The sequence below is a fragment of the Actinoplanes sp. TBRC 11911 genome (assembly GCF_012933445.1).
In the GTDB taxonomy this organism is placed as follows: domain Bacteria; phylum Actinomycetota; class Actinomycetes; order Mycobacteriales; family Micromonosporaceae; genus Actinoplanes.
This window is the reverse complement of sequence record NZ_JABBNC010000043.1, coordinates 1-88,581: the sequence shown is the minus strand read 5'-3', so window position 1 is coordinate 88,581 and position 88,581 is coordinate 1. Positions and strand designations below refer to the sequence as shown.

60 protein-coding genes are annotated in these 88,581 nt (G+C 70.1%); 25 read left to right on the top strand and 35 right to left on the bottom strand.

What is annotated here, in order from left to right:
- Window positions 1-39: 39 nt before the first annotated feature.
- The 4 genes from HH310_RS38095 to HH310_RS38080 all read right to left on the bottom strand — a co-directional run bounded on the left by HH310_RS38095 (window position 40) and on the right by HH310_RS38080 (window position 5,358).
- A complete protein-coding gene (locus tag HH310_RS38095) occupies window positions 40-2,067 on the bottom strand; it encodes an NAD(+) synthase (protein ID WP_169180614.1) in 2,028 nt (675 codons plus the stop codon).
- A gap of 90 nt (window positions 2,068-2,157) precedes the next feature.
- Entirely contained in the window at window positions 2,158-3,165 is a 1,008-nt protein-coding gene (locus tag HH310_RS38090) for an NAD-dependent epimerase/dehydratase family protein (RefSeq protein WP_169180613.1), read from the bottom strand.
- A gap of 52 nt (window positions 3,166-3,217) precedes the next feature.
- Complete coding sequence (locus tag HH310_RS38085; protein WP_169180612.1) at window positions 3,218-4,096, bottom strand: AraC family transcriptional regulator; 879 nt, start codon at window positions 4,094-4,096, stop codon at window positions 3,218-3,220.
- A 62-nt stretch (window positions 4,097-4,158) separates the two neighbouring features.
- Complete coding sequence (locus HH310_RS38080) at window positions 4,159-5,358, bottom strand: cysteine desulfurase-like protein (protein WP_169180611.1); 1,200 nt, start codon at window positions 5,356-5,358, stop codon at window positions 4,159-4,161.
- A 56-nt stretch (window positions 5,359-5,414) separates the two neighbouring features.
- Here HH310_RS38080 and HH310_RS38075 point away from each other — a divergent pair, with 56 nt between their 5' ends.
- Complete coding sequence (locus HH310_RS38075) at window positions 5,415-6,281, top strand: alpha/beta fold hydrolase (RefSeq protein WP_248294831.1); 867 nt, start codon at window positions 5,415-5,417, stop codon at window positions 6,279-6,281.
- Between the two features lie 486 nt (window positions 6,282-6,767).
- Here the strand turns inward: HH310_RS38075 and HH310_RS38070 are convergent, their stop codons facing one another.
- On the bottom strand, window positions 6,768-7,796 hold the full coding sequence (locus HH310_RS38070; RefSeq protein ID WP_169180609.1) for an LLM class flavin-dependent oxidoreductase: 1,029 nt from the start codon (window positions 7,794-7,796) through the stop codon (window positions 6,768-6,770).
- A gap of 97 nt (window positions 7,797-7,893) precedes the next feature.
- Here HH310_RS38070 and HH310_RS38065 point away from each other — a divergent pair, with 97 nt between their 5' ends.
- Entirely contained in the window at window positions 7,894-8,226 is a 333-nt protein-coding gene (locus HH310_RS38065; RefSeq protein ID WP_211193139.1) for a TraR/DksA C4-type zinc finger protein, read from the top strand.
- Between the two features lie 126 nt (window positions 8,227-8,352).
- Window positions 8,353-8,973 carry a hypothetical protein gene (locus HH310_RS38060; RefSeq protein ID WP_169180608.1) on the top strand — a complete coding sequence of 207 codons (621 nt, stop codon included), beginning with the start codon at window positions 8,353-8,355 and terminating at the stop codon, window positions 8,971-8,973.
- Window positions 8,974-8,977: 4 nt separating this feature from the next.
- Here the strand turns inward: HH310_RS38060 and HH310_RS38055 are convergent, their stop codons facing one another.
- Together HH310_RS38055 and HH310_RS38050 are read right to left on the bottom strand one after the other, a co-directional pair.
- The gene (locus tag HH310_RS38055) at window positions 8,978-9,841 is read right to left on the bottom strand and encodes a tetratricopeptide repeat protein (RefSeq protein WP_169180607.1); all 864 of its coding nucleotides are present in this window, start codon (window positions 9,839-9,841) and stop codon (window positions 8,978-8,980) included.
- Between the two features lie 26 nt (window positions 9,842-9,867).
- The gene (locus HH310_RS38050) at window positions 9,868-10,398 is read right to left on the bottom strand and encodes a hypothetical protein (protein ID WP_312034593.1); all 531 of its coding nucleotides are present in this window, start codon (window positions 10,396-10,398) and stop codon (window positions 9,868-9,870) included.
- A gap of 151 nt (window positions 10,399-10,549) precedes the next feature.
- Here HH310_RS38050 and HH310_RS38045 point away from each other — a divergent pair, with 151 nt between their 5' ends.
- Both HH310_RS38045 and HH310_RS38040 read left to right on the top strand, forming a co-directional pair.
- A complete protein-coding gene (locus HH310_RS38045) occupies window positions 10,550-11,053 on the top strand; it encodes a hemerythrin domain-containing protein (protein ID WP_169180606.1) in 504 nt (167 codons plus the stop codon).
- Between the two features lie 121 nt (window positions 11,054-11,174).
- A complete protein-coding gene (locus tag HH310_RS38040) occupies window positions 11,175-11,804 on the top strand; it encodes a hypothetical protein (protein WP_169180605.1) in 630 nt (209 codons plus the stop codon).
- A 502-nt stretch (window positions 11,805-12,306) separates the two neighbouring features.
- Here the strand turns inward: HH310_RS38040 and HH310_RS38035 are convergent.
- The 3 genes from HH310_RS38035 to HH310_RS45090 form a co-directional block, all read right to left on the bottom strand.
- Entirely contained in the window at window positions 12,307-13,071 is a 765-nt protein-coding gene (locus HH310_RS38035; protein WP_169180604.1) for a DUF899 family protein, read from the bottom strand.
- A gap of 55 nt (window positions 13,072-13,126) precedes the next feature.
- A complete protein-coding gene (locus tag HH310_RS38030) occupies window positions 13,127-13,765 on the bottom strand; it encodes a GNAT family N-acetyltransferase (RefSeq protein WP_211193138.1) in 639 nt (212 codons plus the stop codon).
- Between the two features lie 82 nt (window positions 13,766-13,847).
- Entirely contained in the window at window positions 13,848-15,161 is a 1,314-nt protein-coding gene (locus tag HH310_RS45090) for an MFS transporter (protein WP_169180603.1), read from the bottom strand.
- A 111-nt stretch (window positions 15,162-15,272) separates the two neighbouring features.
- On the opposite strand from HH310_RS45090, the gene HH310_RS38020 reads away from it, so the two are divergent.
- Window positions 15,273-15,674, top strand: a complete 402-nt coding sequence (locus HH310_RS38020) for a PPOX class F420-dependent oxidoreductase (RefSeq protein WP_312034592.1) — start codon at window positions 15,273-15,275, stop codon at window positions 15,672-15,674.
- Between the two features lie 1,182 nt (window positions 15,675-16,856).
- Here HH310_RS38020 and HH310_RS38015 read toward each other — a convergent pair.
- Entirely contained in the window at window positions 16,857-17,084 is a 228-nt protein-coding gene (locus HH310_RS38015) for a hypothetical protein (RefSeq protein WP_169180601.1), read from the bottom strand.
- 287 nt (window positions 17,085-17,371) lie between these two features.
- Here HH310_RS38015 and ctaD point away from each other — a divergent pair, with 287 nt between their 5' ends.
- Both ctaD and HH310_RS38005 read left to right on the top strand, forming a co-directional pair.
- Complete coding sequence (gene ctaD, locus HH310_RS38010) at window positions 17,372-19,102, top strand: cytochrome c oxidase subunit I (protein WP_169180600.1); 1,731 nt, start codon at window positions 17,372-17,374, stop codon at window positions 19,100-19,102.
- 42 nt (window positions 19,103-19,144) lie between these two features.
- Entirely contained in the window at window positions 19,145-19,939 is a 795-nt protein-coding gene (locus HH310_RS38005; protein ID WP_169180599.1) for an SAM-dependent methyltransferase, read from the top strand.
- Here HH310_RS38005 and HH310_RS38000 read toward each other — a convergent pair.
- The 6 genes from HH310_RS38000 to HH310_RS37975 all read right to left on the bottom strand — a co-directional run bounded on the left by HH310_RS38000 (window position 19,936) and on the right by HH310_RS37975 (window position 24,062).
- Entirely contained in the window at window positions 19,936-20,541 is a 606-nt protein-coding gene (locus tag HH310_RS38000; RefSeq protein WP_169180598.1) for a dihydrofolate reductase family protein, read from the bottom strand. The genes HH310_RS38005 and HH310_RS38000 overlap by 4 nt on opposite strands.
- Complete coding sequence (locus tag HH310_RS37995; protein ID WP_169180597.1) at window positions 20,541-21,029, bottom strand: SRPBCC domain-containing protein; 489 nt, start codon at window positions 21,027-21,029, stop codon at window positions 20,541-20,543. The genes HH310_RS38000 and HH310_RS37995 overlap by 1 nt, the downstream gene beginning before the upstream one ends.
- Window positions 21,026-21,370, bottom strand: coding sequence for a metalloregulator ArsR/SmtB family transcription factor (locus HH310_RS37990; protein ID WP_169180596.1), 345 nt, complete (start codon window positions 21,368-21,370; stop codon window positions 21,026-21,028). The genes HH310_RS37995 and HH310_RS37990 overlap by 4 nt, the downstream gene beginning before the upstream one ends.
- 11 nt (window positions 21,371-21,381) lie before the next feature.
- Window positions 21,382-21,807 carry an SRPBCC domain-containing protein gene (locus HH310_RS37985; protein WP_169180595.1) on the bottom strand — a complete coding sequence of 142 codons (426 nt, stop codon included), beginning with the start codon at window positions 21,805-21,807 and terminating at the stop codon, window positions 21,382-21,384.
- Window positions 21,808-22,662: 855 nt separating this feature from the next.
- On the bottom strand, window positions 22,663-23,157 hold the full coding sequence (locus HH310_RS37980; protein ID WP_169180594.1) for a DUF1877 family protein: 495 nt from the start codon (window positions 23,155-23,157) through the stop codon (window positions 22,663-22,665).
- Between the two features lie 227 nt (window positions 23,158-23,384).
- Window positions 23,385-24,062: a DUF998 domain-containing protein gene (locus HH310_RS37975; RefSeq protein WP_169180593.1), complete on the bottom strand. Its 678-nt coding sequence runs from the start codon at window positions 24,060-24,062 to the stop codon at window positions 23,385-23,387.
- Window positions 24,063-24,228: 166 nt separating this feature from the next.
- On the opposite strand from HH310_RS37975, the gene HH310_RS37970 reads away from it, so the two are divergent.
- Together HH310_RS37970 and HH310_RS37965 are read left to right on the top strand one after the other, a co-directional pair.
- Window positions 24,229-24,717 carry a peptidase inhibitor family I36 protein gene (locus HH310_RS37970; protein ID WP_169180592.1) on the top strand — a complete coding sequence of 163 codons (489 nt, stop codon included), beginning with the start codon at window positions 24,229-24,231 and terminating at the stop codon, window positions 24,715-24,717.
- A 381-nt stretch (window positions 24,718-25,098) separates the two neighbouring features.
- Entirely contained in the window at window positions 25,099-27,987 is a 2,889-nt protein-coding gene (locus HH310_RS37965) for an AAA family ATPase (RefSeq protein ID WP_169180591.1), read from the top strand.
- Here HH310_RS37965 and HH310_RS37960 read toward each other — a convergent pair.
- Window positions 27,929-30,301, bottom strand: a complete 2,373-nt coding sequence (locus HH310_RS37960) for a glycoside hydrolase family 65 protein (RefSeq protein WP_169180590.1) — start codon at window positions 30,299-30,301, stop codon at window positions 27,929-27,931. The two genes, HH310_RS37965 and HH310_RS37960, sit on opposite strands and share 59 nt — an antisense overlap.
- A 120-nt stretch (window positions 30,302-30,421) precedes the next feature.
- On the opposite strand from HH310_RS37960, the gene HH310_RS37955 reads away from it, so the two are divergent.
- From HH310_RS37955 to ilvC, 3 genes are read left to right on the top strand one after another with little or no spacing between them, the layout of a single operon-like run.
- Window positions 30,422-31,768 (top strand): NAD(P)/FAD-dependent oxidoreductase, encoded by a 1,347-nt coding sequence (locus HH310_RS37955; protein ID WP_169180589.1) that lies wholly within the window; start codon window positions 30,422-30,424, stop codon window positions 31,766-31,768.
- Window positions 31,768-32,346, top strand: coding sequence for a redoxin domain-containing protein (locus tag HH310_RS37950; RefSeq protein ID WP_169180588.1), 579 nt, complete (start codon window positions 31,768-31,770; stop codon window positions 32,344-32,346). Before HH310_RS37955 ends, HH310_RS37950 begins: the two co-directional genes overlap by 1 nt.
- Before the next feature lie 50 nt (window positions 32,347-32,396).
- Window positions 32,397-33,410, top strand: a complete 1,014-nt coding sequence (gene ilvC, locus HH310_RS37945) for a ketol-acid reductoisomerase (RefSeq protein WP_169180587.1) — start codon at window positions 32,397-32,399, stop codon at window positions 33,408-33,410.
- Window position 33,411: 1 nt separating this feature from the next.
- Here the strand turns inward: ilvC and HH310_RS37940 are convergent, their stop codons facing one another.
- The 12 genes from HH310_RS37940 to HH310_RS37885 all read right to left on the bottom strand — a co-directional run bounded on the left by HH310_RS37940 (window position 33,412) and on the right by HH310_RS37885 (window position 52,827).
- Complete coding sequence (locus HH310_RS37940) at window positions 33,412-35,628, bottom strand: hypothetical protein (protein WP_169180586.1); 2,217 nt, start codon at window positions 35,626-35,628, stop codon at window positions 33,412-33,414.
- Between the two features lies 1 nt (window position 35,629).
- The gene (locus tag HH310_RS37935) at window positions 35,630-35,929 is read right to left on the bottom strand and encodes a YbaB/EbfC family nucleoid-associated protein (RefSeq protein ID WP_169180585.1); all 300 of its coding nucleotides are present in this window, start codon (window positions 35,927-35,929) and stop codon (window positions 35,630-35,632) included.
- 18 nt (window positions 35,930-35,947) lie between these two features.
- On the bottom strand, window positions 35,948-39,043 hold the full coding sequence (locus tag HH310_RS37930) for a right-handed parallel beta-helix repeat-containing protein (RefSeq protein ID WP_169180584.1): 3,096 nt from the start codon (window positions 39,041-39,043) through the stop codon (window positions 35,948-35,950).
- Window positions 39,040-41,874 carry a hypothetical protein gene (locus tag HH310_RS37925; RefSeq protein ID WP_169180583.1) on the bottom strand — a complete coding sequence of 945 codons (2,835 nt, stop codon included), beginning with the start codon at window positions 41,872-41,874 and terminating at the stop codon, window positions 39,040-39,042. Before HH310_RS37925 ends, HH310_RS37930 begins: the two co-directional genes overlap by 4 nt.
- Window positions 41,875-41,877: 3 nt before the next feature.
- A complete protein-coding gene (gene eccB, locus HH310_RS37920; protein ID WP_169180582.1) occupies window positions 41,878-43,221 on the bottom strand; it encodes a type VII secretion protein EccB in 1,344 nt (447 codons plus the stop codon).
- A 6-nt stretch (window positions 43,222-43,227) separates the two neighbouring features.
- Window positions 43,228-44,607 (bottom strand): type VII secretion integral membrane protein EccD, encoded by a 1,380-nt coding sequence (eccD, locus tag HH310_RS37915; RefSeq protein ID WP_169180581.1) that lies wholly within the window; start codon window positions 44,605-44,607, stop codon window positions 43,228-43,230.
- A gap of 13 nt (window positions 44,608-44,620) precedes the next feature.
- Window positions 44,621-48,610 carry a type VII secretion protein EccCa gene (gene eccCa / locus HH310_RS37910; RefSeq protein ID WP_211193143.1) on the bottom strand — a complete coding sequence of 1,330 codons (3,990 nt, stop codon included), beginning with the start codon at window positions 48,608-48,610 and terminating at the stop codon, window positions 44,621-44,623.
- The gene (locus tag HH310_RS37905) at window positions 48,571-48,894 is read right to left on the bottom strand and encodes a hypothetical protein (RefSeq protein WP_169180579.1); all 324 of its coding nucleotides are present in this window, start codon (window positions 48,892-48,894) and stop codon (window positions 48,571-48,573) included. The genes eccCa and HH310_RS37905 overlap by 40 nt, the downstream gene beginning before the upstream one ends.
- Complete coding sequence (locus tag HH310_RS37900) at window positions 48,887-51,238, bottom strand: hypothetical protein (protein WP_169180578.1); 2,352 nt, start codon at window positions 51,236-51,238, stop codon at window positions 48,887-48,889. Before HH310_RS37900 ends, HH310_RS37905 begins: the two co-directional genes overlap by 8 nt.
- A complete protein-coding gene (locus HH310_RS37895; RefSeq protein ID WP_169180577.1) occupies window positions 51,235-52,086 on the bottom strand; it encodes a hypothetical protein in 852 nt (283 codons plus the stop codon). Before HH310_RS37895 ends, HH310_RS37900 begins: the two co-directional genes overlap by 4 nt.
- A 95-nt stretch (window positions 52,087-52,181) precedes the next feature.
- Window positions 52,182-52,484, bottom strand: a complete 303-nt coding sequence (locus HH310_RS37890; RefSeq protein WP_169180576.1) for a WXG100 family type VII secretion target — start codon at window positions 52,482-52,484, stop codon at window positions 52,182-52,184.
- 22 nt (window positions 52,485-52,506) lie between these two features.
- Entirely contained in the window at window positions 52,507-52,827 is a 321-nt protein-coding gene (locus HH310_RS37885) for a WXG100 family type VII secretion target (protein WP_169180575.1), read from the bottom strand.
- Window positions 52,828-53,002: 175 nt separating this feature from the next.
- On the opposite strand from HH310_RS37885, the gene HH310_RS37880 reads away from it, so the two are divergent.
- From HH310_RS37880 to HH310_RS37850, 7 genes are read left to right on the top strand one after another with little or no spacing between them, the layout of a single operon-like run.
- Window positions 53,003-53,410: a YbaB/EbfC family nucleoid-associated protein gene (locus HH310_RS37880; RefSeq protein ID WP_169180574.1), complete on the top strand. Its 408-nt coding sequence runs from the start codon at window positions 53,003-53,005 to the stop codon at window positions 53,408-53,410.
- Entirely contained in the window at window positions 53,407-54,315 is a 909-nt protein-coding gene (locus HH310_RS37875) for a hypothetical protein (RefSeq protein WP_169180573.1), read from the top strand. The genes HH310_RS37880 and HH310_RS37875 overlap by 4 nt, the downstream gene beginning before the upstream one ends.
- Window positions 54,316-54,318: 3 nt before the next feature.
- Window positions 54,319-68,070 (top strand): hypothetical protein, encoded by a 13,752-nt coding sequence (locus HH310_RS37870; RefSeq protein WP_169180572.1) that lies wholly within the window; start codon window positions 54,319-54,321, stop codon window positions 68,068-68,070.
- The gene (locus HH310_RS37865; RefSeq protein WP_169180571.1) at window positions 68,063-68,755 is read left to right on the top strand and encodes a hypothetical protein; all 693 of its coding nucleotides are present in this window, start codon (window positions 68,063-68,065) and stop codon (window positions 68,753-68,755) included. The genes HH310_RS37870 and HH310_RS37865 overlap by 8 nt, the downstream gene beginning before the upstream one ends.
- A complete protein-coding gene (locus HH310_RS37860) occupies window positions 68,755-69,216 on the top strand; it encodes a type VII secretion system-associated protein (protein WP_169180570.1) in 462 nt (153 codons plus the stop codon). The genes HH310_RS37865 and HH310_RS37860 overlap by 1 nt, the downstream gene beginning before the upstream one ends.
- Entirely contained in the window at window positions 69,213-70,082 is an 870-nt protein-coding gene (locus tag HH310_RS37855; protein WP_169180569.1) for a GlcNAc-transferase family protein, read from the top strand. Before HH310_RS37860 ends, HH310_RS37855 begins: the two co-directional genes overlap by 4 nt.
- Window positions 70,079-70,426, top strand: coding sequence for a hypothetical protein (locus tag HH310_RS37850; RefSeq protein WP_169180568.1), 348 nt, complete (start codon window positions 70,079-70,081; stop codon window positions 70,424-70,426). The genes HH310_RS37855 and HH310_RS37850 overlap by 4 nt, the downstream gene beginning before the upstream one ends.
- On the opposite strand, the gene HH310_RS37845 is transcribed toward HH310_RS37850, so the two are convergent.
- The 3 genes from HH310_RS37845 to HH310_RS37835 all read right to left on the bottom strand — a co-directional run bounded on the left by HH310_RS37845 (window position 70,376) and on the right by HH310_RS37835 (window position 77,424).
- Complete coding sequence (locus HH310_RS37845) at window positions 70,376-72,619, bottom strand: AAA family ATPase (RefSeq protein WP_169180567.1); 2,244 nt, start codon at window positions 72,617-72,619, stop codon at window positions 70,376-70,378. The genes HH310_RS37850 and HH310_RS37845 overlap by 51 nt on opposite strands.
- A 51-nt stretch (window positions 72,620-72,670) precedes the next feature.
- Entirely contained in the window at window positions 72,671-75,826 is a 3,156-nt protein-coding gene (locus tag HH310_RS37840; protein WP_169180566.1) for a S8 family serine peptidase, read from the bottom strand.
- Window positions 75,827-76,014: 188 nt separating this feature from the next.
- Complete coding sequence (locus tag HH310_RS37835) at window positions 76,015-77,424, bottom strand: aldehyde dehydrogenase family protein (protein ID WP_169180565.1); 1,410 nt, start codon at window positions 77,422-77,424, stop codon at window positions 76,015-76,017.
- A 183-nt stretch (window positions 77,425-77,607) separates the two neighbouring features.
- Between HH310_RS37835 and HH310_RS37830 the strand changes: the two genes are divergently transcribed.
- The 5 genes from HH310_RS37830 (at window position 77,608) to yjfF (ending at window position 84,491) form a co-directional block, all read left to right on the top strand.
- Complete coding sequence (locus tag HH310_RS37830) at window positions 77,608-79,206, top strand: flavin monoamine oxidase family protein (protein ID WP_169180564.1); 1,599 nt, start codon at window positions 77,608-77,610, stop codon at window positions 79,204-79,206.
- A gap of 599 nt (window positions 79,207-79,805) precedes the next feature.
- Window positions 79,806-80,807 (top strand): ABC transporter substrate-binding protein, encoded by a 1,002-nt coding sequence (locus tag HH310_RS37825; RefSeq protein WP_169180563.1) that lies wholly within the window; start codon window positions 79,806-79,808, stop codon window positions 80,805-80,807.
- A 107-nt stretch (window positions 80,808-80,914) separates the two neighbouring features.
- Window positions 80,915-82,438, top strand: a complete 1,524-nt coding sequence (locus HH310_RS37820; protein ID WP_169180562.1) for a sugar ABC transporter ATP-binding protein — start codon at window positions 80,915-80,917, stop codon at window positions 82,436-82,438.
- Complete coding sequence (locus tag HH310_RS37815) at window positions 82,435-83,481, top strand: ABC transporter permease (protein WP_169180561.1); 1,047 nt, start codon at window positions 82,435-82,437, stop codon at window positions 83,479-83,481. The genes HH310_RS37820 and HH310_RS37815 overlap by 4 nt, the downstream gene beginning before the upstream one ends.
- Window positions 83,482-83,519: 38 nt before the next feature.
- Entirely contained in the window at window positions 83,520-84,491 is a 972-nt protein-coding gene (gene yjfF / locus HH310_RS37810; RefSeq protein WP_169180615.1) for a galactofuranose ABC transporter, permease protein YjfF, read from the top strand.
- On the opposite strand, the gene HH310_RS37805 is transcribed toward yjfF, so the two are convergent.
- Both HH310_RS37805 and HH310_RS37800 read right to left on the bottom strand, forming a co-directional pair.
- Window positions 84,488-85,312, bottom strand: coding sequence for a hypothetical protein (locus tag HH310_RS37805; protein WP_169180560.1), 825 nt, complete (start codon window positions 85,310-85,312; stop codon window positions 84,488-84,490). The two genes, yjfF and HH310_RS37805, sit on opposite strands and share 4 nt — an antisense overlap.
- Before the next feature lie 222 nt (window positions 85,313-85,534).
- Window positions 85,535-88,012 (bottom strand): CehA/McbA family metallohydrolase, encoded by a 2,478-nt coding sequence (locus tag HH310_RS37800; RefSeq protein WP_211193136.1) that lies wholly within the window; start codon window positions 88,010-88,012, stop codon window positions 85,535-85,537.
- Between the last annotated feature and the right edge of the window lie 569 nt (window positions 88,013-88,581).

The following is an 88,581-nucleotide window of genomic DNA, read 5'->3' as shown; positions in this document are numbered from 1 at the left end:
GGAGTGTCCGGTGGTCTCGTCTACCTGTGCGGGCACGTCTCAGTCGAAACGCGCCAGGTCGCGCAGCCAGACGTTCGCGTTGCCGTCCGAGGGCGCCCGCCAGTCGCCGCGCGGCGACAGCGAACCGCCCGCCGCCACCTTCGGGCCGTTCGGCATGGCCGACCGCTTGAACTGGGCGAACGCGAAGAACCGCTGGCTGAAGACGGTCAGCCACCGGCGGATCTCCGGCAGGTCGTAGGCATGGCGCCGGTCGGGCGGGAAGTTCGGCGGCCACACGCCCTCGGCCGCGTCGCGCCACGCGTGCCAGGCCAGGAACGCGATCTTCGACGGGCGCATCCCGTACCGGAGAATGTGGAACAACGTGAAGTCGTGCAGCGCGTACGGGCCGATCAGCGACTCGGTCGACTGCAGTTCGGCGCCCGGGACGAGTTCCGGGCTGATCTCGGTGCCGAGGATCGCGGTCAGCGTCTCGCCCACCTCGTCGTCGAACTGGCCGGTGCTCACCACCCAGCGGATCAGGTGCTGCATCAACGTTTTCGGCACGCCCGCGTTGACGTTGTAGTGGCTCATCTGGTCGCCCACGCCGTACGTGCTCCAGCCCAGCGCCAGCTCGGACAGGTCGCCGGTGCCGAGCACGATGCCGCCGCGCTGGTTCGCGATCCGGAACAGGTAGTCCGTACGGAGTCCGGCCTGGACGTTCTCGAAGGTCGTGTCGTACACCTCCTCGCCCCTGGAGAACGGGTGCCCGATCTCGCTGAGCATCAGCTTCGCGGTGGGCGTGATGTCCAGCTCCTCCTTGGTGACGCCGAGCGCGTCCATCAGCCGGTGCGCGTTGGCCTTGGTCTGCGAACTCGTGGCGAAGCCCGGCAGCGTGAACGCCAGGATGTCACTGCGGGGGCGGCCGGCCCGGTCCATCGCGCGGGCGGCCACGATCAGCGCCTGCGTCGAGTCCAGGCCGCCGGAGACGCCGATGACCACCTTCGGTTTGCCGATCGCGTCGAGCCGCTGCTGCAACCCGGAGACCTGGATGTTGTACGCCTCGTACAGGTCGAGGTCGAGCTTTTGCTTGTCGGCCGGCACGAACGGGAAGCGCTCGACCCGCCGCCGCAACCCGAGGTCGGTCCGCGGTGGGTTCAGGCGGAAGGGCACCTCGCGGAAGTTCCCGGTACGCCCCGAGTGCGTGCGCCGGTTGTCGTCGAACGAGCCCATCCGGAGCCGTTCCTGGCGCAGCAGATCCAGGTCGACGTCGGCGATCGCCTCGCGGTCGCCGTCCGGGAAGCGCTCCGACTCGGCGAGCAGCACCCCGTTCTCGTAGATCATCGTCTGCCCGTCCCAGGACAGATCCGTCGTCGACTCGCCCAGCCCCGCCGCCGCGTACACATAGGCCGCCAGGCAGCGCGCCGAGGCCGAGCGGGCCAGCATGCTGCGGTCCTCGGCCCGGCCGATAGTGATCGGGCTGCCTGACATGTTGGTCAGCACCGTCGCGCCGGCCAGCGCGGCCTCGGCGCTCGGCGGGATCGGCACCCACATGTCCTCGCACACCTCGGCGAACAGCACCAGGCCGGGCACGTCGGTCGCGGGGAACAGCAGATCGGGGCCGAACGGGACGCTCCGGCCGCCCAGCTCGATGCTGCCGCCGCGCTCCTGGTCGCCGGCTGCGAACCAGCGCTTCTCGTAGAACTCGCGGTAGTTCGGCAGGTACGACTTGGGGGCGACACCGAGGATCGCGCCGCCGTGGATGACCACCGCGCAGTTGTAGACGCGGTTGCGGTGCCGCAGCGGAGCGCCGACCACCAGAACGGTCATCAGCGCTTCGGTGGCTTTCGTCAGGTTGTCGAGGGCGGCCGCCACGTCGTCCAGCACGACGTCCTGCAGGTGCAGGTCCTCGATCGAGTAGCCGGCCAGGCCCAGTTCCGGGAAGACGGCGACCGCGACGCCCTCCTCGTGCAGGCGGCGGGCCGTGTTCTCGATGGCGGCGGCGTTGGCGTGCGGATCGGCGAGGACGGTGTGTCCGGTGCACGCGGCGACGCGCGCGAACCCGTGCTGGTAGATCGAGCGGAAGTTCACTCCCCCATCATGCTTCCTTCGCCGCGCTCACGTGGCGATGGGTGATCACCAGGACCGGTCGCGACGCCGGCCGCCGGTGGGGTAGCAGCCTCAGGTTCGGTGCCGGACACCGCCGGACCGGTCGGGATCTTCGGAGCGCGGCTCGCCCACCGCGGCGACCATCTCGCGCAGCGCCGCCACCGCGTCCCGCCGCGGATTCCAGCCCAGTTCCGTGGCGGCCCGGTCGGTCGCCACCAGCGGCGCCTCCAGGGCCAGGTGCACCCACCCGGCGTCGATCGGCTGCAACCGGGACCACCAGCTCAGTGCGGCCGCTCCGACAAGTGCCGGCGCGGGCAGCGGTACCCGTACGCCGTGGAAGAACTCCCCGAAAACTCGCGAATCCAGCACCGGGTCGGCCGCCAGATTGAAGGCGCCTCGCACATCGGTGCGCAGGATTCGCGCGTACGCCTCGGAGACGTCGTCCGCGTGCACCGCCTGAAGCCGCAGCCGTCGATGCGCCGGGACCAGCGGGATGCGCCGGTGACGCAACAGCCGCCCGGCGAAAGTCCGGCCGATGCGAGCGCCCGCGGTCCGGTCGAAGATCAGCGCCGGCCGCACCCGCACCACTCGCAACCCCGGGTAGTCGGACCCGACCTGATCGAGCATCCGCTCGACGAGCGCCCGGTGCCGGCTGTACGACGACCTCAGCACACCCCGGCGCGGATAACGCTCGGTGACGAACCCGTCCTTGGGCCCGGGCGAGTAGACACCCACCGACGACGCCTGCACCAGCGAGCCCACCCCGGCGGCGACGGCGGCGCGGGCGATCTCTCTACTTCCCAGGACGTTCGTCCGGAACAACCGCCGGGCATCGTGGCTGGGCTGCACCCGCCAGGCCATGTTGACCACCGCGTCGGCACCCCGGAAGACATCGGCCAGCCGATCCGCGGCCGCCTCCGCCACGAGGTCGATCGCATGCCATTCGACGTCCCGCCGGATGCCGACCGGCTCCGGGATCCGCCGCGCCACCCCCACGAGGTCGAGATCCGCCTCGGCCCACAGGCGGCGCAGCAGGGCGGCCCCGGCGTCCCCGGTGGCTCCCACTATCACTACGCGCATGGAGCGGGCATTACCCGGCAGCTCCCGATCAAACCGGTTCCACCCTTACCGGTCAGGGCAGCGCCGCCCCGGCCGACACATCCCGCAGGCGCAGCGCGTCCGCGCGCGGTGGCGCCCCGAACTGGCGGCGGTACTCGCGGCTGAACTGTGACGGGCTGTCATATCCGACCCGGTGCCCGACGCCGGCGACGTCGCCGGGTGACGCCGCCAGCAGCAACCGGGCGTGCTGCAGCCGGATCTGCTTCTGGAACTGGATCGGGCTCATCGCCGTCACCGCCTGGAAATTGCGGTAGAACGCCGACTCGCTCATGCCCGCGACCCGGGCCACGTCGGCGACCTGGAACGGCCGCGTGTAGTGCTCCCGGATCCAGCGCACGGCGCGCGCCACATGGGCCAGGCTGCTGTCGGCGAGCCCCAGCTGGCGTACGACATCGCCCTGCTCCCCCGTGATCAGCCGCCACAGGATCTCCCGGATCACCATCGGGGCGAGGACGGGCCGGTCGCGCGGCTGATCGAGCAGGCGCAGCAGCCGGACCAGCGCGTCGAGGAGCTCCGGCGTCGCGTCGCTGACCGCTATCCCGGACGGCGCCACCCCGCCGGACCGCGGGAACGGCCCGGCGTGCAGCAACAGGTCGGCGATCACCGACGGGTCCAGGGTGAGGCCGAGCCCGAGGGCCGGTCCGAGGAACTCCCCGGTGACCGGCATGTCGACCGAGGCGACAAGATACTGACCCGGCCCGTACGAATACACCCGGTCACCAAGCGCAAGCCGCTTCTCACCGCGTGCGATCACCGCCAGCACGGTCCCGGACATCGACGCCGACGGCGGGGCCGGCCGGTCGACCCGGCTGATCAGCAACCCGTCGACCGGGGTGCGCCAGTCGGGGCGGGCATGCTTGTCCAGCAGCGCGGTCAACTCGTCCAGCGACATGCCCCCCAGTGCAGCACGGGACCGCAGGAAAATCCCGTACGCGGGAGGATTGTGCAAGGATTCTAGAGTTTGCCGATGGCCTCCAGCAGCCGGTCGACCTCGTCCTCGGTGTTGTAGTGGTAGATCGCCGCCCGGACCGCACCGCCGGTGTCGCGCAGACCGGCCGCCGCGAAATACTCGACCGCGTAATAGTCGCCGTTGGACACGCAGATCCCCTGCTCACCGAGGATGCGGGCGGTGTCGGCCGGGGTCTGGCCGGCCACCCGGAACGAGATCGTCGGGCAGCGGTCGGCCGGCGCGGCACACACGGTCACGGTCTCGATCGACGCGAGACCGGCGGCGAGGCGTTCCAGCAGCCCCATCTCGTACGCCGTGACGGCCGCCATGCTCGCCACCAGCCGATCGCGGCGCGAGCCACCCGGCAGCCCGGCGAGACCCGCGAGATGGTCCACGGCCGCGGTCAGCCCGGCGAGCAGTTCGAAGCTGAGCGTCCCGTACTCGAAGCGGTCCGGCACCCGCTCCGGCGACGGAACCAGCTTGACCGGCCGCATCGTCTCCCACAGCGCGGGCGCGGCGACGACGGCGGCGTAATGCGGGCCGGACCATTTGTACGCGCTCGTCACGTAGAAGTCGGCACCCAGGTCGGTCACGTCGACGGGCCGGTGCGCGGTGGCGTGCACACCGTCCACATAGGTCAGCGCGCCGGCCGCGTGCGCGATCGCGGCGATCTCGCGGACCGCGGGCACGGTGCCGATGGCGTTGCTCGCGGCGGTGACGGCGACAAGCCGCGTACGGTCGGTGACCAGCCCGTGGTATTGCCCGACCGGCAGTTCGCCGGTGGCCGGATCGACGTCGGCCCAGCGCACGGTCGCGCCCGCCGAGGCCGCCGCCTGGACCCACGGCCGCACGTTGGCGTCGTGGTCGAGCCGGGAGACGACCACCTCGTCGCCGGGACCCCAGCTCTGCGCCAAAGTGCGGGCGACCAGGTACGTCAGGGCGGTCGCGCTGGGCCCGAAGACGACCCCGCCGGCATCACCGTCGACGAGGTCGGCGACCGCGCGGCGAGCGGCGTCGACGATCTCACCGGAGCGGCGCGCGGACGGGAAGGCCGTACCCCGGTTGGACACGGCGGTGCGCATGGCGTGCGCGATGGCGGTGATCGCCGCTTCCACGGGCTGGGTCCCGCCGGCGCCGTCGAAGTGCGCGAAGCCCTCGGCGAGGGCGGGATAGGACGACCGGATCGAGGGGATGTCGAGGGGCATGCCGACGACCTTATTGCAGGATCCCGTGCCCGTTAAGGGACACTGGTGGCGTGCGGATGGTCGGGGTCGACGACGGGGTACGCCTTCGTACGTGGACGACGGGAACGCCGGCGCGGCTCCCACCGGTGCTCGTGCTCCACGGCGGCCCAGGCTTGTGGGACTACCTCGCACCGCTCGCACGCCTGCTCGACCCGGTGACCGTCGTGCATCGTTTCGACCAGCGCGGCTGCGGCGGCTCAGACCCGTCGCCGGCACACACGATCGCGCGATACGTGGCGGACATCGAGGCACTGCGCCGGCATTGGGGCCACGACGCGTGGGTGGTCGCCGGTCACTCCTTCGGGGCGACGCTGGCCTTCGCGTACGCCCTGGCCCACCCGCGGCGCACGCTGGCCATGGCGTACGTGAGCGGGGTGGGTGTCGGCGACTGGCGCACCGGTTACGCGAGGGAACAGTCCCGTCGGATGACCGCATCGCAGCGGCAACGCCTGGCCGCCCTCGACGCTCAGGCCGCGCGTTCGCCGGCCGAGGAAGTCGAGTTCCGGGCGCTGTCCTGGTTCACCGACTACGCCGACCCCCACGACGGGTGGCGGTGGGCGCTGGCCGACGCGCGCGGCGGCGAGACCATCAACTGGACCGCGAACCGCGCGCTCACGGCCGAGACCCGGCGCTGGCCCGACGCCGACATGCTGGCCGGGGCACGGGGGCTGACCATGCCCTGCTGGTTCATCCACGGCGACGAGGACCCGCGCCCCGGCCGGACCGTCGCCGAGCTGGCCGCCGCGGTCCCGAGTTCCGGCGTCCACCCCATCCACGGCGCCGGCCACCAGCCGTGGCGCGAGCGTCCCGCCGAGACGCAGAGCGTGCTGCGCGAGATGCTGAGTCGTTGTTCGCAGCCCTTATTAGTCGAGGGCGGTGAGTGACCTGGTCATGGTGTGGCAGTTGCGCGGTGTTGCCGGCGCTGTGGTGATCCGTTCGGGGCTGGGAGGTCCCGTTATGTGGACACCGCGGTAACATCATGGATTTTTGTGAACCTTGGAGAGTTGCGCCCACATACGAGCCATAACTCTCCAAGGTTCACATTCGGCCGATAAAACCTGCCGGGCGAAAGCCTCGTTACGTGACAAAAGCATTCTCTACAATGGACGTCGGTCCCGCATCGTGGACGGTGGGTCCATGATGCGGACGCGGGTCTCAGCAGGCGGTCGCCCGTCTCACGGAATGGAAGCGCCGCGCGCCGAGCCCGCCCGTCCAGCGGCCCAGCTGACCCGATAAATCTCGGGAAATGTCGGATATGCGAGGGGGCGCTGAGGGCTGGCGGACGGACGGTGATCAGGTCGCTGACTCGCCTACTGCCACCGACTCGGCTTAGGACTTACTCGTCTTGTTCTGGTGCCCTCGCGGCGCGGTCAGGCCAGCATGTCCTTGACCATCGGGACCACCTTCGAGCCGTACAGCTCCACGGTGTGCAGCCGGTGGCTCGCCGGGATCGCGCCCGAGCTGTAGATCATGTCGTACCGCCCGACGCCCAGGGTCTTGATCGCGTCCGCCATCTTGCGGGCGACCGTCTCCGGCGACCCGACGTACATGGAGCCGTACTCGATCTCCGACTCGAACTCGGAGCGCTTGACCGGCGGCCAGCCGCGCAGCTTGCCGATCCGGTCGCGGATCACCTTGTAGTACGGGAAGTAGATTTCCTTGGCCTGCTCGTCGGTGTCGGCCACGAACCCCGGCGAGTGCATCCCGACCGGGTGCGCGGTGGTACCGAGCTGGTCGGCCGCCCGCTTGTACAGGTCGATATACGGCTCGAACCGCTCGGCCGGGCCGCCGATGATGGCCAGCATCAGGGGCAGGTCGTACTGCGCGGTCCGCACGACCGATTGCGGTGAGCCGCCCACGCCGACCCACGTGTCCAGCTTGCCGGACTCCGTCTTGGGGAACACGTCGGCGTCGGCCAGCGCCGCGCGCGTCGAGCCGCTCCACGTGACCGGCTTCTCCTTGAGCAGCTCCGCGAAGAGGTTGATCTTCTCCTCGAACAGCACGTCGTAGTTGCGCAGGTCGTAGCCGAACAGCGGGAACGACTCGGTGAACGAGCCGCGTCCGAGGATGACCTGGGCCCGCCCGTGCGACAGGGCGTCCACGGTCGCGAAGCGCTGGAACACCCGGACCGGATCGTCCGAGCTCAGCACGGTGACGCCGGACCCGAGCTTGATCCGCTCGGTCTTGGTGGCGATCCCGGCGAGCACCGTCTCGGGCGTCGACACGGAGTACTCCGGGCGGTGGTGCTCGCCCAGCGCGATCACGTCGATGCCGAGGTCGTCGGCCAGCACCGCCTCGTCGACGACCTGCCGGATCGCCTGGGCGTACGAGAGCGGCCGGCCGGCATCGTCCTGCGGCACGTCGCCGAACGTGTCGAGGCCGAACTCAACTGTGCTCATGACTTCCTCCCTGATTGACGTGTCAACTATGCGTCGCCGCGATTGACATGTCAACCAGATGAGACGCCCGCCTCTTCCCGGGTAGCGTCGAGGGCCCATGGAGCCCACCCGAGACCTGCTCACGCGCATGATCGACGAGGCGCGCGCCGAGGCCGCCACGCTGGAGGCCGACCTGCTGAGCCTGTTCGAGGCCGCGCGCAGCTCGAACGCCGACGACGAGCACGACCCCGAGGGCCAGACCATCGCGTACGAACGTGCCCAGCTCACCGCCGTCCTGGAGGCCACCCGCCGGCACGTCAGCGAGCTGCAGGACGCGGTTGAGCGCCTGGATGCCGGCGACTACGGGGTGTGCGAGGTCTGCGGAAACCCGATCCCGCCCGAGCGCCTCGCCGCCCGTCCGACGGCCCGCCGCTGCGTGACCTGCGCGTAGAGGTTTGGTCATCGTCGTTCTAGTCTGTGCATCGTCCGGGACGAGACGAGATAAGGCACGGTCATGATGCAGCGAACCGATCTCGTCGTCCCGTCAGCTCTGGTGGACTCGGTGCGGATTCCCGCGTTGGCGATCACCGACGGCACTGCCGACCCGGATTGGGTCGAGGTGCCGATGAGCCGGTGGCGGTTCAGACGGCAGCCCTCGTTGCGGCTTCCCCTGGACCAGCGGAGCGCCAGGCGGATCCGCCGATACAACCGGCTCGCACCGTGGTCTCCGCTGCCACCCGTCGTCGGGCTACTCGCATGGCTGACCTGGCTCAACGGGGACCTGCCGCAACCGTGGCGTTCGGTAGCACTCGGGGTGGCCGTGGGCTATTTCGTCGTCTGGTCCGCGCTGCGCGGCCGTGGGTTGTCTAGGCAGGTGCCGTTCCTGACGCGGTTCGGTGACCTGCGCGTACCCGAGGTTCCTCTCGAGGTCGCCTTCGAGTGGATCGCCCAGAATCCGGGCGTGACCGCCACCGACGAGCCCGCGCCGCGGCCACACTCACCGCGGTTCTATGGTTCCTCGGCCGTCGGCCTTCTCGTGGCGGCAGCCGGCCTCTTCGCCGTCCTGGAAACCGACGGGCGGGAAGACTTCATCCTCCTGTGGCTGCTCGTGCCCGTCCTCTTGGTCACCGGCGTATCCATGGCCTTGCGGACACAGCCGCCGGCGAAACCCGGCACCGGCCTGACATGGCCGAATTGAGGTGTCAGGCGCGGCGCAGGTCCGTCCAGGAACGTTCGTGCGGGCGGTCCCGGGTCCAGCCGTCAAGGATTGCCCGGGCGGTGTCCTCCGGTGCGGCGACGTACAGCGGTTGCTCGCCGGCGAAGCGGCCCCGCTCGCTCTCGTGCCTGCCCTGACTGCAGCAGGAGCAGCGGTCCACGCGGCTTTCCAGGATCTCCATGCCGTACCCGTCGTGCGCGAACCGCGCCGCGAGATCCTCGATGTCGTCGGCCTTCTCGGCGGCGACCACGACAGCCAGCGTCGCCAGCTCCGACGCCTCGAACAGACCGAGTTCGTCGAAGACCGGGTAGGCGACACCGCCGAGCACCCGTTCACCGCTCGGGGCACCACTGTGCAGGACGATCTCGCCGTAGCGGCGCGACGGGTCGAACGGCACGTTGAGGACGCGAGCCCGGACCGGATCGATCCGCCTGGCCCAGACGACCTCGTCGATGTCGAGCCGGATGCACGTGGGTCCGCCGTCGGTGTCGATCGGGCCGGTGCCGGGTATCGGGTCCATGCCGAAACCGACCCAGCAGTCGCGGGCCAGGTCCCAATCTCGGAGGGCGGTCGCGGCGGTACCAAGGTTCCAGTACGCGGGAGCGTTCGTTCCCCGCTCCACGAACCGGACCGCCTCCAGCCCGCGATCACGGCAGGCAGCCCAGTCCCGTATCCGGAGGGCACACAACGCGGCGTCGAACCAGAGCGCCTTGGCCAGCTCGGGCTCCACCGCGGCGGCCACGCCCGCCAGCAGGTCACCGGCGCGGCCGTACTGCTCGGCGTCGAACGCCTGGTACGCCTCGTCCAATGTGCGCTCGATGACAGCGCCCTGCGGCTCCTCGATCGTCATGGCGCGCACCATACGCGAGCACAGGATCAAGACGTGCTTCGCGCTCCTTGCCAGGCTTGTTCGAACTCGTCCTGACCGATTTCCCACTGTGCCAGCTCGGGATCGTGGAGATCGTTCGGCGGATTGAGTGGCCAATCGTCAGGTCCGGTCTGGATCGCGGTGCCGTCGCGGTACAGCTCAACCTGGCGCGTACGTCGGCCGTCCCGTCCAAGTTCCTCGAAGGAGACGAACGGTTCCGTGTCGTCCGCCTCGTCCCACGGACGCCGCAGGTACACGACGTCTCGTCCGGCGAGGGCACCGAACCCGGGCTGGTCTCGTTGGGCGTCCCGCTGTTCGCGCAAGCCGTCCAGGCCGGCCGGCATCACGGACGCATCGATGTCCACCTCGGTCAGGTCGAAGCCGGCGTACCGCGCCAGAGTCTGCGGATCATCGACAATTTCCACCTCGGCGAACGTCTCCACGATCTGACGTGCCGACCGCGCGTGGATCCACCACCACAAGCCGCCCATGCCGTAGTCGTGCAGTACCAGAAACCGTTTCTTCGTCTCTTCACTCACCGCCAAGATCATGCCGGAGGCCGCCGAGCCGCCCGCTGCTTGCCGTTCGGGTTTGCCGCTGCGCCGTGCACATGATCGGATGAGGGCAGCATCGCGTGCCGGTGGCGGGCAGCGTCAGGCATGGAGGTGCGGAACCGAAGGGCCGCCATCAATGGCTTCCCATGACCGCGACCGGGCGGTCGCGCTCAGCGTGCAGCTGGCGCAGGCACATCGCGAACTACGGCGCCAGATCAGCCAACTCAGAGCCGACCCGGCGACGTACCGACCGGACGACGACGTCCTGGCGACTCACTGCCTGGCTTTCTGCGCCGCCCTGACATCGCACCACCGGGGCGAGGACACCGGAATGTTCGCCGAGCTGCTGCGCGAGCGCTCCGACCTGGCCGCAACCGTCGCCAACCTCGTCCAGGACCACGAGATGATCGCACCGATGCTGTCGCGAGTAGCCGACCTCGCCCGCCGCGGCACCGGGTCCCGTGGTCCAGCGTTCGAGGCCATCCGCCGTGAGCTCGACGGCCTGGCCGCGATCATGGAGTCGCACTTCAACTACGAGGAACGAGCAATCAGCGAGGCGCTCGACGACGGGATTCGTGACACGGGCTGGCCGGAAATGGTGTTCATGTTCCAAGGCGCGGCGCACCGCGAGGCGCCGTAGCAAAGTCGTTCGGCGCGCGCGGTCTCACGATTGGCGAGCAGGTAGGCGCCGAGGCCGCGTCGGAGTGCGGGCGGTCCAAATATGGTCGCAGGCGTCGCGTTTGGCTCGCTAGCCTCGGGCGATGATCACGATGACGCCGGTGCTGGAGCGCTGGTTTGCCGGCTGCCCGTTCTGGCCGGCGGAGCAGACCGACTTCTATTTGGCGGTTCCGCGAATGCCGACGTCGCAGCAGGTGGGAACGGTGGTCTGGACGTTGATCGCACATAGCGTGACCGCCGAGGACCGGTCGATCACCGCGAGGGACGCCGCCGAGGCGATCGAAAAGTATTTGACCTGCGACGACGAGGACTTCGCGGCCGGTGGGTTGCGGTTAGGTGACGACGGCTTCGTCATCGATCCTGGCTGCTGCGTGGGACTTGACGAATGGCGCGATTGGCGGCTTGTGATCGGCGGTGAGGTGATCTATCTCGGCCACGATCCCGACCCGCTGGTCGAGCATCGAGGGCCGGTGGTCCGTGTATGGATGACCGGCGGGCAACATTCTTCCGGGACGGCCCTTAATCCAGACGAACCACACATCGACATCCCGCGCCATGTCCTGCCGGCGCTTCTGGGTGCGGTTCAGCAGGATCTGGCCGGTTTCTTGACTGCGCTGCATCCATGGGTGCAGGGCATCCGCGCCGATCTGGCGGACCCGCTTGTCGCCGCCGTGGACCGGCGCCTGCGGATCAGCGCACCCCTCGGCATCTGAGGCGAGGACGCGCTTTTATCCCTTGCCTTCAAGGTGCCGGCGCCGGGCGGGCCGCGTCAGCCGGTGCCCGCCGCCGCCCCGCGAGGCCACAATGTGGGATCCGTGTTCGTTCTGCGGGACTGGCGCCCACATCGTGGCAGCAGGTCCACAATCTGGGATCAGCGTTCATAGTAGAGGGTATTTCGTTGGCTTTCGCGCGCTTTTTGTGGTCGTTTTCGCCGAGGTTTTGTAGACCTTGGATACTTCGGGCTCGCATGTGGGCGTAACTCTCCAAGGTCTCGAGAATGTCCAGAATGTGGCCGGGATCGCCGCATAATGGGATGGATGGACCAGGTGCGCGTCGACCTGGCGACGTGTGCGGCTCGTTGGGCACCTTCCTGCGGCGAAAAGCGTGACGGGCCGGGGTCGCGGACCACTGCGGATGGCCGGTCGCCGGCCGCCCGACCCGCACGGCGTCGGGATCCACCCCGGCCCGGCCCAGAATCGACGCTGATCTCTGTCCCTAGTGATGGGCACCGGTTCGGCCGAGAGTTGTCTCCGGGGTTGCTCCTGGACGGGTCCACTGGGGCACCGGGCGGCTCGTCGCACCCCACGTCGCCTTGCCGTCCGCGTCCGCGCGCCAATACCAGCAAGGCTCTCCACCCTCGGGCCATCCATCCGGGCTGACCTGCCAAGCCTCGCCTCGCCCGTACGGCGTCATGTCGAGCAGGGCGAACGACCCGCTGGCCGGCTCGGTGCCCCGGCCCGTTGTGCGATACGTGAGGAACACGCGGTCGCCGTCGCGCAGGAAGCAACTGAAACAGCCCATGTCGCCGCCGACCGGCTCCGGCACGTCGCGCACCGAATACCACGGCTGGGTGTAGCCCATGAACTCGACGAACGGGGCCACCTCATCCCACCGGCCAGGGGTGAGTACGGCGAACGAAACCCCGCGCGCGCTGAGGTAACTGGTGTCTCGCAGATGCCAGGCCGACACCGTGCAGCCCTCGCACTGCCCTTGGTGCGGCGCGCCGTCGTACCACATGTGCTGGTAGACAAGGAGCTCAGCGCGGCCTTGAAACAGCTCCCGGAACGGCACCGGGCCGCCCGCGCCGACAACCTCGACGCCACCGTCGATCTCGACCATCGGCAGCCGGCGACGTGCCGCGGCGATCGCATCGCCCTCGCGGGTGTGCGCCTTCTCCCGGAGCAGCAACTCGTCCCGGGCGGCCTGCCAGGTGTCCGGGTCGACGATCGGCGGCCGCCCGGAAAGTTCGTTCGTGGTCATGGCTGACTCCCCTCTGTGCTGGAGACGTCGAAGCTGCCGGCCCGGCTTCGACACATCAGGTGCCACTCATGCCCAACCGGCCGGTCAACTGCTCCTTGACCCGCGGCCAGTCGTCGTCGGTGATCGCGTAGACGGCGGTGTCGCGCCATGTCCCGTCCGCACGACGTCGATGCTTGCGCATCGTCCCCTCCCGGGTGGCGCCGAGCCGCTCGATCGCGGCGCGCGCCCGCTCGTTGCGGACATCGGTGACCAGCGTTACCCGTACGGTGGCCAAGGATTCGAAGGCGAAGCTGAGCATGAGAAGCTTCGCCTCGGCGTTCGCGCCGGTACCCCACCACTGCCGTCCGAGCCACGTGTAACCGATGGTCAAAGTGCGCAGCCGGGGATCGGGGTCGGCGAACGACGTCGTCCCGGCGAATGTGCCGGTCGCCACGTCGATCTGGGCGTAGGGAAGCCGCACCCCGCGAGCGCGGGCGGCCAGTGCGGCGACGATGTGCGCTCGCGCATCGTCCACCGTGACCGGTCGGGCCAGCGCTCCTCCCGGCGGGCTCTGCCACCGGAAGATCTCAGCGGCGTCCTCCTCGCTGCCGGCTGCGGCCAGATAGCCTGCCGCATGTTCGTACCGCAGCGGTTCGAGCCGGATCCGGCCGCCCGCCAGTTCCGGCATCGCGTAAATGAGGCTGTCACCGATCATCGAGGGATCATCGCAGCCGCTCTCCAGCAGTACTTCACGGCGGGAGCCACGGCCAACGCCACATCGACGCCGTCCGGCAGGCTCAGGAACGGACGCTTGCCGCCTTGGCCGGGGCCGGCTCGTGGGAGCGCCTCGGCAGGAGCAGCAGCGCGCCGAACCCGAGCGCGCAGCAGCCGATCACGTACCAGCTGATCCCGGTGCTCGAGCCGGTCGACTGCAGGATCTTCGTGGCGATCAGCGGGGCCGGGCCGCCGGCGATGACCGACGCGAGCTGATAGCCCAGGCCGGCGCCGGAATAGCGCAGATTGGTGCCGAACGATTCGGCGATGAGCGCCGCCTGCGGCCCGTACTGCATGTCGTGAAACACCAGCGACAGCACGATCGCGACGAGAATGAGCGCCGACTCTTTCGTGTTGAGCAGGCCGAAATAAGGGAACGCGAATATCGCCGTCAACACGATCCCGGTGCCGTACACCCGTCGGCGCCCGAACCGGTCGGACAGATGCCCGAAGACCGGCACGGTGATCAACCCGATCGTCGCCGCGATCAGGATGTCGTCCAGCAAACCGTCACGGTCCAAACCCAACTGCTTGGTCCCGTACGTCAAGACGAAGCTCGTGAAAAGGTAAAAGGGAGCTTGTTCGCCCAGTCGCACAAAGGCGGACGTGATGATCGTTCGCCATTCGGTGCGCACGACTTCGAGCAGCGGACGGCGTACGACGGAATCGGTTTGAACGACGTGGGTGAACTCGGGGCTCTCCAGCACACGCAGGCGCACGTAGAGGCCGACGGCGACCAGCACGATGCTGAGCAGGAACGGGATCCGCCAGCCCCAGCTCTCGAAATGGGGGCCGGTCCAGTCGGTCATCAGCCGGAAAATGCCGGTGGACAGCACCAGCCCGAGCGGAACACCCAATTGCGGCCACGAGGCCATCAGACCCCGGCGGGTACGCTTCCCCCACTCCATCGACAGCAGGACCGAGCCGCCCCATTCGCCGCCGACGCCGACGCCCTGTCCGATGCGGAGCAGAGTGAGAAGGATCGGCGCGGCGTACCCGATGGCGGCATAGGTGGGCAGCACACCGATCAACGTGGTGCTGATACCCATCAGCAGAAGCGTGGCGATGAGCGTGGCCTTACGCCCGATCCGGTCACCATAGTGGCCGAAGATAGCGGCGCCGACGGGCCGGGCCGCGAAGCCGACGAACTGCGTGCCGAACGACAGCAGAATGCCGGTGAAGGCGGCCTGCTTCGGGAAGAAAAGCGCTGGGAAAATGAGCGAGGCGGCGGTGTTGTAGAGGAAGAAGTCATACCATTCGATGGTGGTGCCGACGGTGCTGGCGAGGACGGCGCGCCGGCGGTGCGAGGACTGCGAGACGGTGTCCGGAACGGCCACGATGGCCTCCCTATGCCGAGTTCGTCACGATCCCCCGAATATCGCCCTCCATCGATCGGTGCGCAACTCGGGAAGCGGGTTGCCGGTGGCGGTGCCTGTATGGTGCAGCTCGTGTCTGATCTCCCCACCCGGCTCACCGACCTTCTCGAGGCGCCGAGCACGTGCTTACTCTCGACCCTCAACCCGGACGGCGCGCCGCAGCTGACCGAGGTCTGGGTCGACACCGACGGCAAGAACATCCTGGTAAACACGGTCGAGGGCCACCGAAAGCTGAAGAACGTGCGCCGCGACCCGCGGGTGGCCGTGAGCATCCTGGACCGAGCCGATCCGTCCACGTACTACTCGGTCGCCGGCACCGTGATCAGCATCGACACCGAGGGCGCGGCGGCCCACATCGACCGCTTGTCCCAGAAGTACACCGGCGCCCCGTACCGCAACTACCGAGGCGTCCCCCAGACCCGAGTCCTGCTGACCATCCGCCCGGACCGGATCGTCCACGCCCCCTGGAGCTAGGCCCGTTCCCGGCCGCCTCTTCGAGCTCCCGTTTCGCGGCGCATTTCTTGCGCCTTGTCGGTTGGACTCTCTCACCCTTTGACGGTGGGGGGCCGAGGGTGCCCCATCACGGCTTGGTGGAGCGCTTTTATGCCGTGATGGGGCACCCTCGGCCCCCCACCTCGCGTGGTGTCACGCGCCAGCCGGGCGTTGGCCTACTCGCTGCTCACTGCATGGCCGGGCTGGCCGGCTCCCCTTGCGCTGAGTGATCCGGCTGCCGCGCTGTGGCCGACCTTTTGCCCTTTTACTTTCAGCCGGCGGATCTGGGTGGTGGGTCAAGCGAGCGAACCGTGCCGCCTTACGCTCAGCACGTCGCGCTTGGGCGATGGCCTACTCACCGCTGAGCGGCGGGCCGACCTGAGCGTTCACCTTCCGCTCGGCGTCGGCTCACGGCCAACCAACGAGCGTACGTCAGGCGATTAGCTTGCGCTCAGCGGGGCTTAATCCCCCGATGGGCCTGAGCTGGGTGATCAGCTTGCGCCGAGCGGGGCTGAAAGCCACCGACGCGCGTGAGCTAGGCGATCAGCTTGCGCCCAGCGGGCGGAAAGCCAACGACCTGCGAGAGCTGGCCGGCCGGCTTGCGCCGAGCGGGGCTGAAAGCCACCGACGTGCGTGAGCTGGGCGATCAGCTTGCGCCCAGCGGGGCTCGAGGCCGGGCCGCCGCAGGCGAGAGGCCGGGGTGAGGAGCCGCCGGGCCGGTGGTGGACGCCCAGGCTGGCGGTGCAGCTAGCGGTGGGTGAGCCGACGCCCAGGCGTGACGTGCTGAGCGTGAGGCGGCACGGTTCGCTCGCTTGACCCGGCACCCAGATCTGCCCGCTGAACGCGAAAGGCAAAGACCGACCACAGCGCGGCAGCCGGATCACTCAGCGCAAGGGGAGCCGGGAAGCCCGACCGTGCAGCCAGAGGTGAGTAAGCCAACGCCCAGCTGGCGCGTGACACCACGCGAGGTGGGGGGACGAGGGTGCCCCATCACGGCATAAAAAGGGTCCACCAAGCCGTGATGGGGCACCCTCGTCCCCCCACCGTCAGAGCGCAAGAAAGCCCAACCCGCCAAAGCGCAAGAAAGCCCAACCCGCCAAAGCGCAAGAAAGCCCAACCCGCCAGAGCGTAGGAGAGCCCAACCCGCGGAGCGCAAGAACGGCGCTACGGCTTGCCGGGCTCGGCGCCCTTGGCGGCCCGCCGGTCCTGCCAGTGCAGGAACAGCCAGAACGGAACGGCCACCACCCAGATCAAGGCAGACCAGCGCATCCACGCGACGTCCGACGTCACGTCGATCGTGAACGTGATGATGCCGAGCGGGACCAGGATGAGAAAGAGCCGCCTCGGCGTGTTGTCGATCATCCGCTTGAGGCCGTTGGCGATGAAGGGCACCTATCCATCATGCCCCGCACCGCAAGCTGATCAAATGCTGTGGCCACGATCACGATGAATCTTAGTGACCCCCGATGTACGGAGCGTGCCCGCTTTGCCGGTCCGTACCGGGGAAGGCTCTTGACCTGGGGTTTCTCATGATCCCACGACCCAGCCCCTCACCGATTCCGACAAACCACGCAACCAGGCGGAATCGCACCCTCGGCGTCGCCTGCGCTTTACCTGCATCGGCCACGCGCGTAGCGTCTGACCTCGGCAGGAGCGTCCGCAGCCATCGGAGGTCGCCCATGACCAGCGTCGTCCCGAAGCCGGTTGTCGCTCGCCCGTGGCCGGTCCGCCGTCAGGTGAAGGGGTCGGCCATCGGTCGGCTGCTGCGTACCACTGACGCGAAGCAGATCGGCATCATGTACGGGGCGACGGCGTTCGCGTTCTTCATGATCGGCGGCCTCATGGCCCTGCTCATGCGCGCCGAGCTCGCCCGCCCGGGCATGCAGATTCTGTCGCCCGAGCAGTACAACCAGCTTTTCACGATGCACGGCACGATCATGCTGCTGCTGTTCGCGACGCCGATCGTGTTCGCCTTCGGGAACTTCGTGGTGCCCCTGCAGATCGGTGCCCCGGACGTTGCCTTCCCCCGGTTGAACGCCTTCGCGTACTGGCTGTTCCTGTTCGGCGGGTCGCTGGTCCTCATCGGGTTCCTGACCCCGGAGGGCGCCGCCGACTTCGGCTGGACCGCCTACGCCCCGCTCAGCGACTCGGCGAACTCCCCCGGCGTCAGCGGCAACATGTGGGCGATCGGCCTGGCCGTCTCGGGTCTCGGCACCATTCTCGGCGCCGTCAACATGATCACCACGATCCTGACGTTGCGGGCGCCCGGCATGACGATGTTCCGGATGCCGATTCTGACCTGGAACATCCTGGTCACCAGCCTGCTGGTCATCCTGGTCTTCCCGTTCCTGGCGGCCGCGCTGCTCGCTCTCGCCGCCGACCGGATCCTCGGCGCGCACGTCTATGACGCGGCGACCGGCGGGCCCATGCTGTGGCAACACTTGTTCTGGTTCTTCGGCCATCCCGAGGTGTACGTCGTCGCGCTTCCGTTCTTCGGCATCATCACCGAGGTCATCCCGGTGTTCAGCCGCAAGCCGGTCTTCGGTTACAAGGGGCTGGTCGCGGCCACGCTGTTGATCGCCATGCTGTCGATGTCGGTGTGGGCGCACCACATGTTCGCCACCGGGCAGGTATTGCTGCCGTTCTTCAGCTTCCTCAGTTATCTGATCGCGGTGCCGACCGGCATGAAGTTCTTCGTGTGGGTCGGCACGATGTGGCGCGGCCAGATAAGTTTCGAGACCCCGATGATGTTCTGCATCGGGTTCCTCATAACATTCCTGCTCGGTGGTCTCACCGGCGTGCTGCTGGCCAGCCCGCCGCTGGACTTCCATGTCACCGACTCGTACTTCGTGGTGGCGCATTTCCACTACGTGCTGTTCGGCACCATTGTGTTCGCGGTCTTCGCCGGCTTCTATTTCTGGTTCCCGAAAGTGTTCGGCAGAATGCTCGACGACCGCATCGGCAAGATCCACTTCTGGCTGACATTCATCGGCTTCCACACCACCTTCCTGGTGCAGCACTGGCTGGGCGCCGAGGGCATGGCGCGCCGGTACGCGGACTACCTGTCCACGGACGGATTCACCACGCTGAACACCATTTCCACGCTCGGCGCGTTCGTGCTCGGTATCTCGACCCTGTTCTTCATCTACAACATCTGGAAGTCGTACAAGGTCGGTCAGGTGGTGACCGTCGACGACCCGTGGGGCCACGGCAATTCGCTGGAATGGGCCACCTCGTCGCCGCCGCCGCTGCGCAACTTCGACAAGATGCCCCGGATCCGGTCCGAGCGGCCCGCGTTCGACGCGAAGTTCCCGGAACTGGCGGCGGAGTCGGTCGCCGGCCCGCCGGAGGGTGGCGCGCGTCCGCTGACCCGCGAATCAGATGGCGGTTCCACGTCGCAAGAGGGTTAGGATCATCGATGTACGCGTCCCCCCGCGCGCAGGAGATGATCTGTGGACCGGCTCGGCGGCATCGACCAGCACGTCCCGCACACCGCACGCATCTGGAACTACTGGCTGGGCGGTAAGGACAACTTCGCCGCGGACCGTGCCGTCGGCGATCAGGTGCAGCGGTTCCTGCCCGACATCGTCACGTCCGCCCGGGCCGACCGCAAATTCCTCCACCGAGCCGTACGCCACCTGGTGTCCGACGCCGGCATCAGGCAGTTCCTCGACGTCGGCACCGGGCTGCCCACCGCCGACAACACGCACGAGGTGGCGCAGCGGATCGCCCCGGAGACGCGGATCGTCTACGCCGACAACGACCCGCTGGTGCTGACCCACGCGCGGGCGCTGCTGACCAGCACCCCGGCGGGCGCGACCGACTACATCGACGCCGACGCGCGCGACACGTCGGCGATCCTGGCCGCGGCGGCCAAGACGCTCGACTTCGAGAAGCCGGTGGCGGTCATGCTGCTGGGCGTACTCAACTTCATCGGCGACGACGAGGAAGCGGTGGGGATCGTCCGGCGGTTGATGGCGGCCGTGCCGTCCGGCAGCTATCTGGCGATCGCCCACCCGACCACCGAGGTCCGGCCGGAGGAGTCCGCCGCCGCCGCGAAGCAGTGGAACGAGACGGCGACGCCCCCGATCACGTTACGCAGCAAGGCGCAGCTGCTGGACTACTTCGACGGGCTGTCGGTGCTCGACCCGGGCGTGGTGACCTGCACGAAGTGGCGGCCGGAGCCGGGCGATCCGACCGCCGGCACCGACGTCTACCAGTTCTGCGGGCTGGCCCGGAAACCCTAGAACGTCCCCGTCTTCAGGTCGCCGGATGGACGGTACCGGTTGATGACCACCCCGGTCGTGGACGTCGTGGTGTCGACGAGCTCGAGTCCGCCGGCCGGCACGCCCTCGGTGAAAAGCCGCTTCCCGGTGCCGACCAGCACCGGGAACGTCCACAACAGATACTCGTCGACGAGGCCGGCGCGCATCAGCGTCTGCAGCAGGTTGACGCTGCCGTGCACCTGAAGGTCGCGGCCGTCGTCCTTCTTCAGCGCCGCGACGCTCCGGGCCGCGTCGCCCTTGAGCAGGACCGACTTGTCCCAGCTCAGGTCGGGCTTGCCGCGGGAGGCGACATATTTGGTCGCGCGCGCGAACGGCATTCCGACGCCCTGCTCGTCGGCGTGCTGCGGCCAATAGCCGGCGAAGATGTCGTACGTGCGGCGCCCCAGCACGAGATCGACGGGCTCGCGCAGGAATTCGTCCATCACCGTGCCCATGCGGTCGTCGAAATACGTGACGGCCCATCCCCCGTACGGGAAATCGCCGTCGCCGTCCTCACCGGGGCCGCCGGGCGCTTGAATGACGCCGTCCAGGCTCATGAACATGGTGGCGCTGAGCTTGCGCATTATTTACCCCCGTTGTCGCTGATGAGAATGTCGTCGATCTGTGCGAGTGCCGAGATCCAGCCCTCTTCGAAGCCCATCTTCACGATCTCCTCAAGATGGGCGAGGTCGACGAACCGGGTCACCGCTGTCATCCGGGCGCCGGCGTCGATCGGTTCCAGGGTGACGACCGAATGCGCCTTCCGCCCGGTCGGCTCGCCCCTGTCGTCGGCGAACGCGTCGTCATACTCGAGCCGGTGCGGTGGCTCGATCGCGGTGAGCTGCAGCCAGCCGTGCATTTTCTCGCCGTCCGGGCCGGTCATGTAATAGCGCCCCTCGCCACCCACTTCGAACTCGAACTTCTCGAACGTGGCGGGCCACTCCGGCGGGCCGTACCAGCGTTCCAGCTGGCGCGGATCGGCCCAGACCTGCCACAGGCGCTCGACCGTCGCGGCAAACTCGGCGACGAATGTCAGGGTCAGTTTCTCGACGTCTTTGTGCGAGTTGATCACGGGTTCTCCTTTTCGCCTCGCAGGAGGCGGTCGATGCCGTGGGCGCGGTGCAACCACAATTGCTCGTACGCGTCGAGCAGGCGCGCCGCCCGGCGCACGGCCGTGAGCTCGGCGTGCACCACCTGCTCGCGGCCGCGGCGTTGTTTGGTCACCAGGTCGGCCCGTTCCAGCACCGCCACGTGTTTCTGCACCGCGGCGAAACTCATCGGATAGTGCTTGGCCAGGGCGGAGACGGACTCCTCGGCGCGGATGACCCGGGTCAGAATGTCGCGCCGGGTCGCGTCCGCGAGCGCGTGGAAGACCCGGTCGATGACCGCGTCCTCCACCTCACTTACAACCATGTGGTTGTACGTTAGTGGTGACTCGCCCGGCTGGCAAGGGCTTCCGCCCAGGAGTCGATGAACGCCGGGTAGTTCTCCGCGAACGTGGCGAGATAGTCGCCGCCAGCCTCGGTCAAGGCCGTGAGCTGGTAGGTTACCGTCACCTCGCTGCCATCGCCGTCGGGCTTGAGCTCGACCGCGACCGTGCCGGCGTCACGGCCTGTCACCACTCGCGCGTAGCGGATCCGGCGGTTCTCCTCGCTGTCGACGACGATCCAGGTGGCGTGGTGGCCGTGCGCATCGGTCTCGAAGACGGTGCCGATGGTGGCGTCGTCGGCGACCTCGTCCGGGAACGCCGGGGCCCAGCCGTCCACCCAATCGCGCTCGCCGCGCGCGGTGAACAAGCGGAACGCCTCTTGCGGAGGCAGCGACACATGCAATTTTCCGACTAGGGTCATGCGGCTATCTTGCCGAGCGGGGGCGCCCTGCCGGTGGTAATTACCGTGCGAGCGGCGGTCTCGAGACTTTCCGGGGCCGGGGTCCGAATCCGCGGCGACCTGCTCGCCGTGTCCGGCGTGGCCGGCCCCGACCGGCTCATTGCCGCCCCCGAGCCAGGCAGCGGTGGATATCGATGCCGCGCGTGTCGAGCCTCCGCAACCGGCAATGGGCAAGGGGCAACCGGCCCGCAACCGGCAACCCGCAACCGGCAACCCGCGACCCGCGACCTGCGACCCGCGACCGGCAACCCGCGACCGGCAACCCGCGACCGGCAACCGGCAACCCGCGACCTGCGACCGGCAACCCGCAACCCGCAACCGGCAACCCGCGACCGGCAACCCGCGACCCGCGACCCACAGCAGTGCGTGGCGCACAACCGGCAGCTACCGCCGAGATGATCACCGAGCCTCACAGGTCTCCAGGTTGACGCGCGCCTCGTCCATCCATCCCACTATGCGGCGATCCCGGCCACATTCTGGGATTTCTCGAGACCTTGGAGAGTTACGCCCACATGCGAGCCCGAAGTCTCCAAGGTCTACAAAACCTCGGGGAAAACGGCTGAACAAAGCCCGCGAAAGCGGCAAAAGGAGGCTCCACTGTGGACGCAGATCTCACATTGCGGACCCACTGCCACGATGTGGGCGCCGGTCCCGTACAGCGGACACGGATCCCACATTTCGGCCTCGTGGGGATGGCGGAGGGCGCGGGCCGACGCGGCCAGGTCGGCGACGCGCGGCAATGCCCGTCCCGAGCCAACCGCCTGCTGTTGCGCTACCCGTACGTGATCCGGGTGCATCGAACAACCCGGTGCGGCCCTACTGGTCGACGGTGAAGACTACCGAGCGGCCGCCGGCCGCGGCGTGCTTGTAGAAATCGCGGACATCCTGCAGATACTGCCAGGTGTACTCGAAGTCCTCGTCGTCGAGCAGCGCTTGGTAGTCGTCGGGGTCGATCTGGTCGTATCGCTCGCCGAGCCACTGCTTGTCGACCTCGGAGAGCGCGGCCGCCACCGCCGCGACCTGGTCCGCGTCGACGTGCGCCACGATGTAGTCGTCGGCCTCGTGATGCTGGCGGCCGCCCAGAATTGCCAGCTCGAGCACGCCGCCACCGTGCTCGCCGAGCCGGAGCGTGCCGTCGCTGAGGCAGCGGTGCAGCGCGTCCCAGGCCTTGTCGACTTCGCACAGCCAATCGGGGTCCCAGTCGTTCTCGACCTGCTCGACAAAGGCGCGAACCTCGGCGTCGTCCCGCGTCGCGGCAAGCAGGGCAGCCTGCGACTCGGTCAACGCGAAGAGCACCCCACTGCAAGCCATGCGGTGGATCATAAACAGCCCGGTGGGAAGGCTCGCTGTGCGGCTGCCGTCCCGGAGCCACAGGTTGCGGTGCTCATCCGCCGGCGCTCCGGCCGACATCAGACGGGCCGCCCGCGCGGCCACCCAACCTTTGGCTCGGCGGACACGGCTACGACGGTCAGCCGTAATCGCGCCGCAAACAGACGGCCGCGGCGGCGGCCTGGCGAGGTGTCGACAGCGCCGGCTCGCTATACGTGGCCGCCTGCGGCGCGGCGCGTTCGGGTGCTGGTTGTGCGAGCGCCGCGGGCCAGCAGGACGACAGCAACTGTGCCGGTCCAGCCCAGGCCCGCGTACAACGCCACCCTCTCCAGAAGGCCGCTGGGTGCGCCGGGCAGCACGCCGCCGGCGTCGAGCAGCACGAGCACACTCCCCGTGACGAACGCCGCGGCCATGACCGTGGCCACCGCCAAGCCGGCCGCGCGTGCCCATGACCCGAGGTATCGGCCAAGCAGCACGGCCGCCGCGATGCCCGCGCCGCCGAGGGCGACCGAGATGATTTTGTGGAGCAAACCCACCAGCGTGTCGGCGGCCGGGACGTCGGGTGGGTAACCGATGCCCGGGTCGGTCGGCACCACCGCGATGCCCACCAGGCAGCTGCCGGAGCAGACCACGAGGCGCACCGCCCAGGTGGCCGCTCGGCCAGGTGTACGGGCCGCGCCGAGGCCGAGGCCACAAAGGACGACCAGGATGCCGCAGACGGCGAAGTTCACCGAGGCGAGCCACCCGCCAGGCCCGAGCGACAGCTGACTGACCCAGTTACGGTCGGCGTCGTACCCGGGGCGTAAATCGCCCACAACGGTAACAAATACGACCATCTGCACGGCGGCGATCGCACCTCCGGCAAGCAGCCATCGTCGCTCCCCCACGACGCCAGCCTAAAACCAGCGCTCAACCCCCCTTCGCCGACGAGGTTCGGGGGCGCCCGCGGAAAGGGCCTTCGACTGGAAATGGAGAATCTACATATGGATTACCGACAATAAGTGACGCACTAGTCATAACCCCTGTCACAGTATTTTTCGCGCGCAGTTCGACGTGGTAGAAGATAAGAAGGAAGCGTGCCACCACGTTGAGCTGTCGGCTGCCCCGGCCGTCGTAGTGATCATGAAACGAACCAGGGCGATCCTCGCCGCAATAGGAGCACCCGCCATCGTCGCAGTCGGTTTGGCCGTCGCGCCCACCGCTGCTAACGCCGCCTACACCTGCGGCTCGGGCCAGGTATGTCTATACAAGGACATCAATTACACGAATACCGTGCGAGTGTTTAGTGGGAGTATTTCGGACTTCCAGTTCGCCAATTATTCCAATGGCACGAACATGAATGATTCGGTCAGTTCGATCATCAACAACAGCGGCACGACATTCCAGGGCTGGTACGACAACAACGACGGTGGGATCCGTGCGGTCGTGGGCGCCGGCGCGAGGATACCGGATATGACCAAAAATGTTCCGGTATTCTTCGGCGGCGAGTTCCTGGGTGGCCAGAACTTCAACGATGTCATGTCATCCGCACGACTCGGGTAGCCCCGTGACTACCGCGGGCGGCTGATGGTGCTTTTGTCGGTCATGCCCGGCTCTGCCCCCGCGAGCTTTCTCCTACTCGCGCCCGGAAGCCCCGACCACCTCATTACGCGGCGGTCGGGGCTTCGTCGTCACTGCGCGTTTCCCGAAAGCGTTCGCGGGTCCGTCCGGCCGGACGGTCCTGCTCTGATTCAGACCGTCAAATCGATGTCGATACGAGCCGGTGTGGCGACCGAAACGTGCCCGGCCGCATTGCTGCGGGGCGCGCCTGCAAAACCTTGCGGGATGAACCATTTGCGCAGCGTAGGGACCCGCGCTCAACGCTGGGGGTTTCTGCCCCGGCTGCCCTGTGGAAGTATTCAGAACGACATAGGGGGGCATGTCATGGCGTCGAGCGTGCCTGGCGAAGGGCTGCGTGGCAGACGCGGCGAGTGCCAGGTGCTCGATCGGCTCGTCGATCAAATCCTGGCGGGACAGAGCCGGGTGCTGGTGCTGCGGGGTGAGGCCGGCATCGGGAAGTCGGCGCTGCTCGAATATACCGGGCGGCGCGCCGAGGGCTGCCGGGTGGTGCGGGCGGCCGGGGTCGAGTCGGAGATGGAGCTGGCGTTCGCGGGGCTGCATCAGCTGTGCGTGCCGATGCTGGACAACCTGGAGAAGCTGCCGGAGCCGCAGCGGGACGCGCTCAAGACGATTTTCGGGCTGAGTGTGGGGGCGGCGCCGGATCGGTTCCTGGTCGGGCTGGCGGTGCTGAGCCTGTTCGCGGAGGCGGCCGAGCAGCAGCCGCTGATCTGCCTGATCGACGACGCGCAGTGGCTGGACCGGGCGTCCGCGCAGACCCTGGCGTTCGTGGCGCGGCGCATGCTGGCCGAGCCGGTCGGGCTGATCTTCGCGGCGCGAACGGCGGCCGGGACGCCACCGCGCACGGCGCGGACGACGGCCGGAACGCCACCGCGCACGGCACGAACGGCGGCCGGGACGCCACCGCGCACGGCGCGGACGGCTGGGACGCCGCCGACAGCGGCGTCAACCGGCGCCGAATTCGCCCTCCCGCCCGACAAATCGGAAAAATCCGAAAAGGACCCCCTGGGCGACATTCCGGAAATTCTCATCCGCGGGCTCGGCGACGCCGACGCCCGGACAGTCCTCGCGAGCGCCCTGCACGGCGCCATCGACTCCGCCGTACGCGACCGCATCGTCGCCGAAAGCCGCGGCAACCCCCTGGCCCTGCTGGAACTCCCCCGCACCTGGACGAGCGCCGAACTGGCCGGCGGCTTCGGCCTGCCGGAGACGACCGAGCTGGCCAACCGCATCGAGCAGAGCTACCTGCACCGCCTGGGCGAACTCCCCCCGGAGTCCCAGCTCGTCCTGCTGACCGCCGCCGCCGAGCCGGTGGGCGACGTGACCCTGCTGTGGCGCGCCCTGGAACGCCTGGGCATCGGCCCGGAGAACGCCTCCGCCGCCGAGGCCGCCGGCCTGATCGAGCTCGGCGCCCAGGTCCGCTTCCGGCATCCTCTGGTGCGGTCCGCGGTGTACGGCGCGGCCTCCCCGGACACCCGCCGCCAGGTGCACCGCGCCCTGGCCGAGGTCACCGACCCGCAGCTCGACCCGGACCGCCGCGCCTGGCATCTCGCCCACGCGACCACCGGCCTGGACGAGGACGTCGCCACCGAGCTGGAGCTGTCCGCCGGACGCGCCCGCGCCCGGGGTGGCCTGGCCGCGGCCGCCGCGTTCCTGGACCGGTCCGCCAGCCTCACCGCCGACCCGGCCAAACGCGCCGCCCGGATGATGGCCGCGGCCCAGCACAACGTGCAGGCCGGCACGTTCGACGCCGCGATGGGCCTGCTCACCGCCGCCGAGTCCGGGGATCTCGACGAGTTCGGCCTGGCCCGGGTGGATCTGCTGCGCGGGCAGGTGGCGTCCGCCTCCACCGACGGCCGGGACGCCCCGGCGCTGCTGCTGAAGGCCGCCCGCCGGCTGGAACCGCACGACCCCGCGCTGGCGAGGGAGACGTATTTCGATGCCTGGGGCGCCGCCCTGTTCGCCGGCGACCTGGCCACCTCCAGCGATCTGATGGAGGTCTCCTGGGCGGTGCGGTCCACCACCAACGACACGGATCCGCTTCTCGGCGGCCTGGCGGTGCTGATCACCGAGGGACGCGTGCCGGCCGCGCCGCTGTTGCGAAAAGCGGTGCGCGACTTCCGCGGCGAGACGGACAAGGGCCTGCAGTGGGCCGTGATGGCCTCCGCGGCCGCGGTCACGCTGTGGGACTTCGACAGCTGGGACTCGATCGTCGTGCGCCAGGTCGACCTGGCCCGCGCGGCGGGTGCCCTGGCCCAGTTGTCGATCGCGCTGAACGGCCTGGGCCTGGTCGTCGCCTGGACCGGGGATCAGGACGCGGCGGCGGCCGTGGTCGCCGAGGCCGCGACCGTCACCGAGGCCACCGGCACCCGGATCGCGCCGTACGGGGCGATGCTGCTCGCGGCCCTGCGCGGGCGCGACGACCGGATCGAGTCGGCGATCTCCGAGGCCGCGGCCGGTGGCGAGGGGCTGGGCGTTCAGTTCGGGCATTTCGCCGCCGCGATGCTGCTCAACGGCCTGGGCCGCTACGACGACGCGCTGCTCGAGGCCGAGCGGGCCGCCGCCGAGGCGCCGCAGCTGTTCGTGTCCACCTGGGCGCTGCCCGAGCTGATCGAGGCGGCGGTACGGGCCGGCAACGGTGACGTGGCGCGCGCGGCGCTGGCGAAGCTGGTCGTCAACGGGCAGGACACCGACTGGTCGCGCGGGATCGTCGCGCGCTGCCGGGCGTTGCTGGCCGACGGCGGCGAGGCCGACGAGCAGTACCGGGAGGCGATCGACCGGCTCGGCCGCACCCGGCTGCGTCCGGAGCTGGCTCGCGCGCACCTTCTCTACGGCGAGTGGCTGCGCCGCAAGAACAGGCGGGGTCAAGCCCGGCAATCCTTGCGTACGGCGTACGAGATGTTCACCGCGATGGGCGCCGAGGGGTTCGCCGACCGGGCCGGCCACGAGTTGTCGGCCACCGGGGAGACGGTCCGTAAGCGGCGCGGCAGCACGCGCGCCTCGCTCACCCCGCAGGAGGAGCTGATCGCGCGGCTGGCCCGCGACGGTCAGACGAACCCGGAGATCGGCGCCGAGCTGTTCATCAGTGCCCGGACCGTGGAGTGGCACCTCCGGAAGATCTTCAGCAAGCTCGGTGTCAGCTCCCGGCGACAGCTTCGGACTGCTCTTGCCGCGCAGACCGCCGCGCCGCTGTGACCGGTTCACGCCCGGCCGGCTGCTCGGGTCGCGGATACGCGGCGGTGCGCTCGGTGAGGCGTACGGTAACGGGCTCGGAGATCTCCAGGGCCCGGCCCGCGTGCTTGAGTTTCACGGTGCCGCCGTCGACCTCGTAGGTGACCTCCTGGTGGGTGACGGTGACCTGGAGGCGGGCGCCCTGCCAGCGGATCCGGAAGCGGAGCCGGTCGATGCCGGGCGGCAGCGCCGGGTCGAGGGCGAGCTCGCCGCCGTGGTCGCGGAGCCCGCCGAAGCCGCAGACCAGCGCGATCCAGGCGCCGGCCAGCGACGCCATGTGCAGCCCGTCGCCGGTGTTGTGGTTGAGGTCGCGCAGGTCGACCATGGCCGCCTCGGACGCGTACTCAAGGGCCAGCTCAAGCTGGCCCACCTCGGCCGCCAGCACCGCCTGGGTGCAGGCCGACAACGATGAGTCCCGGACCGTACGGCGTTCGTAGTAATCGACGTTGCGGGCCTTCTGCTCGTCGGTGAAATGGTCGCCGGCCCAGTGCATGGCCAGCACCAGATCCGCCTGCTTGATCACCTGCCGCCGGTAGAGGTCGAAGTACGGGGTGGTCAGCAGCAGCGGATAGCTGTTGCGGGACGCCTCGAAGTCCCACTCCGGGAACCGGGTGAAGCCGTCGGACTGCTCGTGCACCCCCATTTCCTTGTCGTACGGGACGTGCACCTCGTCGGCCGCGATCCGCCACCCGGCGATCTCCTCGTCGGTGACCTCGAACTCGCCGCGCAGCTCAGGATTGCGTTCCACCGCGTCGGCCGCCTCGCGCAGGTTGCGGGCCGCCATCAGGTTGGTGAACACGTTGTCGTTGGCCAGCGCGCTGTACTCGTCCGGGCCGGTGACGCCGTAGATGTGCCACCGTCCGTGCCGGTCGTGGTGGCCGATCGACATCCACAGCCGGGCCGTCTCCACCAGGATCTCGGTGCCGCAGTGCTCCTCCAGCGAGTCGTCGCCGGTGACCGTGCGGTAGCGGATCACGGCGTCGGCGATGTCCGCGTTGATGTGGAAGGCCGCGGTGCCGGCCGGCCAGTAGCCCGAGCATTCCTGCCCGCGGATGGTCCGCCAGGGGAACGCGGCGCCGCGCAGGCCGAGCGCGGTCGCGCGTTCCTTGGCCAGCCCGAGCGTGGAGTGCCGCCAGCGTAGCGCGTCGGCGGCGGCCGGCGGATGCGTGTAGGTGAGCACCGGCAGCACGAAGCCCTCGGTGTCCCAGAACGTGTGCCCGTCGTAGCCGGGACCGGTCAGCCCCTTCGCGGAGATGCACCGGCGCTCGGCCCGGGCGCTCGACTGCAGCACGTGGAACAGCGCGAAGCGGACCGCCTGCTGCAGCTCCGGGTCGCCGTCGACCTCGACGTCCGCCGAGTGCCAGAAGTCGTCGAGGAACTTGCGCTGCTCGTCGACGAGCCCGTCGAAGCCGGTGTAGCGGGCGCCGGCGAGTGCCGCCACCACCTGGTCACGCAGCGACGGCAGGGTGCGGTTGCTGGACCACCCGTACGCCACGAGTTTGATCAGCCGCAGCTTCTCGCCCGGGTGCAGCACGCTGGTGATGGTGGCCCGGCCCCAGTCCGGCTGGCAGCCCACCTCGTACTGCACGCGGCCGGGCGCCTCGGTGTCGTGGTGCATGCCGGCCACCATCGTCAGGCCGCTGGCCCGGGTGCGGTGCGCGATCAGCGCGGTGTGGTCCTCGGTGATGTGCTCGAGCGGCTCCAGCGGCTTGTCCAGCGCCGCGGCCACCCGCGGGTCGGCGGCCACCATCGGCTGAGCCTCGTTGGCGAGCAGCTCGGACTGCACGATCACGCGCAGGTCGGTGTCGACCGCCTCGACCTCATACTCGAAGGCGGCGATCGCGCGGTGCGTGAACGACACCAGCCGCCGGGACCGGACCTTCACCCGGCGGCCGACCGGGGACGTCCAGTCGACCTCGCGGGTGAGCACGCCGGCTCGCAGGTCCAGCACCCGCTCGTGGTGGTGCAGGGTGCCGTAGCGCACGTCGAAGGGCTCGTCGTCGACCAGCAGCCGGATCAGCTTGCCGTTGGTCACGTTGATCAGCGTCTGGCCGGATTCCGGGAATCCGTAACCCGACTCGGCGTACGGCAGCGGGCGGCTCTCGTAGAACGAGTTGAGATAGGTGCCCGGGATGCCGTGCGGCTCACCCTCGTCGAGGTTGCCGCGTAGCCCGATGTGCCCGTTGGACAGCGAGAGCACGCTCTCCCACTGCGCCAGCCGGAGCGGGTCCAGGCTCGTCTCGCGGATGGCCCACGGCTCAACAGTCGGCTCCGTCATAGGACAAGAATGCTCTTGGCGGCGCCGTTTCGCGCCAGTGATCTCCCCGGCCACACCCCAGGGTGTTTGCCAGGGTGATCCCAGGCGCGACAGGTGTCCGGAATCGAGCACGGTGGTCCGATGAGTGATGGGTACGACGTGATCGTGGTCGGGGCCGGATCGCCCGGGGAGCACACCGCCGGGGTGCTGGCCGCCGGGGGTCTGCGGGTCGCGATCGTCGAGCGGGGGCTGGTCGGCGGCGAGTGCTCGTACTACGCGTGCATCCCGTCCAAGACGCTGCTGCGGCCGGGCGAGGTGGTGCACGACGCGCGGGAGGCGGCGGCCACCGCCGAGATCGACGTCGAGGCGGCGCTGGCGTGGCGCGACTTCATGGTGTCCGGCTACTCGGACGCGGGGCAGGAGCGGTGGCTGGCGAGCAAGGGCATCGATCTGATCCGCGGTACCGGCAAGCTCGCCGGTCCGGGCGCGGTGTCCGTCGACGGTCAGACGTACACGGCGTCACACGTCGTGCTCGCGACGGGCGCCGACCCGATAATTCCACCCATTCCGGGTTTGTCAGAAATATCGGGTTTGTGGACGAACCGTGAGGTCACCGGCATGAAAGAGGTGCCGCGCCGGATGATCGTGCTCGGCTGCGGGCCGGTCGGCGTCGAGATGGCCCAGGCCGTACGCCGGTTCGGCGGCGAGGTCGCGATGGTGGGCAGCGGCGGTTACGTGCTGCCACGGGAGCCGGCACCGCTGGGCACGGCGCTCGGCGAGGTGCTGCGGGCCGACGGCATCGAGATCAATCTCAACGTACGGGCCGAGGCCGCGCGCCAGGAGGGTGACGACGTGGTTCTCACCCTCAGTGACGGCGTCGAGCTGCGTGGTGACCGGTTGTTGGTGGCGACCGGCCGCCGGCCCCGCACCGAGGGCCTCGGCCTGGAAACCATGGGGATCACCGCCGACCGGCACGGCGTCCCCACCGACGACCACCTGCGGGCCGGCGAGCGGCTGTGGATCGTCGGCGACGCCACCGGAAAATATCTGCTCACCCACGTCGGCAAGTATCAGGGCGACGTGGTGGCGGCGAACATCATGGGCGAGCCGCGGCCGGTCGACTACACGGCGGTGCCACGCGTGGTCTACACCGATCCGCAGGCGGCGTCGGTCGGCGCGAACGAGGGCTTGTTCCAGGCCACCGCGAAGCTCAACGAACTCCCGAAGATGGAGACGTACAGCCGCGAGTACGCCTCGTCGAACGGCTTCCTCACGTTGCTGAGCGACGGCGTGCACCTCACCGGGGCGTACGCGCTGGGGCCGGAGGCCGGGGAATGGCTGCAGCAGGCCACCCTGGCGATCCGGGCCGCCATCCCGCTGGACATTCTGCGCGACACCATTCAGCCGTTCCCGACCTTCTCGGAGATCTACGTGGACGCTCTGAGCACGTTGCACCGCGACGTCCGAGCCGGACGGGCGGCGGCCTGATGCGCGCCGACATCGTCCCGGGCGCCGTCTTCCCGGACTACACACTGCCCGACCACGAGGAGGTGGACCGCAGCCTCAGCGAGATCCAGGGCGACGACCCGATGATCCTGACGCTGGCCCGCGGCCACTACTGCCCGAAGGAACACCAGCAGCACCTGGATTTGGCCGGGTTCCAGTCGAAGATCGGGGTGGCGTACACGAAAATCGCCACGATCTCGACCGACGACCACTATCACAGCCTCGAGTTCCGGGCGTCGGTCGGCGCCTTCTGGCCGTTCCTGTCCGACCCGGGCCGGACCGTGCAGCAGGATCTGGACATCCAGGAGTACACCGACCCGGACAACAACCCGATGATCCCGTACACGCTGGTGCTCAAGCCGGGCCTGGTCGTGCACAGCATCTACAACGGGTATTGGTTCTGGGGCCGCCCGTCGGTCTACGACCTGTGGCGTGACCTGCGCGAGGCGTTCGCCGAGGTGCGGCCGGACTGGGACCTGGCCAAGCCGGGCCTGCGCGAAGCGTGGGAGCGCGGTGACTACTCGCAGTTCCACGGCTGGGATCGCCAGGCGGAAATGTAAGGGCCGCCACAGTCAATGAACTACCCACGAATGGGGACGTCACCTGAAGCATGTCTGTGGACGTCTATTACGACGATGATGCCGACCTGTCCATCATTCAAGGACGCCGGGTCGCGGTGATCGGGTACGGAAGCCAGGGTCACGCGCACGCGCTGTCGTTGCGTGACTCGGGCGTCGAAGTGGTGATCGGTCTGAAAGAGGGCTCCAAGAGCCGGGCCAAAGCCGAGGAACAGGGGCTGGAGGTGAGGACGCCGGCCGCCGCCGCCGAATGGGCCGACGTCATCATGCTGCTGGCCCCGGACACCGCGCAGCGCCAGATCTACACCGACTCGCTGGCGCCCTTCCTCACCGCCGGCAAGGCGTTGTTCTTCGCGCACGGCTTCAACATCCGCTTCGAGCTCATCAAGCCGCCCGCGGACGTGGACGTGGCGATGGTGGCGCCCAAGGGGCCGGGTCACCTGGTCCGCCGCCAGTACGTCGACGGCAAGGGCGTGCCGGTGCTGGTCGCGGTCGAGCAGGACGCCACCGGCGGCGCGCTCGCGCTGGCGCTGTCCTACGCCAAGGCGATCGGCGGCACCCGGGCCGGCGCGCTGCGCACGACGTTCAAGGACGAGACCGAGACCGACCTCTTCGGCGAGCAGGCGGTGCTGGCCGGCGGTGTGACCTCGTTGGTGCAGACCGGTTTCGAGGTGCTGATCGAGGCCGGCTACGCGCCCGAGATCGCGTACTTCGAATGCCTGCACGAGCTGAAACTGATCGTCGACCTGATGTACGAGGGCGGCATCTCCCGGATGCGCTACAGCATCTCGGACACGGCCGAGTTCGGTGACTACACGCGCGGTCCGCGGGTGATCGACGCCCGGGTCAAGGAGGAGATGAAGAACATCCTCCTGGAGATCCAGAGCGGCGAGTTCGCGGCCGAGCTGATCGCCGAGGAGGAGGCCGGCCGCCCGAACTTCACCCGCTACCGCGAGCAGAGCGCGGCGCACCCGATCGAGGTCACCGGCGCCACGCTGCGCCAGATGATGAGCTGGATCGACCGCCCCATCACCGAGACCGCCTGATTCACCGGATTCCCGGTACGGCCGTGAGTCGCTGCCGGGCCGCGTTGCCCACCTTGGCGCGTGGCTTGGCGGCGATCCACTGCCCGGCGATGCGCTCCAGCTCCGCAACCATCACGTCCTGCGACAGCGGATCCGGTGCCGCGTCGGGCGCCAACTGCCGGAGCAACAGCCTTCCCCGTACGCCCGTGCCCGGCGCCGCCGTGCGCAACACCTGGAAACGGGAGCCGGGCAGGAACACCACCCGGCCGTCGGCATGGTGCTCGCCGTCCGGCTCGAGGGGCTGCGTCCGCCGCCCGGTCAGCGACCAGATGAAGACGTCGACCGTGCCGGTGAGCCCGGCCGGCTGGGCCAGCGCCTCGGTGAAACCCCAGTCGGTGAGCACTTCGCGGCGGCCGATCCAGCCGAGCTGTTCGGCGCTCAGATCGGCGGGCACGTAGGCCGTGCCCTCGTGTTCCGGCATCCGTTCCAGGCCGCTGGCCACGCACCGTCCGAAGGGGACCTGCGGGCCGAACATGCCGTCCCGCAACGCCTCGCTGAGACCAAGGCCGACCGGCGACAGGAACATGTCCAGCGCGGTGGCGTCGGCGACCAGGTCCGGTTCCGCCTCGAAGCTCGGGTAGCCGGCCAGGACCCGCCGCACCGCGGTCTCGGCGACGGTGTACTGGTCGCCGAAGGTCTCGCGCATCCATTCCCGGTCGTGCTCGATCATCTCGGGGTCCGGGATGGCACGGCAGCTCGGCTCGGGGGTGTGCTGGAAGAAGTGGGCCGGCGGCTCCTTCGGCGGCTCGGGCGTGGTCTCCGGTCCGGCTTGCGGGCGCACCTGTATTCGCAGCGGCGGCGCTTCGGCTTTCGACTGCGCTTCGGCTTTCGGCGGCTCGGGGCGTAGCGGCGGCAGATTCTCGGCGGGGTTCTCGACCGCCACGATCTCGGCGACGTCGGCCGCCGGCGCCTCCGGGCCCTCCTCGGCGGCGAAGGCGCCCAGCGGCATCATCGTGGAGGCCAGGAAGAAGACCGCGCGCTGCTGGGTCGGCAGGTCGAGGCGGCCCACCAGATCCTCGGCGAGCTCGCGCAGCCGGGGCAACCGGGCGGGGTCGCCGTCGTCGACCACCACGGCGAGATGTTCCGGGTCCATGGCGCGCCCGCGCGGCCGGTACGCGTTCGTGGTGATCTGGTCGCCGCGGACCCACAGCCCGGACTCGACGATCTCCACGACGCTGTCCACGGCGTAGCGGAACTGCCGGGCCGCGATCGGCTCGCCCAGTTCCTCGGGCGCCCGGTAGCTGAGGATCTGCGGCGCCTCGCCCGGCCACACCGGCGCGGGCCGGGGTTTGTAGCGCAGCTCCCGGGCGAACACCTGCCAGCCCGGCGTGCCGTCGGTGGCCACCGTGTACATCGCCGGGCGCTCCGGGCGGCCGCTCGGGATCCCGGCCAGGCACACCACCGGGATCGCCAGCAGATCGGCCAGGGCCTGCCCGAAGCTGACGTCCGCGGGCAGGTGCACCGCGCCGTACCGGACGAAGCGGGCCTGCTCGCGCACCTCCGGATCCAGCGAGCGCCAGAGGCGGGCCACGTCGTCGAGGGCGAGCGCGGGCGTGCCCGGGCAGCCGACCACCACGGTCACCGAGTCGGGCAGGGCCGGCATGGTCTCGGCCAGCCACCGCCCGTGCGTGGCGGTGGCCTCGGCGTGACCGGCCGGGTGCACCCAGACGCCGCCGGGCACCGGATCGGCCACCCCGCTCGCGCTGGTGGGGAACGACTCGGCGACCAGCGCGTCCCACGGCGGCGCCGGATAGCGCTTGGCCACCCAGGACGGCGGCCGGCCGGGTTCGAAGCTGATCCAGCCGGAGCCCTCGCCCGCGCCGTGCACGAAAATCGTGCCGCCGCCGGCGCGGGTCACCCGCCCGTCGGGGGCGACGACCGGCCGGTCGATCCGGTCGGCCAGCCATTGCCCGGCCAGCGCCGCGGTCTCGCGGGCGGCGCCGCTGACCATCACCCGCAGCGGGCGGCGCTGCTTGCCGAGCATCTCGGCCATCGCCGCCCAGGCGCCGGGCGGCAGGACGTCGGGCACGTCCAGGACGACGATGTCGCGGTCCGGGTCGGGCGCCACCTCGAGGGCGAGCGCCTGCGCCTCGGCGCTGATCTCGTCGCCCGGGTAGAGGACGACGGCGTTGCCGACGACGTGCTGGGCGATGGTGGCGGGGTTCCAGGCGATACGCATCTCAATACAGGTTTATCTCGACAGGCCCCATCCGTTGCTCGGCGAGGCCGCGGGCGTTGGCGGCGGCCGCCCGGACGGCCTCGGCGATCGCGGCGGCCAGCCGGTCCGGGTCGCGGTGCTCGAAGACACCGGGCTCGACGCGGACGGTTTTGAGTTCCCCGAGGCCGCTGGCCAGCACCGCGACGGTGCCGTCGGCGGACCGGCCGGTCACCACGGCCTGCCGCAGCGACGCCTCGCCGTCGCGCATGCGCTGCTCGAACGCCCGCGCGTTGTCCAGGAACTCCTGCATCTCCGGTTGCATGGCCCGCTTTCCTTGAGCTCAGCCGACCGCGGTCAAGCCGCTTGATTGCATCGGGACTCCTAGATCGGCGAGCGCGAGCGTACGCGACGCGGCCGTCCGGCTCAGTGACGCAGCGAACCCGTGCGCCGCCCGTACCGTGGGTTGCGGCAGTTTCACGGAGAGTTCCACGATGGCGGCACGCACGTCCGGGGGCACTTCGTGGCCACGGCGCACCAGGTGACGTACGACGATCTCGCCGAGCTCCTCGGTGGCGTACGGGGGCATGGTCCATTGCTGGCCGAAGACATCGACCACGCCCGGGACCGCGCGGCGCAGCGCCGACAGCGCCTCGCTCTCGCCGATCAGCGCCACCACCGGATCGCCGGCCGCACCACGCATCAGCGCGACGAGGGCCTCGACCGCCTCGTCCGAGCTCTCCCCCGGCTCGTAGTCGACCAGCAGCACGCCACCCGCGGCATCGGCCATCGCGGCGCGCACCAGGCTTTGGGCCTGGCCGTCCCACTGCGCGGCCAGATCCATGCCGGTGCGCACCCGCACGAGCTGCCCGACCGGCACCAGACCAAGCTCGGACAGGCCCGCGGCATACAGTCGCGCGACCTCGCTGCGCCCACTGCCGGCGAGACCGCCGAGCAGAAGATTGGCGTTTTTCCCGTACGCGCGCCGCCTGTTCCGCAGATCACAGAGGCTGAGCAGCCCGGCGCCCAGAGCCTCGCGCACCGGGGCCGCGCCGACCAGCTCGCACACGCGTTTCCAGCTGCGGGTCGCCTTGATGGCACCGGCCGGATCGGTGGCGCTGTCCGGGTGGCTGCTCTGCTCGACCGGCAGATCGTCGAGCAACTCCAGCTCGGGTGCGAGGTCGGCCGCGGTGAGCCGGTTGAGCTCGGTGTCCTTCGCGGGCGGCGTGGTGGCCAGCCGGGACGCCTGGTTGTTGATCATCGCTTCGAAGAGCTTGCGGGCCACCCGGCCGTTGCCGAACGTCGCGTTCTTCGGGATCAGCTCGAAGTAGCGGGTGAGCGCGTCGGTCGCGTCGTCGGTCAGCTCGTAGTAGTGCTTGGTGGCCAGGTTCGAGGTGATGGTGACCAGCTCGGCGACCGAGTAGTTGGGGAACTCGACGGTCCGGGTGAAGCGGGAGGCCAGACCCGGGTTGGACTCGAGGAACTTCTCCATCAGCTCGGAATAGCCGGCGACGATGACCACCAGTTCGTCGCGCTGGTCCTCCATCATCTTCATCAGCGCGTCGATGGCCTCCTGACCGAAGTCCGGGCCGCTGCCGCCGGATCCGGCCGACAGCGTGTACGCCTCGTCGATGAACAGGACACCGCCGAGCGCTTTGGTGACGAGTTCGGTGGTCTTGATGGCGGTCGAGCCGATGTACTGACCCACCAGGTCGGCCCGCGCCGCCTCGACCATGTGCCCCTTGGACAGGATGCCGAGCTCGGCCAGCACCGAGCCGTAGAGCCGGGCCACCGTGGTCTTACCGGTACCGGGCGGGCCCGCGAAGACCAGGTGCCGGCTCATCGGCGGCATCGGCAGGCCCATCTGCTGCCGGACCTGGGCCATCTTGATCAGGTTGATCAGCGCGGTGACTTCCTGCTTCACGCCGCGCAGGCCGATCAGCGCGTTCAGCTCGCCGAGCGGACCGCTGAGCTCGCCGGCCGGTTCCTCGTCGGGGGTCTCCCCGGTCTCGTCGGGTACCGGCTGCCGCGGGGCCGCCGTCGTGACGGATTCGACGGTCAGCTCGGTGCCGTCGCCGCGCCGGATGTCCTCGCCGCCGCTACCGAGGATCTCGCAGGCGGTCAGCGTGCCGTGCGCGCCGCTCTCCAGCGCGATACCGCTGCCCTGGGCGTCGCGCACCCGCACCTGGGTGGCGACGAGCTGACCGCCGCCGGTGACCAGCACGCCGTCGCCGGGGACCGAGGCGATCTCGCTGTCCCGCAGGGTCAGCCGCCCGGAGTCGACGGTGATGCCGCCGCCGGTGAACCGCGCGTCCCGGACCGTACCGGTGGCCTTGCCGGAGAGCGCCAGCCCGCCGCCGTCGAGGGCCAGGTCCTCGCCGTCCACGGTGGTCTCGTCGCGGACCACGACGCCGTCGCCGCGCTCGACGGTGGCCCGCAGCCGGGTCAGCGTCACCGTGCCGCCACCGCCGAACAGGGCCACCTGATCGCGAGTGCCGCGCACGGTCAGGCCGGTCAGGGTGGGCGACGCCTGGGCCTCGGTGACGACCGCGATCGGGCTGTCGCCGATCGTGCAGTCGGCGAGGGTGGGCCGCGCTCCCCCGGTGATGTGCACGGCGGTGTGCCCGGCCCGCTCGAAGGTGCATCGGGTGAACACCGGGGTGGCCGCGTCGGTGATGTGCACCGACTGCAGTGCCGCGCCGGTGAAGGTGGAGTCGGTGAACGCCGCGTCGATCCCGCCGCGCAGGAAGACGTCGACGTTCGCGCTGTCCCGGATCGTCAGGCCGCTGATCCGGGCGTGCGCCTGGCCCTCCACCACCAGGGCCGGCTTCTGCGCCCCGGCGATCTCGCACTGTTCCATCACGAGGTGGCTGTCGCCGTTGGCGCAGACGCTGTTCGCCGGGGTGTCGCGCACGACGCAGCGGCGCAGCGTGAGCCGGGCGGTCTCGCCGACCACGATGCCGGACGTGCCGACCTGGGTGACCGTGGTGTCCTCGACGGTGCCGGTGCCGGTCGACATCATCACGATGCCGGCGCCGGCGCTGCTGGTCACCTCGCAGTTGCGCATGGCCAGCGAACCCTGCAGCCGGGCCAGCAGCGTGGTCCAGGAGGCGCCGCCGATCCGGCAGTCGTCGAGCGCGACCTCCCCGGCGTACACGTCGACCGCGGCGAGTTTCGGGTCCGCGCTGGACAGGCTCAGGCCGCGCAGCTGGGCGCCCTCGCCGTGCACGACGAGGACACTGCCCTCCTCGACGTGCACCTCGACCGGGCCGCCCGGCTCGGCGCTGATCGTCACCCGGTTGCCGACGACCAGCTTCTCCGCGTACCGGCCCGGATGCACCGAGATCGTGGCCCCGGCCTCGGCGCGGGCGAGCGCGGCGCCGATGGTCGGGTACGCGCCCGGCTGCCCGGAGCCCACCACCAGAACTTGCCGGCTCATCGCCGTCCACCTTCCGCCAGGCCGGGGAGCACGTCGAAGCGTGCCCGTGCGGCCGAACCGATGCGTCGTTTGGTCTGCCCGCCGGCCCAGCGCTCCAGGCTGCGGTCGAGTGCGGTCACGGCGAGCTCGTCGAGCGAAACCCGGTCCGGGTCGACCCGGCCGTGGTCGTCGATCTCGTTGCCGCCGATCTCGCGGATCAGGATCGCGCCGCGCTCGCCGCCCGTGGGCTCGCGCAAGTCGAGAACCTTGAAGCTGGTGCCGGGCAGGTAGACCACCCGGTCGTCGATGTGCTCGTCACCCTCGGGTTCGAGCAGGCCGGTGCGGCGGCCGGTCATCGACCACACCAGGATGTCGGTGTCGCCGTCCTGGGACTCGCACGGCTGGGTCAGGGTGCTGACGAAACCCCAGTCGGTGACGACCCGGCGGCCGCGGTAGAGGTCCCATTCCTCGGGTCGCGGCGACATGCGGAAGACCGTGGTGCCGCGGAACGAGGGCAGCCGGGACAGGCCGGACACGGCGCAGCGGGCCAGGGGGACGTGCGGGCCGTTGCGACCGGTGCGCAGGCCGGCGTCGACGCTGGCGCCGCGCGCGGACAGGAAGAGCCGGACGGCGACCGAGTCGGCCAGGACGTCGTCGGTGCTGAGGCCGGGGCTCTGCATGCCGGGATGCTCGGACATGATGCGGGCGACCGAGCTGGCCAGGGTGTCGAACTCGCGGCTGAGGGTGCGGCGCAGCCAGGCCCGCTCCTCGTCCAGGGGGCGGTTGGGCAGCAGGGCCAAGGCCGAGGCGTCCGGGACGGGTTGCGGGAGCACCGATGCGGCGGGCGGCACCGGAGCCGATTTCTCGTGCGGTCGTTCCGGCTGTTCCGGGGTTTCGGCGGGTGGATCCGGTGGGCCCGCGGTGGCGGGGACGGGGACAGAGACCGGCTCCGGGAGGGTCACCTCGGCCACGGTGGAAAGGACGGCCTCGACCGGGGGTGCGATCGCGTCGGGGGCGAGCGGCGGCGGTGGTGGTATCGGGGCCGGCGGTTGGGTCGGGGCCGGCGGTTCGACCGAGGCCGGCGGTTCGACCGAGGCGATGGGGGCCGGGGGTTCGACGGGCTTCGGCGGCAGGACGATGACCATCGACGGGGCCGCGTCCAGCTTGTCCTCGGGCTCCTTGGTGCGCTGCTCAACGACCGGCAGTGAGGTGGTCGGCTCGTGCAAGGCCGCCGGCGGGGCGTAGGGCTTGGGCGGCTCGACCGGCACGGACGCCGGGACCACGGGCGGCGGGGGCTCGACCGGAGCCGCGACCGGCACCTGGGCGGTGCCCTGGGCGTACGCGCGCAGTTGTGCCGGAGAGGGACGCCCGACGGCCTGGGTCTTCTGGTCGGAGAGGTAGCGCTGCAGGGCCTGCGCCTCGGGTGCGGCCACCTCCGGCACGACCAGGCCGGTCATCGCCGTCGGCTGGGCCCGCGGCACCGCGGCGGTGGCCTTGGGGGCCGGCGTCGAGGCCCGCACACTTTCGGCGACCGCGACGGCGGACGCGTCCACGTCCGCGGCGGCACCCGCCCGGCCGGCCGGCTTCATGCCGGGCACCAGCACCGATGCGGGCACCAGCACGCTGCCGGCCGCGGTCAGGTCGTCCATCCGGGCGGCCAGGTCGGCGGCCAGCTCCCGCATCCGGGCGGCCCGCTCGGCCACCGTGTCGTCGAAGATGAGCGTCCCGCCCTCGGGGTCGAGCACCGCACCGCGGACCCGTTCGGCGTTCGCGGGCTCCTCGACGCCGCGCACCCACAGTCCGGATGGGACGATCTCGACGACGGCGTCCGGCGCGTACCAGTAGACGCGCGGGGTGATCTCCTCGGTCCAGCGCAGCGGTGCCCGATGGCTGAGCACGCTGGGCCGGCGCGCCCGCGAGTTCGGGTGCGCGCGCGGCGAGTAGCTGAGCTCCAGCGCGAACGGCGGCCAGCCCAGCGACCCGTCGGCGCGCACGGTCCGCAGGTCGAAGCGGGCAGGGCTGCCCATCGGCACGCCGGTGTAGCAGACGATGTTGGTGCCGAGCAGGTCGGCCAGCGTCTGCCCGAACGTCTCGCCCTCGGGCAGCCGCACGTCGCCGTACTGCACGAACCGCGCCTGCTCGCGGGCGTCCGGGTCCAGCGAGCGCCAGAACCGCACGATGTCGTCGAGCGACAGCGCCGGGGTGCCCGGGCAGCCGAGCAGCACGGTCATCCGGTCCGGCTGGCACGGCACCCCGCCGACGAGCCGTTCCCGGTGCAGCGCCACGGTTTCGGTGTCGCGGGTGTCGTGGATCCACACGCCGCCGGGCAGCGGCTCGATCTCACCGACCGAGCTGGACGCGCGGTTGTCGACGACCGCGCGGTCCCACAGCGGCGCGGGGTAGCGTTTCGCGTCCCAGTCCGGTTGTTTGCCGGGCCGGAACCGCACCCAACCGCTGCCCGGCGCCGAGTGCACGAAAAGCGTTCCGGCCGAGCCGCGGACCAGGTCGCCGTCGGGGGCGATGACGGTGCGGCCGAGCCGTTCGGAGAGCCACTGGCCGGCCATCGCGGCGGCGTTGTGGTGCTTGCCGCAGGCGACCAGCCGGATCCCGCGGCGGCGGCGTGGCAGCACACCGGCCATCGACTCCCACGAGTTGATCGGCATGCCCTCCCCGAGGTCGAGCACGACGATGTCGTTCTCGGCGTCCGCGACCACGGACAACGCCAGCGATTGTGCCTCCGCGCTGATCTTCTCCTCGCTGTGCAGGACCAGCGCGTTGCCGACGGTGTGCTGCGCGACGCCGCCGGGGTCGTCGCCCTTGCCGCGCAGCAGTCCGCGAATCCCGTTCGCCATGGCTCAGCCTCCTGTGGGTCCGGTGACGGCTGCCTGGCTCAGCGTCGGGCCGGTGTCCAGGGTGGACAGCAGGCTCTTGGGGAACGGCGGCGCGGGTGCCCGGTCGAGCCCGAGCGCGCTCTGCGTCTTCTGGTCGGCCACCGGGTAGGCCATGCCGGACTCGGAGATGAACGTGATCGCCGGGTGGGCCGTCTTGGCATGCGGGACGGCTACCACGGCCATGCCGGTGCCGGGCGCGGCGACGACGTGCGCGCCGCCCTTGCCGTCCACACCGGACTGTTCGGCCGTGGTGTAGACCACCATCGTCTGGAACGTGTTCTCGTCCTTGGGGGCCTGCCGCTGGCACAGCACCGCGTCACCCGGGTCCTGCCAGTGCATCTCGGTGAAGTCGGGCAGCCGCTTGGCGAGCGTCTTATCGTCGGACTTCGGCGCGGCGGCCACGTCCGCGGCGTCGAGGCTTACCGGAGGGGTGTCGTGTTTTGAAGCGGCCAGCAGGAAGTCGGTCGCGCCGATCGGGGCCAGGCCGTCGCGCAGCAGCACGAAAAGCTGGTCCTTCTGCTCGAACAGGGTGCCCACCGGGTAGTTCTCGCCGCCGATCGACGGGCCGTCGGCGCCCGCGTGCGCGATCACCGCGGGTTTCAGCTCGGTGCCGCTGGGCAGCCAGTCGAGCCACAACTGTGGCGCCAGCACGGCGGGTGCGTTGCCGGCGCCCAGGGCCACCAGCACGGAGTCATCGCGTACGGCGTACTTGTGCCCTTGATTGATGAGATAGTCGGTGCCGCCCGGCGAACGCACCACGGTGAACCGGTCGGTGGCCAGCGGCGCGCTCGGGGCGCTCGGGCTCAGGTTGACGCCCAGCGCGGTGGGCGACGGCTCCTTGACGCGGGAGCCGGGCAGGCAGACCATCCACGGACCGGCCACCGGCGTGCTCGCGGCCACCGACTGCGGCCAGCGGATGTCGCCGAGCTCGTTGCCGTGCGGCACGTCCTTGAGCGAGTTCCGCGAGATGAGCTTGACCGTCATCGCCCCGCCGAGCAGCAGCGACGCGGTGGTCACGTTGGCGACCGGGTGCACCGCGCCGCCGACGTACACGTACCGGTTGCCGGTCTCCTTCTCGACCAGCATGGTGCCGGGTTTGGTATACGCGTTGCTGCCGCCCGGGACGATCCAGCCGTAGACGGCGACGCCGCCGATGCCGAGCACCGCCACCAGGATGCCGAACAGCAGGCCGGTCAGCGCCCGGTGCCCGGGGATCTCGGCGCTGGTCGGGTCGCCCTGAACCAGGGCGGAGCTGAGCCGGCCCATCATGAACTGGTGGGCGTGGACGTGGTCGCGCTGGGTCTGCACGGCGGCCTACCCGAACAGTCCGCGCGCCCAGGCGTACACGCCGAGCACCTGAGCGAGAACGGGGAGCACGGCCACGCCGCTGGCCACGTCCAGGAACGTCGCCGCGTACTCCCAGAACGGCAGCATGCGTTGCGGCCACGGGCGTAGCGCCGCCATCACCAGCGGGATCAGCAGCGCCAGCAGGGCACCCACCATGGCGTACCGGGCGCCCTCGGGGAAGGTGTGCGCGAAGCGCAGCACCACCATGACGTAGCCGATGACGCCGGCGCCGACCAGGACGAGCCGCTGCCACAGGCCGAAGAACGTGCGGGAGCGCAGCAGGATCGCGCTGGCGATGACAAGCACCAGTGTCCAGCCCGACCAGCCGCCGACGGTGTTGACGAAGTGGAACAGCACCGGCAGCAGTACCGCGGCCATCGCGATCGCGACGGTCAGGTACGTCTCGGCGTAGTCGGCGCGGCTCTTCACCAGCGCCGAGTCGTCCGGGTCGATGTCGTACGCCATGTCCTCGCCGGTCTTCGGCAGCTGCGGCCCGCGCAGGCGGGACAGCTTGACCGCGACCCGGGGCGCGAGGACCACGATGAAGAACAGAACCGCCGCGGCCGCACCGCTGGTCTGCTTCGTGTCGGTGCCGGCCGCCTTGCCCAGCAGCAGGATCAGGACCACGGTGAGCGCGGTGACGCCGACGAAAAGCATCGGGCCGAACGGCAGGTACGGGGTGACGGTCCGCTGGGTGACGAGCAACAGCCCGGTGAGCACGACCGCCGCGAGCGCCCCGCCGAGCACCGGCTGACCCGGGAACGCCCGGGCGGCGGCCAGCGCTCCGAAGAACACCGACCCGCAGCCGAACAGCAGCGCGAAGTGGCCGTCGGTCACCTTGCGGGCGCTCACCAGCGCGGCGGTCAGCAACGCCAGGGCCAGGGCCGCGCCGGTGACCACCTGCGGCAGCATCGGCCCGCGCGCGACCACCGCACGGGCCACCACGAGCATCACGATCGCGGACAGCACCAGGAACAGCGGCCGCCGGTACTCGGCCTGCCAGCGGTCGGCGCGCCGGTTCACCATCGTGGCGACGCCCTCGGCCAGGTCGTCGAAGTCGAGCTCGGGCAGCGGATCCTCGGCCCGCTGCAGGTAGAGCTGTTCGCCCTCCAGCCAGTCCAGGCTCTCCGGGGTGCCGGACAGCTCGAACGGCGCCTCCCCCAGCCGCTGCAGGACCCACGGGCCCTCCGGCAGTTCCCGCTCGAACCCGCGTCCGGCCGACGTGTGCTGCAGCAGCATCGGCAGCAGGTCGGCGACCGGGGTGGTGACCGGCACGGCCAGGTCCACCTTGCGGTCCGGTCCGAACACGGTGATCCGGCAGAGCTCTCCGCTCATCGCCGCGGTCATGCGCTTACCTCTCTCATCGGCTCGTCCCGCTGACGTGGCCGGTCTGCATCAACCGCACGCCGCGCCGGGTGACGAGCTGGGCGCGCCCGGCGGGGAGGCGGCGCGGCGCGGCCTCACCCAGGAACTTGCCCTCTTCCTTCGGATAGGAGAACAGCGTGGCGGGGGTGCCGAGCTCCCACATCCGGCGCACGACCGGGTCCATCATCGCCCGCACCGCGCCGGAGGTGCTGCGGGCCAGGATCACGTGCAGTCCGATGTACGTGCCCTGGGCCAGCAACGGGAGCAGCGGCTCCAATGTGGAGCCCACTCCGATTCCCTTGGTCATCAGGTCGTAGTCGTCGACGACCACGAACAGTTCCGGCCCCTCCCACCAGTCGCGGCGGCGCATCCGTTCCGACGAGATGTCCGCGCCGGGCAGCCGGCGGTTCATCGAGACGGAGGTCTGACCGGCCAGCTCGTGCATCCGGTCCCCGGTGAATGCCGAACCCACCTGGTACGCGGGGTGGATCGCGGTGTCCAGGTCGCGCCGGGAGTCGCCGAGCACCACCTTCGCCTGTTCCGGGGTGTAGCGGCGCTGGATGGCCCGCAGCACCAGCCGCAGCATGTTCGTCTTGCCGGTCTCCGAGTCGCCGAAGACCAGCAGGTGCGGGGTGGTCATGAAGTCGTGCCAGACCGGGGCGATGCGCTGTTCGTCCTGACCCAGGCAGACCCGGAAGTCCGGCTGCGGGTCGGGCAGCGCCTCGGCGGGCAGCACGGCCGGCAGCATCCGCACCGGCGGCGCGACCGGGCCGCGCCAGAAGGTGCCGATCTCCTCGGTGACGGCCTTGGTCGCCTCGGCCAGGTCGCCAGTGAACGAGCTGCCGTCCATCCGGGGCAGCGCGCCGAGGAAGTGCAGCCCGGACGAGGTGAGGCCGCGGCCCGGCTGGTTCGGCACGGTGGCCGCCTTGCGGGTGCCGACGTCCGACTCCATCGAGTCGGCGAGCCGGAGCTCCAGGCGGGTGCCCATCAGGTCGCGCAGCCAGGTGCGCATCTCCGACCATCTTGTTGCGGTCACCACCACGTGGACGCCGTAGGACAGGCCACGCGAGGCGATCTCCTGGAACTTCGAGTCCAGGTCGGTGAAGTCCTGCTTCATCGTGAACCAGCCGTCGACCACCAGGAACACGTGGCCGAACGGGTCGTTGATCTCGCCGCGCGCCCGCAGTGCCAGGTACGACGCCATCGAGTCCAGGCCGCGCTGCGCGAACTCGTTCTCGCGCCGTTCCATGACCTGCAGGACTTCCTCGATGGTCCGGACCACCCGGTCGCGTTCCAGCCGGGTGGCGATGGACCCGACGTGCGGCAGCCCGGCGATCGAGGCGAGGCCACCGCCGCCGAAGTCGAGGCCGTAGAACTGCACCTCGAGCGGGGTGTTGGTGAGCGCCAGGCCGAGCATGAGGCTGCGCAGCAGGGTGGACTTGCCGCTCTGCGGTGCGCCCGCGATGCCCACGTGCCCGTCCGCGCCGCCGAGGTCCACCGAGAGCAGCTCGCGGATCTGGTCCTGCGGGCGGTCCACGATGCCGATCGGGATCCGCAGGCGGCCCTGCAGCGCCGGCTCGTCCACGGTCATACCACGGTTCGGGTCCGGTACCACGCTGGGCAGCAGCGAGTCCATGCTGGGCGCGGCGGCCAGCGGCGGCAGCCACACCTGCCGGGCGGGCGGTCCGGAGCCGGCGAGGCGCTCGATGAGAACCTCGACCACGCTGGGACCAGCCGGCGCCTCCTCGGTGGTCTCGCTCACCTCGTCCGGGCGGTCGGCCAGGTCGTGGCGGGCGGCGACCTGCCGGGTGGTGAACTCGACGAGCTCGCGTTGCGGGCCGAACGCGTCGACGGCCACCTTTCCCGGGCCGGAGCCCACGTACGGTCCGGAGACGTACGCGGACTTGAACCGCACCAGATTGGTGGTGTCGACCTTGAGGTAGCCGTTGCCCGGTTCCGAGGGCAGCTCGTACGCCTTGCCGACGCCGATCACCGCGCGGGATTCCATCGACGAGAACGTCCGCAGCGCGAGCCGGTACGACAGGTGTCCCTCGACGCGGCTGATCCGGCCCTCGTCCAGGCGCTGCGAGGCCAGCAGCAGGTGCACGCCGAGGCTGCGGCCCAGCCGGCCGATCGAGACGAACAGGTCCATGAACTCGTTCTTGCTGGAGAGCAGCTCGCTGAACTCGTCCACGATGATGAGCAGCACCGGGAACGGGACGAGCTGGGCGCCGGCCGCGCGGGCCTTCTCGTACTCGAACAGCGACGCGTATCCGCTGGCGCGCAGCAGCTCCTGCCGGCGGGTCATCTCGCCGTTCAGCGCGTCCTGCATCCGGTCGACCAGCGGCAGCTCGTCGGCCAGGTTCGTGATGACCGCCGAGGTGTGCGGCAGCCGGTCCATGCCGATGAAGGTGGCGCCGCCCTTGAAGTCCACCAGCACGAGGTTGAGGATCTCCGAGCTGTGCGTGGCGGCGAGCGCGCTCACCAGCGTACGGAGCAATTCGCTCTTGCCGGAGCCGGTGGCGCCGATCAGCAGGCCGTGCGGGCCCATGCCGCCCTGCGCCGACTCCTTGAGGTCGAGCTCGATGACCTCGCCGTCCTCGGTGACCCCGATCGGCACCTGCAGCCGGTTGCGTTGCGGCAGCCGGGTGCGGAACAACGCCTGCACGTCGTACCCGTAGAGGTCGCGGATGCCGAGCAGCGACGCCAGGTCGAAGTCGTTGGTGAGCGGTTCGTCGACCACATCCAGAGTTCCGCTCGTACGCTTCGGCGCCATCCCGCGGGCGAGCGCCAGCGCCTGCACGTCGTCCATCGCGTCGCGCACCGCGGATCCGGTCGAGTCCCCGGCCGGGAACGTCACCCGGTCGCCGTCCACGCTCAGCCGCAGCACCTTCGGGCCGCCCGGCATCGCGCCGGTGAGGTCCAGCAGCACCACGTTGCGGATGCCGGCGCCGAGCAGCCGGGAGCTGTCCGGGATGTCGGCCAGGTGCGCGAGGACGACGACGAACGGCTCCGTTGTGGACGGTCGCGCACCGCGGTCGTGGTCGCCACGGTCGCTGACCTCGGGGCCGAGCAGGTCCATCAGGTCGTCGTGGCTGCTCGCGAACAGCCGCACCGGTCCCGCGGCGTCGACCGCCGACGGATGCGCGTTGTGCGGCAACCATTTGATCCAGTCCCACGGGCCGCGGTGGGCCTCGGTGGCGAGCACGGCGACGCGTACGTCGTCCGGCGCGTGGAAGGTGACCAGCTGGGCCAGCATGGCCCGGACCAGGTCGATGGCCGGCCCGGCGTCACCCTCCAGCTCGATCGAGGTGAAGCTGCGCAGGCCCACGCTGACCGGGATTCCGCCGACCGTCCGGTACGCCTCGGAGAAGCGCCGCAACGAGATGGACGACAGTGGCTCCAGGTCCTCGATGGGCTTGGTGGTCGGCGGCACGAACCGCAGCAGCGCGCTCTGCCGGCCCAGCCCGATCCGGACCCGGCCGAAGTCGTCGTGGCTCGGCCGCCGTTCCCAGAGGCGGGTGCCGGCCGCGATCGACCAGAGCCAGTCGGGTTGCGGATTGTTCCAGAGCACGTACTGGCGTTGCTCGTCGGCGGCGGTACGGGCCTGCTTGCGCAGCTGCGCGATGTAGCGCAGGAAGTCACGGCGCTCGCCACGCATCTTGCGTTTGCGCTCGGACGCCGACTTGCCGATCTGCATGACGCCCATGAGCAGCATGCCGGAGGCCATCGCGCCGCCCATCACGTACATGATGGGCGCCCGGCTGTAGAGGCCGAACATCGCCATCATGGCGCCCATGCCCAGGCCCATCGGCACGATCATCGCGAACGAGCGGAAGTCGAGCGGGGCCTCCTCCGCCATCAGCGGCGGCTCCTGCAGGTCGACCTCGCCCTCGGGCGCCTCCGGGGTGGCCTGACGCGGCGGGCGCTTGACGGTGACCGTGCTCATCCGAGGGCCCCCGTGTCGCCCGCGCCGCCGCCCCAGACGTCGTCCGCCTGCCGGAGCAGTTTCACCGCGTACCGGTCGTTGCGGAACCGTTCGATGACGCGCTGTTCGTCCTCGTCGTCGGCCGGCTTCTCGGCCTTCTTCTCTTCCTCGGCCGTGCGGGCCTTCTCCTCGTCCCACTCGCGTTTGAGCGCGCGCATCATCTCGAAACGCTCGTCCACGCTGAGGATCGGGCCCTCGCCGCCGCACCTCAGCGGGCGGTCCGGCTCGGCCGTCTCGGACGCCGCGGGGCGGGCGGGCCGCCACACCGGGCGTTCAGACATCGGTCACCCTCTCGTCGTGCAGCCAGTCGGCACCGTCGTCCCAGCCTCCGGTGTCGCCGACCTTCTCCTCCGGCCGCACCACGGGAACGTGGTCGCCGTCCTGTGCGGGCGCGTTCGGCTCGGTCTCCGGCTCCCAGTGCTCGGTGTCCTCGGCGAGCAACTCGGCGGCGTCCGGGCGGTCCGGCTCCTCGCGTTCCTCGACCTCGGCGGTCGCCCGTTGCAGCGCCACCTGTTCGGCTTCGTCGGCTTCTCCGGCGGGCGGCGGCACCGCGGGCACCACCACGTCGACCTCCGTGACCGGCCCGGCCGGGCGGATGACCGGGACGATCGGCACGGCCACGAGGGCGTCACGCTTGTGCTTCTCGTCGTCCTTCGGCACGACCGGGATGTCCATCGCGGTGACCGGAACCATCGGCGCGTCCGTCGCCCACACCTCGGCGTCGGCCTCGACCAGGTCGGACGCCTCGGGACGGTCGCCGGGGGCGGTCGTGCCGGTGTACGCCGCCGGGGCCTCCCGCTGCGGAAGCGGGACCAGGTGATCGGGCACGAGTTCGGTGACGGTCAGCCCGGCACCGCCGGCCGTCACGCCGGCCGGAGCGTCCGGGCCGGGCACGCCCTCGCCGTCACCCCAGTCGGACTCGTCGCCGTCGACCAGTCCGGCGGCGTCGGGGCGTTCGGGCAGGGTGGTTCCGGCGCCGGCGGGCGCGCCGCCGCCGGGGCCCAGTCCGGCGCCGCCGGGCATGGCACCGCCGGGGGCCGCCGGGCCGTCGACGGCGAGGTCCTGGCTGTGCCAGTCGTCGGCGTCGCCGGTGAGCAGGCCGCCGGCGTCCGAGGCGTCCGGCAGGTTGACGCCGCCGCCCGCGCCGGGCGCGCCGCCCGGCTGGCCGCCGCCCGGGAGTCCGCCGAGGCCCGAGCCGCCGGGGACGGCACCGCCCGGAGCATCCGGCACGTCGATGCCGTCGAAGGCATGCGGTTGCCAGTCCGACTGGTCTCCGGTCAGCAGGCCACCGGAATCCGGGGCGTCCGGCAGGTTGACGCCGCCGCCGGGCGCGCCGCCCGGGTGCTGGCCGGCGCCGCCGAGGCCGCCCGCGCCCGGTCCGCCGATCCCACCCTTGACCCCGCCGGGGATGTCGATGCCGTCGCCGATCCCGCCGCCTTTGGTCGGCGGTGGCGGCAGGTTCACGCCGCCCGGGGGCTTCGGCAGATTGACCCCGCCGGGCGGCTTCGGCACGTTGACGCCGCCCGGGGGCTTCGGGAGGTTCCCGCCGGCGGGCGGCTTCGGAAGGTTCCCGCCGGCGGGCGGCTTCGGGAGAAGGACGCTGCCGGGCGGCTTGGGCAGGTCGACGCCGCCGGGCGGCTTCGGCAGATTCACGCCGCCGGGCGGCTTCGGCAGGTCGAGCCCGGGCAGGCCGCCGCCCGTGGGCGGCGGGTTGATGCCGGGGGTGCTGATGTTCGGCGGCGTCACGTGCGCCGCGAAGTTCGGCAGCGAGATGTTGGGGGTGGTGATGTCCGGCTGGTTCGAGCCGCCGCCGCCCCCGCCGCCCGGGCCGTTGAAGTTCGGCGTGGAGATGTCCGGCGGCGGCGAGCCGCCGGGCGGGGTGAGGTTCGGCATGTTCGGCGTGGTGATGTCGCTCAGGTTCGGCGTGGTGATCGGCGGATCGCCGTTGCCCTGCGGCGGGGTCACGCTGCTGTAGGTCAGGTCGTACTGGCCGGCCAGCGTGTCCACGACCTGAAGCATCTGGTCGGTCATCGGCTTCTCGTAGGCCGAGCCGGTGATGTTCACCAGGCCGTCGCCGCCGCTGCCGTTACCGGCGTCCTTGGACAGGCCCGCGTACGCCGTGTCCAGGTAGTCCAGGGTCTGTTGCGCCCACGCCAGATAGTTCGCGCTCTTGTTGAGCTGGTTGGGCACCGAACCGATACCGCCGGTACCGTCCGCCCCGGAGATCCGCTCGGCCTGCGCGCCCAGATACTTGGCGAACCACTCCATCTTGGCGACGAACGCGTTGGCCGCCGCGCCCTGCCACGGCTTGCCGTCGCCGGCGATCGCCTTGGAGTGGTCGCGGACGAAGGTCTCCAGCCACGCCAGGGTCTCGTACGTGCGCTGGAACGCGGCCGCGCCGTCCACCACCGACTGCGCGCTCACCATCTGGTTCGCGTGCGCCCGCTGCGCGTCGGTGGACAGGCCCGAGCCGCCGTTGACCGCGGCCTTGATCATCGCCCAGCCGCCGGGGGTCTGCGCCCACGTCCGGTAGTCGTTGAGGTCGCTCGTCGGCACGGTCGACGGCGGGAACCAGCCGCCGCCGGAGTCTTTCCAGTCGTCCCGGTTCGGTTTCGGCTGCGTCACTTGTCTTTTTCGCCGTCGCTGCCGCTGCCGCCGCCGGAGGAGTCACCCTTGCCGTACTGGGACATGTTGCCGACCTTGCCCCAGGCGTCGTCCATGACGTCGTTGAACTGTTCCGCCGTCAACGAGTTGAAGTCTTCGGTGTTCTGGTACTCGACCAGCATGTTGTGCAGGTCGGTCTGCATGTTGAACAGCGCCGAGTGGATGTTCGTGAGCATGTCCATGCTGTCGCCGCGCAGGCCCGGGTCACCGCCCTGCGAGCCCATCACCTTCTGGCGCATCAGCTCGGCGCGCGCGAAGCCACCCGGCTTCATGTCCAGCTTGTTCAGGTCGCCACGGGCGTCGAGCAGGATGCCGGTGCCGTCCCCGGCCACCGCCTTGAGCTCGTTGATGAAGTACTCGATCGCCTCGGTGCTCACCGACAGGGTGTGGCTCTTGTTGTCCGGGCCGTTGTACTCGTTCACGTCCGGCGGCTGGAAGCCCGAGCCCTTCTTCGGGATGTACTCGTCGCCCGGGTCGTACGGCGTGGCCGTCGCCCCGGTCGGGGCCTTGGAACCGCCGTTGGCCTCGTAGTTCGCGACGATCTGCTTCCAGTGGCCGGGCTCGATGACGTTGTCCTTGTACCACTGGTACGCGGCGTTCTCCTCGGCCGTGAACTTGCTGTGGTCGTAGTCCGGTTTGATTCCGGCGCTCTCGCCGTGGTCGTTCGCGTGCTCTTTCTCGATCTCCGTCGTGATCTTGTTGATCACCGCATCGGTCCAGCCGGGCGGGTTGCCGGTGTCGGTGTCGTGCTGCGGGAGAACGCCGGTCTGCTTGATGGCGTCGTCGTTGGCGTAGCTGAAGTCCGTCATGGTCCTTGTTCTCCGGTTACTCGGCGCGCCCATCGCAGCGGGCAACGCCGGCCTGCGCGAGGTGCCAGGCCGGCGTGGAAGTCACGTGCGGAGGCTCAGCCGCCGCGGACGTCGTTCCACAGCATCGCGTGACGCTGCTCGGTGGTCCCGTAGTTGTCGGAGATCTGGAGCAGCGTCAGACGGGCCTGCTCGAGGAAGACACCCATGTCGCCGGCGGACTTGTCCCACTGCGCCTTGGAGACCGCGTACTGCTGCTTGGCGGCACCGTCCCAGTCCTGCATGCGGGCCTCGACCGCGGACTCCATCTCGGCCAGCGCCGAGTTGATGCGCTGGGTTATCTGGTTCATGTCGTAGACGGTGGCGTCGGCCTGCGTGAAGTCGAACGTGTAATCGGACACCCGAGGGCCCCTTTCTGGTGGGTCAGATGCCCGGGAGGGCCTGGGAGAAGGACTGCGCGGACTGGTAGGCCGAGTCCTCGGCGTCGGTGTAGCCCTTGGTCGTCACGCCCATGACGTCGAGCATCTTGATGAGCTCGTCGATGACGTTCTTGAAGGCGTTCTCCCAGTTGTCCATCGCCTGGTTGAAGCCACCCGACGCCTGACCCGTCCAGCTGGCCTGAAGCTGCGCCATGTCCGAGTTGACGCTCTGCAGGAGACCGGTGAACTCGTTCGCCTTCTCCTCGAACTGCTGGATGGCGAACTGCATGCCGTCCTGGGTGGTACTTACTTTTGGCATCGTCACGGCGAGCATACAAACGTTTAGGACGTTGCCCTGTCAACCATCTAAGGATGAACCAAAAGTTACGGACTCACACTTTCCTTTGTGAAGCATCACAGACTCTCGGGAACCGGCCCGAAGCGTGCTAGCGTCTCGCGCGTTATCCCGGGATCCGTTGCCACGAAAGGAGTCCGGCCTGATGGATCGCATCGAACGACTCTTCGAGGAATACCAGCGGCAGCGCGACAACCTGAGCGACATGCAGCGCCGGATGAGCGAGATTTCCGCATCCGCGACGTCGCCCCGCCGCGAAGTGACGGTTACTGTCGGTCAGAACGGCGTCCTGACCGACATCCAGTTCGCGAACGGCGCGTACCGGCGGATGACACCGGCCGACCTCACCGCCGTCGTGCTGGCCACCTTCAACGAGGCCAAGGAGGCGGCGTTCGAGGAAGCCACCCGGATTCTCGCGCCCATGCTGCCGGACGGTGTGGACGCCGCCGCGATGGTGCGGGGCAAGGAAGGCGTCGACGCGTACATGCCGAAGGAACCGCGGATGGCCACCAGCGTGCGCGAGATCCTGGGCATCCGGGAGACGCAGGAATGAGCGAGGTCAACGGCCGGATCTGGGTCGACCCGGAAGGGGTGTCGGCGCTCGGCGACCGGTACGCCGACCACGCCGTGATGTACGACGACTACCTGCGGCGGTTGCAGGCGCTGCGCGTGCAGTATGCGGACGCGTGGGGCGACGACGACATGGGCCGCGAGTTCTCGCAGAAGTTCCTGTCCGGGCTCGACAACCTGGAGAACCTGGTCGGCGGGGTGAAGGGGTCGCTGGAGTACACGGCGGCCGGGCTGCGCGAGAGCGGGAAGATGTATCGCGAGGTCGATGACGACGCGCGGACGGCCGGTTACAAGATGGGCCACGACTTCAGCAATCTCTCGGTTACCGGGGGTGGCTCTGCGGCGCCGCTCGAGCCGCGATCCGGGGCGCCTCTTGAGCCGCGATCCGCGATGCCGCTTGAGCCGCTTTCCGGGACGCCTTTGGGGGCGCGATCGGGGACGCGTCTGGAGGCCCGTTCGGGGACGCCCTTGGAGCCGCGGTTATCCGAGCCCACTTTGGGTACCCCGGCAGGCTCGCTCGCCTCTCCCGCGGAGCCGCTGCTGCCCACCACGAACGGTCTCGTCGCGGCCACCCCTGCCATCTCGTCCTATGTGGAGCGGCCGGAATTCCGTACGGCGCTGGTCGGGGGTCAGCCGTTGCCCTCCGGTTTCCGGTTGGAAGCGCTGAACCCGATGCCGGACGGCACCACCCGGGTCGACGCGAACCTCTACGACTCGGTCTCGCCGGTCGTCTACACCTCGGTCACCGCGCCGGACGGCACCGCCATCGACCCGGACGGCCGGCAGTTCTTCCTGGTCAAGGACAATCCGCACGCCGATCCGCTGGCCGCCGGGTACCGCCCGATGTACGTCGGCTACACCGCCGACGGCAGCGCCACACCCCTCTGACCCGTGCCCGACTTCCACATCCCGGACGACCCCCAGTGGCAGTGGGTCTACGACCTCATCCTGTACGGCGTAGGCGAACAGTTCCCCAAGGCCGACCCGTCCGCGCTGCGGGACATGGGCAACGACCTGTACGCCTTCACCAACACGCTGCTGGGCGGGCTGTCCGGGACGGCGAACCTGGGCAACGCCCTGAACGGCTACCTTGAAGGCCCCGCGGCCGACGCGTTCAACACGTTCTTCCGCGAGATCACCAAGGACGTCCCCTCCGGCGGCGACATCTCGAACGCCCTGGGCGGCGCGTCCTTCCAGTTCGCGCTGGACTCGGAGTCCACCCAGTACGCCGTCGTCATCGCCGCCTTCACCCAGGTCGTCGAGATCGCGATCGCCCTGTCCAGCGGCTTCGGCGCGGCCGCTGTGCCCGGCCTCATCAAAATCGGCCAGGAGATCGTCGGGACGCTGATCGGGCAGCTCCGGGCGCGCCTCCGGCAAACCCTGATGCACCTCATGTGGGAGGCGATCGAGGAGGGCCTGGAGGAGGTCTGGCAGGGCGCCGCGGGTCAGCTCGCGCAGATCCTCGAGGGCAACCGCAAGGGCATCGACTACAAGGACTTGGGCCTGGGCTTCGCGGGCGGAGTGTTCATCGGCGGCGGGGCGGCCGGCGTGCACGCGATCGGCGGCAAGTTCTTCCCGAAGTTCAGCAAGAACATCTACTTCAAAGAGGGTCTGTCCGGGGCGGGCGAAACCGGCTTCGAGGGCCTGTTCTCGGTGATGCTCGGCGGCGGCGGCTTCAACGGCTTGGCCACCTTCTCCAGCTCGATCCTGGGCGGCATGGCCCACCACTGGGCCCAGGAGATCGGCGGCGGCGGCCACGGCCACGGCGGCCCGCAGGGCGCCGGCGCGCTGCCGCCACCGCCCACGCTGGACTCGGCGGTCGGCGCCGGCCCGCACGTAACGCCATCGGCCGGCGGCGGCACGCCACCGCCGGCGGTGGGCCCGGGCGCATCCGGCGGCGTGGCAGGCGGTCTGTCCGGAGCGGGACCATCAGGGGTAGGCGCCCCATCGCCGTCCGGGGCAGGGGCCTCGGGCGGGGGGTCATCCGGGGCGGGTGGCTCGGGCGCAGGATCGTCCGGCACAGGCTCATCCGGCGCGGGCTCGACCGGCGCAGGGCCATCCGGCGCAGGCTCATCCAACGCAGGCTCGACCGGCGCGGGCTCGGCTGGCGCGGGCTCGGCTGGCGCAGGCTCGGCTGGCGCAGGCTCGGCTGGCGCAGGCTCATCCAACGCAGGCTCATCCGGCGCTGGGTCGTCCGGCACGGACTCGACCGGCGCAGGGTCGTCCGGCACGGACTCGACCGGTGCAAAACCGACGGGCGCAGGCTCGTCGGACGCGGGGTCGGCTGGCACCGGGTCCGGCGATTCTGGTGCCGGCGGGCATAACTCGGCCGGCGGCAGCTCGGGCGCTGGTAGCGACGGATCCGTTCGCGGCGCCGACGGTCCGTCGAGCATCGGGTCGGGAGGCGCCATCGAAGCCGGCGCGGGGGCCGGGGGCGCGACGGTCGGCGACGCCGGCCAGCCGGCGGCAAGTGACGGCGGTGTTAACAACGGCGGTCTCGGACCGTCAGGTACCAACTCTGGGTCAGGCACGGTCGGTAACGACACCGCCACGGGGTCACCGATCGGCGGGTCCGACGCGCCACCGGGCTCCGCCACGGCACCATCCAACGCGGACACGGGCGGGAACACCGACGCGGGCACTGTCGGCAAAAACGGCACGGGCACAGGCGGCAACGCCAACGCGGGATCGAGCAGCAACGGTTCAGTGAATGCGGTGGAATCGCCCACCACAACTCCCGGCACGAGTCCCACGGCGGTCGGGACCGGCGGCATCAACGCGCCGCCTCCGGCAGACGCCAGGCCGGCCGACGCGGGTCCGGCAAGCCCGACACCCTCAAGCGTCGGCATCGGCCCGGCGTCCGCGAATGTCGGCCCCGGCCTGGCGAACACCGGCGCGGGGCCAGCGAATATCGGCGCGGGGCCAGCGGAAGTCGGCATCGGGTCGGCTCCCGCAAACACCGGCGTCGGCTCCGGCAGCGCCCTCGCCGGCATTAGCGTCCCCATCGACATCGACGCGCCGTCGAACAGCGACCCGAACACCGCGAACAATCCGAACACCGCAGCTAGCTCGAACACGGCCACCAACGCAGCCGCGGGCACCGGGCCCCGCACGGTGAACACGGCTCCGAGCACCAGCTCGTCGCCGTCGACCAACCGCGGAGCCCAGGCCATCAACCGCGCGCGGCAGAGCCCACCGCCGCCGGTCGAGGCCCCGACCGCTGACGCATTCGACATCGGCGAAGTCAACATAGACACCGTCAACGTTGAAGCAATCAACATTGACGCTGTCGGAATCAATGTTGACGGCCAAGGCGTATACGCGGTCAATGTTGATTCTGTCGCCGTGAACGCGGCCTCGCCACCGGCCGCACCCGGCGGAATCCGGACGCCGAGCGAGACTCAGACGCCGGGTGAGGCGGTTCAGACGCCGTCGCATGCGCCCAAGCAGGCGCCCATGGTCGCGTCCGGGTCGGCGGATTTCCAGAACGCGCAGCGGCGCTTCGGTTTCCACCAAGTTGTCAGCCGGCAGATCGGCACGACCCCACCGCGTACGGCGAACACCGAGGGGCTCCCCACCTACCTTGCCACCGTCCCGGCCACCGTCGGCACCAACCTTGACGTCCTCATCGGCAAGTACCGGGAGGGGTTCGCGGACGGCACCATGGACGGGCGCTTCGGGCTCGTCATCGGGGTCAACGGCTTCGCGCGGGACGTCAGCGAGAACGAGATCCGCAACAAGGTCAACGCGCTGGCCAACCAGGCGAGCCACGCGAACCTGCCGTTCCCGGTGCGGATCGTCGGGTTCCAGTGGAGCAACTCCGCCATCAAGGCCGACGCGCGGCCGGATCAGGCCACCATCCCGTACGCGGCAATTCGGGAAAGCCTGATCCGGCACCCGGACTCCGAGCGCATGCTGTCCGGCCTCATCGCGCAGGGCGACGGCGCGCCGGCTTTCATCCACACCGGTGACGCGGACATCCTCTCCGCCACCGGCGACACCGGGCCGATGTTCAATCTCGCTGACACCGTGACCGCCGCGAACCCGGACGCTCAGATGTTCAGCGGCGGGTACCGGTTCGGCGCCGGCACCGACCCCACCGCGATCCAGGCGAACCAGCGCGACCGCGCGGTCCGGGACGCCATGGCGCAGGTGGATTCGCGCTCGGTTTACCTGCCCGAACCGAACACCCTGATCCGCGTCAGCGACGGCATGACCGCGCTGGAGACCGACATTACGTTCGGGGTGCAGTCCAACAACTCGACCGCGCTCACGTACACCTCCAAGGAGGGACGTGGCCTGGCCGAATCGGTTAAGACCAACCGCGGCTTCGTCCTGAGCGAACCGCACCGGATCGCGGTCTTCGACTCGGCGCTGGCGATCACCACCGAGAGCGACCGGCTGCTGCAGAACTACGATCCGTCGCGGCCGGATTCGGTGCCGCAGAGCCACGCGGACAAGGGCACCTGGGTCGACCAGGTGCAGCACCTCATCAAGTCCAACGACGATTACGCCGGCATCGACCCGGGCTTCGCCGGCGATCTGGGCGACATCGCCTTCCACAGCGTCAGCCCGGTCGGGAAGCAGCGCCAGCAGGACATCCAGAAAACCATCGGGGACGTCCGCAAGGGTGCCGACAAGGAGGCTGTCGGCCGGCTGGTGAAGCTGGCCCGGGACACCAACGAAGCTCTCAAGAACAATCCGCTCACGACGCAGACACCGTCGTCCGCGCCCCCGCAGCCGCGGCCCGGCACGGTGACACCGCCGGTAACCGTGACCGGCGACGAGACCGGCACCATGCCACGGGACTGGCAGGCCGCGTACGACAACGCCGAGCCCAAGAGGCTGCGGACCGAGCGGTTCGTGCCCGCTGCGAAGAACACGATCGCCTTCGGCACCGGCAAACTGCGCGGCGAGAACACCACGATCGACTTCCGGATGCGCGAGTTCACCGCACCGGACGGCACCAAGGTGCGGGCGTTCGACGTCCACCTGGATCTGGTCTCACGCAACGACGCCATCCCGCCCGAACAGCGCGCCGAGTACGGGCGGCAGGTCCAGCAGACCATCGGCACGATGGTCAACGGCAAGCACACTCTGGCCGACGGTCACCGGCTGCACGTCAACCTGACCTTCGACACGCCGCCGTGGCGTGCCGGGATGCTGAACGACTGGGACACCGATCCGAAGCGGAATCCGCCCGTCGAGGTCACCAACGATCCGGCCGCGGACGTCCATCAGCACCTGTGGAGCCGCCACGACACACCCGCGGTCGGCGTGCACGAGGTCATGCACTACCTCGGCGCCAAGGAGGGCTACACCTCCGACAACCACCTGTTCCGGGGCGCCGATCGCCCCGGTGTCATGGGCAGCGACGTTTACACGCTGCCCGTGCAACCCGGTGCGCACGGTGTCGACTACCTCGATGGCACCGACCTCGCGGCCATCGACCACGTAAGCGCCCAGGCCGGACCCGTACGGGAAATGACCGGGACGCCGGCGGACCTCGCGCCGGACGACGGGGTTCAGACGCCGTCGCACGCCCCGAAGGACAAGGGGAAAGCCAAAGCGAAGGCCGAGCCGCCGCCGGCGAAAGCCAAGGCGAAGGCCGCATCGGCGCCGGGCAATTACGGCGCGAAGGGCAAGGAGCAGGCCACCACCTCCGGCTCGGACCACATGGTGGACAAGGGGAGCACGAGCTTCCGGAACGCGCAGAAGTCCTTCCGGTTCGCCCCGCTGACGCCGCGTGTCATCAATCCGGATCCACCGGCGCGGCCGGCCGGAAACGCGAACCTGCCGACCATCGTCGCGACCGTGCCCGCGACCACCCGCACCAACCTCGGCGAGCTGGTCGACAAGTACGCCGCGGCCTTCCGCGACAACTCCGATCAGGGCCGCTTCGCGCTGGTCATCGGGCTCAACGGCAACCTGAGCCGGAACCCGCAAGCCGCCCGGGACATCCAGCGAGAGGTGGGCAGCCTCGCCGTCAAGAAGGGCGTCACCTTCCCGGTCGTGGTGGTTCCGTTCACGTGGGACGGGAACGCCTCCTCGGACAGCGACCAGAAGAGCATCCCGTACGGGGCGATCCGCGAGACGATCATCCGGCACGACCAGACTCAGACCGTCCTGAACCAGCTTCGCGACCAGGCGCCGGACGCACCGGTCTTCGTCCACATCGGAGACAGCGACGTCCATGACATGACCGGCGTCTTCGAGAAACTCACCGACGTCGCGTCCCGCCACCCCGACGCGGAGCTGATCAGCGGCGGTTACCGGCTGCACGAGGGCAAGAACGAGACCGGCAGCCCGGCCGTGACCGCGGAAGTCATCGCGAAGGCCAACACGCAGAACGACGCCGACCTCGCGCTACGCGAAGAGATGGCGAAGATCGACGGCCGCCTGGTCTACCTGCCCGAGCCCAACACGTTCCTGCGGATGCGGCAGGACTCGCTGGAGAAGAACGTCACCTTCGGCGTGCCGTCCGCCAACGATGCGGCCAACCTCCTCTACACCTCGAAGGAAGGCCTGGGCCTCGCCGATTCGTTGCTGGCCAACCGGAAAGACGCGACCGAGGGCGCGAAGCAGGTGGTCTTCGACGCGTCGCTGGCCCTCACCACGGACGGCAGGCGGCTGCTGCAGAACTTCACCGGCGAGGCCGACGTCATCCCGCAGAGCCACCTCGACCGCAACACCTGGCAGGACCAGGTCCAGCATCTGGTCGCCAAGTATCCCGCCGACTATCCGGGCATCACCCCGGAGACGGTCCGGAAGCTGGCCGACATGGCCTTCCAACCGGCGACCGGCGTCGACAAAGCCCCGCTGCAGGAATACTTCCGGGGTCTCGGCTGGACGGGCCGGCGGAGCGACCCGGACCACGTGTTGCGCCTCATCAAACTGCGCTTCGTCACCGAAAAGGCGGTCCGGGAAAATCTGCCGGCGGCGCCGCCCGCTCCTCCTCCGCCGCCTCCGCCTTCCGTCGTGCGGGCAGCCGGCCCGGCGCCGGCGGCGTCGACCTCCGCCGACGCCGGGCCGGTGCAGACGCCGTCGCACGCGCCCAGGCGGCCCACGCCCGGGGCGGGTGCCGCGGACGAGAACGTCCAGGACGACATCGTCCCCGCGGACGACACCGTCCCCGCGATCATCGTGCACGCGCCGGACGATCCGGATCCGGATCCGGCCCCGGTCGACCTGCTACGGCAGAAGCTTCCCCGCTATCTGCGCGACAACCAGTCTCTTGGTATGGCCCAGCAGGTGCGGACCACCGAGGGCGAGGATCTGTCCGCCAAGGTCCGCGAGCTGGCCCCGGGCATCGACGAGGCGGTCCTGACCGACCTGACCAACGACGTCCGCCACGATCTCGCCCCGTTCGTCGGCGCCGGACGCCCCTACCCGGTCACGGTGAACGGCAAGCCCGCCGAGCTGGTCGTCACCGCGACGCTCGACTTCCGCGAGATGACCCTCGACGACGAGACGGCACGGACGCGGGAGCTCACCTCGCAGACCCGCGGTTCGGCCACCAACAAGATGCGAGCCACCCAGGACCACCACATCGAGCCGCGGACGACGGCCTGGGTCACGCCACCGGCCGTGTTCGGCGCCGGCGGCTCCATCCCGACCGCGCCGCAGACCTCGCAGGCGAACATGCACCGCACCACCTTCAAGACCACCACCGACGTGGTCGTCGGCGACCAGCGTGCGGTGACCGTCCCGGTCACCTTCACCGCCGTGCTGCGCACCCCCGGCGAGCACGACCGCAGCGTCGACGCCGCCCGGTCGGTGGGCCTGACCGTGCCGGCCACGCTGACGGAGCCGGACCCGCTGCCCGAGCGGGCCGCGGACGCCCCGCAGATGGCCAAGGAGCCACCGAAGCGGTTCGGGGTGGAGTCGGTCGTCGGCCCGCGCGAGGACACGTACTTCGACCAGGTCGCCGAGATGCTGGACGAGATGGGGCTCGGCGACGTCACCCGGGTCGGGTCGCACGGGCGTACGGTGCTGCGGAATCTTTTCAGCGACGCGAGTCTGCAGTGGAACATGGGCCGCTCGATCGCCTTCGACACCTCGAACGCGCCCGGAATCGATCCGCACAAGGGCTGGGTCACCTCGGACGCGCTGGTCCGGTCGCCGCGTGGCTGGCGCCGGCTCTTCCCCGGCCGCAACCGAGCCATCCAGTACCGCACGGTGGCCCGGCAGATGCAGATCGTGGAGAACGTCGAGGGCGTCACCCACAAGGACGTTCAGCGGATGGGCGGCACGGAGACCGCCGGCACCGCCGTGGAACGTCCGTGGAACGCGTACGTCATGGGCGGCGCCGGGCTCGACGTGGCGCCGGTGTCGATCGCGGTGGGCCCGCGCGTCGGCGTCGGCCGTCGCGGCCCGCACACGCAGGACAACAACGAGCGCGCCAACCACACCGAGCGGCTCACCGCGACCGGCCCGGCCATCCGCTACCAGACCGTCTACGAACTGCAGGTGCGCGTGGTCGGCCACCCGCCGCGGTTCCTCCGGGGCAACCTCAGCACGCTGCAGTGGACGACGCCGGACCGGGCCCGCGGCACCCTGCTCCTGCCGGACGACCCGGGCCGCGTCTTCCGCAAGGGCGATGACCGGCAGTACTACGGGCCCACGCAGCTCGAACACGGCAGATCGTTCGGCGGCGCCATCGTCAACGACCTCAGCGGCGGCGACAAGGTCTACTCGCACCTGCTCGAGGTGCTCCGCGACGTGCCCGGCCACAAAGGACTCAAGCTGGACCGGGACACGTTCCTCAAGCAGTTCGGCGACGAGACCCTCGGGAAGGGCCTGAGCGCCGGAGTGCAGGCCATCCTTTCCCGCGACGCCACGGCGCGTACCAAGCTGTCCAACCGGCACCTGCGCTACCTGCTCGACCGGATGGTCGGCCCGGGCCTGGAGATCCCGCTGGTCAAACAGGGCCGGATGCACGACTACACGACGATCGTGACGATCAAGGGCAAGCTGGACGACCTTTCGGACGGCCCGCTCAGCGACCGCGGCGCCTACCAGATCGAAGCCAAGCGGCATACCACCGCCGGCACCACGGCGGGCCGGGATACGAGCACGACCGGCGAGCTCAGCGTGGACGCCTACGTGCTCGGCCAGGCGGGCGCGGCGACCGGCGGCGTCTTCGGTGGTCCCAAGGTGGCCGTCACCCGGACCCGCGGGCACGACACCACGGCGGAGCGGCGCACCGCGTTCGACTCCCGGTACGGCGCGCTGCTCACCCCGGACGGCGACTTCGACGACGTGGACATGCGCGAGTTCCAGGGCACGTTGAACGTCCAGGCGACCATGCAGTCCTCGGTACGCCTCAACGCCAACATGCGCCGGCTCAGCGTGGGCCGGCCCGGCCACGGCCTGCCGGAGGTGGTGGCCGCCTCCGCCCGCGAGCTGAAGACGTTCCCGCTGAAGCTGAAACTGCTCGTGCCCGAGCATCGCGTGAGCGAGACCAAGCCACCCGCCCGCACGGTTGCCGAGCCGCCGCGCCACCGGGCCCCGATCGAGCAGCCGCCGCCGCTGAACAAGGTGACCGGCGGTTACTCGCACGACCTCGACGGCGCCCGGATCGAGTCGTTCATCGGCCTCGAGCACCTGCAGGACGCCGTCCGCGACACGTTGGTGAAGGCCGCCGACGATCCGATCTTCCGGTTTCCCGACGGGCGCATCTCCAACGCGATCGGCGACAACCTCTCACCCGAGCGGCTCAAGGATCAGCCGGAGGTGTTCAGCCGGCCGATCAGCCTGACCGGTCTGACCCACCAGCGCCGGGCGGACGACGCGATCGGCAACGCGAAGGTCCGGTTGCGGCCCACGAACCCGCGGATCCTGCCGCCCGGCGAGTTCGAGCGGGTTCGCCGGGGCCTGGCCGGCGGTTCCAGCGCGCGGGACCGGCGGGGCTGGGCGGTCGACGCGAGCTTCACGGCCGGCGGTTTCGTCTCCTCGACCGGTCCCGCGGCCGACGACGGCGGGCATACCAGTGCGGGCGGCGCGCGCGTCACGACCACGATCACGCCGTGGCAGCGGACCTGGGGCGGAATCAAGGAGAACATGGTCAGCGGCCTCACCAAGGTGCGCCTCGGCGGCCGCCCGCAGCGGCGGGTGCTCGTCCAGGTGGATGTGGACGCCGAGATCGTGGCGGAGGCGCGGCACGCGAGCAACCTGGACCCGTTCGGGCTGGCGAGCCCGGACGTCAAGCGGGCCGGCGCCCGGATGACGATGCCGGACGCCGTGTTGATGTGGCTGACCATGGAGCAGGTGCACCGGATGCGCGAGGCCGACCTCGCCCGCGCGCACGGCGAGGCAGACGTGGCGATGCAGCACCGGCACGGCGGCCTGCTCGAGAAGCTGCTCGGTGAGCAGGGCCACGAACGCGAGCGGCAGTGGGCCGTCCACGAGACCCAGCGGGCTGACCTCGCGCGCGCACAGCACGACCGGTCGACGGAGGATCGCGGCACGCTGATGGCCGCCGTGCGCCCGGGGCAGGACGAGCGCGAGAGCGCGGAACTGCGGGATCGGCAGGTCCGTGAGGTTCGCGCGCTGGCCGACGAGCAGGAGCGTGCGCGGGCAGACCTGGCCCGTGGGCACGACCGGCAGCGCGATGACGCCCGGTTCCGGCAGCAGACCGAGTCGGCACAGCTCGACGTCGAACGCCCGGCTCCGCCGGTGGACAATCCCCCAGCCGGTACGCTTCCGCCGGCGCGACTGTCCGCCACGGACCACCCGTCGTTCGGCATCGGCGGGATCAGCACGCCGGTCGACCTGGGTGACCGGATCGAGCAGCTGCGGCAGCGTCTCGCGGACGAGGTCGGTGAGCAGATCGCACACGCATTGCTGCCCGACTCGCCGCTGGAACAGCCGCACGACAACGTGCACGCGCTGCGCACCTTCCTGGCCGGCGCGCACCACCACGCCGCCGGCGCGATCAACGGCGGGCCGCGGCTCCCGCTGCGGCTGGAGGGCCGGTTCGGCGGGCACACCTACCACGTCACGCTCAGAGCCGCTTTCGGCAATGCCCCGGCGTTCGTGGGCGTCGAGCACGTCGACGAGCTGACGGTCACCGACCGGGCGACCTCGACGACGGCCGTCACCAACACGCACGGCCGCACGCTGGCGACCGTCGCGGTGGCCGTGCAGGGCCAGGGCCTTGCCAACGACAAGCCGGCGGACGGCCAGCCGCCGCAGGACAACGGCCACGGCCCGGCGACCGTGGCGGCCGGCGGTGGCCTGGCCGGCTCGGCCGCGCTGGCCACCAAGAACGTGCGGGACACGAAGACCGGCAGCCGCACTCACGAGCAGAGCCTGACCGTGCGCGGACCGGTCGCCACCTACCACGGCGACCTGCGGCTCGACATCACGGTGACCGGGCACGGGCTGCCCGCCGAAGGTGTGACGTTGCAGCAGATCCGCCCGGTCGACGTGCACCAGCACGCGAGCGACCGGCGGCCGGACGGCGAGCTCGGCAAGGCCTCGGCGGCGACGCGGGTGCCGCTGGCCCAGCTCGGCGACGACGCCCGCAAGCGGTGGCGCACCGACGCCGGCGCCGATTCGCTGCCCGAGGCCGGCCGGTTCGCCGTCGAGCACCTCTTCACCCGGCTGGCCGATCTGCACCAGGCCGCGGAGGACGCGCTGCGGGCGTCCGGCGTGACGGTCGACGAGAACGTCCGCACGGCCATCCGCAACGGGCTGACCCCGGCCACCGCCAAGGCCGGCCTGCCGGTCATGCGGGACGGCACGTTCCGGCTTCCGATCCCCGCCGGGCTGGGCCGCGAGCTGGTCCTCGACGCGCGGCTGCTGCGCGGGCCGGCGTTCGTGAGCGCGGACGCCGACGTGGAACTGGGCGGCAGCGTCGAGGGCCTGCGGCTCGACACCGTGGAGGAGACGTCCGGCCACAAGTTCGGGCTGCGCACCAACCTGCCGATGGTCGCTGGCGGCGTGCAGCATCCGGACGGTGCCAAGGAGCTGGGCCATCCCGGCGTGGACAACCCGCACGCGCGCCATCCGTTCGCCGCGGTCACCGACCGCACGCATCTGGAACAGCCGCTCTACGCCACCAACGCGCAGCGCATGGGCAAGGCCACCGCCAACGTGCGCGACGACCTCGACCCGATCGAACAGCAGCCTTCCTCGGCAACCGGCGACGACCCGATCACCCGCAACCTGGCCTACAGAATTGAGTACCGGCTCATCGCCCGCTCTCCGGACGGCCGGGCGGCGGCCGGGGTCGAGGTGGCGGTCGGCAACGCGGCCGCGATCCGGATGGACGAGGCCGCGGCCCGCGAGCGCACCGGCACCGACCTGCCGCCCGCGCTGCGGGCCTCCGCGACGGCGCTGGCCGACGCAGGCCGGACGTGGACCGCCGCCGTGCAGCGCCGCGATGTCGCGGCCACGCGACCCGGCGCGGACCTCGCGCCGATCGACGCCGCGGTGACCCAGGCGGAGACCGCGTGGTGGCAGGCCCACGCCGAGCACGACCAGCAGGTCGCGGCGTTCGCCCATCCGCCGGCGCCCGAGGCTCCGATGTGGAGGGTCTGGGACGGGCCGGCCGTCGACTACGACGCGCAGGGACGGCCCGCCCTGCGGGGGCCGCTTCCGGACCTGGCCGCCAACCCGGACCGTGAGCCGGTCATCGAGCCGGTCATCGTCCCCAGAGATCCGGCGACGACCCTCGTGCTGGCCGGCGACGACGAACCCGCGGCACGGCTGGTCGCCGCCGTACCCGGCCACTTCACGGTGGTCGCGCACGGCACCCGCGACGGCGTCGTGCACGACGGACGCACGCTGACCCCGGCCGAGGTGGCCGCGATGATCCAGGCCCACCCTTCGTGGGCCGGGCAGCCGGTCGTGCTGATCGTCTGCGACACCGGCGCCCCGGACGGCTTCGCCCAGCAGCTCGCCGGATTGCTGCCGGACACCACCGTGGTCGCCCCGGACGGCCCGGCCTGGACCACCGCGGACGGTGCCGTCTTCGTCACCGAGACGGTGGGCCACGACCCGGACGGCCGGCCGGTGCCGAGGATCCCGCCGACCGGCACCTGGCGCCGGTACCGAGCCGGCGCCGACGACGGCGAGACCGGCCCGCACCTGACCACCGTGACCGATCCGCGGGAGCCGGCACACCGCTGGGCGCCCTGGGGACGGCCGTTCGCCGACCGGCCGCTGTCCGGTGCCCGCAACGAACTCGAGGACTACGGCGACGAGTACGAATCGTTGCTCCTCAAGGAGTTCAGGAAGGTCGACGTGGCCCCGGCCATCGCCAAGGCCAAAGCGGTCACGGCCGCCGTGCAGCCGGACAAGGCGGAGCGGGCGTCCAGCCTGGCCGACCTGATCGGGGATGACACGGCGAGCGCGCTGGAGGCCTCGTTCCGCAAGCTCGCCGACGCGCGGGACTGGACCCTCGCCGAGAAGCTAGGCCTGGATGTCGAGGCGCTGAAGGAGACACCGCCCGGCGACGGCGACGCGCGGTCGCTCTATTTCCTGCGCGTGCTCGAGCCGGACCCGAAGCGGCGGATGGACCTGGCCGGGAAGTTCGCGACGAAGGCCTGGCTGCGGCCGCTGGCGCTGGTGGTCGCGGCGGACAAGGCCGGGATGCCGTTCCATGGCATCCGCGCGGACGGGCTGACCAACCAGGTCGAGCTGTTCGAGAAGCTGGTGCGGGCCGGGGTGACGCTCGGCGACGAGCAGCGCGAGAATCTCCCGTACGAAAGCATGTATTTCCATCGGTACGTGGGTCAGACCGAGCAGTTCGTCGCCACCGGGCGGAACGAGTGGAAAACCGCGGAACGCCTCCTCACGTTGCAGAAGTACCTCGTCGAGCGACGCGACAAGCTCCCGGAGGCGTACCGGAGGATGGGCAACGAATGGGAGGCCCGCAACGGGATCACCGTCGCCGAGATGCGCAAGCGGGTCAGCGTGGCGCAGACGGCCGCCCTGGTCTACTACACCGGCGGCCACTACAAACTGATCCACGGCGTGCTGGAGGATCCGGCGAGCCAGGACTCCCCGGCCGATCCGGCGCCGATGCGCGAGGCGCTCCTGCTGCTGATGGACAAGAACCTGGCGAAGGGGGCGGTCTCGGACGGGGTTGGTTTGTTCGACTACGACGAGCGCCTGAGCTACATGCGAACGGAATACCAGCAACTGTTCAAACTGCCGGACAACGCGAGGATGCTCGCCGCGATCCGTACGGACATGGTGAAACGCATCGACGAGATCCTGCCCGGCCTGTGGCTGGAGATGCGGTCGCACGCCGACATGGCGGTCGACGCGTTGCGCGCACTGCCCCCGATCTCCGGCATCACCGTCTTCCGCGCCCACCCGGACGCGCCCGGCCTGACCAAGGGGGCCGAGTTCTCGATGAAGTCGGTGGCGTCGACCAGCCGCAACGGCGAGGCGCCCAAGGCGTTCATGACGCCCGACCGGATCCTGCTGGAGCTGCGGCTGAACGGATACGGCGGCCGCGATGTTCAACTGCACTCCAGCTTCATGGAGGAGGAGGAGATTCTGCTGGCGCCGGGTTCGCGGTTCCGGATCCTCGACGAGCAGCTCGAGAACGGCATCCGCAAGATCATCGCCGAAGAGATCGAGCCGATCGGATACGACGGCACAGCGCGAGGAACACACCATGGCTGATTTCGCCCCTGCCCTCGGCCCCGCGCCGCTGGTGCTCGACCTGACCGTCCCCGGCGCTCGGATGGACGAGACGGACGCCGCCGCGGTGGCCGCCCTCGCGGCCGTCACCGAGCCGGTCGCGTTGTGGCGGGCCTGGCGCCTGCCCGGCCGCCGGCGGGTCTACCTGCTCGACGCGGCCGACGCCGAGCCGCTGCGGGCGGCCGTCGGGGATGCCGACGTCGAGCTGCTCGGCAAGCCGCCGACCCCGGACCAACGGGCCGCGCGCGGCCGGTCCGCGTTGTTGTGGGCGGCCCGGCCGGCCGAGCCGCTCACCGTCGCGCGGGTGTTCGACTCGTACGATCCGGTGCTCGGCGGCCAGTTCACGGTCGACCATCCGGTATTGTCCGCCGAGCTCGCCCCGGTTCTGTCCTATCTAGACACCGGTGCGGTGGTGCTCACCACCACCAAACGCGAACCGGACGTGTTCGACGAGGACGCGGGGCCGGTCGTGCCGATGACGTTCCGCACCGACGGCCGCTGGATCTGGACCGACGCCGTCGCCTACTACCTGCGCACGTACGCGCTGAGCCCGGACGCGGACCTGCTCGCCTCGCTGACGGCCCGCGAGTACCGGATGCCGGAGGTCGACGCGGTCGCGCTGCACCGCGCGCTGGCCCGGCTGGTCGCGTCGGAGGGAACGGCCTGATGGACGGCATCCTGCTCACCGATCCGGAATGGGACGAGCCCGACGAGCGCGCGGTCATCGGCATCTGGCCGCTGCGCGAGGACGGCACCACCGGCCCGTTCCGCCCCAACCCCGGCTATGTCCCGCGGTTCGAGAACTCGCCCACCGACCCGATCGACGCCGCCGTGCGGCTGGCCATGCACGGCGAGGTGGAGATCGAGCAGTTGCGGGAATTGCTGGCGGACAGCGAGTTCTGGCTCGCGTTCAACGGCGACGGCCGGCCCCTGCTGGTCCGCTCCCCCGACGAGGTGCTCTGCGTCGTCGTGGCCACCAGCGCCGTGCACCGCGACCGCCTCTTCGCCCCCGATTGGCGAACCGTCGAGTTGTTCGAGCTGCGGGCCGTGCTACCCGATGACGCCGACGTGCTCGTCAATCCGGAGGGCGCGGCCTGGGTCCGGCTGAGCGGCGGCCTGATCCGGTGAGCATCTTCGTGTCGGTGGCCGCCTACCGCGACCCCGAGCTGGTCCCGACCGTCCTGGACTGCCTGGCCCAGGCCCGCCACCCGGACGAGCTGCGCGTCGTGGTGAACTGGCAGCACCACGGCGACGAGGACGTCTCGGCGATCGCCGGCCGGCCTCAGGTCCGCCTGCTCGACCGGGACGCCCGCGACAGCCGCGGCGCCTGCTGGGCGCGGGCCGAGGTGATGGCCGAGTACGCGGGTGAGGACTGGTATCTGCAGGTCGACAGCCACACCCGCTTCGCGGCCGGCTGGGACGTACGCCTCGTCGAGCTCGCCGCCCGTACGCAAGCTCGCAAGCCGGTCATCAGTTGCTATCCCCCGATGTACGACCCGACGGGTGCCCAGGAGCGCGGCGGCGTCCCGAGCGAGCTGTTCCTGCAACGCTGGACCGACGACGGCCTGCCGTTGCTGGCCCAGCGCACCATCGAGGACTGGCACCACCGCGACGCCCCGGTCCCGGCCCGGTTCGTCGCCGCCGGATTCCTGTTCGCCCCCGGCTCGTTCGCCCGCGAGGTCCGCTACGACCCGGACATCTACTTCCAGGGCGAGGAGGCCACGCTGTCGGCCCGCGCGTACACCTGGGGATACGACCTGTTCCACCCGGCCGAGGTGCTGTCCTGGCACTACTACATCCGCTCCGACAGCCCGCGCCACTGGACCGACAAGGCGGATTGGTTCGCGCTGGACCGGGCCAGCCGCCGCCGCGTGGCGACGATCCTGCGCTACCCCTCGGTGGGCCGCTTCGGCATGGGCCCGGAACGCCCGATGTCCGCCTACGAGCAGCACGCCGCCCTGAACTTCCGCACCCGCGCCGGGATGCCTGCATGATCATCATCGATTTCGGACACGAGCGCGAGTGGTGGGTTCAAAACACCATCTACCGGCGCATCGTGCTGAACATCCCGGCCGGCACGGAGGAGGAAGAGACGGTCAAGCAGCAGCTGCTCGCCGCGTTCGGGACCGGCGGCTTGTTCCTCGACTCGATAGCCGACACGGACCACCGCCGGAGGCTCATCATGGGACTGCTTCGTGGAGTGGACGTGGCGCTGGCGGTCATCGAGGATCCCGCGAGCGACTTTCCCCCGTATCTTCGGGAGCTCAGATCGGTGGCGCAGGCCGCCCTAGACCAACCCGGCCAGAACCCGGGTCGCCTCGGCACCCCAGGCGGGTAGGCCCTTTCCGGCCGCCAGGTCGAGTACACGGCGTGCCTCGGTGCGGCCCTCGGGCGTACGGCCGGGAAGCTCGGAAAGCAAAGCGGCCAGCGCCGTGCGGGCCGGGACCAGCGGCCAGATCGCGCCGACCCGCTCCGCCTCGGCGATCACCTCCCGCATGCCCTGCTCGGCCGGCTCGACCCGGCCCTCGCGATGGTGTAGGCGAGCCAGGTAGAGCCGCGCGTCGGCCATCGCCAGCGGCAGCCGGTGCGGGCGAGCCAGGAAACGCAACAGGCGGTCGGCCAGGCCGGCCCGACGGTCGGCGGCCAGGTCCAGGCTCATCTCGGTGAGCTCGACCACTGGCCGCAGCCGTTCGTAGTCGGCCGCGTCCACCACCGGGCGGCCGATCTCGAGCAGGCAGGTTGCCAGCGATGTCCGGCCGACGTGCAAGGCGCCCTGCGCCCAGTTCAAGGCTGCCCGCGCCCGTTCCCTCGGGTAGTCCTCGAGGTCGGCGAGCACGGCCCGCACCGCGCTCCCGGCGCCCGGGTCGCCGGTCTCCAGCGCGAGCGACAAGCGCGCGATCTCCACCGCGAGCCGGGCAGCCGGCTCCCCCGATTCCTGAGCCGCCCGCGCCGCGTCGAGGCAATGCCGCTGATGCTGCGACACGTGCCGGCCCACGACGGTGTCCGGTGCGGACAGCACCGCCAGCGCGCGGGCGCGACGACCCGCGTTGCGCAGAAACGGCACCGCCCGCTCGATCTCCTCGTACCCGAGCCGGGCCTCGCCCTGCTGGCGCAGCATCCGGCCGAGCGCGAAGCCGAGCTCGCCGCGGGCCCCGGACGGCAGACGGCGATCCTGAAGCAACGAGCGCAGCACCGGGATCGCCTCGGCCTGGGCAACGCCTTCGATCGCGGACCGGCCCAGCTTCGCGGCCAGTCGCACCCGCACCGGACGCGGCAACTCGTCATAGCCGGTCGCACCCAGAAGGAAGCGGGCTGCGGTCGCATCGTCGCCTTGCGCGCTCGCCAGGGCTGCCGCGGCCTCCGCGTTGCGCACGTGGTCGGCCGCGCTGCCCGCCTCCCGATAGTGGTGCGCCAGCCGGGCCACCGGCCGGGGCCGCTGCCGTTCCAGCATCCGCGCGGTCCGCAGGTGCAACAAGCGCCGGGTCATCGAGGGCAGCAGGTCATGGACGACCTGCCGGGCGAGGGTGTGCCGGAACCACAGCCGGCCGTCCCGCGAATGCAGGAGACCGGCCGCCACCGCTCGCGCGAGGCCTGCCCGCACGGCGCTCACATCGAAGCCGAGCAGGGCAGCCAGCGCCTGCGGATCCACCGCCGTCCCGCTGACCGCGGCCGCGCCGAGCACCTCCCGCGCGACGTCGTCCAGCGGCCGCAACCGGGCCGTCAGCACATCGCGCAGCAGCGCGGGGACGGCACCCTCGGCGAGCACCTCGGGATGCTCGCGCACCTGATCCGCGTCGGAGCGGACCACCTCTTCGACCAGGAAAGGGATGCCTGCCGTGCGCTCGTGCAGCCGGGCGACGACCGAGGCCGGAAGGTCGGTGTCGAGCAGCCCGGCCGCGAGGCTGCCCACCTCCTCGCGGGTCATCGCGGGAACGCGCAACCGGCCCACGGCGGCGCTCGGACGCCACGCGCCCGGCCATTCCCCGTCCCGCATGGTGATCAGCACGATCAGGCCGGGGACGGGGTGGGCGGCGAGGTGGTCGATGAGTTCGAGGGTGGCCGGGTCGGCCATCTGCAGGTCCTCAACCGCGAGCACGAGCGGCCCGAGCGCACCCAGCAACGCGGCCGTCGCCCGCAGCAGCCGTGCGCGTTCGGCGTCCTGATCGGGCAGTGGCGCCGGCGCCGGCGCCAGGAACTCGGCCAGTTGCGGCAGCAGCGGCGCGAGGACGCCGAGCATTCGATGACCCCGCAGACGGCGCGCGTCGACCACGCCGGCCGTCCGGGCCGCCCGCAACCCGTCCAGCACCGGTCCGAGCGGCTGCGGCTCACGCAGGTCGTCGCAGTGCGCCACGACCACCGGAAGCGCCGCCGCGGTCACCGCCTCGGCCACCAGCCGGGTCTTGCCGACCCCGGCCTCGCCGGTGACGAGCATCGCCACGAATCGCCCGGACAGCAGTGTGGCCAGCTGCGCCGCACGTCCGACGAACGGGCCGCCCGCGTGCAGCGCGAACAGCACCGGGATCGGATACATCCGCGCCAGGATAAGTCCCCGGACCTCCGGGCGGAGGTCCGGGGACATCGATCATCCGGCGACGTCCACCGGGATCTCCCGACGGACACCATGGCCGTCGGTCACCACCAGCACTCCCCGGTACGCCTTCCCGGCGTCCAGCCCGGACCACCGCACCGTGGCGTTGACCGTGGCACCCGGCGTCACCGCGCGACGGGCCGGATCCACAGTGAACTTTCCGGTGCCCGACCCGGCCGCACCCGGCGTGAACACCGTCACCGTGTAGTTCTGGCTCGCCACCCCGCCCTCCAGGTCGATCTGCTCGATGACCAGCGTGTAGTCGCCGGCGCCGTCCGGCAGGGTGAGCGTCGACGTGTGCGGGAGGTGCATGAAGTCCGCGGCGACGAACCCGCCCTGCGCGTCGAAGACCTTCGCGTAGAACTCGCCGCAGCCGGTCACGTTGTCCTCGTCGTCACTGCAACGCCCGTACTGGGAATCGACCTTGATCGTGGAACCGACCGTGCCGGCCGGCACATGCACCTTGGTGACCCACATGTTCGCCGGCAGCGGGTCGGGCACGCCGGCAAGCGTGTCGTCCCAGCCGCTGCCGTGCCCGGCGAGGCTGAAACCGTTGCCGGTGCCCGCGGTCAGGCCCGCGGTGGCGATGTTCAGCGTGCCACCGAAGCCGGTCTGCACCGTCATGGCCTTGCTGCCTGTCGTTCCGGTGCCGCCGAGCGTGGCCGGGGCCACCAGGTCGGTGTTGGTCAGTACCAACGGGATCCGCACGTCGTGGCCCTGGTTGTCGTGCCAGGTCAAATTCCCCGACACCCATTGCCCGTACGCCCCGCCGGAATGCGTGACGGTCACCTGGAAGCGGACGCTCTTACCCGGCTTCACCTCGAAGCTGCTCGGCGAAACCTTGACCGAGTAACCGGCCGGCGCTTGGATCCGAGCCGTGTACCGGCTGGTGCGGTTGCCGACGTTGGTGACTGTCCGGGTCACGGTCTGCGTGCCGACCAGGTGACCGAGCGACACCGACGGGTAGTTGAGTTCCGTGGCGGGCATCGTGCCGATGTCGTCGCAGCCGTTGAGGGACAGCCCGAGATCCGAGCCGTGGTCCGCGCTGACCCCGCAGAGCCATTGCAGCCATTGGTCCGGCGTCGAGTCGTAGACCAGTCCGGGGTCGAACGACTCGGCCGGGCGCACCTCGCCGGCGCCGTAGTTCAGCGGACTTCCGGCGTGGTCCACCTCGCGGATCGGGTTGCCCTTGTCGGTGCGGTCCCGGCTGCCGGTCATCAGCGCCGACCGGATCGCGGCCGGCGACCAGTCCGGGTGCTTGGCCTTGACCAGCGCCGCGATGCCCGCGATGTGCGGGGTGGCCATCGAGGTGCCGGACTCCAGCGCGAAGTTCTCGCCGCCCTCGGCGGGCGAGAAGGCGGCCGCCACGTCCACACCGGGCGCGGCGATGTCCGGCTTGAGCAGGTCGCCCGCGCTCAGCGCGGACGGGCCGGACGAGGAGAAGCCGGCCATCGACGGGGCCTCGACCTTGGTGAAGACCCCGGCGCTGAGCTTCACGGTCGGGTGCGGCGTCTTCACGTAGGCCAGCAGGGCCGCACCGGTCGGCACATCGACGTGCGCGGTCGGGACCTTCTGCAGGTCGGCGACTCCGGTGTTCGGGTCCCAGTCGGGCTGGTACAGGATCATGCCGGCGCCGCCCGCACCGGCGACCACATCGCCCTTCTCGACGCGCCCGTTCTCACCCCGGCTGCACAGCACGATCTTGCCGGCGGTCTTGGCCGGGTCCAGCGTGCCGGGCCAGCAGAGCTCGGCCCAGTACCGGTACACCGGGTCGACCGGGTCGTTGCCCGCGTCCGCCGCGTCGATCAGCGGTGCCGGCTTGGTGCCCGCGCCGATGCCGACACCGGTGTAGGTGCGCCCGTTGCCCAGCGTGATCGTGCGCAGGTAGCGCTTGTCCTGCTCGGTGGCGGCGACCGTGGTCACCCACGGCTCGGTGTTGTCCACGGTGTTGAACGACGGGCCGGCGTTTCCGGCGGCCGCGGAGATGAACACGCCGGCCGCGGCGGCGTTGAAGAACGCCTCCTCGACCGGGCTCCAGTACTCGCTGTCGTCACCCACCGAGTAGCTGATGACGTCGACACCGTCGGACACGGCGGCGTCGATGGCGCTGACGATGTCGGCGGTGCTGCCCACCGCGCCGCCCGCACCGTCCGACCAGAGCGCCTTGTAGATGGCGAGCCGGGCGGCCGGAGCCATGCCGGTGATCTTGCCGAGGTCCAGTCCGTCCACAGTGGCCGAAACGCCGCTGCGACCGGCCGCCGTGCTGGCGGTGTGCGTGCCGTGCCCGTTGCTGTCGCGCGGCGACGGGAACTCCGACGGGTTGATGGTGGAGAAGCCGGCGCTGTCGAACCACCGGGCGCCGATCACCTTGTTGTTGCACTTGGCCGGTTCCGCGGTACCGAAGTCACACGTGCCGTGCCACTTGGCGGCGATCGTCTTGCGGTCCGGCCGTGGCTCGGCCATCGCGGCGAAGCTGGGGCTCTCCGGCCAGTACCCGCTGTCGATGACGCCGATGATGACGCCCTCACCCGCATGCTGGTCGCCGTGAAACTGCTCGTCCCACACGCCACCGCGGCCGGCCAGACCAAGCTCCTTGCTGGTGTTGGAGGTCTGCACGTGCACGGTCGTATCGGCGTACACGGCCGAGACGCCCGCGGTGTGGCGCAGCGTGTCGGCCTGGGCCGCGCTGAGGTCCGCGGCAAACCCGTTGAACGTGGTGTCGAAGGCCTGCCGCACCTTGACTTTCGTCTTACTCACCACCGCGTCGCGGCGCCCGCCCAGATAGGACCGGTACGCGCGGGCGCCCACAGTGTCCGGGTTGAGCTTCGCGCCTTCCGGCACCCGGGTGGCGGCCAGACCCGACACACCCCCACCGTACGTGGCCAGCGGCGCATCACTGAGCCGCACGAGATAGCGGGCCGGCTTGCCCGCGTCCGCGACCGCACCGAAGTCCTTGCTCCCGGTCCCCGGCGTAGGCGGCGGCCCAGGCGGCGCGGGCTTAGCACCCGTCGCGGGGTTCGCACCTGGCGCGAGGTTCGCGGCAGCCGCGCCGGTGGGCGCCGCCGCGGCCGGATTGCCGGGCAGGACAAGCCCGGCCGCGGCGACGAGCCCGGCAAGACCAGCGACCAACCGCCGTCCCGGGCCGTTCATAACAGTCACAGCACTGAGTCCTCTCCCCCGGCGCCATGGCCAAGGGGGTGGCCGGTACGCCGGGCGACCAGACCGTACGAAGACTGTCGATCTTTGCCCTAGAGCTGTCTCACATTCGAGACCGCCGGAAACATGCCCGTAACAAAGTACGCACTTTCGTGTAACACGAAAGTCCAACCCGGAACCGGCTACAACTGGATGGCCTTCGTCTCGACGAATTCGCGCAGCCCGTCACGGCCGAACTCACGACCATTGCCGGACTGCTTGTACCCACCGAACGGCGCCAACGGATTCCAGTCCCCGCCGTTCACATCGACCTGACCGGCGCGCAACCGGCGGGCCACGGCGAGCGCGTGCTCCGGCTCACCGGAAACGCCACTCGTCAACCCGTACACCGTCGCGTTCGCGATAGCCACGGCCTCGTCCTCGTCGGCGTACGGGATGATGGTCAGCACCGGCCCGAAGATTTCCTCCTGCGCGATCACCGATCCGGGGTCGACGTCCGCGAAGATGGTCGGCCGGACATAGGCGCCCTTGTCCCACCCCTCCGGCCGGCCGGGACCGCCGTAGACCAGCGTGGCACCGTCCGCGATACCCCTTTGGATGTACGCCTCGACCCGCTCTCGGTGCGCCTCCGACGCCATCGGCCCGATGCCCGTCGTCTCGTCCCGAGGATCCCCCACCACATACGTCCTCGCCGCCTCGACGGCCAGCCCCACCACCTCGTCCTGCCGGCCGGCCGGAACCAGCAGCCGCGGCCACGACCCGCAGACCTGCCCGCCGTTGATGAACACGTGCCCCAGACTCTGGGCCACCGCCGTGGCGAAATCCGCGTCGTCGAGCAGGACGTGCGCCCCCTTGCCACCCAATTCCAGCGTCACCCGCTTGACCGTCACCGCCGCGACCGCCCCGATCCGCCGGCCTGCCCGGGTGGAACCGGTGAACGACACCATGTCGACGTCCGGGTGGGCCGCGATCGCCTCGCCCACGACCGGGCCCTCGCCGTAGACCACGTTCAGCACACCGTCCGGCAGGCCCGCCTCCTTCGCCGCCTCGGCCAGGATGCCGATGGTCAGCGGCGCTCCCTCGGCCGGCTTGGCCACCACGGTGTTGCCGGCCAGCAGCGCGGGCGCCACCTTCGACATCATCTGCTGCAGCGGGAAATTCCACGGCGTGATCGCGCCGACCACACCGATCGGCTCGTGTACGACCAGGGACGTACCAATCCGCTCGGACCATGCGAAGGTCTCCGCGACGCCGGCCATCGACTCGGCCACCAGCACCGGGAACGCAGCCTGCGCCGCCCGGGACAGCGTTGTCGGCGCGCCCATCTCGGCGGTGATCGCGGTGGCGATCCGCTCGGTGCGGGCCTGGAGCTCCGCGGCCAGCCGGCGCACGACAGCGATCCGCTCGGCCGGGCTCGTGGCCGCCCAGGCGGGGAAGGCCGCCCGCGCCGCCGCCACGGCCTTGTCGACGTCCTCCGGGGTGCCCGCGGGGGTCTCCGCGACGAGGTCACCGGTCGCCGGGTTGACCACCGGGAGCGTACGGGAATTGGTCGAGCTCTCCGCCCGGCCGTTGATCCAGTGGTTGATGTTCATGCGTCAACCGTGGCAGCGCCGGCGTACCGCAACCATGTTCTGTCAGTACAAGGCTTGCCGCTTCACCGCCTCGTAGTTGCCCACGCAGCTGATGCCCCGATCGAACCGGCCCTGCGGAGATCATAGTGGCGTTCGTCGAATCAGCGGAGGGTCCGGCGCGCGTCACGATCGTAGGATCGCGGGATGGAGCCCGTGACCGGGATCAATGTCAGCAGGCGGCGGTTTCTGCGCTCGGTCGGTGTGAGCGGCGGCGCCGGAGCCCTCTTCGCGACGATGGGCGCGCTGGGACTCGCGCCGGTCGCCGCGGCGCCCGCACCGCCGTTCCGGCCGCCGGCCCTCTCGGATTTCACGCTGACCGGGCGCGCCGCGAAGCGGGTGGTCGTCCTGGGCGGCGGGATCACCGGGCTGGCATGCGCGTACGAGCTCGGCAAGGCCGGTTACGACTGCACGATCCTGGAGGCGCGGGCCGCCGCGGGTGGTCGCAATCTCACCGTCCGGAACGGGACCAGCGAGACGGATCTGGACGGTCATACGCAGCGCGCCGGATTCGCGGCGGGCACCTATTTCAACCCCGGTCCGGCCCGGATCGCGCAGTGGATGGTGACGTTGGACTACTGCCGCGAATTGGGTGTGCCGGTCGAGGTCTTCGCCAATCAGAACGCGGACGCGTTGGTCTACAACGAGGCGGCCGGAAGGACGCCGATCCGGTACCGGACGGCGAAGGCAGACGTGTACGGCTACATCGCGGAACTGCTCGCCAAGGCCACCGATCAGGGTGCCCTGGACGCGCGATTGACGGCGGTGGACAAGGAGCGGATTCTCGCGTTCCTTGAGGGATTCGGCCAGATCGGCGGGCGTGCCGACGGGTGGGCCTATCGCGGCGGCGACCACCGGGGATTCGCGAGCTTTCCGGGCGCCGGCAATGACGCCGGTACGCCGCTGGCCGAGCCGTCGTCGCTGGCCGACGTGTTCGCGAGCGACGTGGGCCGGTACGTCAGCTTCGAGTTCGGCTACGACCAGGCGATGCTGATGTTCCAGCCGGTCGGTGGCATGGACCGGATCCCGGCCGCACTGAGCAGGGCGGTCGGGCCGGGCCGGATCCGGCTCGACGCGGAGGTGGTCTCGGTGACCGACCAGCCGGGTGGTGTGGACGTGGTCTATCGGCAGAACGGGCGGACCCGGAGCATCACCGGGGATTTCTGCGTCGCCGCGCTGCCGCCGCATCTGATGGCCCGCATTCCGCACAACCTCGGTGCCGATGTGACGGCCGCGCTGAACAGTTTCCCGGTCGTCGCGGCCGGGAAGATCGGGCTCGAGTACCGCAGCCGTTGGTGGGAACAGGATCTGCGCATCTACGGCGGCATCACCGAGACGGATCTCGATATCGCGCACATCTGGTATCCGTCGCACGACTTCCACGCGCGACGGGGCCTGATCGTCGGGTACTACAACGTCGGGGACGGGGCACGGGCGTACGGGGAAATGACCCCGCCGCAACGTCTCGAACGTGCCTTGGAGCAGGGCGCAAAGATCCATGGTGACAAATACGTTGCCGAGCTGGCCGGGTCGTTCTCGGTCGCCTGGGAGCGGATGAGATACCTCGAGGGCGCGTGGACGGCTCCGCCGTGGGGCAGCGCCGCCTACGACCTGCTGCTGCGGCCGGCCGGGAAGGTCTACTTCGCGGGCGACTGGCTCAGCCGCGAGGTGGCCTGGCAGCACGGGGCTTTCCTGTCGGCGCGGTCGGTGGTGTCCGCGCTGCATCAGCGTGTGGTGTCGCGCTGACCAGCAGTGACGAGGGTTCGCGACCGTTTTGGGCCGCGTTCCGGCCGCGTCCTGCAACCGGACACTAGCAGGACCCGTCGCACAATGTGAACGTTAACAGAAGTCCACCAAAAGGCATTTTCCCGATCAACCGGGGCCTCGGTGGCAGCGCTCTCAGCGTCCGGCGGGCAAACCGGTGGCGATCCGCAGGAAATCGACGTTCTTGAACCTTCGACTACACGGAGTTGATCATCAGACCGCTCTGTGTTGACAAAACGGGCCTTTCGGGCGGCAATCCGCCTGCCAGCAGGGGCACCACGGCCTCTCCGTGGCCGGCGGGCGCGAGTTGTCGAGGCTGTTAACGATAACAATCATGGGGCGCGCGCACGGGACGGTCTTGACGCCTTGGCATGAGAGCGTTAACACTGTCGAAACCCAATACGTGTTGTGGCCTCGATCACGCCCCGACGCGTACCCCCGTCCCCCACCGCCGGGCTCGGGTGGGGTGCGGCCGTCCCCCTGCGGCCGCCCACCCCACGCGAGCCAACGGCAAGCCCCTCAGCGCATCCAAGAACTTCGCACCGAACTTGCACAACGCCTTTTGTCGAGAGGAAGACGTGATGCTCTTACGGACGAGGCTCGCCGCCGCGATGTCCGGCATACTGCTGGCCGCCGTGGTCGCGGGCTGCGGCAGCGGCGACGACGTCGGCTCCGGATCCGGTTCCGGATCCGCCGCGGACGACGGCAAGATCACCCTCGGTTTCTCGCAGGTGGGAGCCGAGAGTGGATGGCGCACCGCGAATACCAAGTCGATCCAGGAGTCGGCCGCCGCCGCCGGCATCGACCTCAAGTTCGCCGACGCCCAGCAGCAGCAGGCCAACCAGATCAAAGCCATCCGGTCGTACATCGCGCAGAAGGTCGACGTGATCGCCTTCTCGCCGGTGGTCGAGACCGGCTGGGACGCGGTGCTGCAGGAGGCCAAGGCCGCCAACATCCCGGTCATCCTCACCGACCGCGCGGTCGACTCGAAGGACACCTCGCTCTACAAGTCGTTCCTCGGCTCGGATTTCGTGGTCGAGGGTCAGAAGGCCGGCGACTGGCTCGTCAACGAGTACAAGGACAAGCCAGGCCCGGTCAACATCGTGGTCCTTGAGGGCACCACCGGTTCGGCGCCGGCCAACGACCGCAAGTCGGGCTTCGACGAGAAGATCAAGGCCGACCCGAAGTTCAAGGTCATCGCCTCGCAGACCGGTGAGTTCACCCGCGCCAAGGGCAAGGAGGTCATGGAGGCCTTCCTCAAGGCCAACCCCAAGATCGACGTGCTGTACGCGCACAACGACGACATGGGTCTGGGCGCCATCGAGGCGATCGAAGCGGCCGGCAAGAAGCCGGGCACCGACATCAAGATCATCACGGTGGACGCGGTTCACGACGGCATGCAGGCCCTCGCCGATGGCAAGATCAACTACATCGTCGAGTGCAGCCCGCTCCTCGGCCCGCAGCTGATGGACCTGGTCAAGAAGGTCAAGGCCGGCGAGCCGGTGCAGCAGCGGATCCTCACCGAGGAGACCACCTTCACCCAGGCACAGGCCAAGGAAGCCCTGCCGACCCGCAAGTACTGAGTAAAGGGTCAACTGCGGGCCGGAGCCCATCCAATCTGCCGATGGCCGCTTTTGGGCGGCGGTTGGACGGGGCTCCGGCCCATCAAACTCCCCAAAGGGGTACATCGATGGAGCAGAGCCGGCCGATCCTCGTGATGCGCGGGGTGGGTAAGCGTTTCCCGGGAGTGGTCGCCCTGCGCGACGTCGACTTCCGGCTCTTCCCGGGCGAGGTGCACGCGCTCATGGGCGAGAACGGCGCCGGGAAGTCCACCCTGATCAAGGTGCTGACCGGGGTGTATTCGATCGACGACGGGTCGGTCGAGATGGCCGGTGAGCCGGTGCTCTTCGGCGGGCCCGCGCAGGCCCAGCAGGCCGGGGTCAGCACGGTCTACCAGGAGATCAACCTCTGCACGAACCTCTCGGTCGCGGAGAACATCTACATCGGACGTGAGCCACGCCGGCTCGGCCTGATCGACTTTCGCCGGATGCGGGCGGACGCCGGCGATCTGTTGCGATCGCTGGGCATCCGCGTCGACCCCGGATCGCCGCTGGCCGCGCATTCCATCGCGGTGCAGCAGATGGTGGCGATCGCGCGCGCGGTCGACATCTCGGCCCAGGTGCTCATCCTCGACGAGCCGACCTCCAGTTTGGACGCTGGTGAGGTCGAGCAGCTATTCCGAGTCGTACGGCAGCTCAAGGAAAAGGGTTTGGCGATCGTCTTCGTCACCCACTTCCTCGACCAGGTGTACGCCATCGCGGACCGCATCACGGTGCTGCGCAACGGTTCCCTGGTCGGCGAGTTCCGTACCGCCGACCTGCCGCAGCGTGACCTCGTCGAGAAGATGATCGGCCAGGAGCTGTCCACGCTGGAGAGCCTGGACCAGCAGAAGCCGGCGCTGCGTGAGGTGGAGGCCGGCCGGCCGCTGATCGAGGCGGACGACCTGGGGCGGTCGGGGGCGATCGCGCCGTTCAACCTCACCATTCACGAGGGTGAGGTGGTGGGTCTCGCCGGCCTGCTCGGCTCCGGCCGCTCGGAACTGGCCCGGCTGCTGTTCGGCGCCGACCGCTCCGACTCGGGCCACCTGAAGGTGGACGGCAAGAACGTGAGCCTGCGCGGTCCTCGCACGGCGATGGGCCAGAACATCGCGTACCTGTCGGAGAATCGCCGGGCCGACGGCCTGGTCGAGGAGCTCAGTGTCCGGGAGAACATCATCCTCGCGCTGCAGGCAAGCCGCGGGTGGACCAGGCCGGTGCCGCGCAAGAAGCAGGACGAGCTGGTCGGGCGGTACGTGAAGGCGCTGCACATCCGGCCCAGCGACCCGGAGATCCCGGTGCGCAACCTGTCCGGCGGCAACCAGCAGAAGGTGCTGCTGGCCCGGTGGCTCATCACCGAACCACGGCTGCTGATCCTCGACGAGCCGACCCGCGGCATCGACATCGGCGCGAAGGCCGAAATCCAGAAGCTCGTCGTCGAACTGGCCGACGGCGGGATGGCGGTGCTGTTCATCTCCGCCGAGCTGGAGGAGGTGCTGCGGCTCAGCCACAAAATCGCGGTGCTGCGCGATCGCGTGGTCGTGGCCCAGCTCGCCAACACCGAAGACGTCGACGCCGACCGCATCATGACCACCATCGCCACCGGAGTCACCGCATGAGCGCCGTTCTCAAACACCGGTTGTTCTGGCCCGTCGCGGCCCTGCTGGTGCTGCTGCTGAGCAACCTCATCTTCACACCCGGCTTCTTCAACATCGAGGTGCGCCAGAGCCATCTCTACGGGAGCCTCGTCGACATCCTGCGGCTGAGCGCGCCGCTGCTGCTGGTCGCGCTTGGTATGACGCTGGTCATCGCGACCGGCGGCATCGACCTGTCGGTCGGCTCGGTGATGGCCGTGTCCGGCGCGCTGGCCTGCCTCTACATCGTGCACCAGCCGGATCAGGGCGCGCCCGGCACCATCATCGTCGCGTGCCTGCTCGGTATCGCGATCGCGCTCGTGCTCGGGCTGTGGAACGGCTTCCTGGTCTCGGTCATCGGCCTGCAACCCATCATCGCGACGCTGATCCTGATGGTGGCCGGTCGCGGACTGGCCCAGCTCATCACCGAGGGCCAGATCATCACGGTGAACTCGCCCGGTTACCGTTTCCTCAGCGCCGGTTACTGGCTGACGTTCCCGTTCGCGGTGATTCTGGCGGCGGTGGTGGTCGCGCTCACCGTCGTGCTCACGAGGCGTACGGCGTTGGGCATGCTCGTCGAATCGGTGGGTGGCAACCCGCGGGCCAGCCGTCTCGCCGGGGTCAGCTCGCGGACGCTGATCTGGGGTGTGTACGTGTTCACCGGCCTGTGCGCCGGGATCGCGGGCCTGATGGCGACCGCTAACGTGTCGAGCGCCGATGGCAACAACACCGGCTACCTGATCGAGCTGAACGCGATCCTGGCGGTCGTCATCGGCGGCACGTCGCTGGCCGGCGGCCGCTTCTCGATCGCCGGTACGGTCGTGGGTGCGCTGCTGATCCAGACGCTCGACACCACGATCTACACGACCGGCATTCCCGCGCAGACGACCCAGTTGTTCAAGGCCATCGTGGTCATCGCGATCTGCCTGATCCAGTCGCCCGCGTTCCGCGCCAAGTTGCGCCGGCGCCCGGCGGCGCCCGTCGCTCCCGCTCCCGCCGCTCCCTCGAAAGCCGAGGTCTCGCTGTGACCATTGATCTCGAGGCCGAGACCGCCGCCGAGGCCGTCATCGACCGCAAGCGGCGCACGCTGACGATCCGTAAATACGTGCCGGTGCTGGGCACGCTGGTGCTGCTCTGCATCATGTACGGCATCGGGATCGCGAACTACGAGAACTTCTACAACACGCAGATCCTGCTGAACATCTTCATCGACAACGCGTTCCTACTGGTGGTCGCGATCGGGATGACGTTCGTGATCCTCACCGGCGGCATCGACCTGTCCGTCGGCTCGGTGGTGGCACTGACCACAATGGTCTCGGCGGTCACCCTGAACCACGGCTGGCCCGCTCCCCTGGTGATGATCACCGTGCTGGTGATGGGCTCGGTCCTCGGGTTCGGCATGGGCTGCATGATCCACTATTTCGAGCTGCAGCCGTTCATCGTGACGCTGGCCGGCATGTTCCTGGCCCGCGGCCTCTGCTACGTCATCAGCACGTCGTCGATCCCGATCGACGACCCGACCTGGATCACCCTGTCCCAGAAGCGGATCCCGATCGGCAGCTTCAGCATCACGCCGAGCGTCATCATCGCCGCGATCATCGTGGTCATCGCGGCCGTGGTGCTGGCGTGGACCCGCTTGGGCCGCACCGTGTACGCGATCGGCGGCAACCAGCAATCCGCCACGCTGATGGGCCTGCCGGTCGCCCGCGTGAAAATCGCGGTCTACACGATCAGTGGCTTCTGCTCGGCCGCCGGTGGCTTGTTGCTCAGCTTCTACATGTCGTCCGGGGATCCGCTGCACGCGGTCGGCATGGAACTGGACGCGATCGCCGCCGTGGTGATCGGCGGGACGATCCTGACCGGCGGCTCGGGCTATGTCGTCGGGACGGTGCTGGGCATCATCGTGCTCGGCCTGATCCAGACCATCATCACGTTCCAGGGCACGCTCAGCTCCTGGTGGACGAAGATCTTCATCGGCGCGCTGCTGTTCCTGTTCGTGCTGTTGCAGCGCACGGTGGTCCGCCGCACCCCCTCCTAGGACGACGCCCATTCGGTGAGGGTGGCGGAGACGATTCGCAGCGTGCGGGCCGTTCTCCGCCATCCGCGCACGCGGCGGTGCCCGGCGACGCGTACGCAGGCGATGGGAATTTTGCCGCAGGCCGCCAGCAGCCAGGCGGACTCGCGGTCGGCGATGAGCGCGCGGGTCATCGCGAGCCGGTCGCGGACGGTGTCGTTGACCCGGTTGTCGGTGCTGATGACGCTGCCGACGTGGACCGTGAGGCCGTGCTGGCGCAGGAGGGCGGCGATGCGGGGGGCGCTGGGGACGAGACGTGTCGGGGGGACGACGCCTTCGGTGAGGGCGTCGGTGCGGACCTGGTCGGCGACCACGACGTCGCCTGGTTTGACGCGGGCGGCCAGGGCGCGGCCGATGCCGACCACCGCGATGGTCCTGCCGAGGATGAGGTGGTCGTCGCGGACGGCCCGGCGGGAGCGGCGGGGGCCGACACCGGTCCGGACGACGAGCGCGGCCGGGGTTTTGGCGGCGTGCTCGCGCTCGCCGGCCTCCGGGGGTCTCGCTTCGCCTGCGTCGTTCTCAGGGCCGGCGGTTTCTGCACGCGCGACTGCCTCCCCGGGGCCGGCGGCATCCGAGACCGCGGTGGCTTCTTCGCGCCCCGCGGCTTCCGGCTCGTCAGGCCGCGCATCCGACGCCTCGCTCTCGCTGATTCGGCGGGACTGGGCGGCCCGGCGCAGGCCGCGCCGGAGGGCAGTCGCGTCGGAGCGGCGCGGTGCGAGCAGAACGAGGGAGTATCGGCCGGCGGTCACTTCGGACGGATCATCGACGCCAATGTCCGGATCCATGCGCTTCGCTCCACATTCGGGACGGGAACTCCGGCGTACCTCGATCGGAGATTACGCCGACGCCGCCCGACGCGGAATCGCCGCGACGATTATATAGACCTTCATCCCTATTCGTGCCCTGAAGGCGAACGCGGTCACCGTGTATCGAGCGGGCCGTTTTGTTCGGCCCGGCATCCCAAGGCGACAGGCACGCCGGCCCACCGAAGCGGGCCGGCGCGAGTGTCACTTCGCGTGGGTGAGGAAGATTTCCTGGGTGTGGTCGCGTTGGACGCGTTCCGCCCGCCGGTCCGTGGTGAAGACGACAGAGCCCTTGTCGAGCGCGGGCCACGTCGCGTTGCCGCGCGTCGTGAGCTGGACGGCCGCCGACCAGCCCGATCCCGTACGCCGGGACGTGTACACCATCCAGCGCCAGTCGTCGGAGCGCGAGTCGTACCACACGGCCCGCACCACGCCGTCGGAGTCGGTGTCGAGCTTCGGGCGCTGGCTCATCGCCGCGGGCTCGACGGCGATGGGCTCGGCCGGCGACCAGGTGGTGCCGTCCGTGGAACGGCTCGCCTTCAGCGACAGGTTCGCGCCGGAGGCCGACAGCGCCTTGGTCTCCCAAGCGACCACGAAAGAGCCGGCGCCGTCGACGGTGACGCTCGGGTGCCGGTCCGCGGCGTCGTCGTGCGGGTTGACGCGGACGGAGGCGCCCCACTTGCCGTTCGAGCGGACCGAAGCCAGGATCTCCCAGTTGTCCGGTGTGGTGCCGCCGCTCGCGGGCTGGCCTTCGGGCGGCGTGTGGCCGGTCCAGCCGGCGTCCGGGTCGAAGCGGTTGTCCTGCCACGTGACGATCACCCGGCCGGAGCGGGTGACGGCGACCGACGGGAACAGCGACGCGGGATAGATGGGCGAACGGGCGTCCGCCGCGGTGCCCACGACAATCGTCTTGCCGGCCGCCGACAGGTTCACCGGGGTGCGGTCGGTGCCGACCACCATGGCGTACACGTCGAAGGCGCCGTTGGTGTTGTCGGCCCACGCGACCACGGGGTGCCGGTTGTCCACCAGGGCGATGGCGGGCTGTTCGGCGCGGCCGGTGCCGGTGCTCAGGCGTACCGCGGAGTCGAAGCTCTTGCCGCCGTTGCGGGAGTGGCGCAGGTAGATGGCGGGGCGGTGTGGCTGCTCGTGGCCGCGCTCGTCCTGCCAGACCACCCAGACGTCGTCGCCGGACGCGACGATGCGCGGGGCCTTGGCGGTGCCGGAGTCGCCGGACAGGGTGACCTCCGGGCCACCGACCCGGCGATAGACCACCGTCGTGCGGCTGTCGCGGTGCACCTGGGCGACGACGTGCGTGTCACGGCCCGAAACCGCTAAGTCGGCGAAACCCGCGAACGAACCTTGCCCGCCGAAGACCAGCGACGCGTGATCGTCCGTTGTGGTGGCCGGCGGGATCGGCAGTTCGGGTGCCGGCGACGGGGCCTGGCGCATCGAGACGAATACCGGCGAAGTGGCGCCGCGCAGCTGATCGGGCAGGGCCGGGTCGGAGTCGCGACCCGCGAGCGCTCCCGGCGCACGCACCTCCGCGCGGAACCAGCTGTGATCGCCGGTCGGCTTCAACGGCAGGACGTGGGTTTCGTCGTCCTTGGTGGGCACGATGGTGGCGAGGGCGCCCGCGGAACGGCCCGGGGAGGCGTACACGATGACGCGCATGCCCTTCGCACCCTTGAGCCGGACGCGCAGCGTGGCCTTCTTGGACACCCCGTGCTGGACGATGATCTCGTCGCCACCGATGGCCTCGTACCGGCCGTCGCCGTCGACGTCGGCCTCGAGCGTGACGAACGGGCCGTCCTGGTTGTACGAGATCGTGGTGCGGCCGGCGCGCAGGGCGTCGAGGATCGCGCGCACCGAACGCTCGGCGGCGAAGACCCAGGTGGTCGGGGCGCCGGGTGCGCTGACCGGGCGCAGCTCCTTGAAGTGGCTGTCGGACGCGCCGGTGGCACCGAAGCGGAAGCCCTTGTTCCAGCGGTTCTCGGCGTAGTCGATCTCGGTGTCCGGGTCGCTGCTCACGTTGAACAGCTCGACACCGTCGACGCCGATCGCGCTGGCGTTGTCGTTCGGGCCGACGCCCTTGGTGAACTCGCCGTCGTCGGCGTGCGCGACCTGCCAGTACGCGTCCTCGGCGTGGGCCGCCCAAATGGACTGCTGCAGGTGCCGGAAGCTCGCCGAGCCCGCCGGGTTGGCACCGTCCACAATGTCATCCGTTGCGCCGAGCACGATCGCGTGCGGCGAGCCGTTGGCCTCCTCGCCGGTGAGCAGCAGCAGCTTGTCGGACTTCCAGAGCGGGTCCCAGTGCTGGTCGAAGGTCCGGTGGTCGGTCAGTGGCATGAAGGCCAGACCCACCGATTCCCCGTACGCGATCTGGTCGCTCACCGGCAGGTTTCCGGCATCCCGCTGGTTCGACAGTTGGCGTGGCGCGCTGCCGTCCGACGAATGGTCGTCGTGGACGTGAGTGTCGCCCGGAAGCCAGATGCCCTTGGGCTCGCCATGGCCTTCGTCGCCACCGTGCCCGTCGTCGTGCCCGTCGTGCCCGTTGCCGTGGTCGCCGTGGCCCGGCCCGTTGTTGTCGTCCCGGCCGTTCGCCCACGCGCTGGATTCCGACAGCGCCCCCGCCGCGACGGCCGCGCCGCCCACGACGAAAAGCTGCCTACGATCTATTTGCATTTGCTCCCCTATGTCGCGACTCTTCGGTCTTGACATCCGGGACGGTTGCACTGTTATGCACTAATGCGCATGAATTGGGGGTTAAGGACGTACGGCGGGCGCGCCACCTCCGAGGCGTTTTGCCACGCGAAGCAAGGAACCGCCCAAACCCGACAGCGGGAAGTCGGGCGCTCGGACGCCCGGCCGGTACCGTGGGTGACGAAACGCCGGCCCGGGGGCTGCACCCTCCCCGCAAGGTCGCACGGCTGGCCGCCCTCATCGACCCACCCCGCAACGTCGCACAGCAGGCCGCCCTCATCCTGCACCACTTAAACCGAACTTTTTTGGATATGTCCGACGTCGCGCAACACCCAAACGACGCCTGAGCCAATTGGTGCTCGCCTACCGTGCAGTGCCCTCCGAAGCCGCCAGGTTCTCGGCGCGGCAGGAGGGCGCCGGCGTCGAACAGCAACGCGGGGCGGGGCGTCACGGCCTGGCACGACACCAACCATTCGCCAGCGGCCGCCGCAAGCCTCGTCACCGATCCCACTATGCGGCGATCGCGGCCACATTCTGGACTTGCTTGAGAC

Coding starts and splice junctions, on each gene's coding strand:
- HH310_RS37930 (WP_169180584.1), bottom strand. CDS start 39,043: ATGAGCCGGCAAGTTCTGGTGGTGGGCTCCGGGCAGCCGGGCGCGTAC.
- HH310_RS37845 (WP_169180567.1), bottom strand. CDS start 72,619: ATGTATCCGATCCCGGTGCTGTTCGCGCTGCACGCGGGCGGCCCGTTC.
- HH310_RS37990 (WP_169180596.1), bottom strand. CDS start 21,370: ATGGTTGTAAGTGAGGTGGAGGACGCGGTCATCGACCGGGTCTTCCAC.
- HH310_RS38035 (WP_169180604.1), bottom strand. CDS start 13,071: ATGACCACGAACGAACTTTCCGGGCGGCCGCCGATCGTCGACCCGGAC.
- HH310_RS38065 (WP_211193139.1), top strand. CDS start 7,894: ATGGAGCCCACCCGAGACCTGCTCACGCGCATGATCGACGAGGCGCGC.
- HH310_RS38045 (WP_169180606.1), top strand. CDS start 10,550: ATGGCTTCCCATGACCGCGACCGGGCGGTCGCGCTCAGCGTGCAGCTG.
- HH310_RS37850 (WP_169180568.1), top strand. CDS start 70,079: ATGATCATCATCGATTTCGGACACGAGCGCGAGTGGTGGGTTCAAAAC.
- HH310_RS37960 (WP_169180590.1), bottom strand. CDS start 30,301: ATGACGGAGCCGACTGTTGAGCCGTGGGCCATCCGCGAGACGAGCCTG.
- HH310_RS37925 (WP_169180583.1), bottom strand. CDS start 41,874: ATGGCGAACGGGATTCGCGGACTGCTGCGCGGCAAGGGCGACGACCCC.
- HH310_RS37840 (WP_169180566.1), bottom strand. CDS start 75,826: ATGAACGGCCCGGGACGGCGGTTGGTCGCTGGTCTTGCCGGGCTCGTC.
- HH310_RS37985 (WP_169180595.1), bottom strand. CDS start 21,807: ATGACCCTAGTCGGAAAATTGCATGTGTCGCTGCCTCCGCAAGAGGCG.
- HH310_RS37800 (WP_211193136.1), bottom strand. CDS start 88,012: ATGCAAATAGATCGTAGGCAGCTTTTCGTCGTGGGCGGCGCGGCCGTC.
- HH310_RS37905 (WP_169180579.1), bottom strand. CDS start 48,894: ATGTCTGAACGCCCGGTGTGGCGGCCCGCCCGCCCCGCGGCGTCCGAG.
- HH310_RS38090 (WP_169180613.1), bottom strand. CDS start 3,165: ATGCGCGTAGTGATAGTGGGAGCCACCGGGGACGCCGGGGCCGCCCTG.
- HH310_RS37955 (WP_169180589.1), top strand. CDS start 30,422: ATGAGTGATGGGTACGACGTGATCGTGGTCGGGGCCGGATCGCCCGGG.
- HH310_RS38030 (WP_211193138.1), bottom strand. CDS start 13,765: ATGATCGGTGACAGCCTCATTTACGCGATGCCGGAACTGGCGGGCGGC.
- HH310_RS37830 (WP_169180564.1), top strand. CDS start 77,608: ATGGAGCCCGTGACCGGGATCAATGTCAGCAGGCGGCGGTTTCTGCGC.
- HH310_RS38070 (WP_169180609.1), bottom strand. CDS start 7,796: ATGAGCACAGTTGAGTTCGGCCTCGACACGTTCGGCGACGTGCCGCAG.
- HH310_RS38085 (WP_169180612.1), bottom strand. CDS start 4,096: ATGTCGCTGGACGAGTTGACCGCGCTGCTGGACAAGCATGCCCGCCCC.
- HH310_RS38000 (WP_169180598.1), bottom strand. CDS start 20,541: ATGCGCAAGCTCAGCGCCACCATGTTCATGAGCCTGGACGGCGTCATT.
- HH310_RS37875 (WP_169180573.1), top strand. CDS start 53,407: ATGAGCGAGGTCAACGGCCGGATCTGGGTCGACCCGGAAGGGGTGTCG.
- HH310_RS38075 (WP_248294831.1), top strand. CDS start 5,415: ATGGTCGGGGTCGACGACGGGGTACGCCTTCGTACGTGGACGACGGGA.
- HH310_RS37880 (WP_169180574.1), top strand. CDS start 53,003: ATGGATCGCATCGAACGACTCTTCGAGGAATACCAGCGGCAGCGCGAC.
- HH310_RS37820 (WP_169180562.1), top strand. CDS start 80,915: ATGGAGCAGAGCCGGCCGATCCTCGTGATGCGCGGGGTGGGTAAGCGT.
- HH310_RS37980 (WP_169180594.1), bottom strand. CDS start 23,157: ATGGCTTGCAGTGGGGTGCTCTTCGCGTTGACCGAGTCGCAGGCTGCC.
- HH310_RS37965 (WP_169180591.1), top strand. CDS start 25,099: ATGGCGTCGAGCGTGCCTGGCGAAGGGCTGCGTGGCAGACGCGGCGAG.
- HH310_RS37835 (WP_169180565.1), bottom strand. CDS start 77,424: ATGAACATCAACCACTGGATCAACGGCCGGGCGGAGAGCTCGACCAAT.
- HH310_RS37860 (WP_169180570.1), top strand. CDS start 68,755: ATGGACGGCATCCTGCTCACCGATCCGGAATGGGACGAGCCCGACGAG.
- HH310_RS38040 (WP_169180605.1), top strand. CDS start 11,175: ATGATCACGATGACGCCGGTGCTGGAGCGCTGGTTTGCCGGCTGCCCG.
- eccD (WP_169180581.1), bottom strand. CDS start 44,607: ATGACCGCGGCGATGAGCGGAGAGCTCTGCCGGATCACCGTGTTCGGA.
- HH310_RS37865 (WP_169180571.1), top strand. CDS start 68,063: ATGGCTGATTTCGCCCCTGCCCTCGGCCCCGCGCCGCTGGTGCTCGAC.
- HH310_RS38080 (WP_169180611.1), bottom strand. CDS start 5,358: ATGCCCCTCGACATCCCCTCGATCCGGTCGTCCTATCCCGCCCTCGCC.
- ilvC (WP_169180587.1), top strand. CDS start 32,397: ATGTCTGTGGACGTCTATTACGACGATGATGCCGACCTGTCCATCATT.
- HH310_RS37895 (WP_169180577.1), bottom strand. CDS start 52,086: ATGACGGACTTCAGCTACGCCAACGACGACGCCATCAAGCAGACCGGC.
- HH310_RS38055 (WP_169180607.1), bottom strand. CDS start 9,841: ATGACGATCGAGGAGCCGCAGGGCGCTGTCATCGAGCGCACATTGGAC.
- ctaD (WP_169180600.1), top strand. CDS start 17,372: ATGACCAGCGTCGTCCCGAAGCCGGTTGTCGCTCGCCCGTGGCCGGTC.
- HH310_RS37950 (WP_169180588.1), top strand. CDS start 31,768: ATGCGCGCCGACATCGTCCCGGGCGCCGTCTTCCCGGACTACACACTG.
- HH310_RS37815 (WP_169180561.1), top strand. CDS start 82,435: ATGAGCGCCGTTCTCAAACACCGGTTGTTCTGGCCCGTCGCGGCCCTG.
- HH310_RS37940 (WP_169180586.1), bottom strand. CDS start 35,628: ATGCGTATCGCCTGGAACCCCGCCACCATCGCCCAGCACGTCGTCGGC.
- HH310_RS37825 (WP_169180563.1), top strand. CDS start 79,806: ATGCTCTTACGGACGAGGCTCGCCGCCGCGATGTCCGGCATACTGCTG.
- HH310_RS37805 (WP_169180560.1), bottom strand. CDS start 85,312: ATGGATCCGGACATTGGCGTCGATGATCCGTCCGAAGTGACCGCCGGC.
- HH310_RS37935 (WP_169180585.1), bottom strand. CDS start 35,929: ATGCAACCGGAGATGCAGGAGTTCCTGGACAACGCGCGGGCGTTCGAG.